Annotated in this window: 104 protein-coding genes, 1 tRNA gene, 1 pseudogene and 1 riboswitch (1 of these 107 only partly in view); of the genes and pseudogenes, 51 read left to right on the forward strand and 55 right to left on the reverse strand. The window is 71.8% G+C overall.

Translation table 11 applies throughout. The features are described from left to right. Nucleotides 1-34: 34 nt before the first annotated feature. From manA to NDW01_RS25495, 7 genes are all read right to left on the reverse strand, one after another. Nucleotides 35-1,147: a mannose-6-phosphate isomerase, class I gene (gene manA, locus NDW01_RS25465; protein WP_252824475.1), complete on the reverse strand. Its 1,113-nt coding sequence runs from the start codon at nt 1,145-1,147 to the stop codon at nt 35-37. A gap of 2 nt (nt 1,148-1,149) precedes the next feature. Then, a complete protein-coding gene (locus NDW01_RS25470; protein ID WP_252824478.1) occupies nt 1,150-2,121 on the reverse strand; it encodes an ROK family protein in 972 nt (323 codons plus the stop codon). Then, entirely contained in the window at nt 2,118-4,010 is a 1,893-nt protein-coding gene (locus tag NDW01_RS25475; protein ID WP_252824480.1) for a glycoside hydrolase 5 family protein, read from the reverse strand. Before NDW01_RS25475 ends, NDW01_RS25470 begins: the two co-directional genes overlap by 4 nt. Nucleotides 4,011-4,038: 28 nt before the next feature. Further along, entirely contained in the window at nt 4,039-4,881 is an 843-nt protein-coding gene (locus tag NDW01_RS25480) for a carbohydrate ABC transporter permease (RefSeq protein WP_252824491.1), read from the reverse strand. Then, nucleotides 4,874-5,842 (reverse strand): carbohydrate ABC transporter permease, encoded by a 969-nt coding sequence (locus NDW01_RS25485; RefSeq protein ID WP_252824494.1) that lies wholly within the window; start codon nt 5,840-5,842, stop codon nt 4,874-4,876. Before NDW01_RS25485 ends, NDW01_RS25480 begins: the two co-directional genes overlap by 8 nt. 3 nt (nt 5,843-5,845) lie before the next feature. Next, nucleotides 5,846-7,159 carry an ABC transporter substrate-binding protein gene (locus NDW01_RS25490; RefSeq protein ID WP_252824497.1) on the reverse strand — a complete coding sequence of 438 codons (1,314 nt, stop codon included), beginning with the start codon at nt 7,157-7,159 and terminating at the stop codon, nt 5,846-5,848. Nucleotides 7,160-7,300: 141 nt separating this feature from the next. After that, entirely contained in the window at nt 7,301-8,323 is a 1,023-nt protein-coding gene (locus NDW01_RS25495) for a LacI family DNA-binding transcriptional regulator (protein WP_252824499.1), read from the reverse strand. Between the two features lie 308 nt (nt 8,324-8,631). On the opposite strand from NDW01_RS25495, the gene NDW01_RS25500 reads away from it, so the two are divergent. From NDW01_RS25500 to NDW01_RS25510, 3 genes are all read left to right on the forward strand, one after another. Next, complete coding sequence (locus NDW01_RS25500; RefSeq protein WP_252824502.1) at nt 8,632-9,096, forward strand: RrF2 family transcriptional regulator; 465 nt, start codon at nt 8,632-8,634, stop codon at nt 9,094-9,096. A 44-nt stretch (nt 9,097-9,140) separates the two neighbouring features. Then, nucleotides 9,141-10,223, forward strand: coding sequence for a PP2C family protein-serine/threonine phosphatase (locus NDW01_RS25505; protein ID WP_252824504.1), 1,083 nt, complete (start codon nt 9,141-9,143; stop codon nt 10,221-10,223). A gap of 124 nt (nt 10,224-10,347) precedes the next feature. Beyond that, entirely contained in the window at nt 10,348-10,749 is a 402-nt protein-coding gene (locus NDW01_RS25510; protein WP_252824506.1) for an NUDIX hydrolase, read from the forward strand. A gap of 395 nt (nt 10,750-11,144) precedes the next feature. Here NDW01_RS25510 and NDW01_RS25515 read toward each other — a convergent pair whose 3' ends face one another. Both NDW01_RS25515 and NDW01_RS25520 read right to left on the reverse strand, forming a co-directional pair. Continuing rightward, nucleotides 11,145-12,383, reverse strand: coding sequence for a cytochrome P450 family protein (locus tag NDW01_RS25515; protein ID WP_252824508.1), 1,239 nt, complete (start codon nt 12,381-12,383; stop codon nt 11,145-11,147). 107 nt (nt 12,384-12,490) lie between these two features. Then, nucleotides 12,491-13,579 (reverse strand): EamA family transporter, encoded by a 1,089-nt coding sequence (locus NDW01_RS25520; RefSeq protein ID WP_252824511.1) that lies wholly within the window; start codon nt 13,577-13,579, stop codon nt 12,491-12,493. Between the two features lie 34 nt (nt 13,580-13,613). Between NDW01_RS25520 and NDW01_RS25525 the strand changes: the two genes are divergently transcribed. Next, nucleotides 13,614-14,120: an Lrp/AsnC family transcriptional regulator gene (locus tag NDW01_RS25525; protein ID WP_252824521.1), complete on the forward strand. Its 507-nt coding sequence runs from the start codon at nt 13,614-13,616 to the stop codon at nt 14,118-14,120. An 11-nt stretch (nt 14,121-14,131) separates the two neighbouring features. On the opposite strand, the gene NDW01_RS25530 is transcribed toward NDW01_RS25525, so the two are convergent. After that, nucleotides 14,132-15,100: an aldo/keto reductase gene (locus NDW01_RS25530; protein WP_252824523.1), complete on the reverse strand. Its 969-nt coding sequence runs from the start codon at nt 15,098-15,100 to the stop codon at nt 14,132-14,134. A gap of 308 nt (nt 15,101-15,408) precedes the next feature. After that, the gene (locus NDW01_RS25535) at nt 15,409-16,995 is read right to left on the reverse strand and encodes an MFS transporter (protein ID WP_406567760.1); all 1,587 of its coding nucleotides are present in this window, start codon (nt 16,993-16,995) and stop codon (nt 15,409-15,411) included. A gap of 131 nt (nt 16,996-17,126) precedes the next feature. On the opposite strand from NDW01_RS25535, the gene NDW01_RS25540 reads away from it, so the two are divergent. Continuing rightward, entirely contained in the window at nt 17,127-17,771 is a 645-nt protein-coding gene (locus NDW01_RS25540) for a TetR/AcrR family transcriptional regulator (RefSeq protein ID WP_252824527.1), read from the forward strand. A 291-nt stretch (nt 17,772-18,062) separates the two neighbouring features. Here NDW01_RS25540 and NDW01_RS25545 read toward each other — a convergent pair whose 3' ends face one another. Next, nucleotides 18,063-20,069: a HelD family protein gene (locus NDW01_RS25545; RefSeq protein WP_252824529.1), complete on the reverse strand. Its 2,007-nt coding sequence runs from the start codon at nt 20,067-20,069 to the stop codon at nt 18,063-18,065. 134 nt (nt 20,070-20,203) lie between these two features. Between NDW01_RS25545 and NDW01_RS25550 the strand changes: the two genes are divergently transcribed. Together NDW01_RS25550 and NDW01_RS25555 are read left to right on the forward strand one after the other, a co-directional pair. Then, entirely contained in the window at nt 20,204-21,163 is a 960-nt protein-coding gene (locus NDW01_RS25550) for a quinone oxidoreductase family protein (protein ID WP_252824532.1), read from the forward strand. Between the two features lie 189 nt (nt 21,164-21,352). Then, nucleotides 21,353-21,493, forward strand: coding sequence for a hypothetical protein (locus NDW01_RS25555; RefSeq protein ID WP_252824534.1), 141 nt, complete (start codon nt 21,353-21,355; stop codon nt 21,491-21,493). Between the two features lie 10 nt (nt 21,494-21,503). Here NDW01_RS25555 and NDW01_RS25560 read toward each other — a convergent pair whose 3' ends face one another. Beyond that, nucleotides 21,504-21,872: an ATP-binding protein gene (locus tag NDW01_RS25560; RefSeq protein WP_252824537.1), complete on the reverse strand. Its 369-nt coding sequence runs from the start codon at nt 21,870-21,872 to the stop codon at nt 21,504-21,506. Between the two features lie 235 nt (nt 21,873-22,107). Here NDW01_RS25560 and NDW01_RS25565 point away from each other — a divergent pair, with 235 nt between their 5' ends. After that, nucleotides 22,108-22,935, forward strand: coding sequence for a UTRA domain-containing protein (locus NDW01_RS25565; protein WP_252824539.1), 828 nt, complete (start codon nt 22,108-22,110; stop codon nt 22,933-22,935). A gap of 40 nt (nt 22,936-22,975) precedes the next feature. On the opposite strand, the gene NDW01_RS25570 is transcribed toward NDW01_RS25565, so the two are convergent. Continuing rightward, nucleotides 22,976-23,902 (reverse strand): alpha/beta hydrolase, encoded by a 927-nt coding sequence (locus NDW01_RS25570; protein ID WP_252824542.1) that lies wholly within the window; start codon nt 23,900-23,902, stop codon nt 22,976-22,978. 199 nt (nt 23,903-24,101) lie between these two features. Between NDW01_RS25570 and NDW01_RS25575 the strand changes: the two genes are divergently transcribed. Next, nucleotides 24,102-24,737, forward strand: coding sequence for a glycoside hydrolase family 16 protein (locus NDW01_RS25575; protein ID WP_252824544.1), 636 nt, complete (start codon nt 24,102-24,104; stop codon nt 24,735-24,737). On the opposite strand, the gene NDW01_RS25580 is transcribed toward NDW01_RS25575, so the two are convergent. Further along, nucleotides 24,688-25,455, reverse strand: coding sequence for a glycoside hydrolase family 25 protein (locus NDW01_RS25580; RefSeq protein WP_252824547.1), 768 nt, complete (start codon nt 25,453-25,455; stop codon nt 24,688-24,690). The two genes, NDW01_RS25575 and NDW01_RS25580, sit on opposite strands and share 50 nt — an antisense overlap. Before the next feature lie 5 nt (nt 25,456-25,460). Continuing rightward, nucleotides 25,461-25,811, reverse strand: coding sequence for a hypothetical protein (locus tag NDW01_RS25585; RefSeq protein WP_252824550.1), 351 nt, complete (start codon nt 25,809-25,811; stop codon nt 25,461-25,463). Between the two features lie 486 nt (nt 25,812-26,297). Here NDW01_RS25585 and NDW01_RS25590 point away from each other — a divergent pair, with 486 nt between their 5' ends. From NDW01_RS25590 to NDW01_RS25600, 3 genes are all read left to right on the forward strand, one after another. Beyond that, nucleotides 26,298-27,152: an endo alpha-1,4 polygalactosaminidase gene (locus NDW01_RS25590; RefSeq protein ID WP_252824552.1), complete on the forward strand. Its 855-nt coding sequence runs from the start codon at nt 26,298-26,300 to the stop codon at nt 27,150-27,152. A gap of 92 nt (nt 27,153-27,244) precedes the next feature. Beyond that, nucleotides 27,245-28,576, forward strand: a complete 1,332-nt coding sequence (gene melA, locus NDW01_RS25595; protein WP_252824555.1) for an alpha-glucosidase/alpha-galactosidase — start codon at nt 27,245-27,247, stop codon at nt 28,574-28,576. A 97-nt stretch (nt 28,577-28,673) separates the two neighbouring features. Further along, complete coding sequence (locus tag NDW01_RS25600) at nt 28,674-29,438, forward strand: DeoR/GlpR family DNA-binding transcription regulator (RefSeq protein ID WP_252785484.1); 765 nt, start codon at nt 28,674-28,676, stop codon at nt 29,436-29,438. A 54-nt stretch (nt 29,439-29,492) separates the two neighbouring features. On the opposite strand, the gene NDW01_RS25605 is transcribed toward NDW01_RS25600, so the two are convergent. From NDW01_RS25605 to NDW01_RS25620, 4 genes are read right to left on the reverse strand one after another with little or no spacing between them, the layout of a single operon-like run. Then, on the reverse strand, nt 29,493-30,374 hold the full coding sequence (locus NDW01_RS25605) for a carbohydrate ABC transporter permease (RefSeq protein WP_252824558.1): 882 nt from the start codon (nt 30,372-30,374) through the stop codon (nt 29,493-29,495). A gap of 1 nt (nt 30,375) precedes the next feature. Further along, a complete protein-coding gene (locus tag NDW01_RS25610; protein ID WP_252824560.1) occupies nt 30,376-31,326 on the reverse strand; it encodes a carbohydrate ABC transporter permease in 951 nt (316 codons plus the stop codon). Continuing rightward, a complete protein-coding gene (locus tag NDW01_RS25615; protein WP_252824562.1) occupies nt 31,326-32,630 on the reverse strand; it encodes an ABC transporter substrate-binding protein in 1,305 nt (434 codons plus the stop codon). Before NDW01_RS25615 ends, NDW01_RS25610 begins: the two co-directional genes overlap by 1 nt. Nucleotides 32,631-32,670: 40 nt before the next feature. Further along, on the reverse strand, nt 32,671-32,871 hold the full coding sequence (locus NDW01_RS25620; protein WP_252824565.1) for a hypothetical protein: 201 nt from the start codon (nt 32,869-32,871) through the stop codon (nt 32,671-32,673). 154 nt (nt 32,872-33,025) lie between these two features. Between NDW01_RS25620 and NDW01_RS25625 the strand changes: the two genes are divergently transcribed. Then, nucleotides 33,026-33,904: an NmrA family NAD(P)-binding protein gene (locus tag NDW01_RS25625; RefSeq protein WP_252824567.1), complete on the forward strand. Its 879-nt coding sequence runs from the start codon at nt 33,026-33,028 to the stop codon at nt 33,902-33,904. A 49-nt stretch (nt 33,905-33,953) separates the two neighbouring features. Here NDW01_RS25625 and cobN read toward each other — a convergent pair whose 3' ends face one another. Together cobN and NDW01_RS25635 are read right to left on the reverse strand one after the other, a co-directional pair. Then, nucleotides 33,954-37,640 carry a cobaltochelatase subunit CobN gene (gene cobN / locus NDW01_RS25630; protein ID WP_252824569.1) on the reverse strand — a complete coding sequence of 1,229 codons (3,687 nt, stop codon included), beginning with the start codon at nt 37,638-37,640 and terminating at the stop codon, nt 33,954-33,956. Between the two features lie 41 nt (nt 37,641-37,681). After that, nucleotides 37,682-37,847: riboswitch (cobalamin riboswitch) on the reverse strand. A 48-nt stretch (nt 37,848-37,895) separates the two neighbouring features. Then, complete coding sequence (locus NDW01_RS25635) at nt 37,896-39,122, reverse strand: MFS transporter (RefSeq protein ID WP_252824571.1); 1,227 nt, start codon at nt 39,120-39,122, stop codon at nt 37,896-37,898. Nucleotides 39,123-39,257: 135 nt separating this feature from the next. On the opposite strand from NDW01_RS25635, the gene NDW01_RS25640 reads away from it, so the two are divergent. Further along, nucleotides 39,258-39,716: a MarR family winged helix-turn-helix transcriptional regulator gene (locus NDW01_RS25640; RefSeq protein WP_252824573.1), complete on the forward strand. Its 459-nt coding sequence runs from the start codon at nt 39,258-39,260 to the stop codon at nt 39,714-39,716. Between the two features lie 32 nt (nt 39,717-39,748). Here NDW01_RS25640 and NDW01_RS25645 read toward each other — a convergent pair whose 3' ends face one another. Continuing rightward, nucleotides 39,749-40,609 (reverse strand): nucleotidyl transferase AbiEii/AbiGii toxin family protein, encoded by an 861-nt coding sequence (locus NDW01_RS25645; protein WP_252824575.1) that lies wholly within the window; start codon nt 40,607-40,609, stop codon nt 39,749-39,751. A 38-nt stretch (nt 40,610-40,647) separates the two neighbouring features. Then, on the reverse strand, nt 40,648-41,352 hold the full coding sequence (locus NDW01_RS25650; RefSeq protein ID WP_252824577.1) for a type IV toxin-antitoxin system AbiEi family antitoxin domain-containing protein: 705 nt from the start codon (nt 41,350-41,352) through the stop codon (nt 40,648-40,650). A gap of 79 nt (nt 41,353-41,431) precedes the next feature. Between NDW01_RS25650 and NDW01_RS43955 the strand changes: the two genes are divergently transcribed. Together NDW01_RS43955 and NDW01_RS25660 are read left to right on the forward strand one after the other, a co-directional pair. Next, complete coding sequence (locus NDW01_RS43955; RefSeq protein ID WP_252824579.1) at nt 41,432-42,280, forward strand: helix-turn-helix domain-containing protein; 849 nt, start codon at nt 41,432-41,434, stop codon at nt 42,278-42,280. A gap of 4 nt (nt 42,281-42,284) precedes the next feature. Next, nucleotides 42,285-42,677 carry a VOC family protein gene (locus NDW01_RS25660; RefSeq protein WP_252824581.1) on the forward strand — a complete coding sequence of 131 codons (393 nt, stop codon included), beginning with the start codon at nt 42,285-42,287 and terminating at the stop codon, nt 42,675-42,677. On the opposite strand, the gene NDW01_RS25665 is transcribed toward NDW01_RS25660, so the two are convergent. After that, a complete protein-coding gene (locus NDW01_RS25665) occupies nt 42,656-43,483 on the reverse strand; it encodes an AMP-binding protein (RefSeq protein ID WP_252824584.1) in 828 nt (275 codons plus the stop codon). The genes NDW01_RS25660 and NDW01_RS25665 overlap by 22 nt on opposite strands. Nucleotides 43,484-43,586: 103 nt before the next feature. On the opposite strand from NDW01_RS25665, the gene NDW01_RS25670 reads away from it, so the two are divergent. Then, complete coding sequence (locus tag NDW01_RS25670; protein WP_252824587.1) at nt 43,587-44,594, forward strand: Gfo/Idh/MocA family oxidoreductase; 1,008 nt, start codon at nt 43,587-43,589, stop codon at nt 44,592-44,594. On the opposite strand, the gene NDW01_RS25675 is transcribed toward NDW01_RS25670, so the two are convergent. The 6 genes from NDW01_RS25675 to NDW01_RS25695 form a co-directional block, all read right to left on the reverse strand. Beyond that, nucleotides 44,591-45,382 carry a class I SAM-dependent methyltransferase gene (locus NDW01_RS25675; protein WP_252824589.1) on the reverse strand — a complete coding sequence of 264 codons (792 nt, stop codon included), beginning with the start codon at nt 45,380-45,382 and terminating at the stop codon, nt 44,591-44,593. The two genes, NDW01_RS25670 and NDW01_RS25675, sit on opposite strands and share 4 nt — an antisense overlap. Nucleotides 45,383-45,422: 40 nt before the next feature. Beyond that, nucleotides 45,423-46,925, reverse strand: a complete 1,503-nt coding sequence (locus NDW01_RS25680; RefSeq protein WP_252825045.1) for a cobyric acid synthase — start codon at nt 46,923-46,925, stop codon at nt 45,423-45,425. Nucleotides 46,926-47,169: 244 nt separating this feature from the next. Beyond that, nucleotides 47,170-48,117, reverse strand: a complete 948-nt coding sequence (locus NDW01_RS25685; protein WP_308211777.1) for a cobalamin biosynthesis protein — start codon at nt 48,115-48,117, stop codon at nt 47,170-47,172. A gap of 43 nt (nt 48,118-48,160) precedes the next feature. Next, nucleotides 48,161-48,502 carry a DUF302 domain-containing protein gene (locus tag NDW01_RS25690; RefSeq protein WP_252825051.1) on the reverse strand — a complete coding sequence of 114 codons (342 nt, stop codon included), beginning with the start codon at nt 48,500-48,502 and terminating at the stop codon, nt 48,161-48,163. A 180-nt stretch (nt 48,503-48,682) separates the two neighbouring features. After that, nucleotides 48,683-48,784 carry a DUF397 domain-containing protein gene (locus NDW01_RS44440; protein ID WP_406567761.1) on the reverse strand — a complete coding sequence of 34 codons (102 nt, stop codon included), beginning with the start codon at nt 48,782-48,784 and terminating at the stop codon, nt 48,683-48,685. After that, on the reverse strand, nt 48,781-49,566 hold the full coding sequence (locus NDW01_RS25695; RefSeq protein ID WP_252824592.1) for a helix-turn-helix domain-containing protein: 786 nt from the start codon (nt 49,564-49,566) through the stop codon (nt 48,781-48,783). Before NDW01_RS25695 ends, NDW01_RS44440 begins: the two co-directional genes overlap by 4 nt. A 143-nt stretch (nt 49,567-49,709) precedes the next feature. On the opposite strand from NDW01_RS25695, the gene NDW01_RS25700 reads away from it, so the two are divergent. From NDW01_RS25700 to NDW01_RS25710, 3 genes are all read left to right on the forward strand, one after another. Next, on the forward strand, nt 49,710-50,114 hold the full coding sequence (locus NDW01_RS25700) for an ATP-binding protein (RefSeq protein ID WP_252824594.1): 405 nt from the start codon (nt 49,710-49,712) through the stop codon (nt 50,112-50,114). After that, nucleotides 50,111-50,335, forward strand: coding sequence for a hypothetical protein (locus NDW01_RS25705; RefSeq protein ID WP_252824596.1), 225 nt, complete (start codon nt 50,111-50,113; stop codon nt 50,333-50,335). Before NDW01_RS25700 ends, NDW01_RS25705 begins: the two co-directional genes overlap by 4 nt. An 82-nt stretch (nt 50,336-50,417) precedes the next feature. Then, on the forward strand, nt 50,418-51,287 hold the full coding sequence (locus tag NDW01_RS25710; protein WP_252824599.1) for an SMP-30/gluconolactonase/LRE family protein: 870 nt from the start codon (nt 50,418-50,420) through the stop codon (nt 51,285-51,287). A 224-nt stretch (nt 51,288-51,511) separates the two neighbouring features. On the opposite strand, the gene htpG is transcribed toward NDW01_RS25710, so the two are convergent. The 3 genes from htpG to NDW01_RS25725 all read right to left on the reverse strand — a co-directional run bounded on the left by htpG (nt 51,512) and on the right by NDW01_RS25725 (nt 56,256). Then, nucleotides 51,512-53,422 (reverse strand): molecular chaperone HtpG, encoded by a 1,911-nt coding sequence (gene htpG, locus NDW01_RS25715; protein WP_252824601.1) that lies wholly within the window; start codon nt 53,420-53,422, stop codon nt 51,512-51,514. Between the two features lie 191 nt (nt 53,423-53,613). Further along, complete coding sequence (locus NDW01_RS25720; RefSeq protein WP_252824603.1) at nt 53,614-54,789, reverse strand: Cmx/CmrA family chloramphenicol efflux MFS transporter; 1,176 nt, start codon at nt 54,787-54,789, stop codon at nt 53,614-53,616. Nucleotides 54,790-55,143: 354 nt separating this feature from the next. Then, entirely contained in the window at nt 55,144-56,256 is a 1,113-nt protein-coding gene (locus NDW01_RS25725) for a glycosyltransferase (RefSeq protein WP_252824605.1), read from the reverse strand. Nucleotides 56,257-56,458: 202 nt separating this feature from the next. Between NDW01_RS25725 and NDW01_RS25730 the strand changes: the two genes are divergently transcribed. Further along, nucleotides 56,459-56,596: a TetR family transcriptional regulator gene (locus NDW01_RS25730; RefSeq protein WP_252824607.1), complete on the forward strand. Its 138-nt coding sequence runs from the start codon at nt 56,459-56,461 to the stop codon at nt 56,594-56,596. A 59-nt stretch (nt 56,597-56,655) separates the two neighbouring features. Here NDW01_RS25730 and solA read toward each other — a convergent pair whose 3' ends face one another. Next, complete coding sequence (gene solA, locus NDW01_RS25735; protein ID WP_252824610.1) at nt 56,656-57,723, reverse strand: N-methyl-L-tryptophan oxidase; 1,068 nt, start codon at nt 57,721-57,723, stop codon at nt 56,656-56,658. 133 nt (nt 57,724-57,856) lie between these two features. On the opposite strand from solA, the gene NDW01_RS25740 reads away from it, so the two are divergent. Then, nucleotides 57,857-58,390 carry a hypothetical protein gene (locus NDW01_RS25740; protein ID WP_252824612.1) on the forward strand — a complete coding sequence of 178 codons (534 nt, stop codon included), beginning with the start codon at nt 57,857-57,859 and terminating at the stop codon, nt 58,388-58,390. A 56-nt stretch (nt 58,391-58,446) separates the two neighbouring features. Here NDW01_RS25740 and NDW01_RS25745 read toward each other — a convergent pair whose 3' ends face one another. From NDW01_RS25745 to NDW01_RS25755, 3 genes are read right to left on the reverse strand one after another with little or no spacing between them, the layout of a single operon-like run. After that, the gene (locus tag NDW01_RS25745) at nt 58,447-58,938 is read right to left on the reverse strand and encodes a GNAT family N-acetyltransferase (protein WP_252825053.1); all 492 of its coding nucleotides are present in this window, start codon (nt 58,936-58,938) and stop codon (nt 58,447-58,449) included. A 13-nt stretch (nt 58,939-58,951) separates the two neighbouring features. Beyond that, nucleotides 58,952-59,518 (reverse strand): GyrI-like domain-containing protein, encoded by a 567-nt coding sequence (locus NDW01_RS25750; RefSeq protein WP_252824614.1) that lies wholly within the window; start codon nt 59,516-59,518, stop codon nt 58,952-58,954. Then, nucleotides 59,515-60,306, reverse strand: coding sequence for a MerR family transcriptional regulator (locus NDW01_RS25755; RefSeq protein ID WP_252824615.1), 792 nt, complete (start codon nt 60,304-60,306; stop codon nt 59,515-59,517). Before NDW01_RS25755 ends, NDW01_RS25750 begins: the two co-directional genes overlap by 4 nt. A 60-nt stretch (nt 60,307-60,366) precedes the next feature. On the opposite strand from NDW01_RS25755, the gene macS reads away from it, so the two are divergent. Continuing rightward, nucleotides 60,367-61,485 (forward strand): MacS family sensor histidine kinase, encoded by a 1,119-nt coding sequence (gene macS / locus NDW01_RS25760; RefSeq protein ID WP_252824617.1) that lies wholly within the window; start codon nt 60,367-60,369, stop codon nt 61,483-61,485. A 115-nt stretch (nt 61,486-61,600) separates the two neighbouring features. Further along, nucleotides 61,601-62,290 carry a response regulator transcription factor gene (locus NDW01_RS25765; RefSeq protein WP_252824620.1) on the forward strand — a complete coding sequence of 230 codons (690 nt, stop codon included), beginning with the start codon at nt 61,601-61,603 and terminating at the stop codon, nt 62,288-62,290. A 34-nt stretch (nt 62,291-62,324) separates the two neighbouring features. Here the strand turns inward: NDW01_RS25765 and NDW01_RS25770 are convergent, their stop codons facing one another. After that, nucleotides 62,325-63,344: a LacI family DNA-binding transcriptional regulator gene (locus NDW01_RS25770; protein WP_252785513.1), complete on the reverse strand. Its 1,020-nt coding sequence runs from the start codon at nt 63,342-63,344 to the stop codon at nt 62,325-62,327. A gap of 189 nt (nt 63,345-63,533) precedes the next feature. On the opposite strand from NDW01_RS25770, the gene NDW01_RS25775 reads away from it, so the two are divergent. Next, the gene (locus tag NDW01_RS25775) at nt 63,534-65,279 is read left to right on the forward strand and encodes a carbohydrate-binding module family 20 domain-containing protein (protein WP_252824629.1); all 1,746 of its coding nucleotides are present in this window, start codon (nt 63,534-63,536) and stop codon (nt 65,277-65,279) included. Nucleotides 65,280-65,329: 50 nt separating this feature from the next. Here NDW01_RS25775 and NDW01_RS25780 read toward each other — a convergent pair whose 3' ends face one another. Next, nucleotides 65,330-65,758, reverse strand: coding sequence for a DUF6010 family protein (locus NDW01_RS25780; protein WP_252824631.1), 429 nt, complete (start codon nt 65,756-65,758; stop codon nt 65,330-65,332). A 270-nt stretch (nt 65,759-66,028) separates the two neighbouring features. Here NDW01_RS25780 and NDW01_RS25785 point away from each other — a divergent pair, with 270 nt between their 5' ends. From NDW01_RS25785 to NDW01_RS25825, 9 genes are all read left to right on the forward strand, one after another. Further along, a complete protein-coding gene (locus tag NDW01_RS25785; protein WP_252824633.1) occupies nt 66,029-67,000 on the forward strand; it encodes a LacI family DNA-binding transcriptional regulator in 972 nt (323 codons plus the stop codon). A 74-nt stretch (nt 67,001-67,074) separates the two neighbouring features. Continuing rightward, nucleotides 67,075-68,364, forward strand: a complete 1,290-nt coding sequence (locus NDW01_RS25790) for an extracellular solute-binding protein (RefSeq protein WP_252824635.1) — start codon at nt 67,075-67,077, stop codon at nt 68,362-68,364. Between the two features lie 64 nt (nt 68,365-68,428). Further along, a complete protein-coding gene (locus tag NDW01_RS25795) occupies nt 68,429-69,376 on the forward strand; it encodes a carbohydrate ABC transporter permease (RefSeq protein WP_252824637.1) in 948 nt (315 codons plus the stop codon). A 64-nt stretch (nt 69,377-69,440) separates the two neighbouring features. Next, on the forward strand, nt 69,441-70,304 hold the full coding sequence (locus NDW01_RS25800; protein ID WP_252824639.1) for a carbohydrate ABC transporter permease: 864 nt from the start codon (nt 69,441-69,443) through the stop codon (nt 70,302-70,304). A gap of 17 nt (nt 70,305-70,321) precedes the next feature. Continuing rightward, complete coding sequence (gene yicI / locus NDW01_RS25805) at nt 70,322-72,640, forward strand: alpha-xylosidase (RefSeq protein ID WP_252824642.1); 2,319 nt, start codon at nt 70,322-70,324, stop codon at nt 72,638-72,640. A gap of 65 nt (nt 72,641-72,705) precedes the next feature. Beyond that, nucleotides 72,706-74,076, forward strand: a complete 1,371-nt coding sequence (locus NDW01_RS25810) for a GH1 family beta-glucosidase (protein WP_252824644.1) — start codon at nt 72,706-72,708, stop codon at nt 74,074-74,076. A gap of 20 nt (nt 74,077-74,096) precedes the next feature. Then, nucleotides 74,097-77,051 (forward strand): glycoside hydrolase family 3 protein, encoded by a 2,955-nt coding sequence (locus NDW01_RS25815; protein WP_252825055.1) that lies wholly within the window; start codon nt 74,097-74,099, stop codon nt 77,049-77,051. Between the two features lie 220 nt (nt 77,052-77,271). Beyond that, nucleotides 77,272-80,160 carry a beta-galactosidase gene (locus NDW01_RS25820; protein ID WP_252824646.1) on the forward strand — a complete coding sequence of 963 codons (2,889 nt, stop codon included), beginning with the start codon at nt 77,272-77,274 and terminating at the stop codon, nt 80,158-80,160. A 60-nt stretch (nt 80,161-80,220) separates the two neighbouring features. Further along, the gene (locus NDW01_RS25825) at nt 80,221-81,735 is read left to right on the forward strand and encodes an alpha-L-fucosidase (RefSeq protein WP_252824648.1); all 1,515 of its coding nucleotides are present in this window, start codon (nt 80,221-80,223) and stop codon (nt 81,733-81,735) included. A gap of 144 nt (nt 81,736-81,879) precedes the next feature. Here NDW01_RS25825 and NDW01_RS43960 read toward each other — a convergent pair whose 3' ends face one another. Beyond that, nucleotides 81,880-82,653, reverse strand: a complete 774-nt coding sequence (locus NDW01_RS43960) for a dienelactone hydrolase family protein (protein ID WP_252824651.1) — start codon at nt 82,651-82,653, stop codon at nt 81,880-81,882. Between the two features lie 243 nt (nt 82,654-82,896). Then, on the reverse strand, nt 82,897-83,370 hold the full coding sequence (locus NDW01_RS25835) for a MarR family winged helix-turn-helix transcriptional regulator (RefSeq protein WP_252824653.1): 474 nt from the start codon (nt 83,368-83,370) through the stop codon (nt 82,897-82,899). Nucleotides 83,371-83,427: 57 nt separating this feature from the next. Here NDW01_RS25835 and NDW01_RS25840 point away from each other — a divergent pair, with 57 nt between their 5' ends. From NDW01_RS25840 to NDW01_RS25850, 3 genes are all read left to right on the forward strand, one after another. Continuing rightward, the gene (locus tag NDW01_RS25840; RefSeq protein ID WP_252824656.1) at nt 83,428-84,240 is read left to right on the forward strand and encodes an alpha/beta fold hydrolase; all 813 of its coding nucleotides are present in this window, start codon (nt 83,428-83,430) and stop codon (nt 84,238-84,240) included. 96 nt (nt 84,241-84,336) lie between these two features. Next, nucleotides 84,337-84,981: a hypothetical protein gene (locus NDW01_RS25845; protein WP_252824659.1), complete on the forward strand. Its 645-nt coding sequence runs from the start codon at nt 84,337-84,339 to the stop codon at nt 84,979-84,981. 2 nt (nt 84,982-84,983) lie between these two features. Next, a complete protein-coding gene (locus NDW01_RS25850; protein WP_252824660.1) occupies nt 84,984-85,574 on the forward strand; it encodes a TetR/AcrR family transcriptional regulator in 591 nt (196 codons plus the stop codon). A gap of 845 nt (nt 85,575-86,419) precedes the next feature. Here NDW01_RS25850 and NDW01_RS25855 read toward each other — a convergent pair. Then, complete coding sequence (locus NDW01_RS25855; RefSeq protein ID WP_252824662.1) at nt 86,420-87,880, reverse strand: benzaldehyde dehydrogenase; 1,461 nt, start codon at nt 87,878-87,880, stop codon at nt 86,420-86,422. A gap of 159 nt (nt 87,881-88,039) precedes the next feature. Here NDW01_RS25855 and NDW01_RS25860 point away from each other — a divergent pair, with 159 nt between their 5' ends. Continuing rightward, complete coding sequence (locus tag NDW01_RS25860) at nt 88,040-90,148, forward strand: ArnT family glycosyltransferase (RefSeq protein ID WP_252824664.1); 2,109 nt, start codon at nt 88,040-88,042, stop codon at nt 90,146-90,148. Nucleotides 90,149-90,225: 77 nt separating this feature from the next. Further along, nucleotides 90,226-90,390: a 50S ribosomal protein L33 gene (gene rpmG / locus NDW01_RS25865; protein ID WP_252785535.1), complete on the forward strand. Its 165-nt coding sequence runs from the start codon at nt 90,226-90,228 to the stop codon at nt 90,388-90,390. Nucleotides 90,391-90,465: 75 nt separating this feature from the next. Here rpmG and NDW01_RS25870 read toward each other — a convergent pair whose 3' ends face one another. Further along, complete coding sequence (locus NDW01_RS25870) at nt 90,466-93,375, reverse strand: glycoside hydrolase family 35 protein (RefSeq protein WP_252824673.1); 2,910 nt, start codon at nt 93,373-93,375, stop codon at nt 90,466-90,468. 198 nt (nt 93,376-93,573) lie between these two features. Between NDW01_RS25870 and NDW01_RS25875 the strand changes: the two genes are divergently transcribed. Together NDW01_RS25875 and NDW01_RS25880 are read left to right on the forward strand one after the other, a co-directional pair. After that, nucleotides 93,574-93,650: transfer RNA gene (locus NDW01_RS25875), tRNA-Arg, on the forward strand. A 290-nt stretch (nt 93,651-93,940) separates the two neighbouring features. Next, nucleotides 93,941-94,141, forward strand: a pseudogene (locus NDW01_RS25880) (helix-turn-helix domain-containing protein); the annotation flags it as partial. 444 nt (nt 94,142-94,585) lie between these two features. Here NDW01_RS25880 and NDW01_RS25885 read toward each other — a convergent pair. Further along, a complete protein-coding gene (locus NDW01_RS25885) occupies nt 94,586-95,098 on the reverse strand; it encodes a thioesterase family protein (RefSeq protein ID WP_252824675.1) in 513 nt (170 codons plus the stop codon). Between the two features lie 222 nt (nt 95,099-95,320). Here NDW01_RS25885 and NDW01_RS25890 point away from each other — a divergent pair, with 222 nt between their 5' ends. Continuing rightward, nucleotides 95,321-96,268: a phosphotransferase gene (locus NDW01_RS25890; protein ID WP_252824677.1), complete on the forward strand. Its 948-nt coding sequence runs from the start codon at nt 95,321-95,323 to the stop codon at nt 96,266-96,268. Between the two features lie 147 nt (nt 96,269-96,415). Here NDW01_RS25890 and NDW01_RS25895 read toward each other — a convergent pair whose 3' ends face one another. From NDW01_RS25895 to NDW01_RS25910, 4 genes are all read right to left on the reverse strand, one after another. Then, complete coding sequence (locus NDW01_RS25895) at nt 96,416-96,538, reverse strand: zinc-binding dehydrogenase (protein WP_252824679.1); 123 nt, start codon at nt 96,536-96,538, stop codon at nt 96,416-96,418. Then, entirely contained in the window at nt 96,535-97,173 is a 639-nt protein-coding gene (locus tag NDW01_RS25900) for an alcohol dehydrogenase catalytic domain-containing protein (protein WP_252824681.1), read from the reverse strand. The genes NDW01_RS25895 and NDW01_RS25900 overlap by 4 nt, the downstream gene beginning before the upstream one ends. 168 nt (nt 97,174-97,341) lie before the next feature. After that, the gene (locus NDW01_RS25905) at nt 97,342-98,454 is read right to left on the reverse strand and encodes an alpha/beta hydrolase (protein ID WP_252824685.1); all 1,113 of its coding nucleotides are present in this window, start codon (nt 98,452-98,454) and stop codon (nt 97,342-97,344) included. Further along, nucleotides 98,451-98,828, reverse strand: a complete 378-nt coding sequence (locus NDW01_RS25910) for a DUF6069 family protein (protein WP_252824687.1) — start codon at nt 98,826-98,828, stop codon at nt 98,451-98,453. Before NDW01_RS25910 ends, NDW01_RS25905 begins: the two co-directional genes overlap by 4 nt. Nucleotides 98,829-98,959: 131 nt before the next feature. Here NDW01_RS25910 and NDW01_RS43965 point away from each other — a divergent pair, with 131 nt between their 5' ends. Beyond that, on the forward strand, nt 98,960-100,090 hold the full coding sequence (locus NDW01_RS43965; protein ID WP_252824690.1) for a sensor histidine kinase: 1,131 nt from the start codon (nt 98,960-98,962) through the stop codon (nt 100,088-100,090). Beyond that, on the forward strand, nt 100,078-100,731 hold the full coding sequence (locus tag NDW01_RS25920) for a response regulator (protein ID WP_252824692.1): 654 nt from the start codon (nt 100,078-100,080) through the stop codon (nt 100,729-100,731). Before NDW01_RS43965 ends, NDW01_RS25920 begins: the two co-directional genes overlap by 13 nt. A gap of 80 nt (nt 100,732-100,811) precedes the next feature. Here the strand turns inward: NDW01_RS25920 and NDW01_RS25925 are convergent, their stop codons facing one another. Further along, a complete protein-coding gene (locus NDW01_RS25925; RefSeq protein ID WP_252824694.1) occupies nt 100,812-101,057 on the reverse strand; it encodes a hypothetical protein in 246 nt (81 codons plus the stop codon). 452 nt (nt 101,058-101,509) lie between these two features. Here NDW01_RS25925 and NDW01_RS25930 point away from each other — a divergent pair, with 452 nt between their 5' ends. Then, the gene (locus tag NDW01_RS25930; protein WP_252824697.1) at nt 101,510-103,168 is read left to right on the forward strand and encodes a catalase; all 1,659 of its coding nucleotides are present in this window, start codon (nt 101,510-101,512) and stop codon (nt 103,166-103,168) included. A 199-nt stretch (nt 103,169-103,367) separates the two neighbouring features. Here the strand turns inward: NDW01_RS25930 and NDW01_RS25935 are convergent, their stop codons facing one another. The 5 genes from NDW01_RS25935 to NDW01_RS25955 form a co-directional block, all read right to left on the reverse strand. Further along, the gene (locus tag NDW01_RS25935; protein WP_252824700.1) at nt 103,368-104,105 is read right to left on the reverse strand and encodes a hypothetical protein; all 738 of its coding nucleotides are present in this window, start codon (nt 104,103-104,105) and stop codon (nt 103,368-103,370) included. Between the two features lie 50 nt (nt 104,106-104,155). Beyond that, entirely contained in the window at nt 104,156-104,308 is a 153-nt protein-coding gene (locus NDW01_RS25940) for a hypothetical protein (RefSeq protein ID WP_252824702.1), read from the reverse strand. Between the two features lie 385 nt (nt 104,309-104,693). Continuing rightward, nucleotides 104,694-105,461, reverse strand: coding sequence for a bestrophin-like domain (locus tag NDW01_RS25945; protein ID WP_252824706.1), 768 nt, complete (start codon nt 105,459-105,461; stop codon nt 104,694-104,696). A 249-nt stretch (nt 105,462-105,710) separates the two neighbouring features. Then, nucleotides 105,711-106,823: a PucR family transcriptional regulator gene (locus NDW01_RS25950; RefSeq protein WP_252824708.1), complete on the reverse strand. Its 1,113-nt coding sequence runs from the start codon at nt 106,821-106,823 to the stop codon at nt 105,711-105,713. Between the two features lie 140 nt (nt 106,824-106,963). Continuing rightward, nucleotides 106,964-108,013, reverse strand: coding sequence for an acyl-CoA desaturase (locus tag NDW01_RS25955; RefSeq protein ID WP_406567762.1), 1,050 nt, complete (start codon nt 108,011-108,013; stop codon nt 106,964-106,966). Between the two features lie 450 nt (nt 108,014-108,463). Between NDW01_RS25955 and NDW01_RS25960 the strand changes: the two genes are divergently transcribed. From NDW01_RS25960 to NDW01_RS25985, 6 genes are all read left to right on the forward strand, one after another. Then, entirely contained in the window at nt 108,464-109,270 is an 807-nt protein-coding gene (locus NDW01_RS25960; protein ID WP_252824710.1) for an isocitrate lyase/PEP mutase family protein, read from the forward strand. Between the two features lie 340 nt (nt 109,271-109,610). Further along, entirely contained in the window at nt 109,611-110,477 is an 867-nt protein-coding gene (locus NDW01_RS25965; RefSeq protein WP_252824712.1) for an SIS domain-containing protein, read from the forward strand. Further along, on the forward strand, nt 110,474-111,355 hold the full coding sequence (locus NDW01_RS25970; RefSeq protein ID WP_252824714.1) for an ROK family protein: 882 nt from the start codon (nt 110,474-110,476) through the stop codon (nt 111,353-111,355). Before NDW01_RS25965 ends, NDW01_RS25970 begins: the two co-directional genes overlap by 4 nt. Further along, nucleotides 111,352-112,449 carry an N-acetylglucosamine-6-phosphate deacetylase gene (gene nagA, locus NDW01_RS25975; protein WP_252824716.1) on the forward strand — a complete coding sequence of 366 codons (1,098 nt, stop codon included), beginning with the start codon at nt 111,352-111,354 and terminating at the stop codon, nt 112,447-112,449. Before NDW01_RS25970 ends, nagA begins: the two co-directional genes overlap by 4 nt. Next, complete coding sequence (locus NDW01_RS25980) at nt 112,446-113,378, forward strand: 1-phosphofructokinase family hexose kinase (protein WP_252824720.1); 933 nt, start codon at nt 112,446-112,448, stop codon at nt 113,376-113,378. The genes nagA and NDW01_RS25980 overlap by 4 nt, the downstream gene beginning before the upstream one ends. Then, nucleotides 113,288-113,643, forward strand: partial view of a class II fructose-bisphosphate aldolase gene (locus NDW01_RS25985; protein ID WP_252824723.1) — the start only. Its footprint extends 472 nt past the window's final position; 356 of the gene's 828 nt are visible here — the first part of the coding sequence; the start codon lies at nt 113,288-113,290; its stop codon lies off the right edge, out of view. Before NDW01_RS25980 ends, NDW01_RS25985 begins: the two co-directional genes overlap by 91 nt.

Below are 113,643 nucleotides of genomic sequence, written 5' to 3' on the forward strand. Positions count from 1 at the left end.
CTGCCGCGCACTCCGGCCGATGGACCCCGTGTGGTCAGGTCTGCGGGAGGCTCGCGCGGAACACCGTGCCCGACCCGCTCACCTCGATGGGGCCGCCGCGGTGCTCGGCGAAGGCGGCCCGCCCCCGGGTCAGCTCCGCCGTCTCGCCGTCGCGGCGCAGCTCGACGCGGCCCTCGGTGCACAGGAGCAGCTGCGGGCCGCCCGCGGGCAGCACCGCGCCGTCGGCGGCGTCGACCCGGGACAGCCGGAACTCCGGCGCGGGCGTGAGGTAGACCTGCTCGCCGACCGTACGGACCGGGTCCAGGACGTCCGGCCGCCCCGGCTCGAACGAGGCGATCTTCAGGAGCTCCGGGACGTCGACGTGCTTGGGCGTCAGGCCGGCCCGCAGCACGTTGTCCGAGCCGGCCATGAGCTCCACGGCCGTCCCGGAGAGGTAGGCGTGCGGCACGCGCGGCGGGACGTACACCGCCTGGCCGGGCGCGAGACGGACCTCGTTGAGCAGCATCGCCAGGATGACGCCCATGTCGCCGGGGTAGCGCTCGGCGAGCGTGGCGTACGGCTCGCCGGCGACGGCGCCGGCCTCGGGGACGACCCGGTCCGGGTCCGGCCAGGTGAGCACCGTGCGTACGGCCGCGCGCACGTCGCCCGCCGCGAGCAGGTCGGCGACGGGACGCAGCGCCGGGACCTTGCCGAGCAGGCCGGCGCTCTCGCCGGGGTCGCGCAGCCCGCACAGCGCGTGCACGTCGGTCAGCGCGCACAGCAGCTCCGGCTTGGGCCAGTCGTCCTTGTAGTTGCGCGCCGGGTCGCCGGGCGGCGTCTGCTCGGCGGCGTATCCGCGCTCGGCCTGCTCCCGGTCCGGGTGGACCTGCAGGGACAGCGGGGCGTCGATCGCCAGGACCTTCAGCAGGAACGGGAGCCGGGGCCCGAAGCGGGCGAGCGCGGCCGGCCCGAGCGCGTCGTCCGGGTCGGCCGCGATGTACTCGTCCAGGGACGGACCGGCGGGCAGGCGCGACGGCGCGGCCGGGTGCGCGCCGATCCACAGCTCGGCCTGCGGCCGTTCGGTGGGCGACGGCCGGCCGAGGAGGTCGGCGAGGACGGTGTGCGACCCCCAGGCGTACTCCTGGACGGGGTTCTCCAGCAGGTACATCGTCAGACGAGCTCCGGGTCGTGGGCGAGGGCGGCGGCGCCGAGCAGTCCGGCCTCCGCGCCGAGTTCGGAGGGGACCACGGCGACGCGCCGGACGAAGGCGAGGCCGGCGTAGTCGCCCATCGCGCGGACGAGCGGGGGCTCCAGCACGTCCCAGGAACGGGACACGCCGCCGCCGATGACGACGCGGTCGAGGTCGCACAGCGCGGCGGCCGACGCGATCCCGGCGGCCAGGCCCCGGCAGGCGCGCTCGAACGCCGCGACCGCCACCGGGTGCCCCGTGCGGGCGTCCGCCGCGAGGGCGGCGCCGTCGGGGGCCGGATGCGTCCAGCCGTTGCCGAGGGCCCAGCGCACCATCGCGGGGCCGGAGGTCAGGGTCTCGACGCAGCCCCGCGATCCGCACGGGCACGGCTCGCCGTTCAGATCGACCACGGTGTGCCCGACGTGCCCGGCGTTACCGGTCGGACCGGCGTACACCCGCCCGTCGAGGATCAGTCCGCCGCCGACGCCGGTCGAGACGACCATCCCCAGCATGGCCCGGCTGCCGCGGCCCGCGCCGTGGCGGTACTCCGCGACCGCGCCGGCGACCGCGTCGTTCGCCAGCGTCACGGGCGGCCCGCCGAGCAGGGCGGCGAGCCGGTCGCGGACGGGGAACTCCCGCCAGGACCGGATGTTCACCGGGCTCACGGTGCCCGCGACGGCGTCCAGCGGCCCGGCACTGCCGATGCCCGCCGCCGTGACGGTCTCCTCGCCCAGGGCCTCGCCGACGACGGCGGCCAGGGCGGCCCAGACCGTCTCGGTGTCACCGCGCGGGGTCGGGCGCACGGCGTGCCCGCGCAACCGGCCGTCCGGCTCGACGAGCGCGGCGGCGAGCTTGGTCCCGCCGATGTCGACGGCGAGGACGGCGGATCCGGGCGGTCCGTCCGGGACCGCCCCTGTCGTGTCGGGGGCCGTCGCGGGGACGACGCCGGTCATGTTCGCAGCTCCAGCACGCGCACACCATACGGCCCGAGCGTGATCTCTTCATCTCCGGCACCGCCGTTGCCCGCGATGAGGGGGCGAACGGTGAGCTCGGCGTCCGCCTGGCCGACGAGCACGGCGAACCGCGTTCCGTCCGGCCGGACCAGGACGTCGGCCGACACGCGCGGGTCCTCGACCCGTACGGGCCGCCGCGCGCCGGCCAGGTCCGCCAGCGCGTCGTAGATCCGGTACGTCGGCTCGGGGTTCACCCGCGGGGTGACGGCGGCCATGTGCTCCAGCGGGTACGTGCACAGCACGATCCATCCGTCGCCGCACCGCCGGCGCAGCAGGGCGGGCCGGTCGTGGCCGTCCACCGCGACGACCTCCGCCGTCGTCGGCCGGACCGGCAGGTAGGCGCGGCTGTGCTCGGTGCCGCCGGCGCGGAACGCCAGGGTGGTGCCGCTCTTGAGCGGGGTCAGATCGGCGGTGAGGGTGAGCTCGACGACGTCGTCCTCGATCGGGTCGTTCAGCCCGTACGCCAGCCGGTGCTCGACGCCGAACATGGCGTTCATGTGGGAGTACCACGGGCCGCGCTGCCGGCCGTGCGGTCCGGCCGAGTACGAGACGTAGACGACCGCGCCGCCGCGCGCCAGCTCTTCGAGGCGGCGCCAGCCGGGCGCGGTGAGCTGCTTGGCCGACGGCACGAGGTAGAGGCGCGCGTCGCCGGCGATGCCGTCGTACTCCCGCGTCAGGCCGGGCGCCAGGTCGGCGGCGCGGGCGGCGATGTACGCCTGCCGGAGGGTGTCGAAGACGTACGTCCGGTCGCCGGGCTCGGTGAACGGGAAGGCGCCCTCCAGGACCTCCGGCACCACGATGGCGGTGTCGGTGTCCGCCCGCGCGCAGGACGCCAGGTCGAGCCGGGCGAGCGTGGCGGCGAAGTCCCGCATCTCCCGCAGGACCGGCTTCGGCGTGCCGTCGGCGGTGGTCAGGCCGAAGTGCAGCTCGAAGGGGTGGTGGCGGTACGGCGGCTGGTCGGGCAGGTCGAAGTCGGTGTTGTTCCACGCGATCCAGCCGGTCGCCCCGGCGAGGAGGCTGTTGTAGAGCACCTGCCGGTAGTAGTGCGCGGCGTTGTCGTCGGCGACGAAGTCGGAGGAGCAGCCGAACTCCTCCAGCACGACCGGCCGCCCGAACGCCCCCGCCAGCTCGCAGACGAACGCCACGCCGTAGTGCTGGCGGACCGGGTCGTCCTCCATCCGGTAGACGTGCGGGCCCACGAAGTCGGTGAGCTCGGCGAGCGCGCGGACGGAGAACCCGTTGTCGACGCCCGTGACCTCGACGCCCCACGCGCCGTCGCCGATGGAGACCGGCTCCCGCGCGCCGCCGGCGCGGACGGCCTGCACCATGAGCTGCGCCCAGCTCGTCACCCGCTCGGCCGGGGCGGCCCCGCCGTAGATGGGCATCTCATTGGTGATCAGCCAGCCGGCGATCGCGGGGTGGCCGGCGAACCACCGGGCCAGCTGCTCGGCGAACCACGCCTGCCGGGCCACCATCCACACGTCCGCGTACAGGTCCCGGCCCTGCCGCCAGGCCGGGTCCCAGTTCTCGCCGGACATGTGGCCGACGATGAAGGTCGGGATCGTGCGCATCCCGCGCTCGGCGTGCGCCTCCAGGAAGTCGGCGTACCGCTCCACGAGGGCCGCGTCGAGGCGGTCCGGCTCGGGCATGAAGTCGGGCCAGTAGAAGAACGACCGGGTGACGTTCAGGCCGTGGTCGGCCAGCACCCGCAGCTCGTCGCGGACGATCTCGGGGTCGTACGACCGCCACATGAGCGGCCCGCCGGTACGGGACCAGTAGTTCGCGCCGAGCCACGCCGGGCCGGGCAGCTTGCGGAAGTCGCGTCGCATCGAGGATGCCTCCAGCTCGAGTCGGCGGTCAGGACTTGACGGCGCCCGCGGTGAGCCCGTGGACGAGGAACCGCTGCAGGGCGAGGAACCCGACCACCACCGGCAGGCTGATGACCAGCGAGGCGGCCATCACCTGGTTCCAGTAGACGTTCGCCTGGGTGGCGTACCCGCGCAGGCCGACGGCGAGCGTCCGGGTGGAGTCGTCGGTCAGCACCGAGGCGAACAGCACCTCGCCCCAGGCCGTCATGAAGGCGTAGATCGCCACCGCGACCACGCCCGGCGCGGCCACCGGCAGGACCACCCGCAGGAGCGTCCGCAGCGGACCGGCGCCGTCGACGCGCGCCGCCTCGTCGAGCTCGCGCGGGATCGTGTCGAAGTACCCCGCGATGAGCCAGATGGAGAACGGCAGCGCGAACGTCAGGTACGTGATGGTCAGGCCGGTGCGGCTGCCGTACAGCCGGATCCCGGTGTACTTCTCGACGTTGACGAAGATCAGGAACAGCGGCAGCAGGAACAGGATGCCGGGGAACATCTGGGTCGACAGCACGGTGGTCAGGAAGGTGCCGCGCCCGGCGAAGCGGTACCGGCTGACGGCGTACCCGGCGAGGATCGCGATCGCCACCGAGCAGGCGGTCGCCGAGACCGAGACGACGAGGCTGTTCACGAAATAGCGGCCGAGCGGCACCGTGCGCCACATGTCGACGAACGGCCGGAACGTCACGTGCGTCGGCAGCCAGGTGAACCGGCCCTGCACGTCCTTCAGCGGCTTGATCGACGAGACCGCCATGACGTACAGCGGCAGCACGGTGAACAGCGCGAACAGGCCGAGGACGACCGGCCGCGCCCAGCGCAGCGTACGTGACTCACGCATGGCGGCTCCTCAGCCGTCCCACGCCGAGGTACCCCAGCGTGACCACCATCAGGAACACCAGGAGCAGGACGGACATCGCCGAGCCGAGCCCGAAGTTCCAGGTGATGAAGGACGCGTTGTAGATGTGGATCGAGATCATGTCGGCGGCCGCGGGCGGCTGGTCGAACAGGATGTACGCGACGTTGAAGTCGTTGAACGTCCACAGGAACAGCACGAGCAGCAGGACCCGGTTGACCGGCCGCAGCAGCGGCAGCGTCACCCGCCGGAAGACGCCGAACGAACCGGCGCCGTCGATGGCCGCCGCCTCGTACAGGTCGCCGGGGATGCCCTGCAGACCCGCCGTGACGGTGAGGAACGCGAACGGCCACATCCGCCAGACCGCGATGATCACCACGGCGGCGAAGCCGCGGTCGCCGAGCAGCCAGAACGGATGGCCGTGCGTCACCTTCAGCTCGTCCGACAGCAGGGCGTTCACCATGCCGGTGTCCCGCTGGAACATGAACCGCCAGGTGATGACGGCGGTGAACACCGGCAGCGCGTACGGGATGAGGAACAGCGTCCGCAGCGCCCCCCGGCCGGGGAAGGGCCGCTGCAGGAGCACCGCCGCGACCGTCCCGAACAGCCACGAGCAGCCGACGACCACCGCCGTGATCGCCAGCGTGACGAGGAAGGACTGCAGCAGGTCCTTGCCGACGGGGCCGCGGGCGTTCACCGCGATCCGGTAGTTGGACAGCCCTCCGTACGGCGCCTGCGTCCAGTTGCGGATGAAGAACTGGGTGAGGTGCAGCAGGCTCATCCACGCCCCGACCAGCATCGGGATGATGTGGATGGCCAGCTCGGCGACGAGCGCGGGCAGCAGCAGGACGTACGGCAGCGCCTTGACGCGGCGCCGGGGCCGGGGCGAGGGGCGCCCGGGAGTGCGGGCGGGCGCACTCCCGGGGGCCGTGACGGTTCGTGCCACCGGTCAGCCGCCCGCCTGCATCTTCTTGTTCGCGTCGGTGAGCTTGGCGCGGATCGTCGCCTCGTCGACGGGACGGCCCGCGGCGGCGTCGGCGAGCAGGCCCTTGACGGTGTTGCCGACGAGGGTCTCGAACTGGGCCTCCTGCGGGATCATCGGCAGGGTCTCGGCCTCGTCGGCCAGCACCGCGCGGAACGTGCGGGTCGCGGGCGTCTGGAACCTCGGGTCGTCGTACGCCTGCGGGACCACCGGCAGGCTCCCCCACGCCGCGTTGAGGATCTTCTGCTCCTCCGGGCTGGTCAGGAACTGGACGAACTTCAGCGCGCCGTCCTTGTTGCCGGAGTTCTTGAACACTCCGACGTTGATGCCCGCGACGTGGCTGGCGACCCGGCGCCCGCCCGGAGGGAGCGGATCGGGCAGCGGGATCGGCGTGACGCCGTAGTCGGAGTCCTTCATGCCGTTCTCGCGCAGCCCGGCGGTGGCGAAGCTCTGGATCATCATCATGGCGAACCGGCCGCGCGCGAAGTCCCCGAGGATCTGGTCGTTGTTGAGGTACTCCGCGTCGGCCGGGTCGACCACCTTGTCGGCGCCCAGCAGGTCGACGTACTGCCGCACGCCGGCCACCATCGCCGGCGAGTCGAAGCCGGGCTGCCCGCCCTGGAACAGCCGGGCGCCGTGCTGCGCGCCGAACATGAACGCGAAGTGCGCGGCCTCGGTGTAGCTCGCGCCCTCGATGCCGACGCCGTACCGCTTCTTCGCCGGGTCGGTGAGCTTCTTCGCGTCGGTGACGAGGTCCTCCCATGTCCGCGGCGGCTGCTTGAGTCCCGCGTCGGCGAAGAGCTTCTTGTTGTAGAACAGGCCGTACGCCAGGCCGTACAGCGGGACGAACCCGGGCGGTTTCCCGGCGGCCCCCGTCGACGTGAGCGTGGAGGGGATGAAGCGGTTCCGGCCGCCGACCTTGGCGATGGTCGCGTCGTCGAACGACTGGAACGCCCCGGTCGCCTGCAGCGAGGCGGACCAGGTGTTGCCGATGTTGAGGACGTCGGGGCCCTTGCCGCTGGACGTCGCGGCGAGGATGCGGTTGAGCAGGTCGGGCCAGCCGATCACCTCGAGCTTGACCTTGATCCCGGTCCGCTGCTCGAACTTCTTCAGCTCCGGGCCGAGCACCTGTTGGTCCTGCTGGATGGAGCGGCCCTGATTGCTGGCCCAGTAGGTCAGCGTCCTCGGGGACGACTTGTCACCGCCGCCGCCACCGCAGCCGGCGCCGGCCATGACCATGAGGGCGCCCGTGACGAGCGCCGTGATTCGGCGTGCCTTCACCTGTGAACTCCCATCGGCCGTCAGGAGAGGCATCCGGTCGAGCGCTGACCGGCCGGCGACCGGGTACGGCCCGGCCCCCGGCGTTTCTCCGGCGACTGTGGAAATCCGTCGTACCGATAGGAACACTGAACCGGTTTAGCGTCAACCGTCCCCGTCCGGAGCCGCTCCCGTGCTGCCCCGCGGGGTCAGGACCGGCGCCGCGTGGCAGCCGTCGTCGACCGGCCGCCCGGCGACCAGGTCGAGCAGGCGGCGCGCCACCTCCGCGCCGTAGCAGGAGATGTCGAGCCCGACGGCGGTCAGCGGCGGGTGGACCAGCCGGCAGAGCGCCGAGTCGTCCCAGGCGACGATGGACAGCCGGCCGGGCACCGGAACCCCCATCTCGGCGGCGACCGCCAGCCCGGCCAGGGCCATCACGTCGTTGTCGTAGACGATCGCGGTGGGCGGCGAGGGCGCGGCGAGCAGCCGGCGCGTGGCGCGCGCCCCCTCCTCCCCGGTGTAGTCCGTCGCCACCTCGGCCGTCGCCACCCCCAGCGCGCCGGCCGCGGCCTGGAACGCGGCGCCGCGCGCGACCGTGTGCCGCAGCTCCGGCGGCCCCGCGACCCGGGCGATCCGCCGGTGGCCGAGCGCCGCGAGGTACTCCAGCGTGGACCGTACGGCCGCGGTCTCGTCGTTCCAGACGCCGGGCAGCCCGCCGAGGCCCTCCGGGCCCCCGACCACGATCGCGGGCATTCCCAGCTCGGCCAGCAGCCCGGCCCGCTCGTCCTCCAGCCGCAGGTCGACGAGGAACACCCCGTCCACACGGCGCTCGGCCCACCACCGGCGGTAGGTGTCCATCTGCGCCCTACCGTCCTCGGCCATGTGCAGCAGGAGCGCGACGTCGCGCGCCGCCAGCTCGCTCTCGATGCCGGCGATGAGCTGCACGAAGAACGGCTCGATCCCCAGCGTCCGCGCCGGCCGGTCCACCACCAGGCCGAGCACTCCCGCCCGGCCACCGGACAGCGCGCGGGCGGCGCGGCTCGGCTGCCACCCCATCTCCCGCGCGATGCCGAGGATGCGGTCCCGCGTCGCCGCGGAGACGCCGGGCCGGTCGTTCAGGGCGAACGAGACGGTGCTCTTGGTGACCCCTGCCCGGCGCGCGATGTCGGCGATCGTCGGACGCTTCATCTCCACCTCTTGCAAAACCGGTTTTGCTGGTCACGATGAAGATAACCGAAAGGACATTGACAATGCTTTGACAGACGGTTTAACGTGCTGTCGCCGATGGCATCCGGTCGAGCGCAGACCGCCCCAGTCCTCGAGAGTCCCGTCCCGAACCGTGATCAACGCGGGCCACCGGTCGCCCTTGGGCCCGGTACCGACGATGTCCCGGACCACGGCCAGCCCCGCACCCCCATGATCGCGTTTTCGCAGGTCAAAGCACCCATCTCTCTGTCACGCCGGCAATCTGGAGGTGTAGCATCCAGGTTGTGCGGATGAGTGAAGGCGTCGAGTGGGCGCTCCACTGCTGCCTGACCCTGGGGTGGCTCGGAGGTGATCGACCGGTGTCGGCGGCGAAGCTGGCAGCGACCTTCGAGCTGCCGTCCGCCTACCTGAACAAACACCTGCAGGCACTGGTCCGCGCGGGGATCCTGGCCTCCAGCCCGGGCGCCCGCGGCGGGTTCCGGCTCGACCGGCCGGCCGAGAAGATCACTCTCCTCGATGTCGTCACGGCGATCGAAGGACGCGAAGGGGCGTTCCGGTGTACCGAGATCCGGCGGCGAGGAGCCGGAGCCGGCAGAGATCCGCAGGAGTTCGCGCGGCAGTGTGTGATCACAACCGGAATACGCAAGGCCGAGCTGGCATGGCGGCGTGAGCTGGCGTCGCAGACGCTCGCCGACATGATGGCCAGGGCCCCCGCCGCGGCCGTCGAGAGAACCCGGCAGTGGTACGCGGTGTGACCGGTGTCCCCGGCCGTCCCTCTTCAAGTGGAGCAGATGCATCCATGGCGAACCTCATCCCCGCACAGCCGGGCCGCCGGGACAGGTTGATCGTGGCATTCGCGGCCGCCTTCATCGTCACGCTCCTCGCCGTCGACCTGGCCACGTCGATCCGTATCCGGCTGAGCGACATCCTGTTCGTGGAGGCCATCGTCGCGGCCTGGTTCTCCGGGCCGCTGGCCGCCGGCGTCAACTGGTCCCTGGCCACGGCGGCCTGCACGGTGATCATGTTGGCGAAGGGCGTGCTGACCCACCTGACGGAGGTCACCGCACTCATCATGGTGGCCATATTCACCACGGCCATGTGCTACGTGCGCGACCGCCGTCTCCGGGAGCTGAACCAGGTCAAGACGGTCGCCGAGGTCGCGCAGCAGGCCGTGCTCCGCCCTCTTCCGCGGCAGGTGGGCCCGCTGCGGCTGTCCTCGCTGTATCTCGCCGCCGAAGACGAGGCGCAGATCGGCGGTGACCTGTACGCGGTCACGAGGGCTCACGGCAGGACGCGCCTCATCATCGGGGACGTCCGGGGCAAGGGACTGGCCGCCGTCGGCGACGCCGCGGCCCTCGTCGGCGCCTTCCGCGGGGCGGCCGCCCAGCGGGACGGCCTCTCCGAACTCGCGGACTTCCTGGAAGGCAGCGTTCGGTCACAGCAGGCCGACCCGGCGGATCCGAGGACCCTCGGGGAGACCTTCATCACCGCGACGCTCGTCGAGATCCCCGACGACGACGCCGTCGTTCGATTGGTCGACTTCGGGCACCCTCCGCCACTGCGCCTGCATGACGACACGGTCTCCGCGCTCGACGTCAGTGAGCCCGCGCCTCCGCTCGGCCTGGGCGAACTCGCGGATCCCGGTCATCGGGTCGAGACATTCGCCTTCGAAGCCGGCGACGTCCTCCTGCTCCACACCGACGGTGTCATCGAGGCCCGCGATTCCTCGGGGCGCTTCTTCCCCCTCCACGAACGGATCGTCGGCTGGACCGGGGATCGTCCCGCCGCGCTCATCGACCACCTCCACGCGGATCTCCTCGCCTACGTCGGCGGGCGCCTCACCGACGACGCGGCGATCCTCGCCATCGAACGCACCGGTTGACGAGCCACCGCGGACCGCGGTGACCGGGTGCGGCGCCCTCATCCCTCCTCGCTCCCCCATGACCGGACGGCCCGCCGGGCCGGCGGCCGCCCGCGCCGACGCCCGGCCATGGCACCCTGGGGGCATGCGTGTGCGGTGCGTCGGCGCGATCGTCCATGACGCCGAGGGACGTCTCCTGCTCATCCGCCGCGGGCATCCGCCCGACGAGGGCAGGTGGTCGATCCCGGGCGGCCGGGTCGAGGCGGGCGAGAGCGACGCCGACGCCATCATCCGCGAGGTCGCCGAGGAGACGGGGCTGCGCGTCGTCCCGGGACCGCTGGTCGGCTCCGTCGACCGCGCCGGCCCCGGCGGAGCCGTCTACGACATCCGCGACTACCGGGCCAGCGTCGACGGCGGCGTCCTGCGCGCCGGCGACGACGCGGGCGACGTCCGCTGGGTGAACGCCGGTGAACTGGCCGCCCTGCCGACCACCACCGGCCTGATCGAGGCTCTCACCTCCTGGGGCGTCCTTCCCACCACCGGATGACCCCGCCGAAGCTCCCGGCGTCCTGCGCCGGCCCGTCGCGGGAGAACGGCCGGGGCGTCGGCGGGGATTCCGGCGGATTCAGCGGGCCGGTGCGCTCGTTCTGCCGAGGCGCGGTCGTGCCCCATCATCCGCGACCGGAATCCGCTTCCTTGTTATGGGCCACCGAAAAGCTGCGGGAAAATGCCCGAAAATAGTGAGGGCCGTTGGGACGAACACCCATCCGGACCGGGACGAATTCCCAGGCGGACGCGGCCACGCGCCGGTGACGACGCCCCCGACGCCCGGCGGGCGCACGCCGAAGTGTGGGCCGCCCTGCCGACCACCCCCGGCCTGGTGGAGACCCTCACCTCCCGGGGCGTCCTCCCCCGCGGTTCACGAGCCTGATGACGGCCGGCTCAGGCCGGTGAGCGTTCCGGGCCCAGCACGACCGGGAGCGTGCGATGGCCGTTGGAGATGAACGACGGGAGGGTCTCCAACTCGCCCGGGTCGACCGCCAGGGCGAGGTCGGGGAAGCGGTCGAAGAGGGCCGGGATGGCGATCTCCGCCTCCATCCGGGCGAGCGGGGCACCGAGGCAGTAGTGCGCGCCGTGACCGAAGGACAGGTGCTCCTTGTCGGGGCGGGTGACGTCGAAGCGGTCCGGGTTCACAGGATGCGGGCCCGGGTCGCGGCCGGCGGCGGCGTACGCGGCGAGGATCGCGTCGCCGCGGGCGATCGTCACGTCACCGACCTGGATGTCCTCCACGGCGTAGCGCAGCGGCAGGTTCGCGACCGGCGCCTGCCAGCGCAACGTCTCCTCGATCACGTCCGCCCAGGCGACGTCTCCCTTACGGGCGAGTGCGAGCTGCTCGGGATGGGTGAGCAGTGCCGTGACCGCGTGGTCGAGGAGGTTGACGGTCGTCTCGTGGCCGGCGGAGATCATCAGGATGAGCGTGCCGACGAGCTCGTCCTCGGTCAGCCGCGACCCGTCCTCGTCCCGGGTGGTGATGAGGGCACTGGTGAGGTCGTCGCCGGGGGTCCGGCGCTTGTCGGCGACGAGCTCGGCGAGCAGGGCCCAGATCTCCTGGTGGGCGGCCTGGGCCTGCTCCGGCGTCGCGGACGTGGTGAAGATGACGTCGACGGCGCTCCGCACGCGCGCCCGCGGCCCGTCCGGGACGCCCATGAGCCGGCAGATGACCTCGATGGGCAGCGGATAGGCGAACCCCTCGCGCAGGTCGGCCCGGCCGCCGGGACGGGCGGCGAGCCGGTCGAGGATGTCCTCGGTGATCTCCTCGACGCGCGGCCTGAGGGCGGCGGTACGGCGCGGGGTGAACGCGTGGGAGATGATGCCGCGCAGCCTCCGGTGGTCGTCGCCGTAGGCGGTGAACATGTTCTCCACCGCGACCCAGATGTAGAGCGGCCAGTCGGGGGTGATCTCGCCGTTCCGCCACCGGGTCCAGTGACGGCGCGCGTCCTTGGAGACCCGCGGGTCGGCCAGCAGTCGCCTGAGGGTTTCATGGCCGGTCACCGCCCATGCCACCACCCCGCCGGGCAGCTCGACGGGTGTCACCGCGCCCCGCTGCCGCAGCCGCGCGGCCTCGGCGTGGATGTCGGTGCCGACGGCATCGAGGGCGTACGGGCACGAGCGGTCTTCCATCGCGTGGCTCCTGACGATGCGGCGGATCGGCGGCGGCCACGACTATAAGTCAAGAACACGGTAAATGCCCATGACGGGACCGCCCGCCGGGCCTGCGGGCCACCGGGTCAGCGGCGTTCGCGGTGCAGGGCGACGCCCGTGATGACCAGCGCGACGCCGGCGGCCTCGGCCGGGGACGGCACCTGGCCGAGCACCACCGCGCCGATGACCGTGGCCGCCGCCGGGAGCAGCGCGACCAGCAGGGCGTACGTGGCCCGCGCCATGCGGGCCATGGCGAGCTGGTCGCAGACGTACGGGATCACCGAGGAGGCGACCCCGACCCCGATCCCGGCGGCGAGCGCGACCGGGTCGGCCAGCGCCGGGACGGCCTGCCACGCGCCCAGCGGGAGGACACAGACGGCCGCGACGAGCATCGCCGCCGCCAGGCCGTCGATGCCGCTCGGGAAGCGCCGCGCGGCCCGATGCGCGATCACGATGTACCCCGCGAACAGCGCCGCGTTGGCGAACGCGAACACGAAGCCCAGCGGCCGTCCGGACAGCCGCACGTCGGTGAGGACGTACACGCCGCCGACGACGGCGACCAGAGCCGCCAGGTTCCGCGTGGTCCGCGTGCCGAGTGCGGCCAGCGCGATCACGGGCAGGAACTCGATCGCCGCGACGGTGCCCAGCGGCAGCCGCGCGATGGCCAGGTAGAAGCAGGCGTTCATCACCGCGAGCACGAGGCCCCACGCGAGGAGCAGCCGGCGCCCCGCTCCGCCCAGGACGCGCCACGGGCGTCGCCAGAGGGCGAACACGAGCGCGGCGCTCCAGATCCGCAGGCCCGCGACGCCGAGCGGGCCGACCCGCGCGAACAGCAGCACCGCGAACGACGGGCCGAGGTAGTGGAAGACGGCGCTGCCGATGAAATAGGCCCACGGCGGGACGGCGGCGCGGCGCCCACCGCCTGCCGAACCGGAGGACGAGGGCTGGTCACCCCGGCTGGGGCCGCGGGACGATGCACGCCCACCGCGTGCGGAGCCGGGGAGCTGGGCCGCGCCGCCGCGGTCAGAGCCGAGGGGCGGGGCCGTGTCGCCGTGAACGGCGCCCACGGGCGGGGCCGTGTCGCCACGCGCGGAGCCGGGGGGCGAGGCCGTGTCGCCGTGGACGGCGCCCGCGCGCGGGCCCGTGTCGCCGGGCGGGTCGGAGCCGATGGGCATGGTCGTATCGTCGGCCGGCTCGTACGCTGACGGTATGGCGAACCGGAGGCCCCGACCCGAGCGGGCCTATGAAGCCAAAGAGCTCGATCGGACCGACCTTCGAATCCTCGCCGAACTGCAGACCGACGGGCGCCTGAGCATCGCCGAGCTGGGCCGCAGGGTCAGTCTGTCGGCGCCCGCCGTGGCCGATCGGGTGCAGCGGCTGGAGACGACCGGCGTGATCACCGGCTACCGCGCCGAGGTCGATCCGCGTGCCCTCGGTTTCCCGGTCACGGTCATGGTACGGATCAACCCGGCCGTCCGGGAGCTGCCGCGGATCGCCAAGATCGCCGAGGAGATCCCGGAGATCGTCGAGTGCCACCGGATCACCGGCGACGACTGCTTCTACTTCACCGCGCACCTGCGCTCCGTCGAGCACCTGGAGCCCATCCTCGACCGGTTCGCCCCGTACGGGCGGACCACGACGTCTCTCGTCCACGCCGCCGTCGTCTCCCGGCGTCCGCTGCCCCTCGACCACGCCGCTCCACCCGGCGAGGGTTGACCGGGCGGCGGTCAGGAGTGGCCGATCACCCGGTGGGGCCGGTAGGGCGCCTCCAGACGCGCCTTCTCCTCCTCGCTCAGCGCCACGTCCACCGCCGCCACCGCGTCGTCGACGTGACCGGCCCTGGTCGCGCCGACGATCGGAGCGGTCACGCCGGGCCTGCGGAGCAGCCAGGCGAGCGCCACCGTCGCCGGGGGCAGGCCGCGCTCGTCCGCGACCTTCCGCACCGCGTCCACCACGTCGAAGTCGCTCTCCTCGTAGTGCGCCTCGGCGAGCGGGTCGTCCCCGGCGCGTACGGTCCGCCGGGCGCCGTCCCGGTCCCGGCCGCCGGCCAGCAGCCCGCGCGCGAGCGGGCTGTACGGCAGCACGCCCACGCCCTGATCGCGGCAGAGCGGGATCATCTCCCGCTCCTCCTCGCGGTAGACGAGGTTGTAGTGGTTCTGCATCGACACGAACCGGGTGGCCGCCACGTGCTGCGCCGTGGCGAACTGCCACGCGTACATGCTGGAGGCGCCGACGTACCGCGCCTTACCCGCGCGTACGACGTCGTGCAGCGCCGTCATCGTCTCCTCGATCGGCGTCGTGTCGTCCCAGCGGTGGACCTGGTAGAGGTCGACGTGGTCGGTGCCCAGCCGCGTCAGCGACGCGTCGATCGCGGCCATGATGTGGGCCCGCGACAGGCCGCCGTCGTTCGGTCCGGGCCCCATCGGGAAGTACACCTTGGTGGCGAGCACGTAGTCCGTACGGCGCGGGAAGAGCCGCGCGAGCAGCCGCCCCGTCACCACCTCGCTCGCGCCCTGGTCGTACATGTCCGCGGTGTCGAAGAACGTCACCCCGGCCTCGACCGCCCGCCGCACGATGGGCTCGGCGCCCTCCTCGTCCAGGTGCCACCGACGCCGCGTACGGTCCCCGAAGCTCATCATGCCGAGGCAGATCCGCGACACCTTCAACCCGGAGGAGCCCAACCGCACGTACTCCACAGCGCCACCTCGTATCCGGCCGGCCCGGCGCCGGCGACGAGAAGATCGTCCGGGGATCCCGGGCCTACCGGAATCCCGAAAGCAAGGACGACCGCGGCCGGCGCCTGCGATTCGACGGCGTGCCGCCGTGAACGGCTTCGCCGCCGCCGTCGCCGGGCGATGCCCGGCGCACCGGGTTCGAGACGGCGACGGCGGCGGCGAAGGCGTCGAGGGTCCGAAGAGCGCGTGTCGAGGCCCGTTGAAGACCCGAAGTCAGTCAGAGGTTGGGTCAGACCCCCGTCGGGAGGTGCTCACCTACATCATCTCTGTCAGATGTGGATCGCGGCGCCCTCGACCTGGCGGCCCGCCCGGACGAGGAGGCTCAACAGGGCGGCGATGAACGCCATCACCGCGCTGACGACGAAGGCCAGGTGCATGCCGTCGATGAACGACAGGTGGCTGGCCTTGACGATCATCTCGGCGATCTGCGGCTGCGTGTTCTTGGGGACCGGCGCGACGCCCTGGGAGATGGCGCCCTTCATCAGGTCGACCTGCGCCGGGGTCGGCGCCGGCAGGCCCGCGTCCTTCATGTGGCCGGGCAGGACCCCGGCCACCTTGGCGGTCAGGACGGCGCCGAGGACGGAGGTGCCGAGCGCGCCGCCGACCTGCATCGCCACCTGCTGCAGGCCGCCCGCGACGCCCGACAGGGCGACGGGGGCGTTGCCGACGATGATGTCGGTGGCCGCGACCATCACCGGGCTCAGGCCGATGCCGATGAGCGCGAACCAGGGCGCCATGCCCGAGAAGCTGGCGTCCACCCCGAGGCGCGACATGCCGAGGAACGCCACTCCGGCGAGGGCCATGCCGACGACCAGGGGGGCGCGCGGCCCGAGCTTGGAGATCACTCCACCGGCGACCGGGGAGGCCACCATCATGGCGAGCATCATGGGCAGGAGCCGTACGCCGGTGTCCACCGGCGACAATCCGTGCACGGACTGCAAATAAAAAGTGAGAAAGAACATCGCGCCGAACATCGCGAACGCCATGAGCATCATCAGCACGACGCCCACGGACAGCGACACCGAGCGGAACAGCGTGAGCGGGAGCAGCGGATCCCGCGACAGGTGCTCGCGCACGACGAACAGCACCAGCAGCACGATCGCGCCGCCGAAGAACGCCAGGGTCTTCACGTCGGCCCAGCCGTAGGCCGGGGCCTTGATGACGCCCCAGACCAGGGTGAACAGCATCCCGGACAGCAGGACGATGCCGATGAGGTCGAAGCCGCCGCCCTTGGCCTCGCCGCGGGCGTTGAGAAGGAACAGGCTGCCGACGATGAGCGTCACGATGCCGACCGGCACGTTGATGAAGAAGACCGACTCCCAGTTGACGTGCTGGACGAGCAGGCCGCCCACGATCGGGCCGGAGGCCGTGGAGGCCGCGATGCAGGCGCCCCACAGACCGATCGCCATGTTGAGGCGCTCGGCCGGGAACGCCGCGCGCAGCAGGCCGAGCGCCGTGGGCTGGAGCATCGCGCCGAACAGCCCCTGGATGACCCGCAGGGCGATCACCATGCCGATCGCCTTGGAGAAGCCGATCCCCGCCGAGGACAGCGCGAAGCCGGCGACGCCGATCAGGAACACCGGCTTGTGACCGAACCGGTCACCGAGCTTGCCGGCCGTGATCAGCGAGACGGCGAGGGCGAGGAGGTAGCCGTTGGTGACCCACTGCAGGTCGGCCAGTGACGCGCCGAGGTCCTTGGAGATCGCCGGGTTGGCGATCGCGACGACCGTGCCGTCGAGGGTCACCATGATGACGCCGAGCGCCACGGCGGCGAGCGTCAGCCACGGGTTCCCCATCCCGCGACGCTTGGGACCCGCTCCTGCGGGCAATCGTTCCTGGACGGCCGGTCGCGACATCTCACTCCCCCTAGTACATGTGTCCGATGGCACCACAAACTTATGGCAGCTACTGACAGATGACAAATCGCTTTAAGAGTCACCCACTGCCTTATGGCACACTCTGAACCAATGAGTGAGCTGGAGGTGACATGGTGGAGACTTCGGGTGTGGGCACCACCGGCTTGCGGGAGCGTAAGAAGCAGCGGACACGCTGGGCGTTGACCGATGCGGCGCTGGACCTGTTCCTCGCCAAGGGGTACGAGGCGACGACGATCGACGAGATCGTGGCGGCGGTCGATGTGTCGCAACGCACGTTCTTCAGGTACTTCGCCGGCAAGGAGGACGTGGTCCTGGCGATCATGAAGGAGTACGACCAGGTCTTCCTGGCGACCCTGGTCGACCGGCCCGGCGACGAGCCTCCGATCACGGCCCTCGCGGCCGCGATCCACCACGTCCTGGACTCCGTGCGGTCCGCCGACGAGGAGCACGCGGGCCGGTTCGCCAAGATCCGCGATGTGATCGAGCACAGTCCCGCGCTGGAGGTGGCGCAGCTGCGTTACTTCAGCGAGCTGGAGCACGAGCTGGCCACGATCCTCGCCCGGCGGATGAACGTCGACCTCGCGACCGACCTGCGCCCGACACTGATCGCCGCGACCTTCCTGACCGTGATGCGGATCGGGTTCGAGGGGTGCGCGCACGAGGGCCTCTTCCAGCCGGACGAGGTCGCCTCGCGCATCGAGGAGGTCTTCGCCGTCGCCGCCGAGACGCTCCCCGGCGCCTGGTCCGCCGCCTGACCGCCCTCTTCGAGCGGCGCGACGGCCCGGACAGGTCGCCGGCCGTCGCGACGACGGCCCAGGCCGGTCGGCGCAACGTCCCGGGCCGGTCGCCGATCGGCGCGACGGTTCGGAAAGCCGTGAGCCGGCCCGCCATGCCCGGAACCGCGCGACCCGCCCGGGCCGGTCGCCGGTCAGCGGCGGTTCGGACCGGTCCCGGGCCGGCCCGCCGTGCCCGGCACGGCGCGACCGGCACGGCGCGACCGGCACGGCGCGACCGGCACGGCGCGACCGGCACGGGCCGGTCGCCGGTCAGCGCAGCGGGTCGGGCAGGTCGCGGGCGTGCAGGACGGTCAGCCGGGAGACCGCGCGGGTGAGGACGACGTACAGCCGGCGCAGCCCGGGTGAGCGCTCGCCGTCCGGCTCGGCCTCGACGATCGCCGCCGGCTCGACGACGATGACCTGGTCGAACTCCAGGCCCTTGGCCTGCGTCGCCGGAGTGAGGACGAGCCGCGCCCCCGCCATGCCGTCCGCGAGCCGCACGTGCTCCAGCCCGCGTGCGGTCAGGTGCTCGCCCAGCCCCGCCACGGCGGCCTCGGCGGCGATCAGGCCGACCGACCCCTCGCCGGTGAGCGCCTCGCGGCAGGCGTCCTCCACCGCGGCGAACAGGTCGGCGACCGGGGTGACCCGCAGGGAGCCCGGCGCGGAGCGTACGGACGTCGGCGGCGTCAGCTCCGGGGCGATGTGCGGGAGCAGCCGGCTCGCGAAGTCGATGATCTGACGTGGCACGCGGTAGCCGCGGTCGAGCACGGTCAGGTCCGCGTCCGGCTTGCCGAGGTGCCGCAGGAGCGCCTGCCAGTCGCCGACCGCCCACGGCGTGGTCCCCTGGGCGATGTCCCCGAGCACGGTGACCGATCCGGTCTCGCAGCGCCGGCCGACCGCGCGGCACTGCATGGCCGACAGGTCCTGGGCCTCGTCGAGGACGACGTGACTTAGGCTCGAGGTCCGGCTGATCAGGTCGGCGGCCTCGTCGACGAGGACGGCGTCGGAGGGCGTCCAGCGGGCCGACTTCGGGCCTCTCGGCGGCCGGTCCCACAGCAGTGCCGCCTGCTCGGCCCGGTCGAGGAGGCCGTCGGCGGCCTGGGCGAGGAACTCCGCGTCGGACAGCAGGCGCATCACGACGCGCACCGGGTCCAGGGCCGGCCAGACGTGGTCGACGATCGCCTTGACCGGGCGGGTCCGGCGGACCGCCTCGTGGGTCCGGTCGTCGCACGCCTCCCCCGCCGTCTCCATCCGCAGCAGGACGGCGTGCGCGATCCGGTGCCCGAGGAGGTCGCGGCCGGCGCCGTACCGGACGCCGCGGTCGCGGAGGGCCTCGGCCAGCTCGGTGATCTCGTACGCCGGGATGCGCCAGCGGCGGGTGCCGCGCGGCACGACGAGCGCCTCGGACGGCTCCCGCAGGTGGCTCCAGACCGCGCGGCGCAGCACCTCCGCCATCCGGGCGTCGCCCTTGATCCGCCCGGCCGCGGGCTCGTCGCGGGCCGTCACCGGCACGGTGGCCACCACCTGGTCGAGGGTGCGCTGCTCGACGTTCACCTCGCCGAGGGCCGGCAGCACGCCGCGGATGTAGTCGAGGAAGGACGCGCTCGGGCCGATGACGAGGACGCCGCCCCGGCGCATCCGCTCGCGGTGGGCGTACAGCAGGTAGGCGACCCGGTGCAGGCCGACGGCGGTCTTTCCGGTGCCCGGCGCGCCCTGGACGCACAGCGTGTGGTCGGCGTCGGCGCGGACGATGTCGTCCTGTTCGGGCTGGATCGTGGCGACGATGTCGCGCATCGGGCCGACGCGGGGCCGCTCGATCTCCTCGATCAGCAGCCGCGACTCCACGGGCGCGGAGAAGTCCTCGTCCTCGAACGCGGTCAGCTCGCCGCCGGAGTACCCGAAGCGGCGGCGCAGGACGAGGCCCATCGGGTCGGCGGTGCTCGCCTTGTAGAAGGGCCGCGCCATCGGCGCCCGCCAGTCGATGACCAGGGCCCGGCCGCCGTCGTCGTGGACGTGGCGCCGGCCGACGTACAGCCGTTCGTCCGGATGGTCGAGGCGCCCGAAGAACAGGGCCGTCGTCGGGTCGTCCCGCAGGGCCTCGGCGCGCTTGGCGAGGTCGGCGCCGAGCACTTTGGCCGAGACCCAGTCGCCGGCGGCCGAGGCGTCCAGGGACAGGACGTTCTCCCGCATCCGGCGCAGGGCTTCGCGGGAGTGGGCGAGGTGCGCGCGTTCGGCGGATATCTCGGGTTCGGTGTCCTCCGCCTCTCGTGTGGGCATGACAAAGGCCTTTCGGTCGTCGGGAAGCGCGAAGTTCCGAACTTAGTACGTGAGCGCGCCTCCCTCAGCCTGTTTTTCCGTGTCCCGGCGGGCGCGCTAGTGTTCGACGGGAATCGAACCTTAGGGAGGTCACCATGCGCGCGATCCAGATGACCGAGCACGGCGGGCCGGACGTCCTGCGGCTCACCGACGCGGCGGACCCGCAGCCGGGCCCGGGCGAGGTCGTCGTCGAACTCGCCGCCGCCGGCGTCAACTTCCGCGACGTGTACGAGCGCGAGGGCGTCTATCCGAAGGAGCTCCCCGCCATTCCCGGCGCCGAGGGCGCGGGCCGCGTCATGGCGGTCGGCGACGGGGTGACCGACGTGCGGGTCGGCAACGTCGTGGCCAGTGCCGATTTCAGAGGGGCGTACGCCGAACGCGCCGTCGCGCCCGCCGACCGGGTCGTCCCGGTGCCCGACGGCGTGGCGCCCGACCTGGCCGCCGCGGTGCTGCTGCAGGGCCTGACCGCCCACTACCTGACGCACTCGACGCATGAGATCAAGCCCGGGGACACCGCGCTCGTGCACGCCGCCGCCGGCGGCATGGGGCTGCTGCTCACCCAGATGATCAAGCTGCGCGGCGGCCGGGTCATCGGCACCGTCTCCACCGACGAGAAGGAGAAGCTCGCCCGCGACGCCGGCGCCGACGAGGTACTCCGCTACGACGGCTTCGCCGACGAGGTCCGCCGGCGCACCGGCGGCGGCGTGCCGGTCGTGTACGACGGCGTCGGCAAGACCACCTTCGAGGGCAGCCTCGTCTCGCTGCGGCCGCGCGGCCTGCTCGCGCTGTACGGTGCCGCCAGCGGGCCGGTGCCGCCACTCGACCCGCAGCGGCTGAACGCGGGCGGTTCGCTCTTCCTGACGCGGCCGAAGCTGGGGGACTACGTCGCCACCCGCGAGGAGCTCCTGTGGCGGGCCGACGACCTGTTCGGCTGGATCGCCTCCGGGGAGCTGTCGGTCCACGTCGGCGGGCGGTACCCCCTCGCCGACGCCGGCCGGGCCCACGAGGACCTCGAGGCGCGCCGCACGACCGGCAAGCTGCTGCTCATCCCGTAGACCGACCGGCGAGCCGCCGCTCGTCCCGTAGACCCGGAACCGCACGGTCCGCCCGTTGGTCTTATCGCTCATCGAGCGACAGGAGGGCGGGCCGTCGCGACGGGAACGAGCGCGATCGACCGGCGGCGGCCCGAGGACCAGCCCCGGCTCGGCGACTACCGGATCATCGGCCGGATCGGCCGGGGCGGCATGGGCACCGCCGACGCCTCCGACCATGACGGCCCGCCGGCCAACGGCACGTCCGGCCTGGTCGCCGTGCAGGAGAACGGCGGAAGCGGCGGGGACGTCCAGGTGCTGTTCGACGACTTCGGCCTGGCGGCGATCCGCTGACGCGCGACGGTCAGAGCTCGAACCAGAAGGTCAGGCCGTCCTCGTGCCTGCGGAGGCCGCAGGCGGCCGAGAGCTCCTCGATGAGGAAGACGCCGCGCCTGCCCTCGCGCAGCTCGTAGCCGTCGTACATCGTCGGGAGGGTGTCACCGCCCTCGTCGGTGACCTCGATCCGCACGCCGGTGGACGTCTCGAACACGACCACGGTCACCATGGTGCTGTCGGTGTGGACCACCGAGTTGGTGACCGCCTCGCTGGTCAGGAGCACGGCGGTGTCCGCCTCCGGACGGCCGGACAGCGCTTTGGCGACGAAACGCCGCGCCGTCGCCACCTCCCCCGGACGGCCGGGAACGGTGATCGCCCCGAGCACCGACCGGCCCATCAGAATGTCACCGGAGCGTGACGGAATGTGGCGAACTTGCCGGTATCGCCACCATGGCGGGCCTCCCCTGTAGCAAGATGGGCAGGGTGATCGAGACGAACGCGCATGGATCGGAGCCCTCTCAGCGGCGGCCTTTAGGGGGCCTAAACGAGATAGAGTGTGAGCTTACGGCCACTTTGCGTAATCGCGCAATAGCGAGGTGGAAGCTCCTCGGGAAGAGCGGAGCCGCGACGCCGTGATCAGCAGCAGACTACGAGAGATCGCCGCGCTGGCCGATCCGATCCAGCGCGCCCGCGTCCTCGGCGCGGTCATGGCGGAGCAGCAGGCGCTGGTCGAGGAGGCGGCCCGGATGCGCCGTCAGGCGATCGCCGAGGCGCGGGAGAGCGGCCATCGCCTCGAGGAGATCGCCAGCACGCTCGGAGTCTCCCCCGGCCGGATCTCGCAGATGCGCAGGGGCACCACCGCGCCGGCGCCCGAGCCGCTCGCCGAGCGGATTCCCCCGCTCGGCGAGCGGATGCCTCCACTCGTGGTGCGGCGGGAGCTGCCCACGGAGCCGTCGCCGTACGGTGCCGGGTGGACGTTCGTCAGCACGGCCGAGCGGGAGGACGTCCGCTCCGAGCTGCGCCTCCTCGACGTCGGCCGGGAGCCCGCCCGCGAGCACATCGCGACCTGCCTGCGCGTACGGCCCGGCGAGGACGTCATCGCACGCCGGCGCCTGGTGCTCGCCGACGACGTCCCCGTCCGGGTCGCCGTCTCCTACCTCCGCGTCGACCTGTTCGCGGAGACCCCCGTCATGGAGCCCGAGCTGCTCGCGCCCACCCTCCACGAGGCGATCACCGCCCACGGTCACGCGTTCGGGCACGCGGAGGAGACGCTGATGGCACGACCGGCGACGGGGCCGGAGACCGACCTGCTCCGCCTCGATCCGGGCGACTGGGTCGTGCAGGTCCTCCGCGCCTCCTACTCCACCGAGGACACGCCGGTCCACGTGCTGGAGACCGTCTGCGCCGCCACGCGCCACGTGTTCTCCGTCAGCCAGGCGGGCGGGTGCGACCGGTTCTGAGGGCCCCGGCCCGTCCATGGGTCGCCCACCGGCGGGCCGTTCAGAGGTAGGCCGTCAGCCAGCGGTCGAGCTCCTCGAAGACCTTCGCCCGTACGGGCGCGGCGGACAGCACCAGGTCGTGCAGCCCGCTCTCGACGCGCACGCACGTGACGTGCCGCCCGAGGCGCGTCGACCAGCGGGCGATGTCGTCGGCGTTCAGCACGCCGTCGCCGGTGGAGAAGTCACCGTTCCTGCCGCGTACGGTCGTGGTGGATGCCATCACGAGGACCGGCACGTCGATGGCGAGCCCGGCCTTGACCTGTCGCTGCGCCTTGATGATCGCCGACAGCCACCCGGCCCGCACGCCGAAGCCCTCGGCGGGCTTCCAGGTCAGGTCGAAGTCCCACTCCCCGTCGTGGTCGCGGTGGATGCTGTGGACGTACGACCGGCTGACGCCCGCCGGGATGGCCATCTTCGGGCGGCCCTTCGCCAGGACGCGGACGACGGGCGTGAGCGTACGGCGGACCCCGGCGGGGACGTTCAGCTCCAGGAACGGGCTGTTGAGGAACAGGCCGTCGACCAGGCCACGGCCGCGGACGCGATCGGCCCACAGGGCGGAGACCAGCCCGCCCGTCGAGTGGCCGTTCACCAGCAACGTGTCGTGGTCCTCGCGGATGAGGCGGACCGCCTCGTCGATCTCCGGGAAGTAGTCGGACATGCTGTGGGCGAAGTTGGGCGTCTGGTGGTCCAGCAGCGAGCGGCCGTACTTGCGCAGGTCCAAGGCGTGAAAGGAGTATCCGCGCTCGACGTAGAAGTCGGCGAGGTGCGTCTGGAAGAAGTAGTCGGTGAAGCCGTGGATGTAGAGCACGGCCTTCCGGCTGCCGGGACAGGGCCGCCGGACGAGCGTGGCGACCACCTCGCCCTCCGCGTCATCGTCCAGCGTCAGCCGGATCGCCTCATAGTCCACTCCGAGCACATCCTGTCCCATGGCGGGACAGCGTAGGGCGCTTGCGAGCGGCGGTGCCATGGTTCGGCCGGCGCCATCACGCACCACACGTTGGACGGTCACCGTGAGTGGCCGCCTCGGGGAGGTGAGCCCAGGCCCCACCGGCCACGCCATGTGGTCATGTCCGCACGGAGAGTATGTTCACGCTTGATATGGGGGCTCCATGTGTTTTCGTGAATGTATGGCACTCGACGAGGGCGAGAACTGGGGCGAGCCGGTGTTGTCGGACGACTTCGGGGGCACCCGGCTCGACTCGCGCACGTGGCGGGTGGACGAGGCGCCTGACGGCGTCCACGTCTCGGGCGGGGTCCTCAACCTCGTGGGCGGACTCTACGGTGGCCGGGACCTGAACGCCGGGGTCATCTCCCGTCTCGCCCAGACCTACGGCCGCTGGGAGGCCCGCATCCGGGCCGACCGCGGCAACGGCTACTCCGCGACCGCGTTCCTGTGGCCGGTGCGCATGGGCGACCCGGAGTACGCCGAGATCGACTTCGCCGAGATACTGTCGGGTGACCGTAGGAGCGGCGGCCTGTTCATCCATCACGGACCCGACGACCGGCAGGTGCAGCGCACCACCCACGCTGATTTCACCCAGTGGCACACCGTGGGCGTCGACTGGCTGCCCGACCACGTGAGGTTCTGGATGGACGGCAAGGAGACCTGGACTTATTCCGGGTCGTTGGTCCCCCACCAGGCCAGGATGCAGCTCTACCTGCGCATCGAGATGCGGGAAGGGTTCCACCGCAAGCCGACGACGCCCCAGCGGATCACCATGCAGGTCGACTGGGTCCGGATCTACCGCGCTCCTCACGGCTGACCCCGTACCCTCCCCGGGTTCGATCACCGGGCTCCGGGTTCCGGAGCGTCGGAGTCCTGTTGCCGGGCCGTTCCCTGCCGCCCTGCGGCATCTCCTCCTGCGGGGGCGGGGCATGCCCGCCTCCGGCGAGCCGGTCGATGGTGAGCCTGGTGATGTCGGCGTCCAGGCCGTCGAAGTCGTCGGTGAACTGCCAGATGTCCGGCTCTTTCCAGCCGCACGTCAGCTTGTCGGGCAGCCACGGGGCGAACGTCCGTGGCCACGTCGAGGTGCGGGCGCTGCTGGGGTATTGGGGATACCACCACAGGTCGTAGTGCCGGGCGACGCCGCGGCCGGTGCCGTTGGAGGCGTACCCGGATCCCATGTAGATGCCGGAGGTGAGGCCGCGCGCGTGCCGGCGGATGTAGTCACCCCACGCCTTCGCCCAGGCGTTCGTCCCGGCCTGGCCCAGGTCGCTGGCTTCGAGGTCGAGCCACAAGGACTCGCCCGGCACGGGCTTCACGACGGACAGGAACCTGGCGGCCTGGGAGGCCGCCGAGGAGTCCTCCGGGCGCGCGAAGTGATACGCGCCGCGGTGCCTTGCCCTGCCCTTGGCCGATCTCCACTGCGCGGCGAATTTCGAGCTGGTGTAGCTCCTGCCCTCGGTGGCCTTGACGATGACGAAGTCAATGGCCGGCGCTGTGGCGGAGTCGTACGCGGAGATGTCGAATCCGTGCAGCACGGCGGTCACCCCGCCCGGCGGGAGTCGTCCGCCGGCGATGCGGTTCGGGCGATGAACTCCCACCATTCGCTGTCGCCCATGATCGGGGAGTCGCGGTGCGAGATCCGGTGGTGCGCCGTCATCCAGGCGAACCACACCGGGACCTCGGCGTCGTTCCTGTTCAGGCCACCCGCCGTGGCCGTCCGATCCGGGCCGTCCTGAGCGATCACCCATGACAGAAAGGCGCCGCACCAGTCCGCCTTCGCGCGAACGCTGGTCTTCGGTGGCTGTTCGTCCAGCCATTTTCCGTACTTGGTGGACCCATCGGCACGTTCGCCGGTGCCCTTCTGGGACGTGGCGACGTCCAGGACATCCATCGCGGCCCCCTCCTTCCACGGACGGCGGATCAAAAGACACGTCTATACGACTCGCCCCGACTACGGGCATTCGCCCATTTACTCAGCGTCGCAGAGCACGGCGCCTGCGGATCGAGCGCAGTCACTGTCGTGGCGGCCTGGATGTGGTCACCATCCGGGCAGGCCGTATCCCGGTTCGCCCTGCCTCGCCGCCCCCGGAACGTGATCGCGGGCTCCATCCCGCCGGTATCCCGCGCCTCCCCGGGTTGCCACTCGTCGGGTTAGATGCGCGTAGCTGTCCGGAAAGCTTGCAAAGCGCGCACGAATGAGCAATCCTCGGTCCTGGCCGACGGAAGGAGAGCTCTTTCGCGTGCTGGCGTCAGTCCTGCCGATCCCTATGGGCGACGCCACCCCGGCCGCCGCGGAGATTCCGGGGCCGGCGCGTACGGGGAGTGCGGAACAGCACGCATGCCGCCCCGTGTTTCTTCGAACTCACGAGGAGCGCCCATGCGCGAAAGAGCACGTCTCATCGTCGCCGCCCTGAGCGCGGCACTCGTCGCCTGCCTCGGCCTGGCCGTCCCGGCCGGCGCGGCGACTCTGCCCGACCCCGTCTCCTGCAGCGGCTGCTGGAAGCCCGCCCTGAACACCAGCTGGCAGTGGCAGCTGTCCTCCGTCCCGTCCGCGCCGTACCTGGACGTCGCCATGTACGACATCGACGGGTTCGACGCCACCGCCGCCGACGTGTCGAACCTCCACTCGACCAAGTCCGGCCGGAAGGTCGTCTGCTACATCAGCGCCGGCACGTACGAGAACTGGCGCAGCGACGCCGGCGACTTCCCGAGCAGCGTGCTCGGCAACAACGTCGACGGCTGGGCCGGTGAGCGCTGGCTGGACGTCCGGCAGTACACCGGGAAGCTCGGCACGATCCTGGGCAAGCGCATGGACATGTGCAGGGCGAAGGGCTTCGACGCGATCGAGTTCGACAACGTCGACGGGTACGACAACGACCCCGGCTTTCCGATGACCGCGAACGACCAGCTGAGCTTCAACACCTGGCTGGCGAACGAGGCGCACAAGCGCGGGCTGTCGGCCGGCCTGAAGAACGACATCCCCCAGCTCAAGACGCTCCAGCCGTACTTCGACTGGGCGCTGAACGAGGAGTGCTGGGCGAACAACGAGTGCACGACCGCGCAGACCGGCTACGGCTATGACAAGTACGTGGCCGCCGGCAAGGCCGTGTTCAACGTGGAGTACTCCCTGGCCACGTCGAAGTTCTGCGCCAAGGCCAACGCGCAGAACTTCAACTCACTGAAGAAGGACCTCGACCTCACCGCCTACCGCGTCCCCTGCCGGGGCGTCTGACCCACCCTGTTCATCCGGCTGTACCGGCCGGCGGCGGTCACGAGGTGCGGGGCCGCCGCCGGCCACCCCCGTAAGTGGAAGGTTCACCCTGTATGTCCCCGTCCATCCGTATCGCTTTCATCGGCGCCGGTTCCGTCGAGTTCACCCAGCAGCTCCTGCGCGACATCCTGTCCTTCCCCGAGCTCGCGGACGTACGGCTCGCGCTGCACGACATCGACCCCGAGCGGCTGTCGGTCGCCGAGGCGCTCGCCCGGCGCACCGCGGAGCGGTTCGGCGCCAAGCCGGAGATCGTCGCGGAGCTCGACCGCAGGGCGGCCCTGGACGGCAGCGACGTCGTGGTGAACATGGTCGCGGTCGGCGGTCACCGCGCCACGACGATCGACTTCGAGGTCCCGGAACGCTTCGGGCTCCGGCAGACGATCGGCGACACGCTGGGCATCGGCGGCATCTTCCGCGCCCTGCGGACGTTCCCGCTGCTGGAGGGCCTCGCCGCCGACATGGCCGCCGTGTGCCCCGACGCCTGGCTGCTGAACTACACCAACCCGATGGCCATGAACCTGCAGTACCTGGCCACGGTGGCGCCGCGGCTCAAGGCCGCCGGTCTCTGCCACTCCGTCTACTGGACCGTCCGCGGGCTGTCCGACATCGTCGGCGTGCCGCACGAGGAGGTCGACTTCCTCTCGGCCGGGGTCAACCACCAGGCGTGGATCCTGCGCTGGCGGCACCAGGGCCGCGACCTGTACCCGGCGCTGGACGCGGCGATCGAGCGCGACCCGGAGCTGCGCCGCCGGGTGCGCGTGGACATGTACCGGCGGCTCGGCTACTACCCGACCGAGACCAGCGAGCACTCCTCCGAGTACGTCCCCTTCTACCTGCGGCATCCCGCCGAGATCGAGCGGCTGCGCATCCCGGTCGGCGACTACCTCGGGATCAGCGCGGGCAACGTCGCCGAGTACGAGTCGATCCGGGAGAGCCTGGCGGCCGGGCTGGACCCGGAGCCCCGCGAGGAGGAGGACGCGACCGAGTACGCCCCGCAGGTGATCCACAGCCTCGTCACCGGCGCCCTGCGCTCGATCCAGGTCACCACCGCCAACACCGGCCTGATCACCAACCTGCCGGCGGGCGCGGGCGTGGAGGTCCCGGCGACCGTCGACCGGCTCGGCGTCCACCCGCACGCGGTGGGGGCGCTGCCGCCGCAGCTGGCCGCGCTGAACCGGAGCTTCCTCAACGTCGTCGAGCTGGTCGTCGCCGCCGCCGTCGAGGGCGACCCGCGGCACATCCGGCACGCCGCGATGTCCGACCCGGCCACCGCGGCCGCGCTGACCGTCGACCAGATCTGGGAGCTGTGCGACGCCATGGTGGCCGCGCACGGCGACGCCCTGCCCCCGGCCCTGCGAGGACGGCTCACCCCCGGCTCTCGGTGACGGCTGCACGGAGGCGGGGCCAAGCGAGCAACACTGTGAGCGATCACCCCCGGAATTAATCGTTCCCGCGCGGCCGTGATCGTTTTATAGTGATCGAATGCGTCAAGAGGAGCGTCTCGGTCTGATCCTCGACCGGCTGGCCCGCGACGGCTCCGTCTCCGTGGCCGACCTCACCGGGGAGCTGGGCGCCTCCCCCGCCTCCGTCCGCCGCGACCTGCGCGTTCTCGAAGAACAGCAACTGCTCAAGCGCACCCACGGCGGCGCGGTCTCGGCCGAGGTCCTGTACGAACTGCCGATCCGCTACCGCTCGGGCCGCCACCACGAGGAGAAGCTGCGCATCGCGCAGGCCGCGGCGCGGCTGGTGACCGACGCGGTGCACTCGGTCGGCCTGGGCGGCGGCACGACGACGACGGAGCTGGCGCGGATCCTCGGCGCGTCGGCCCGTCCGCTCAAGGTCATCACGAACGCGCTGAACATCGCCGGGGAGCTGTCCGTACGTCCCGCGGTCGACCTCGTGGTGACCGGCGGCAGCGTGCGCTCGGCGTCGTACGAGCTGGTCGGCCCGCTCGCCGAGCAGGCCCTGGCCGGGATCAACCTGGACATCGCCTTCATCGGCGTCGACGGTATCGAGGCGAGCCGGGGCATCAGCACCCACGACGACGTCGAGGCGCAGACCGACCGCAGCTTCCTGCGCACCGCGGATCAGGTCGTCGTGCTGACCGACGGCTCGAAGGTCGGCAAGCGCGCCTTCTCCCGCATCGCTGGCATCGACGAGATCACCATGCTGGTCACCGACTCGGGCGCCGACGCGGCCGAGCTGGACCGGCTCCGCGCGGCGGGCGTCGAGGTCACCATCGTCTAGTACCGAACGCCGTGGCCCCGGCCGGCGTTCCGGCCGGGGCCACGGCGCACCGGGTCACTTGAGCCCGGACGAGGCGATGGAGCGGACGAAGAAGCGCTGCGCGAGGACGAACAGGACGAGCACCGGGATCTGGCTGGTGACGGTGCCGGCCATCAGCACGGGCCAGTTCGTGAAATGCTGTCCCTGGAAGTTCTGCAGGCCGAGCTGGATCGTCATGTTCCCGGGGCTCTGCACGGCGATGAGCGGCCACAGGAAGTCGTTCCAGACGTTGAGGAACGTCAGCACCGAGAGGGTGGCGAGCGTCGGGCCCATGAGCGGGAGCAGGACGCTCGCGAGCGTCCGCAGCCGTCCGGCGCCGTCGATGCGGGCGGCCTCCTCCAGTTCCTTCGGCACGGTGGTGAAGAACTGCCGCATCAGGAAGACCCCGAAGGGCGTGGCGAGGTTCGGCGCGATCAGCGCCCCGAGCGTGTCGGTCAGGTGCAGGTGCTGCATCACGATGAGGGTGGGCAGCATGACGATCTGGAACGGCACCATCAGCGTGGCCAGGACCACGACGAACAGCACCCGGTTGCCGAGGAACGGGATCCGGGCGAAGGCGTAGCCGGCCAGCGAGCACAGCACCAGGTTGCCGACGACGCAGGCGACCGACACGATCGCGCTGTTCAGCAGCCAGTGCCCGAACGGCCCCTGGCTCCAGGCGTCGGTGTAGTTCTGCCAGTGGATCCCGTGCGGCAGCCCCGGCGGGAACCGCCGCGTCTCCGCCTCGGTGGAGATCGACAGCAGCACCATCCAGATGAGCGGGGCGAGCATCACCGCCGACAGCGGGATGAGGACCAGGTGCAGGGGGCTGGGCCGGCGGGACCGCCGGTGCGGCGGGCGCTCCCGCTCCGCCGTACGGGCGCGTCCCATCGATCGCGTGAGCGCCGTGTCGGCCATGTCAGTTCACCTCGTAGTGGGAGGCCCGGCGGCTCAGCCAGAGCTGGACCATGGTCACGGCCAGGATCACCACGAACAGCGCGCTGCCGATCGCGGCGGCGTAGCCGCCGTCGAAGTTCACGAACGCCTGCTGGTAGAGGTAGTAGACCAGGACCGTGCTGGCGTGCAGGGGACCGCCCTTCGTGGTCACGTAGACCTCGTCGAACAGCTGGAGCGCGTTGATCGTCAGCCAGACGAGGAGGAAGGACGAGGCCGGCGCGAGCAGCGGCAGCTCGACCTTCCAGAACGCCTTCACCCGGCCGCAGCCGTCCAGGGCCGCGGCCTCCATGAGCTCGCGCGGGACGTTCTGCAGGGCCGACAGGTAGATGATCACGGCGAAGCCGAGCCAGCCCCAGACGGTCATCATCACGACCGCGGGCAGCGCCTCGCCCGTGCTCTGGAAGAACCCCTGCTGCGGGAGGCCGACCTTGCCCAGCGCGGCGTTCACCAGGCCGAACTGCGGGTTGAGGAGCCAGCTGAAGATCACGCCGGTGGCGACCGTCGAGGTCACCAGCGGGACGTAGACCGCCATCCGGTAGAACAGCATGCCGCGCACCCTCTGGTTGAGCAGCACGGCGATCGGGATGGCCAGCAGCATCGTGATCGGCACGAACAGCACGCAGTAGACCAGGGTCTGCCGGGCCGCCTGCCAGAAGACCGGGTCGTGCACCATCTTCTGATAGTTGGAGGCGCCGGTCCACGTGCCCGGTGACGTGAGGTCGGTCTGCTGGAAGGACAGCAGCAGCGACCAGACGACCGGGACCAGGCCGAACAGTCCGATGAGGAGCACGGCCGGGGACACGAAGGCCCAGCCGGCGACGTGGTCGGCCCGGCGCATCCGGGGGCCGGGCCGGTGGGTCCGGTGGCCGCGCCGGCGTTCGGACGCGGCCCGGTCGGCCGCCACGACCGCCATTACGCGCCCGCCATGACGCTGTTGACCTCGTCACGCGCCTGGTCCAGGGCGGCCTGGGGCTGTGCCTTGCCGAGCAGCACCGCCTGCACCGCCAGGCCGAGGGCCTGGGAGATCTTGGAGTACTCCGGGATGTTCGGCCGCGACTTCGTGGCGTTCTTCGCCAGGTTGTCGACGAAGACCTTGTCGCCGGGGTACTTCTTCAGGAACTGCTGGTAGCCCGGGAGCTGGGTCTCCGACTGGCGCAGCGGCAGGTCGCCGGTGGCGGTGGCGAAGCGCAGGTGGACCTCCGGGGAGGTCAGCCACTGCAGGAAGGCCCAGGCGGTCGCGCGGTCGGACTTGTTGAACAGCATGTAGACGTCCGGGCCCGCGATCGTCGCGTGGGTGACCTTGCCGGGCAGGATCTGGACGCCGTACGGCACGTCCTTGGTGATGGAGGACAGGTCCCAGGGCCCCGTCCACATCATCCCGATCTTCCCTGAGTTGAAGAGGTTGAGGTACTGCTGGTCGCCGCCGTCGAGGTAGACCGAGTGGTCGGTCACGGACATGTCGTGCAGGAGCTGCATGGCGGCCAGGCCGGCCGGCGAGTCGAACGCGGCCTTCTTGCCGTCCGGGGTGAGCAGGTCGCCGCCCGCCTGCCACAGCAGCGCGAGGAACCGCCAGACGGTGTCCTCGGTGCCGTCGTTCACGTAGGCCCAGCCGTACCGCTTCTTACCGGCGTCGGTCAGCCGGCGCGCGGCGTTCTGGAAGTCGGTCCAGGTCCAGGACGGCGTCGGGTACGACAGCCCGGCCGCGTCGAACATCTTCTTGTTGTAGACCAGCGCCAGGTTGTCCACCAGCGCCGGAACGCCGTAGATCTTGCCGTCCGGCGTGGTGGCCGCCTGCCGGGCGGCCGGGAAGAAGTCGTCCCACTTGAACTCGGGCGCGCCCTTCACCAGCGACGTGAGGTCCTGGGTCTGGGGCCGCTTGGCCAGTGTCGTGATCGACGAGCCGAACTCGTAGGCCACGCCCGGCGTCTTGCCGGACACGAACGCGCCGAGCGTCTTCTTCAGTGCGTCGTCGTTGCTGCCGGCGAAGGTGACGTTCACCTTCTGGCCGGGGTGGGCCTGGTTCCACTCCTGGCCGAGCGCGGCGATCTCCTTCGCCTCCTGCCCCGTGTAGCCGTGCCAGAAGATCGTCGCGCCGTGTGAGGATCCGGATCCTCCTCCGGAGCAGGCCGCCACGGCCCCGAGAGCGAGCGTGGTGGCCATGGCCATGAGTCGCGTACCGGCCGTCCGGCCGAGCAGACGTGATCTTGCGCGCGTCATAGATAACTCCCTGGTTGGGCCGCCCGCGCGTGCGCTTCAGTCAGAATCGATGCTCGTTTGCGAGCAGTGCATGGGACTTTAGATCAGAATCAATCACGTCTTCAAGGCGTTCTGCGAATAACACGGTCACATTGCCGCAACCGAACAGCCGCCGATCATCGACGGTCACACCCGCCGGGATCGCCGCGGACGCGGCCCCTTCCAGTGCGGCGAGGGACGCGCGTCCGAGCGCCGGCAGCATGCAGGACGACCGGTTTCCACCGATAACGATCCCGTGTTAGCGTTGAGGAATCGCTGATATGGTTAAGGCGTTAGCACCGGAAACGGCGCATCCGGCGACCGGGGAGACCCGGTCGGCGCACTGCGCCGGATCGCCGTCGCTCCCGGAGGTTCCCGTGATCGTCATTACCGCTCCCACCGGCGAGATCTGCCGTCAGGTCCTCGACACGCTGCTCGACGGCGGCCGGCCCGTCCGGGTGATCGCCCGCGATCCCGGCCGGCTCGCCCCGCGCACCCGCGACCGCGCCGAGGTCGTCCAGGGCTCCCACAGCGACCCCGAGGTCCTCGCCGAAGCGTTCAAGGGCGCCGACAGCGTCCTGTGGCTCGTCCCCCCGAACTCGCGCGCCGAGGACATCCAGGAGCACTACCTCGGTTTCACCCGCCCGGCCTGTGACGCCATCACGGCTCAGGGCGTCGAGCGCGTCGTGGGAGTCACCAGCCTGGGCCGCGGCTACGGCGGGCACGCCGGGCTCCTGTCGCCCGCGTTCGCGATGGACGACATGATCGAGAGCACCGGGGTCGGCTACCGCGCCCTGGCCATGCCGTTCTTCATGGAGAACCTCCTCCACCAGGTCGAAGCGATCAGGACGCAGGGGATGTTCTCCATGCCGAACCGGGCGGACCGCCCGCTGGCGACCGTCGCCACCCGCGACATCGCCGCGACCGCCGCCCGCCTCCTGTCCGACGACTCCTGGTCCGGGCAGGAGACCGTCCCGGTGATCGGCCCCGATTCGCTGTCCCCCGACGCCATGGCCGAGGTCCTGACCGAGGTCCTGGAACGCCCGGTCCGCTTCCAGCAGGCCGACCCCGAGGCGTACAAGGCGATGATGACGCGGTACGGGATGAGCGACGCCTGGGCGCAGGGCCTGGTCGACATGGCCATCGCCCAGAGCGACGGCATCTACGACGCCGAACAGCGGGCCGTGACCTCACCCGCCCCGACCGGCTTCCATCAGTGGTGCGAGGAGGTGCTCAAGCCCGCCGTCCTGGCCTGACGGGCCGCCGGCCGCCCCGGCCGCCGGCCGCCCCGGCCGCCGGCCTCGCCTACTCGCCGCCCTCCAGGTCGCCCTCCAGGTCGAGGTACGTCCGGCGCAGCCGGTCCAGCGTCTGCGGGTCGGGTTCGGCCCACAGGCGGCGGTCGGCGGCCTCCAGGAGACGCTCGGTGATGCCGCGCAGCGCCCAGGGGTTGGACTGCTCCATGAACGCGCGGTTCTCCGCGTCGAAGACGTACTCCTGGGCCAGCTTCTCGTACATCCAGTCGTCCACGACCCCGGCCGTCGCGTCGTACCCGAACAGGTAGTCGACGGTGGCGGCGAGCTCGAACGCGCCCTTGTAGCCGTGCCGGCGCATCGCGGCGATCCAGCGCGGGTTCACGACGCGGGCGCGGAACACCCGGTGCGTCTCCTCCCCGAGCGTCCGCGTCCGCACCTGGTCCGGCAGCGCCGAGTCACCGACGTACGCGGCCGGGTTCCGCCCCGTCAGCGACCGGACCATGGCGACCATGCCGCCGTGGTACTGGAAGTAGTCGTCGGAGTCCATGATGTCGTGCTCGCGGGTGTCCTGGTTCTTGGCCGCGACCGAGATCCGGCGGAACGCCGCCTCCATGTCGGTCCGCGCCTCCCGCCCGTCCAGGCCCCGCCCGTACGCGTAGCCGCCCCACACGGCGTACACCTCGGCGAGGTCCCGGTCGTCCCGCCAGTTACGGGCGTCGATCAGCGGCAGCAGCCCCGCGCCGTACGCCCCCGGCTTCGACCCGAAGATGCGGCTGGTCGCGCGGCGCCAGTCGCCGTGCCCGGCCAGGTCCTCCAGCGCGTGCGCGCGGACGTGGTTGTCGGGCTCGTCGAGCTCGGCGACCGCGCCGATCGCGTCGTCCATCAGCGCGATGACGTGCGGGAACGCGTCACGGAAGAACCCGGAGATCCGCAGCGTGACGTCGACGCGGGGCCGGCCCAGCTCCTCGCGGGGGATGATCTCGAATCCCGTGACGCGGCGGGACGCCGCGTCCCAGGTCGGGCGGACGCCGATCAGCGCGAGCACCTCGGCGATGTCGTCGCCCTGCGTGCGCATCGCGGAGGTGCCCCACACCGTGAGGCCGACGCTGCGCGGGTACTCGCCGGTGTCGTCCAGGTGCCGTCGGATCAGCGACTCGGCGAGGGACACCCCGACGTCCCACGACGTACGCGACGGGATGGCCTTCGGGTCGACCGAGTAGAAGTTGCGGCCGGTCGGCAGCACGTTGACCAGCCCGCGGGTCGGCGACCCGGACGGCCCGGCGGGGACGTACCCGCCGTCGAGCGCGTGCAGGACCGCGTCGATCTCCCCGGACGTCGCGTCCAGCCGCGGCACGACCTCCCGCGCGCCGAACTCCAGCAGCGTCACCACCTCGGGCACCTCGCGGCCGAGCACCTCGGCGCAGACCGCCGCCGCGCGGGAGGCGTCCCAGCCGAGCGTCTCCATGCCGACGACGAGCCGGCGCGCGACCGCCTCCAGCAGGTCCACGACGTCCGACGCCGTACGGGCGGGGCCGTCCACGACCTCGGTCAGCGCCGTGGCCTCGACCCGCGCGCCGGGGACGGCGAGCAGCTCCCGCTCGTCCAGGCCGTACGCCGCCGCGATCGCGGCGCGCAGCCCGGGCAGCGCCCCGGCCCGCCCCGCCCACACCTGCGCGGCGCGCAGCACGGCGAGCACGAGGTTCACCCGCTGCCCGGCCTCCGGCGCCTGCCCGAGGATGTGCAGTCCGTCGCGGATCTGCACGTCCTTGACCTCGCAGAGGTACCCGTCGATGTGCAGGACGAAGTCGTCGAAGTCGGCCTCGCCCGGCTCGTCGGTGACGTGCAGGTCGTGGTGGAGCTGGGCGGCCTGCACGAGCGTCCAGATCTGGGCGCGCACGGTCGGCAGCTTCGCCGGGTCGAGCGCCTGCACGGTGGCGTACTCGTCGAGGAGCTGTTCGAGCTTGGCCAGGTCGCCGTACGTCTCCGCGCGCGCCATCGGCGGCACCAGGTGGTCCACGATGACGGCGTGGCCGCGCCGCTTGGCCTGCGTGCCCTCGCCCGGGTCGTTGACGATGAACGGGTAGACCAGCGGCAGGTCGCCGAGGACCGCGTCCGGGGCGCACTCGGCGGAGAGGCCGAGGCCCTTGCCGGGCAGCCACTCGAGCGTGCCGTGCTTGCCGAGGTGGACGACGGCGTCCGCGCCGAACACCTCGTCCAGCCAGCGGTACGCCGCCAGATAGTGGTGGGAGGGCGGCAGGTCGGGGTCGTGGTAGATCGCCACCGGGTTCTCCCCGAACCCGCGCGGCGGCTGGATCATCAGTACGACGTTCCCGAACCGCAGCGACGCCAGGACCACGTCGTCGCCGTCGGTGTACAGCTCGCCGGGCGGCTCGCCCCAGTGTTCCCGCATCCGCTCGCGCAGCGGCTCCGGCAGTGCGGTGAACCACCGCTCGTAGTCCTTCAGCGTCACCCGCGCGGGCGCGGCGCGGAGCTGATCCTCGGTCAGCCACTCGACGTCGTGCCCGCCCGCCGCGATCAGCGCGTGGATGAGCTCGTCGCCGTCCTCGGGGTACTCGCCGACGTCGTAGCCCGCCTCGCGCAGCGCCCCGAGCAGGCGGACCGCCGAGGCGGGCGTGTCCAGCCCGACGGCGTTGCCGACGCGGGAGTGCTTGGTCGGGTACGACGACAGCACGACCGCGAGCCTGCGCTCGGCGACCGGCGTGTGCCGGAGCCGGGCCTGGCGCACGGCGATCCCGGCGACCCGCGCGGCCCGCTCCGGGTCGGCGGCGTACACGGGGATGCCGTCCGGCCCGTCCTCCTTGAAGGAGAACGGCACCGAGATCAGCCGCCCGTCGAACTCGGGGATCGCGACCTGCATCGCGGCGTCCATCGGGGACAGCGCGGCGTCCGACGCCTCCCAGGTCGCGCGGGACGTCGTGAGGCACAGCCCCTGGACGACCGGCACGTCGAGCGCGGCGAGCGCCCCGGCGTCCCAGGCGTCCTCGTCACCCCCCGCCGAGGCGTCCGCCGCCACCGCGACGCGCTTCCGGGTCGGGCTTCCCTCCTCACTCGCTCCGCGGCTCGCCGCTCCCCCGGCCGCCAGCACCGTGACGACCAGCGAGTCGGCCCGGCCCAGCAGCTCCATCAGCCCTTCGTCGGCGGAGCGCAGCGAGCCGCAGAAGACGGGCAGCGCGTTCGCACCGAGCTCCTCTATCCGTTCGCACAGCGTGTCGACGAACGCGGTGTTGCCGGACAGCTCGTGCGCCCGGTAGAAGACGACGCCGACGGTCGGCCGGCCGTCCTTCGGCTCCCCGGGCCGGTGCACGCCGTACGCGGGCATCTCCCGCGGCGCCTCGAACCCCTCGCCGGTCAGCAGCAGGGTGTCGGACAGGAAGCGGGCCAGCTCCCGCAGGTTGTCCACGCCGCCCTCGCGGAGGTAGGCCAGCGCCTCGGCGGCGACGCCGGCGGGCACCGTCGACAGCGCCATCAGCTCCGCGTCCGGGGCGGCCTCCCCGCCGAGCGCGATGAGCGGCACGTCCCTGCCGCGCAGGTCCTCGATCCCCTCCCGCCAGGTCTTCAGGCCGCCGAGCAGCCGGACCACCACGGCGTCGACGCCCGCGCACAGCGCGTCCAGGTCGGCGACGTCGAGACGCGACGGGTTGCCCGTCACGTAACCGGCGTCCGCCGAGCGCGCGGACAGGAGTTCGGTGTCGGCGGTGGAGAGCAGCAGGACACGCACGTGTCGTTCCTTCCCTCGGGGGTCCTCGCCCCGGCTCGGGTGAAAGGTCGGCGACGGCGGGAAGTCTCCTGACTTCCAGGTCACCGCTCCCCCGCGGCCTTCCAGCTCATCGCCGTGGCCGTACGTGCGGGCTCGCTACCTGGTCACAGTTGCGGGACAGCCCCGGACTCGCACCGGGTTCCTTCCCTCGCCGTCGCGCGATCAGTCTACGATCGCGCCCCGGCGGGCGCACCGCCGTAAGCGGCGCGCAAGGCGTCAGCGCCGAGGATGTTCGAGCTCGGAGGGACGAAGACCCTCGGCGGTGATGCCGGCGTACGCGCCGGCGGGCCGCTCGGGTGCGCGCCGGTCGAGGGCGCCGGAGACCAGCGCGACCGCCAGGCCGGCCGCGCCGATGAGCGCGGCGATCCAGGTCGTCGAGGCGTAGCCCAGGCCGGCGTCGATGGCCAGCCCGCCGAGGAACGGCCCGACCGTGTTGCCGAGGTTGAACGCCGCGATGTTGGCGGCGGACGCCATCGTCGGCGCGCCCGCCGCCTTGTCCAGCACCCGGGTCTGCAGCGGCGCGATCGTTGCGCTGCCGACCACTCCGAGCAGCACCATCACGACGACCACCGCGACCTTGCCGTGCACGACGAAGAAGAGGAGAAGCGACACCGCGATGACGGCGGCGAGGATCCCGTACAGGCTGGGCATGAGCGCGCGGTCGGCGAGCCTGCCGCCCAGCGCGTTGCCGGCCACCATGCCGACGCCGAACAGCACCATCAGGATCGGCACCGCCCCGGAGGAGAACCCGGTGACGCGGGTGGCGAGCGGCGCGACGTAGGTGATGACGGTGAAGACCGGCGCCCAGCCGAGGGCGGTCATGGCGAGGGCGAGCCAGACCTGGCCGTGCCGGAAGACCGACAGCTCGCCGCGCAGGCCGGTGTCGGCGGACGGCCGCGGCTGCGCGGGAACGAGCGTGGCGATGCCCGCGAGGGCGACCAGGCCGATCGCGGCGACGACCCAGAACGTGGACCGCCAGCCGAGGGCCTGCCCGAGCGCGGTGCCGCCCGGAACGCCGAGCACGTTGGCCACGGTCAGGCCGGTGAACATCATCGCGATGGCCCCGGCACGCTTCTCGGGCCGTACGAGGTCGGCGGCGACGACGGAACCGATGCCGAAGTAGGCGCCGTGGGCGAACGCGGTCACCAGCCGGGCCACCATGAGCACGCCGTACGTGGGTGCGACCGCGCACAGGAGGTTGCCCACGGTGAACAGCACCATCAGGGACACCAGCATGGTCTTGCGGGAGATCCTGGACCCGAGCGCGGTCAGCAACGGCGCCCCGATGACGACGCCGAACGCGTACCCGGACACCAGGAGCCCGGCGGTGGGGATGGAGACGTGCAGGTCGGCGGACAGGTCGGGCAGCAGGCCGCTGATGACGAACTCGGTCGTTCCGATGCCGAAGCCGCCGATCGCCAGGGCGAGCAGCGCGATGGGCATGAGGTCTCCTCCGCGTAGACTGAGGGGCGTGAGCAATAACCAGCGCACGAATTAGTTGCACGCGCCTGTTACTTGCAGACGCCGACTATCTCACCACGCAACCAGTGAGATGCCAAACGCAAGGAGGGGTGACCCATGTCACTGCCCGATGACGCGGCCGAGGCCCGCGCCCAGGGCTGGCGTACCCTCGCCGCCCTGCACGCCCGGATCGAGGACAGGGTCGAGCGGGCCCTGCAGGCCGAGCACGACCTGAGCGTCAACGAGTACTGCGCCCTCCACCTGCTGTCCCGGCAGGAGGACTGGCACATGCGGATGCAGCAGCTCGCGAACGCCATGGTCCTGAGCCAGAGCGCCACGACCCGTCTCGTCACCCGCCTGGAGAAGCGCGGCCTGCTCCGCCGCTACCTGTGCGAGGACGACCGGCGCGGCATCTACACCGAGGTCACCGAGGAGGGCGGAGCGCTCCTCGCCAAGGCGACCCCGACCCACAACGCGGCCCTGGAGACGGCCCTCGCCGACGCCGCCGCCCTCCCCGAACTCGCCCCTCTGGTCCGCGCCCTGGAGACCCTGCCCAACCTCACCCCGACCACCTGACCGCCCCACCGCCGCCCATCGGAGGAGGGCCGTCACCGCCGCCAGGACCGGGCATCCGGATCCCACTCCGCACCCACGATCTCACCGACGAGCAGCGGATCGGCGAACGCGACGACCTCGGCCACCACTTGGGCGAAGTCCTCCGGGTAAGCGTCACGGTCCGGACCCTGTTTCCGCCGCCAGTCCCCGTAAGCCCGCGCCCTGGCCCGAGGCAGATCATCGATGTAGCCCGCGAGAGGGTGCCGAGACAACGCCCGATGACGGGCGGTACGTTCGACGGCCGTGATCAGGTCCGCGCCGGCGAACGCGTGGACACCGCTCAGGCGCCACAAGTCCGCGTAGTCCCGAACTCTCGAGTTGGCGTCTCCGCGCTGCATGGCCGTCACCGTCTTCTCGGCGACGACCGTCTCCACCGGATACACGAGCAGGGGGAACGCCTCGCCGACCTGCGCCGGATAGCTGATCCGCCGAGCCCCCGGCGTCACAGGGTCCCCGAAGCTCACGTCCAGTTGGAGCCGCAGTTGGGAATGGGCCACCGTGGCGGGGATGACGATACGCAGGCCGCCGTACTCATCATCGTCACGAATGACGGACGTCTTCCGACTCTCGCCGTCGAACTCGATGCCGTCGTCTACAGGAAGGCCCGTGATGTCCAGAACCGCCGAGACGATCGAGTCCTCGTCGCAGTCGATCCCCTGTCCCAGCAGATCGGCGTCGCGCGTAGGACGCCGGGCGTCCAGGACGCTCAGCAGCAAGCCGCCCTTGAGTACGAACCGATCCCGGTGATCCGACTCGCTGAGCCGCCTGAGGAATCCCTCCTGGACGTGTCGGGGCAGCAGTTCGTCCGTGAGCCGGCGCTCCCGCTTGGCCCTGTTACGCAGGTCATTGAACACACGACCCGCCGTCGTGTCGCGGGGCGGGTTCGGCGCCATCAGGCGGTCACCGCATCAAGGGCCGACCGGACGCGGCCCTCCGCACGGAGCAGTCGCGCGAGTCGCAGCAACTCGGCAGGCTGCGCGCCACGGCGCCGCACGTAGAGACGGAGCGCCCGAAGGCCCGTGACCTCGCCCACGAAGCGCCGGAGACGTATGGCGTCCACGACACTCCGCGCGGCGCTGTACACCCGAATCATCTCTCCGGGTGCGATTTCGAAGAGCTCAACGCCGACCTCGAACGTATGCGGGTCGAAGCGGGACACGCTCAATGGCGGGTAGTCGAATCGAGGGACGTGTCGATTACGGGGCACGGCGATCCTGATCTCTGACGGCACCTCGTCGGTGAGGTCGTGGAGCGCCAGTGCCGATTCGAGGCAGATGACCGCCTGGGGCACCCGTGCCGCGACCGCGAGCAGATCGACGTGCGCCGTCTCCGGAGCGCTCGCCTTGCGGTAGACCCCCCGCGCCAGCTCAGCGATCTCTTCCGAGTCACGAAGCGCGTACAAATCTCTCCAGCTGAGTCCTTCCTCTCTGGCCTGCCGACTGGTGAACGTCGGAGACAGCCGAGCCAGACGGTCGGTGGCTTCTTCCCGTACAAACCCCATGTATGAAAGTCTCCCCATCAAGGCCTTACATGGCGAGACTTTCATACAAGGATCGAGCGCAGCGGCGACCATCTCATCACCCCCCTTGACGAGCACATTGCCACTTTGGGTAGCCATGATGACACACTGAGCGATATTTCGCGGCGCAGCTGTCATGAGCCCGTGAGGGGCTACCGTGAGCCGTGTGGAGGGCGCCGGGCGGATCAGTCAGAGCGTTCGTTGGCGGCCGTCGGGGCGGCTCGCGTGGGCGGTGGCGCGCTGCGTCGGGTACCGGTACGAGGGCTTTCCCGCCGGCACGCATCTCGGGCTGCCGTCCCGGCATCTGACCGTGGTCCTCAGTCCGGGCGCCCCGACCCGCACGAGCGGCCCCTACGGATCGGCCGCTCTCACCGCGCTGGCCGGGGGCCTGCACACCCGGCCGGTGCGGATCTCCCATGACGGCGACCTCGCCGGCGTTCAGCTCGACCTCACGCCGGAGGGGGCCCGTTCCCTGTTCGGGCTGCCCGCCGCCGAGCTGGGCTCGGCCGTCCTGGCCCTCGACGACCTGATCGGCACGCGGGCCGGGGAGCTCGTCGAGCGCCTGGCCGAGGCATCGACCTGGCCGGCCCGCTTCGCCGTCGCCGAGGAGGTGCTGACGCGCGGCATGGACCGGCGGCCCGGTCCGCCGCCCGAGGTCGGGTACGCCTGGCGGCGTCTCGCCGACACGGACGGCGCCGTACGGATCGGCGACCTGGCGCGCGAGGTCGGCTGGAGCCGCCGGCACCTGAGCGAGCGGTTCGCGGCCGAGTACGGGCTGCGGCCGAAGGAGGCGGCCCGCGTCATGCGGTTCGAGCGGTCCAAGCGGCTACTCAAGGAGCCCGGACGGCCGCCGCTGGCGAGCGTGGCGGCGGTGTGCGGGTACTACGACCAGGCGCACCTGGCCCGCGAGTGGAACGACCTCGCCGGGTGTCCCCCGTCCGCGTGGCTGGCCGGCGAGGAGCTCCCTTTCGTCCAAGACGGCGAGGACGCCGCCGGCCGACGATGAGGCCATGAGCGAAACCAGAGTCTGGCCCGCACTCCGTTACAAGGACGCCCACGCCGCGATCCGGTTCCTCGCCGACGCCTTCGGGTTCGAGGAGGTCGCGGTGTACGAGGACGACGGCCGGGTGGCCCACGCCGAGCTGCGCGCGCCCGGAGGCGGCGGCGTCATGCTGGGCGACGCCGGCCGTGCCGACAGCGCGCTCGCCGGTCTGCCGCCGGGCGCCGGAGCGGTGTACGTCGTCACCGACGCGCCCGACGCGGTGTACGCGCGGGCCGTGGCGGCGGGCGCGACCGTCGTCCAGGGACTCACCGACGAGGACTACGGCTCACGGGGATTCACCGTACGGGACCCCGAGGGGGTGTTCTGGAGCTTCGGCACCTACGCCGGTGCCGGGTCCTGAACCGGGGCCAGGACCGGGCAGCCGAGCCGGTCCTCGGCGTGGACCGGCGGCGGGGCGCCCTGCGAGACCGCGATGCGCAGCGGCCAGAACGGCTCGCGGGGCGCCTCCGCCGCCAGCCTCGCCAGGAACGCGGACGTCGACAGCAGGACGCTCGCCCGGTGCCGGCGCACCCGCTCGGCGACCGCGGCGATCGACCGCCGGCCGGAGTCCAGCACCGCGCTGGCTCCCGAGTACAGCGGCAGGAAGACGGTGTTGCGCAGCCCCACGGGGTCGTGGGTCTTGGGAACGGAGAACAGCACGTCGTTCTCCCGCAGCCCGAACGGCTCCATCGCCAGGAAGGAGGCCTCCGGGTCGCCGTGCGCGTACAGCTCGCCGTACTGCGCGAACGCCGGTGTCCAGGAATGCACGGGGTGCGCCGGCGGCACGGTGGCCCGCGCCATGCCGGTGACGAGCTCGTCGGGGGTGATGACGTTCCGGTGCCGGCCGGGGGCGCAGACCGCGACGTCTCCCGGCGGGAGCATGGACGCCTCGGGGTCGGCGATCAGCGCGAGCGCCCCGATCCGCACGGTGCCGAGGAACGCCCAGACCAACTCCATCGCCCCCGGCAGCGCGATGACCACCCGGTCGCCCGGCCGTACGCCGTGCGCCCGCAGGAACCCCGCCGCGCGCCCGGCCCCCCGGTGGACCTCCCCGTGCGTGAAGACGTCGTCACCGCACAGGAACGCCGCCCGGTCACGCCAGCCGAACGCGAGCGTCCATCGGCTCAGCGACTCGGCCAGATTCGCCTCTGGCGACGGGTCGGGCATGCGTGCTCCTTCACCGATCGAAGACCCCCCTGGGAGACTAGGCCGATCCACCGTGCCGGGACAGACCCGCAGCGTGATCAAATGGCCTTGAAGGAGGCCATCTGTGGACAACCTGCGCGTCGCTCTGATCGGGTATGGAACCGGAGGTGCGGTCTTTCACGCACCGCTCATCTCGGCCGCCCCCGGCCTGGAACTGGCCGCCGTCGTGACCCGCGACCCGGCGCGGCGGGCGGCCGTCCGTGACCGGTACCCCGGCGCCGAACTGCTCGACGCGCCCGGCGACGTCCGGTCCGGCGGATACGACCTGGTCGTCGTGACCACGCCGAACCGTACGCACGCGCCCCTCGCCCGGGCGGCGCTGGACGCGGGACTCCCCGTCGTCGTCGACAAGCCCATCGCGGTGACCGCCGCCGAGGCCCGGTCGCTGGCCGGCGGCCCGCTCGTCGTGCCGTTCCACAACCGCCGTTGGGACGGGGACTTCCGGACGGCCGCCCGGCTCATCGGGGACGGAACTCTCGGGCGGGTGCTGCGGTTCGAGTCGCGGTTCACGCGCTGGCGCCCGCAGATCAAGCCGGGCTGGAAGGAGACGGCCGACCCGGACGCCGCGGGCGGCGTCCTGTACGACCTCGGCGCGCACCTGGTCGACCAGGCGATCACATTGTTCGGGCCGCCCGTCGCCGTCCACGCCGAACTGGACGTACGGCGGCCGGGCGCCGAGGCGGTCGACGACGCGTTCGTCGCCCTGACCCACGCGAACGGCGTCCGGTCCCACCTGTGGATGAGCGCGATCAGCGCGGACCTCGGACCGCGCTTCCGCGTGCTGGGCGACCGCGCCGCGTACGTCACGTACGGGCTGGACGGCCAGGAGGACCAGCTCCGCGCGGGCCGCACCCCGGAGGACGCGGAGTTCGGCGTGACCCCGCCCGAGGCGTACGGCGAGGTCGGCACGCCCGGCGACACCCGCGCGGAACCGACCGACCCGGGCCGCTACCGGGACTTCTACCCGGCCGTCGCGGCGGCGGTCCGCGGCGACGGCCCGCCGCCGGTCACGCTGGAGGACGCGATCGCCGGCCTGGAGGTCATCGAGACCGCGGCGCGGAGCTCTTCCTAACGGAGCTCCCGCTCGCCCGTCCGCCGGGCGATGACGTGGAGCAGCGCGGCCACACCGCGGTACGGGTCGGTGCGCCCGGCGCGCTCCTCGCAGGCCAGGAGCGCGTCGAGCCGCTCGGGCTCGGGCACGGGCGCGTCGTCGGCGGCGGTGTCGGTGAAGACGCGGACGCCGTACCAGGCGATCCGGCTCAGGCCGCGCTCGGCGAGCGACGCCGTCAGGTCGGCGAGCCGGTCGGCGCGGGCGTCGACGCCGATCCGGTTGCGGTAGGCGGTGCCGTCGAAGGCGCCGGCGGCGGCCGCCCAGTCGCCTTTCAGCCCCGGCCGCAGGGCGAGGGCGTCGCCGTTCCGTACGAGCAGGGACACGAGTCCGCCGGGCGCGGTGACCCCGGCGACGGCGTCGAGGACCGGGCCGGGATCGGCGAAGTACATGAGGACGCCGTGGCACAGCACGACACCGAACCGCGACGGTTCCAGGAGCCGTGCGGCCTCCTGCACGTCGCCTTCGACGAGGCGGACGCGCTCGCGTACCTCCGCCGGCTCGGTCTCGAGCGCGGCCCGCAGGTCGCCGAGCAGCGCGGGCGAGGCGTCCAGGCCCGTCACCCGGTGACCCCGGCGGGCGAGCGCCAGCACCTGGGTGCCCTGACCGCAGCCGAGGTCCAGGACGTCGCCCGGTTCGGCGTCCGGGACGTGGTGGGCGAGCTGCCGCGTCACGAGCTCCTGGCGGACGACCTGCCGCAGCGTTCCGAGCCGCGACCGCCAGCGGTCCTCGCCCGGCGTGAAACCGCTCATGCGGCCTCCTTCCCCGGAGGAACGGCCAGAGGCGCTGCGCTCATGCGACGGCCCCGCCCGGGGGAACCACGGGAAGGTCCGCCGGTGGGCCGGTCTCGATGAGGCGCCACAGGGCGCCGGTGTCGAGGTGCTGCTCGACCAGGTCGCCGAGGGCGTCGAGCTGGGCCTCCCGCAGCGCGGCGAAGTCGGTGTCCGGCGCGGGGGTGAAGTCGCGGTCCGCGACCCGGGCGACCTCGGCGAGGAAGGCGCGGCGGAAGCCGTCGTTCTCCAGCGCGCCGTGCCAGGTCGTCCCCCAGACCGCCCCGTCGCGGCACCCGTCGAGGAACGGCTCGCCGCCCTCCACCGCCGCCACGCCGTGGTGGATCTCGTACGCGCGCACCGGCTCGCCGTACGCCGTGCCGCTCGGCCGGCCGAGGATCTTGTCCGGCCCGAACTCCACCCGTGTGGGCAGCAGCCCGAGGCCCGGCACGGGCCCGGCCATCGACTCGATGTCGTCGTGAATCTCGCGGGCCAGCATCTGGTAGCCGCCGCAGATGCCGAGCACCGGCCGGCCCGCCCGCGCGCGCCGCACGACCTCGGCGGCCAGTCCGTGCTCGTGCAGCCAGGCCAGGTCGGCGACGGTGGCACGGGAGCCGGGCAGCACGACCAGGTCGGCGTCGGCCAGCTCGCCGGGCGTGGTCGCGAACCGCACGCTCACGCCGGGCTCGGCGGCCAGGGCGTCGAGGTCGGTGAAGTTGGAGATCCGGGGCAGCCGGGCGACCGCGACCCGCAGCGTCTCCCCCGCGACCGCCGGGCGCGTCGCTGGACGCGCGTCCAGGGCGAGGGAGTCCTCGACGTCCAGCCAGAGCCCGCCGAGCCAGGGCAGCACGCCGTACACCGGCCGGCCGGTCAGCGCGGTGATCTGCGCCAGCCCCGGGGCCAGCAGCTCGGGCGCACCCCGGAACTTGTTGATGACGAAGCCGGCGATGAGCCGCTGGTCCGCGGGCTCCAGCAGGCCCACCGTCCCGTACAGCGCGGCGAAGACCCCGCCCCGGTCGATGTCGCCGACGACGATCACCGGCATGCCGGGCCCGTCCGGGCCGCCGGCGGCGCGCGCCAGGCCCATGTTCGCCAGGTCGCCGGCCCGCAGGTTGATCTCGGCGGGGCTGCCCGCGCCCTCGCAGATGACGACGTCGTACTGGGCGCGCAGTTCGGCGAGGCTGCCGAGGACGACCTGGCGCAGGCGTTCCTTGTGCGCGGCGTATCCCATCGCGTCGACCTCGGCGACCGGGTGGCCGAGGACGACGACCTGGCTGCGCCGGTCACTGCCAGGCTTGAGGAGGACCGGGTTCATGTGCGCGGTCGGCTCGATCCGCGCGGCGGCGGCCTGCATGGCCTGCGCCCGCCCGATCTCCGCGCCGTCGGCGGTGACCATCGAGTTGAGCGACATGTTCTGCGCCTTGAACGGCGCGACCTTGACGCCCTGCCGGGCGAGCCACCGGCAGATCCCCGCCGTGAGCATGCTCTTGCCCGCATCCGAGGTCGTACCGGCGACCAGCAGCATCCCGCTCCGTGTGCTCACGGACGCCGAAGTTAGCAGCCGCGCCGCCCGCCGCGGTCGGCCAGGAGACGCAGAGGCCCCGGTGCGCCGTTCGAGGACGGCGGCGGGCCCGGCCGGCGGGCAGGTCCGCCGTCGCGTCCACGACCGCACCGGCCGTCCGGTCACCGACGGCCGGCTGCCGTGGAAGCGGGTCGTACGGATGTACCCGGAGGAACACCCTCCGGGGCACCCGCGCCGCTCGCCTCGTTCAGCGGCGCCGGCTCCGCCACCAGGACCTGACGGCGGCGCGGGCACCGATCACGACGGCGGCCGAGGTCACCGTGACCGTACGGGACAGGCGGACGGCCCGCCGGACGTCCTGCGGCTCGGCGGCGCGGCCGTCACCGAGCTCCGGCCGGTGCTCGACGCGGCTCCCGTACACGTTGACGCCGCCGAGCCGGACCCCGAGCGCCCCGGCGAACGCCGCCTCGCACCGCCCGGCGTTCGGGCTCGGGTGCGCCGCGCCGTCGCGGCGCAGGATCGCGTACGCGTCGCGCGGGGAGCCGCCGACGAGCGGCGCGCAGGCCACCGTGAGCAGCCCGGTCAGCCGGGCGGGCACCCAGTTCGCCGCGTCGTCCAGGCGCGCCGCGACCCGCCCGAACCTGAGGTACCGGGGGCTGCGGTGCCCGACCATCGCGTCCAGCGTGTTGACCGCCCGGTACGCGAGCAGCCCCGGCACGCCCAGGACGGCGCCCCAGAACAGGGGCGCCACGGCCGCGTCGGAGGTGTTCTCGGCGACCGACTCGACCGTCGCCCGCGCGAGCTCCTTGGCGTCGAGCGCGCTCGGGTCCCGCCCGCACAGGTGCGGCAGCCGCCGCCGCGCCGCCTCGACGTCCCCGGCCTCCAGCGCGGCCGCCATCGCGAGCCCCTCACGCCCGAGGGACGTCCCGCCGACCACCGCCCACGTGGCGGCGGCGGTGAGCGCCGTACCCCCCGCCGTACGACGGCCGACGGCGTCCACGACGAGACCGGCGCCGGCCGCCCCGGCCACGCACACGGCCGTGAACACCGCGCCCCGCCCCACCGAGTCCCGGTACAGGCGCCGCTCCAGCGCGCTCGCGGCCCGCCCGAACGCCGCCACCGGATGCCCTCGCCGCGGATCCCCGGCCAGCGCGTCCAGCAGCAGCCCGGCCCACAGCCCCATCTCCGTCGTCACGAACGAAGACGATAGGCCGCCCGGAACGGTCCAGGACGGGGGGCTATCCGATCGCCGCCCTGCCGGCCACCTGCTCGACGAGGTGCGCGAGGCCCGTATCGATGGCCTTGACCGCCGACTCGCTCTCGGCGCCGAGCCCGTGCCGGTCGGCGATCCACGAGGCTCGGTCGTAGGTCAGCCACACCTTGCCGTGCTCGTCCTGCCAGGCGAGGGCCTTGACGGGCAGGTCGATGCCGCTGGTCTGCCGGTCCTGCATCAGCGGGGTGCCGCCCCGGGGATTGCCGAAGATGAGCAGTTCGGTCGGACGGAGCTCCATCCCGGCCTGCACGGCGTTGCCGGCGTGGTCGATCCTGGCGAACACGAGCAGTCCCGCGCCGCTGATCACCTTCTGCAAGCGGTCGATCGTCTCGCTGACGGACCATTCACTGGCAACCGTCACCAAGCCCTGGTCGTCCACGCACTCACGCCTCTCACAGAGTCGAGTCCGGCGGCTACTTCCTGGCAGCACCTGCCACCGGCAGCGCGATCACGCAGGAACGGCACCGCCGAGGCGGAGACCCCTTCGTCAGTCCGTCCTCGTCTCGTCCCCACCGATGACACCCACCTCAACGCAGTCACTGCCCATGTCGGTTCCGCTGTAGCTGCTCTTCCGATACGTCTCAATCATCGATACAGCTCCATCTTCTTACGGATCAGTACCTTCGACTGCTCATCATTGAGCGCTTTCAGTCCTATCCGTTCATAACGGTCGAGATACGGTCGCGCCCCGAAGGAATAGACCAACCTTCCCTGTCCAGGAGATTCCAAATAGGCCACATCACCCGATGCGTTAGACAGTACCTTAAAGCTACCATCCAGCCCCTTGTACGCCCCTACCGCCCTTGGGACGACCCGTATTCCGATATTCGGCATGTCCGCGAACTCCAGCAGACGCTCCAACTGCTTCAGCATGACCTCTGCCCCACCGACGGGCCACTCCAGGACGGTCTCTGCGAGGATCACCCACAGCAGAGGAGGATCCTCTCTCGTCAGAATGGCCTGTCGACTCAACCGCTCCTCGATGGCCGCCCGCGCCACATCCTCCGCGACACCGCCCGCGACCGCGAGAGCGAGGGCATATTCCGGCGTCTGGAGCAAACCGGGGACAACGATCGCCTCGAACACACGGATGGTCGAGGCCGTCGCCTCGATGTCCCGATGCTCCTTGCGCCACTGACCGTCCGGCTCACGCAGGGCGTGAAACATCAGGGCAGCGAATAAACCGCCGGTTTTTAGTGCTTCGTCCGCAAGTGCGGCCTGCTTTGAATCAAGCTTGAGGGTGTTGGACTCGATCCGGGAAACAGTCGAACGGACGCATCCGATCCGGTCGCCGAGCTGGGTGCCGGTAAGGCCGGCCCGCTCCCGCTGAAAGCGCAACTGAAGAGCGATGACGTCCCACAGCGAGGACATCGGATCAAGCGGCGGTCGCGACGTCATCGGCCGGCCCTCTCGTTTCCGCGGGTTTCTGATGTTCCTTTGAAACAGCGCAATGGTAGCGCCACAGGTTCAGTCTGACCATACGGATTAGCGACGCGAGGCAGGGAGCCACCGCCATGGATCAGACGATCACCGAGATGGGCGACACCGCGAGGCTGAGAATCGAGGGCCGGCCGGAAATGGTGAGGCACGCACGCGCGTTCGCCCGCGCGAGCCTCCGGCGCTTGGGCTGCAGCCCGAACGCGGTCGACGACGGAGAACTGATCGTATCCGAGCTGGTCACGAACGCGATCAAGGCAGCACCCGACCGAGAGATCAGAATCTCGGTATTCCCGAAACGGGAATATGTCACGATTCAGGTGTACGACCCCGTAGACGACCTTCCCCGCCAGAGGCAGCCGGGGCTCCATGCCGAATCAGGGCGCGGAATTCCCATCGTCAGCCAGTGCGCCCATCGATACGGCGCATTCCGAGTGGCCGGTGGAAAGGTCGTCTGGGCGACGGTGGAGCGGCACTCGTGATCGAAGAGACTCTCACCATCGAACGCGTCAAGGCTCGCTTCCCAGAGTGGATCATCGCGTACGACCCATCGGCAGGTTCGTTCTGGCTGCTCCACTGGCGCTATCTGGAGCTCGGCTGGCGGCACGTCCGATCAATGCTCCATATAGAGGCGGAGATACGTGGCATTGAAGGCCGCTGTTCGGCATATATCCTCCCGTGGGAGAGGCCGACCCGACGGTGAGCCCGCGCCGCTGCGCGTGTCCGTCTGTGAGCGGGTAGTGGAAGGATGACGCTGATCATCGCGACACGGTTGGAGCCGAAGCATGGAACTCACCGCGGAACCCTGTTCGCCGGTCAAGGTCGAGCACGCCGAGGGGCCGTTCTGGTACGGAGACCGGCTCGGCTGGGTCGACATCATGGCCGGGCGGCTGTGGCTGGCCGGCTACGACGGCAAGACACTGACCGACCCGCGTTCGCTGCAGGTGGACCGGCCGATCGGCGCCGCCGTGCCCCGGGTCCTGGGCGGGTGGATCATCGCCGCCGGCACGTGCTTCATGGAGCTGGACGAGGACGGCAGGGCGACGGCGCTGACCGGCGACCTGGCCGACGCCTCCATCATCCGGATGAACGACGGCAAGTGCGACCCGGCGGGACGGTTCTGGGCCGGCACGATGGCGTTCGACGAGACGGAGGGGGCGGGCTCGCTGTTCGTCTTCGACGGCTCGATCCGCACCGTGCTGGACGACGTGACCATCTCCAACGGCCCGGCCTGGAGCCCCGACCACCGCACGATGTACTACGCCGACACGCCGACCCGGCGGATCGACGTCTTCGACTACGACCTGGACACCGGGGAGGTCGCGAACCGGCGGCCGTTCGTCACCGTCGAGGGTGGGCACCCCGACGGCATGACGGTCGACGACGAGGGCTTCCTGTGGCAGGCCGTGTGGGGCGGCGGCGTGGTGCACCGCTACGCCCCGTCCGGGGAACTGGTGGGGACGGTCCGCCTGCCGGTGACGAACGTCTCGAGCTGCTGCTTCGGCGGCACCGACCGTTCGACGCTGTTCATCACGACGTCGCAGCAGGGCCTGTCCCCGCAGCAGCGGGAGGCCGAGCCGGACGCCGGCCGGATCTTCCGCGTCGACCCGGGCGTCACCGGCCCCCTCGCGACGCCGTTCACCGGCGCCCGCTGAACTCTCGAAGCGCTCCCGCTGGTGTCCGCTGCCGTCAGAACGCAGCGGACACCAGCGATCAACCCGCCGGCGTCTCGCGTCCGCCGCAGTCGTCGCCGTGAGCGGCGCTGAGCGCCGAGGATCCTCGTCGCCGGGACGACGAGGAACCTCGGCGCAAGGCTGCGGACCGGGTGCCCACCGCACCGGCGTGGGCGCCCGCCGCCCACGCCGGTGCGGGGCCCGGGTCAGGAGTCGTCGCCGTCCGCGGTCTCCCGCTCCCCGGTCAGGGTGACGAGCAGGTCGTTGAGGCGGGCGGCGAATTCGGCCGGTTCGTCGACGCGGGCGCCGAGGGTGAGGACGGACTGGCCGTAGAGGACGTGCGCCCAGTCGGCGAGGCGCTCGTCGGGTTCGGCGTCGAGCCGACGGATGAGCGGGTGCTCGGGGTTGATCTCCAGGATGGGCTCGCTCGGCATTCCCGAGCCCTGCATCCGGCGGATGAGGTTCATCTCGAGGTCCGGCTCGCCCGCGACGATGCAGGCCGGCGACGTGGTGAGGCGGTTGGTGGTCCGGACGTCCCGTACGCGGTCGCCGAGGGCCTTCTTGAGGCGCTCCACCAGGGCGGCGAACTGCGTGCCGGCCTTCTCGTTCGCCTCCTTCTCGGCGGCGTCCTCCAGCGCGCCGAGGTCGGCCGCGCCCTGCGCGACGGACTGCAGGCGCCTGCCGTCGAAGTCGGGCAGGCTCGTCACCACCCAGTTGTCGACGGGGTCGCTCAGCAGCAGCACCTCGATGCCCTTCTCACGGAAGATCTCCAGGTGCGGGCTGGACTTGGCGGCGGCGAGCGTGGGGGCGACCAGGTAGTAGATCTTCTCCTGGCCCTCCTTCATGCGGGCCGCGTAGTCGGCGAGCGAGGTGTCCGGCGTGTCGGTGCTCGACGTGGTCGTGGTGAAGCGCAGCAGGCGGGCGATGTCGTCCCGGTTGGAGTAGTCCTCGGCGATCCCCTCCTTGAGGACGGCGCCGAACTCGCCCCAGAAGGTGGCGTACTTGTCCGGTTCCTTCTCGGCCAGGTCCTTCAGCAGCTTCAGCACCCGCTTGACCGCGCTGGACCGGATCGAGTCGACGACGCGGCTGCTCTGCAGGATCTCCCGCGAGACGTTCAGCGGCAGGTCGCTGGAGTCGATCACCCCGCGGACGAAGCGCAGGTAGTTCGGCATGAGCTGCCCGGTGTCGTCCATGATGAAGACCCGCTGGACGTGCAGCTTCACGCCGTGACGTGACTCGGGCATCCACAGGTCGAACGGCGCGTGGGCCGGAACGAACAGCAGCAGCGTGTACTCGTAGGTCCCCTCCATCTTGGCGTGCAGATGGGCGAGGGGGTCGGCGTAGTCGTGCGCGACGTGCTTGTAGAACTCGGTGTACTCCTGCTCGCTGATCTCGCTCTTCGGGCGCGCCCACAGCGCGGACGCCCGGTTGACGACCGTCTCGGCCGGAGCGTCGCTGGACCCGGCGTCCTCGTCCGGCATGAGGATCGGCAGGCTGATGTGGTCGGAGTACTTGCGGATGATCGTACGCAGCCGGTGGTCGCCCAGGAGCTCGTCCTCACCCTCGCGGAGGTGCAGCACGATCTCGGTGCCCCGTGCGGGGTGCTCGATCGTCTCCAGGGTGTACTCACCGCGACCGTCGGACTCCCAGCGGACGCCTTCCGCCGCGGGCAGGCCGGCCCGGCGCGTCGTCAGCGTCACCCGGTCGGCGACGATGAACGCCGAGTAGAAACCGACGCCGAACTGCCCGATGAGCGTCGCGTCCTTCCGCTGGTCGCCGGTGAGGGCCTGGAGGAATTCGCGGGTGCCGGACTTGGCGATGGTGCCGATGTTGTCCATCACCTCCTGCCGGCTCATTCCGATGCCGTTGTCGGAAATGGTGATCGTGCGGGCGTCCTTGTCGTAGGAGACCCGGATCTGCAGCGCCTCGTCGGACTCATCGAGCCCGGGGTCGGTGAGCCTCGCGAACCGCAGGCGGTCGATGGCGTCCGAGGCGTTGGAGATCAGCTCCCGCAGGAAGATCTCCTTGTTGCTGTAAAGCGAGTGAATCATCAGGTCGAGAAGCTGGACGACCTCGGCCTGGAAACCGAACCTCTCTTGTTGCGTCGATGTGCTCATCGGACGAACACTTCTCCTTGCGATCGTCGCTTTCCGGCATTCCTCCGTCGGCCGGTTCCGGCCCCGGATCGGCCAAAGCGTACCGAGAGTTCTCCTCTCGGGCGGCCCGTGACGGGCACGCGCCGTGCCGGCGCCACGCCGGGGGAACGCCCGGCGTGGCGCAGGTGACGTACGGGTCCGGGGCGGTCTTGTCACGCTTCGGGCGGCACGGGCCGTGCCGCCCGCAGGAGCGGCAGGGCGAGGATCAGCGCGATGGCGATCAGGAGGCCGCTGACCCAGACGGGACCGAGGTTCCCCCGGCCCGGGCCGAGGGTGGTCGCCGCGAGGACGGGGCCTCCCGCGGCGCCGATGTTGATGGCCGCCGTCGCGTACGAACCGCCCATGGTGGGGGCGCCGGCCGCCTCGTAGAGCACCCTGGTGATCAGGGTGCCGCCCAGCGCGAACGAGAGCGCGCCCTGTGCGAACACGAGGACGAGCAGCGCGGCCGGCCGGGCGGCCAGCGTCGCCAGCGCGATCCAGCCGAGCGACGACAGCGGGCCGCCGACGGCGATGACCAGGCCGGGACGCCGGTCCGACAGGCGCCCCGCGACGGTGACACCGAGGAAGGAGCCGAGGCCGAAGAGCCCCAGGACGGCCGGGACCCACGGCTCACCCAGCCCGGCGGTGCCGGTCACGACCGGGGCCAGGAAGGTGAAGGTGCCGAAGGTGGCGCCGTTGACCAGTGCTCCGAGCGCCATCACCAGGATGAGCCGGGGCTTGGCGAGCCGGCCGAACTCGGCCCGGAGTGCCGGGCCGGCCGGACCGTACGGCGCGGCCTTGACCGCACGCTCCGGGATGTCCTTGAGGACGCCGAAGGCCGCGGGAAGGCAGAGCAGGGCGATCGCCCAGAAGGTCGCCCGCCAGCCGAGCAGTGTGCCGAGCACCGCGCCGCCGGGAACTCCGACGATGGTGGCCACCGTCGTGCCCGCCAGCAGCACCGCCAGCGCGCGTCCCTTCTGGTCGGCCGCCACCAGCGCGGCCGCGGTCGTCAGAGCCACGGCCAGGAACCCCGCGTTCGCCAGGGCGGCGACCGCGCGGGCGACGAGCAGAACGGCGAAGCTCGTCGTGAGAGCGCTCACGGCGTGGGTCGCCGCGAACACCAGCACGAACGCGAGCAGGCTGCTCCGGGGCGGCCACCGGCGTGCGAGCGCGGCCATCAGCGGAGCGCCGACGACCATCCCGGCCGCGAAGGCCGACGTCAGCAGCCCGGCGGCGCCGACCGGTACGTCGAGGCTCGAGGCGATGTCCGGCAGCAGACCGGCGAGCATGAACTCCGAGGTTCCCATGGCGAAGACCGCCACGGCGAGCAGGTAGAGCGCGAGAGGCACCGAGGACTCCGGGGTGAGGGAGAACGAGAAGGAGACGTCTCGTCACCGCGGCCAGCACCCCGGAGTGCGCGCGCCGGCCCCGAGCAGCGAAGGCTGCCGGGGGCGGACCAAGGGTTCAGTGGTTCAGGGGGCTGACGGCGTGACCGAAAGCCCCCACCTTGGACGCCTCAGGGCTCGACATGACCCGCACAGTACACAACCGCTCCACTCGCCGTACGACGGGTCCGCCCGCGGCCTCGGCGCCGGCCCGTGTCCCCGGCCGGACGGAGGTTTCCGCTCGGACCCGTCCATGCGATGGACAAGAGCTGTCGAAAGACACTTTCGAAAGCGACGGAGCCGGCGAAGCTCTCGGAGTTACCCGACGCGCTTCAGCAGGAGCCCGAGCACGTCGTCGGGCGAATTCATCCCAGCGATCTCCTCGGCCACCGTCGCGGCGCCGTCGGCCACCGCCGGGTCGGCGAGTACCTGCGCGACCGCGTCACCGACCTGGTCCGCGGCATCAATGACCACGGCCGCGCGCGCCTCGGCGGCCCGCGCGGCGTTGAGGGGCTTGTCCAGGCCCATCGGGAACAGGACCATCGGCCGGGCAGCGCTCAGCGCGGACAGCACACTGCCCGCACCCGCGGAGGACACCACCACGTCGACTCCCTCCAGCAACTGCTTCATCGGGACGAAGCCGGCCAGGTGCACCCGCGTGGAGTCGACCTTCCGGTCCGCGAGGTCCGTCGCGGAGTGCGGGGCGACGATGACGTTGACGTCCAACGGGGCCAGCGAATCCAGGATCGCCCCTAGGGTGGAGGGATCATCGACGACCGTACCCAGGGTCACCAAGATCAATGGGCGGTCCTCCCGGCCGTCGAACCGCGGCCGGGACCACGTGCTGCTCTCGTCGGAGTGCGGCTCCGGCCGGATGGTCATCCGCTCGGCGGGCAGCGCGTAGCCGTCCCCGAGCAGGCTGTCGGGCCACGGGTCGACGTAGGCGACGGGCGCCGTCGGGGTCACCCCGTACTGAGCGAAGCGAGCGGCGGCGGCCTGGTCGAGCGCAGCGGCCAGCTGAGAGTCCAGCGGGAGGGCCGCCCCGTGTGCCGCCCAGGGAACGCCGAGCGCAGCGGCGGCGAGCGGGCCGAGGTAGTCGATCATGTCGGCGACGATGAGGTCGGGGGCGAAGTCGCCGGCGGCGGCGAGCGCGGCCTCCGCACCCAGGCTCACCCGGGACTCGACGAAGAATTCGACCGGCCCGGCCGCCATGTCCTGCATCGCATCGACCGCCGTACGGCGGGTGACGTCCTCGAAGGTCTCCGGGATGCTCGGGCCGGCGGGGAGCAAGGGCATTCCAGCGGCGAAAGAGGCCATGGACGGATGGCTGAGCAACGCGACCTCATGACCGGCACTGCGAGCCGCAGCAGCCAGCGGCAACATCGGCAGCAGGTGCCCAAGGGCAGGCGTGCTGGAGAAGAGAAGACGCATGGAACTCCTCAAAACTATGACGGCCGGACCGAGTCATCGGCCGCTCGTGACGGATGCAGAACGTCGGTGGGCGCGCGCCCCCTGCGGGGGCCGGCCCGCCGGGCCGAGGTGCTCGTCTCAGCCGTGTCGGCCCGCGACGTCGGTCTTCATCGTGAACGGCGATACGTTAACAAAAAGCGAACGGTGGTTCACTTTGCCGGAGATGACAGCGGCTTACCTCAACGCCCGGAGCCAGGAGATCCTCACGGCAGCCCTCGCGCTGTTCGCCGAGAAGGGATTCGAACACACCTCGATGGCGGACATCGCCGCCGCGGCAGGAACATCGATCGGGGCGGTGTAGCGCTACTTCGGGATGGGCTTCTTTCGATCTTCGTGCGGCGAAGGCGCCGGCGGCCGTGCTCAGCGCAGGGCGAACCGGTCGATCGGGGGGCGGCCGTCGACCAGGTCGGCGGCGAGTTCGCCGATCAGCGGGGTGAACTTCGCGCCGTGCCCGGAGCAGGCGGAGCAGACCACGAACGGCCCCCGGCGGTCCAGCACGAAGTCCTCGTCGGGTGTCGCGGTGTAGAGGCAGGTCACCTCCGAGCGCGGCTCCGGGTCCACGCCCGGCAGCCAGGTCCGGGCGTACTCGACGGCGCTCTCGCGGGCGGCCGGGTCGACGACGAAGTCCCGGTCGTCCGCGGTCGTCACCGTGCCGCCCACATGCGCGCCGAACTTCAGGGACGGGCCCTCCGGCAGCGCGTACACGTCGAGGGTCGTCTCGCCGTGCACGATGGTCGGCCACGGGCCGGGATCCCTCGTGTCGAAGAAGAAGACCTGCTGCTGGGTGACTGTCAGCGGCGGCAGGGGGACCAGGCCGTCGAGCAGCGGCGCGGTCCAGCCGCCCGCCGCGACGACGACCGTGCGGGCGTGCCAGGTCTCCTGGTCGGTGCGCAGGAGGACGCCGGTGGAGTCCGGCTCCAGGGCCCGGACGGGCGTGTCGTACGCGACGTGCGCGCCGGCCTCGGCGGCGAGCCGGACCAGGGCGGCCATCGACGCCTCCGGATCGAGGACGCCGCCCTCCGGGTCGAACACGACCGGGCCCGTGAAGCGGATGCCGGGCCAGCGGCGGGCCGCCTCGGCGGGGTCGAGCAGTTCGGCGGCGACGCCATGGTCGCGCAGGAGGGCGGCCATGCGCGCGGGCTCCCGGCCGGGCCCGTGGTCGACGCCGCCGGTACGGGTCAGCAGCGGCTCCCCCGCCGACTCGCTCAGCTCCTCCCAGAGCCGCCCGGCCCGGCCGGTCAGTTCGACGTACAGCGGGTCCAGGTAGGCGCGGCGGAAGATCCGGGCGTGGCCGTGCGAACTGCCGCGCCGGTGGCCCGGCCCGTACGCCTCGAAGGCGGCCACGCTCCGGCCCCGCCGGCTCAGCGCCCACGCGGTGGCCGATCCGGCCAGTCCGAGTCCCACGATCGCTACGTCGATGTCGTTCATGCCCTGAATAATGCCTGGTTAGAGAGGTACGTTAGGATAATTGCAGAATACAGATAAACCGTGGGAGGACTCCGGTGACCCAGCCCCGCCCCACCGCGACCCCTGTCGCGGGCACCGGCCGAACGGCGCGCCGATGAGCACACCGGCCTTCGCCGCGCACGGCTGTCCCCTCCTCGACGACGCGACCCTGGGCGCGCTCCTCGCCGGCGCGGCCGCCCGGCGCGCCGCGCCCGTACGGCTGGTCGGCCCGGGCCTGCACGACCTGGCCGCCCGGCTGATCGCCGACGGCGTGCCGGTCGAGGCGTCCGTGCCGCATCGGCGCGACGTTCGCGCACTGCGGCGTGCGGTACGGCGGGCGGGCGGGAACGTCCCGCCGGTCGACGTCGGCCAGGTCGACATCGACCTGCCCCTCCCCGCCGCGAGCGCGCCCGTGATGGTCTGCCGCCTCGACCCGAAGACCTTCGCGTTCCCCCGGCACACCGTCCGCGAACTGGGCCGGGCCTTGGCCCCCGGCGGCGTGGTCGTCGTCCTCCCCGGCGAACGGTCGTCCTGGCCGGCCGGCCTCGTCGACGCGTGGGCGGCGTCGGCCGGCCTCGCGCCGCCCGACCAGCGCGAGACGGGCGGCGCGCTGCCCTTCGCCGGCGCCGTCTACCAGGCACACGACTGACCGACGCGCATTCGACCGGCGTGCGGCCTCCGGCCTGGAGGCCGCACCCACCGTTCTCAGACGGGCGCGAACCCCATCGACTCGTACAGCCTGCGGGCGTGCGCGTTGTCCTCGGTCACCGCGAGGGAGAGCCGGTCGTACCCGAGCCCCGCCAGCGCCCCCATCGCCGCGCGGATGAGCCGGCGGGCCAGACCGCGGCCGGTGTGCGACGAGGCGGTGAACACGAACGCCAGCAGCGGCGTGCCCTGCCACACCGTCACCAGGGCGGCCGCGACGAGGCGGCCGTCCTCCTCGGCGACGAAGGACGCCTCCGGCACGAACGGGCCGTACTTCCCGTCGAATGTCAGCCGGACCTCCTCGGTGGCCGACGCGACGCCGTCGCCGGCGTCCCGCTCGTCGGGGGTACCGCGGTAGGCGTCCCACATGAGCGCGCCGAGGAGCGGCAGGTCCGCCCGGGCCGGCGTGCGGAAGGACGCGTCGACCGGCGCCGGCGGCCAGGACAGCATCGCGTCGAGCCGGTACCGCCGGGGCTCGGCCGGAGTCCGCATCACATCGGCGAGACTAGACCGCAGGGCGGACCGGCATCCGCAGGATCGTGCGCATCTTCTCCGGATCGGTCTCACGGACGTCGGACAGGTACACCTCGTGGTGCAGGCCGTTCGGCACCAGCTCCTTCTCCTTCAGGTAGGCGTCCATCAGCGCGAGCGTGCGCGGCTCGTCGGCGTACGCTCCCCGGTGCAGCACCTGGACGCAGCGTCCCTCGGTGTAGGTGACCAGTTGGACCCTCGGGGCGGCCGGGTGCGGCGCGGCCTGGCGCGCCTCGTCGTACCAGGCGTCCTCCACGGTGTCCGGCAGCCGGAGGAACAGGTGCCAGTGCCACTCCTCGCGCGGCACGTCGAACGGCGACCGTTCGTCCTCGACCCACCACCGGCCTTCGAGCGGCGGCAGGTCGAACGCCCGGCCGTTCCGGGCCGCCGCGCCGCACAGGCTCCCCGCGACCGCGTAGAGCGCTCCGGCGCACGTGTTGTACGCGGCGCCGCCCGGCTCCCCCTGTCCGGAGACGGACGGTCCGCGGGCGGGGCCGAACTCGACGAGCTCGGGCTCGTCGACGGCGACATAGGGGTTCATTCGGACTCCTCCAGTTCGACCATCAGGTGGGTGACGAGCCGCTCCGGCGGCGTGTTCGCCGGGTCGGAGACGTAGACCTCGCGCAGCGGGCCGGTGGGCGTGTGCCCCCGGTCGCCCGCCCAGGCCAGCAGCGCGTGTGCGGTGAGGCCGATCTGGTCGTACGGCCCGACGTGGGTCGCCGACGCGAACAGCCCGCCGCGCAGCACGTCCGGCGCGGTGCCCGGGACGGCCATGTCCGTCTCGGCCGCGACCGTGACCGGGACCTCTGCGGCCAGGTCCAGCGGGAACAGCCCGATCGGCGCCACGGTCGGCCCCGCCGCGGCCAGCGCGCCCATCAGGCGCGCGACGCACGCCGACGTGACCGCGCCGATCCCGTCCGGCGGCGCGACGTCGCGGACGGCGACGACGCGGCGGGCCGGTTCGCGGACCAGGCTCACCTCGGGGCTGGGCAGCCCGTCGGCGAGGATGCGCTCCAGCGCCGCGAGGTTGCGCCGGCGACGCGCGAGGTCGGCCTCCATCGCGTCCCGTACGCCGCCCAGCGCGCCGGTCCCGTCGGCCAGCACCCGGCCGATCGCCGGGAGCGGCACGTCGAGGGAGCGCAGCAGGCCGATGACAAGGGCGTCCCGGGACTGGTCCGGCCGGTAGTAGCGGTATCCGGTGTCCGGGTCGACGTGCGCCGGGACCAGGAGGCCCAGGTCGTCGTAGTTCCGAAGCTGCTTGACGCTCAGCCGGCAGAGCCGGGCGAACCGCCCGATCGGCAGGTATCCCTCGTTCACGGACTTCAGCATGGTGTCTCCCCTAGAAGGAGAGTCCAACGATTCGGGCCGTCAGCCCGTAATGTCGCAGTCGTGGTCGAGCAGATGTGGCGGGCGGTCGGGGTCTACCGGCTCATCGCCCTCGTGTACGCGGCGGTCGTCATCGTGCGCGACCACCACCGGTACGCGCATCCCGGCGGCGGCCTCGTGGCGCTCACCGTGATGGCGGCGTGGTCGGCGCCGGCCACGGCGGCGTACGCACGGGCGCCGGCGCGGCGGCCCTGGGTGGCCGGCGCGGACGTCGCGGTCGCGGCGGCCCTGATCCTCGCCACCCGGCTGGTCGACACGGCCGCCCGCATCGACCACGGCGCGGGGACGCTGCCCCTGTGCTGGGCGGCCGCGCCGGTGCTGGCCTGCGCCGTCGCCGGCGGCCCGTGGGCGGGGTTCGCGGGCGCGGCGGTCCTGTCGGCCGCCGACCTGCTGGAACGCCAGGCGCTGCCGCGCAACACGTTCAACGGCATCGTGCTGCTGCTGATCGCGGGCACGGTCGGCGGTCACGTCGTACGGCTCGTGCTGCGCGCGGAGGCCGCCCTCGACCGCGCGGCCCGGCGGGAGGCGGCGACGGCCGAGCGGCAGCGCATCGCGCGCGACATCCACGACTCGGTCCTGCAGGTCCTCGCGCTGGTCAGCGCGCGCGGCCGGGAGCTCGGCGGTGAGGCGGCCGAGCTGGGCCGGCTCGCCGGGGAGCAGGAGACGGCGCTGCGAACGCTGATCGCGCTCCCCCCGGCCCCGGCCCCGGACGGCCGGCTCGACCTACGGACACTGCTCGAACCCCTGGCCGGCGACCGGGTCACCGTCTCCTGCCCCGCCCAGGAGGTGCTCCTGCCCGAGGCGGCGGCCCGGGCCCTGGCCGCCGCGACCGGCGAGGCGCTCGACAACGTCCGCCGGCACGCGGGTCCGGACGCGCGCGCCTGGGTGCTGCTCGACGACGAGGGCGAGGCCGTCGCGGTCAGCGTCCGGGACGACGGAGTGGGGTTCGCCGCCGGCCGGCTGACCGAGGCGGCCGAGGCCGGCCGCCTCGGCGTCGCGCAGTCCATCGTCGGCCGGGTCGCCGAGCTCGGCGGGGAGGCCGCCGTCCTGTCGGCGCCCGGCAGGGGCACCGAGGTCGAACTACGGATCCCGAGGAACGAGGTCGGACACCATGGACGCTGACGCGCACTCCGAAAAGACGGGGCCCGGCACCGTGGACGGCGGCGCAGGCTCCGGAGGGACGAGGCCCGGCACCGTGGACGCCGGCGCAGGCTCCGGAGGGACGAGGCCCGCGACCATGGACGCCGGCACAGACTCCGCAGGAACGCGGCCCGAGACCGTGGACGCCGGCGGTCCGCCCCGCCTGCTGGTCGTGGACGACCACCCGATCTGGCGCGACGGCATCGCGGACCGGCTGGCGGCGGCCGGCCTCCCGGTCGTGGGCACGGCCGGCGACGGGGCCCAGGCACTGCGGGTGGCCCGGGCCACCCGGCCGCAGGTCGTCCTCCTCGACCTGCACCTGCCGGACCTCGGCGGCGCGGAGGTGACACGGCGGCTGCTGGCCGCGGATCCTTCCGTCCGCGTGCTGGTCCTGTCGGCCAGCGGGGAGCGCCAGGACGTCCTCGACGCCGTGACGGCGGGCGCCACCGGCTACCTGACGAAGTCGGCGTCCCTGGAGGACGTCGTCGCGGCGGTCCGCGCGGCGGCGGCCGGGGAGGCGGTGTTCACGCCCGGGCTGGCCGGACTGGTCCTCGGGGAGTACCGCCGGCTGGTCACGGCGCCGGAGAAGGAGACGCCCCGGCTGACGAACCGGGAGACCGAGGTGCTGCGGCTCGTCGCCAAGGGCCTGACCTACCGCGAGATCGCCGAACGCCTCGTCCTGTCGCACCGCACGGTCCAGAACCACGTGCAGAACACCCTGACCAAGCTGCAGCTGCACAACAAGGCGCAGCTCGTGCGCTACGCGCTGGAACAGGGCCTCGGCTGACCGCCCGGCACCGTCTTGCGGGAGGTCGTCGCACCTACTGGTCGGCGGAGCCGAGCGGGCCGGTGGAGCTGCGGACGACCAGCTCGGGCCGGAAGACCAGCTCGGTGTGCGGCGCGCCGACGCCCTGGATCTCGTCGAGGAGGCTGCGCACCGCGACGAGGGCCATCTCGCGTACGGGCTGGCGGACCGTGGTGAGCGGCGGATCGACGTAGGCCATCAGCGGCGAGTCGTCGAAGCCGATGACGGACACGTCCTCGGGCACCCGCAGGCCGCGCTGACGGGCGGCGCGGATCGCCCCGATCGCCATCATGTCGCTGCCGCAGCAGATCGCGGTGCAGCCCTGGTCGAGCAGCCGCTTCGCCGCGGCCTCGCCGCCCTCGACCGTGAAGATGGTGTTGACGACCTGGTCCCCGACCTCGGTGATCCCGAGGTGCTCGGCCATCCCCCGGCGGTATCCCTCGGTCTTCCGGATGACCGGCACGAACCGCTCCTGGCCGACGGCCAGCCCGATGCGGCGGTGCCCCAGGTGCGCCAGGTGGGCCACTGCCAGCTCCATCGCGCCGACCTCGTCGCTGGAGACGAAGGTGGCGTCGACCCCCTCGGCGTAGCCGTTGATCAGCACGATCGGCAGCCCGCGGTCCGTGAGCCGCTTGTAGCGGCCGTGGTCGGCCTGGGAGTCGGCGTGCAGGCCGGAGACGAAGACGATCCCGGAGACCCCGCGTTCGAGGAGGAGGTCGGTGTAGTCGTCCTCGTTGATGCCGCCGGGAGCGAGCGCGCCGAGCACCGCGGTGTAGCCGTGCACGGCCAGGGTGTTCTCGATGACCTGGGCGAACGCCGGGAAGATGGGGTTGTCCAGCTCGGCGACGATCAGGCCGATGAGCCCGCTGCGCGGCGGCCGGAGGCGGGTGGGCCGTTCGTACCCGAGGACGTCGAGCGCGTCGATGACCGCCTGCCGCGTCGCCGGCGCCACGCCCTGCCGGCCGTTGAGCACCCGGCTCACGGTGGCCTCGCTCACTCCGGCTTGGGCGGCGATGTCCGCCAGGCGCATGCTCACATGCACGAATGTACCGCCGGACGCGATGACCGGCGCTGACGTCACCGCTGCAATCTTTCGCAACCTTGCAGAAAAGTATTGATAACAACCTACGGGCGGGTTACCGTCACGGCGACACAGCGGAAACACACAGCGGTCGCGAGACCCTCGGGGGACCCCGCCCACTCTCCTCACCCCAGGAGGCCCCGCATGCTGAAACGCCTGCTGCCCGCGCTGGCCGTCGCGCTGGCGGCCACGATCACGCCGGTGGCCGGTGCCGGCCCCGCCACGGCGTCGCCCACCGGCGACCACGACGTCATCGCCAACCTCTTCGAGTGGAACTGGAACTCCGTCGCCTCCGAGTGCACGAACGTGCTCGGCCCCGACGGCTACGGCGCCGTCCAGGTCGCCCCGCCCGAGGACTCCCTCACCCGCAGCGGCCACCCGTGGTGGGAGGTCTACCAGCCCGCCGACTACGACGTGAACAGCCGCATGGGCACCCGGTCGCAGTTCGCCGCCATGGTGTCGGCCTGTCACGCCGCGGGCGTGAAGGTGTACGCCGACGCGGTCATCAACCACATGACCGGCCAGGGCAGCACGAGCTACGGCGGCAAGACCTTCTCCAAGTACGACTACCCCGGCATCTACTCCTCGGCCGACTTCCACAACTACCCGTCGGACTGCCCGGAGTCCGACGACCAGATCCACAACTGGAACGACTACACCGAGGTCACCAAGTGCGAGCTGAGCAGCCTGTCGGACCTGCGCACCGAGTCCGACTACGTGCGCGGGAAGATCGCCGGTTACCTCAACGACCTGCTCTCCCTCGGCGTTGACGGCTTCCGCGTCGACGCCGCGAAGCACATCGGCGCCACCGACCTGGCCGCCATCGAGGGCAAGCTCACCCGGTCGGCGTACATCTACCAGGAGGTCATGCCCGGCGGCAGCGGCAGCCTCGCGCCGAGCGCCTTCGAGGGCACCGGTGACCTGCTGGAGTTCGTGTACGGCCAGAAGCTCAAGGACCAGTTCAACGGCGGCATCGCCAACCTGCAGAGCTTCGGGCAGTCCTGGGGCATGGAGCCGAGCAACAAGTCCGTCGTCTTCGTCGCCAACCACGACACCGAGCGGAACGGCAGCACGCTGTCCTACAAGGACGGCGCGAAGTACCGGCTGGCCACGATCTTCTCGCTGGCCTGGAACTTCGGTACCCCGCAGGTCTACTCCGGCTTCGACTTCAGCGGCACAGACGACTCCCCGCCCGCGGACGGCAACGGATACGTGACCGCCACCACCTGCGCGAGCGGCTGGCAGGGCTGCCTCGACCGCGTGCTCGGCGGCATGGTCGGCTGGCACAACGCGGTGAAGGGCACGTCCGTCGCGAACTGGTGGTCCGACGGCTCGAACCAGATCGCCTTCGGCCGCGGCGCGAAGGGCTACGTCGCCATCAACAACTCCGGCAGCACGCTGAGCCGGACGTTCGCCACCGGCCTGCCCGCCGGGACGTACTGCGACGTCATCGGCGGCGGTGTCTCCTCCGGCAAGTGCACCGGCACGGCCGTCACGGTGGACGGCTCCGGCAACGCGACCTTCTCCGTCAGCCCGGGGAGCGCCGTGGCGATCGACGTCGCGGCCACCGGGACCGGCGGCGGGGGCGGCGGCACCGGCGTCGTGCAGGTGACGTTCAACGAGTACGCGACGACGTACTACGGGCAGAACGTCTTCGTGGTCGGCTCGATCCCGGCGCTGGGCACCTGGGCTCCGGGCAGCGCCGTCGCACTGTCGTCGGCGGGCTACCCGACCTGGTCCGCCACCGTGTCCCTGCCGGCGAACACCACGTTCCAGTACAAGTACGTCAAGAAGAACCCGGACGGCTCGGTCACCTGGGAGTCCGACCCGAACCGGTCGTACACCACCGGATCCGGCGGCACCGCCACCATCAACGACAGCTGGCGCTGACCCGCGCGTACCGGCGCCCGGGGCCCCTGGCGGTTCCGGGCGCCCGCGCGTCAGGCGGCCTGCTCCTGAACCGGCGCCCGGCGCCGCGTCCGGCGAAGCAGCTCCCGCGGCGTCCGGCCACCGGCGAAGCACCACAGGGCGATGACCGGATCGCAGATCGCGCAGCCCATGGACGAGCCGTGCTCGAACGGGACGATGGGGTGGCCCTTGAGGTGGTGGACGACGTCCCATGCGGTGTGCAGCAGCCAGCCGACGCCGATCCAGCCCCACGAGTTCAGGCCGCGGAAGGCGACGTAGACGAGCAGCGCGGTGAAGGCGAATTCGAAGCCGCCCATGCCGCCGCCGCTGAGGTAGGCGGCGCCGGCTCCGGCGATCATGAGTGCGTTGACGGTCCGCCGGTGCGGTTCCCGGATGACGGACATCAGCAGCGCGTAGACGATGCCGATGCCGATCGGCGCGATGTAGGGCAGAAACTCCATGCTCCATGGGTACGCGGGCGGCGGCGCGGCTCCCAGTGGCGTGAGTGACAGGTTCCAACGGGTTCTCGCCAACCACGCGGAGACGCCGTCGACCGCCGCCCTTCGCTGACCTGCCGCTTCGATTCGATCGACACCGAAACGACTATGGGAGCGCTCCCAACCCACGGTTGCGTTCTCGTAACGGCCCATTGCGCCACCGGAGTGACGGGCTTAACATTCCGGCAATCGAAGCGCTTCGACAGGAGCGGGACCTTGGTAAAGATCTCTGACGTGGCCCGCCACGCAGGCGTCTCCCCCAGCACGGTGTCGTACGTGCTGAGCGGGAAGCGGTCGATCTCCGACCAGACGCGCCGCCGGGTCATGGACAGTATCCGGGCCCTGGGCTACCGCCCGCACGCGGGCGCCCGCGCGCTGGCCAGCAACCGCTCCAACGTCATCGCGCTCGTCGTCCCCCTGCGCTCGGGCATCCACGTGCCCATCGTGATGCAGATGGTCATCGCGGCCGTCACCAGCGCCCGCACGTACGACCACGACGTCCTGCTGCTGACCCAGGACGAGGGCATCGGCGGCCTCGAGCGGGTCGCCGGCTCGTCCCTCGTCGACGCGATCATCGTGATGGACGTCGAGATGCACGACGTACGGCTGCCGGTGCTGCGCTCGCTGGACCGGCCGTCGGTGCTGATCGGTTTCCCCGCGGAGCCGAGCGGGCTGACCTGCATCGACTGGGACTTCGAGGCGGCCGGCGCGGCCTGCGCCGAATACCTGGCCGACCTCGGGCACCGCGAGATCGCGCTGATCGGCGCGCCGCCCGCGGTGTACGAACGCGGCACCGGCTTCGCCGAGCGCACGAAGGCCGGCTTCCAGCGGGCCGCCGCCGAACGCGGCGTGATCGCGGTCGTCCGGCCCTGCGACCCGGACCACGCGCGGGAGGCCGCCGACGACCTCCTGCGCGACCACCCCGGCCTGACCGGCATCGCGGTCCACAACGAGCCGGCGGTCGAACCGCTGCTCTCGGCGTTCCGCGCGACCGGGCGCCGTATCCCCGACGACCTGTCCTTCATCGCGATCGCTCCCGACGACCTCGCGGAGCGGCTCGACCTCACCTCGATCTCCATTCCCGCCGAGGAACTCGGCCGCCAGGCGGTCGCCCTGCTCATGGAGAAGCTGGACGGCCACCAGCCGCCCGGCGCCACCCTGCTCCCCTCCCGCCTCGTCGTCCGGTCCAGCACACCGGCGGCCTGACGAACCCACCGACTCTCCTTTTCGGCACTCGTCGAAGCGCTTCGACAGTTTTTCACCCCCTGGAGGAACCCCCGATGTTGAAGGCGACAAAGGCGCTCGCGGCCCTGGCCGCGGCGGCGCTGGCCCTTTCCGCGTGCGGCGGCGGAGGCGGCGGCTCTTCGTCCAAAGAGCTGAAGCTGTGGCACTACGAGACCCAGGACAGCGCCATGGGGGTGGCGTGGAACCAGGCGATCAAGGAGTTCGAGGCCGCGCACCCGGGCGTCAAGGTGAAGTTCGAAGAGAAGAGCTTCGAACAGATGCAGAAGACGGCGCCGATGATCCTGAACTCCAAGGACGCGCCGGACATCATGGAGTACAACAAGGGCAACGCGACCGCCGGCCTGCTGGCCAAACAGGGCCTGCTCACCGACATGACCGCCGAGGTCACCAAGCGCGGCTGGGACAAACTGCTCCCGCCGAGCGTCGCCGAGACGGCGAAGTACGACGCCAAGGGCGTCATGGGCGGCGACAAGTGGTACGGCGTCCCGAACTACGCCGAGTACCTGCAGGTTTATTACAACAAGTCGCTGTTCGACAAATACGGCATCAAGGTGCCGACGACCTTCGACGAGTTCACCAAGGCGATGGACACGTTCGTGCAGAAGGGCGTCACGCCGCTGTCCAACGCCGGCGCGGAGTACCCGGCACAGCAGTACCTCTACCAGCTCGCACTGAGCAAGGCGGACAAGCCCTGGGTCGACCGGTACGAGCGCTACACCGGCAAGGTCGACTTCCACGACCCGGCGTGGACCTACGCCGCGAACACCTTCAACGACTGGGTGAAGAAGGGCTACATCGCCAAGAACTCCTCGGGCCTCAAGGCCGAGGACGCCGGCACGGCCTTCATCGCCGGCAAGTTCCCGATGTTCTTCTCCGGCAGCTGGTGGTACGGCCGCTACGAGAAGGAGATCAAGAACTTCCAGTGGGACACCTTCCTCTGGCCGGACACCAAGCTCACGCTCGGGTCCAGCGGCAACCTCTGGGTCGTCCCGAAGGGGTCCAAGAACAAGGACCTCGCCTATGACTTCATCAACATCACGATGAAGAAGGAGATCCAGAACCTTCTCGCCGACAACGGCGGCGTGCCGGTCGCCGGTGACCCCGCCGGCGTGAAGGACCCGAAGAACAAGAAGCTCATCGAGAACTACCAGACCCTGGCCAACAACGACGCACTGGGCTTCTACCCGGACTGGCCGGCGCCGGCCTTCTACGACGTGCTCGTGGCCGGGACGCAGAAGCTGATCACCGGTTCGGCGCCCCCGAGCTCGGTCCTCGACGGCTTCGCCAAGGCGTACAACGAGAACCTCTCGAACATCGGCCACTGAGACACCGCCGACCGCGGGGAGCGGGGCGGCTCCGGCCGCCCGCTCCCCGTACCGGAGAGACACGATGACCCAAACCCTGAGCGCGCCGCCCGCGAAGGCCGTCTCCAAGCCCGCCGGCCGGCCACGTGACGGCCTGTCCTACTCCGTCTACCTGATCCCCAGCACGGTCCTGTTCATCGGGGTCATCCTGGTGCCGTTCGTCATGAACATCGGCTTCAGCCTGACCAAGTGGGACGGCATCGGCTCGCCGAAGTGGGTCGGGCTGGACAACTACACCAAGCTGCTGTCCGACGGGGCCTTCTGGTCCTCGTTCGCGCACAACGTCGCGCTCGTCATCGCGATGGCGATCGTCCCATTGCTGGTCGGGCTCGTCCTGGCGTCCGTGCTGTTCGACGTCATCGCCAAGCGGTTCGGCCCGCGCACGACCGCGATCCTGCGGGCCTGCATCTACCTGCCGCAGGTGCTGCCGTTCGCGGTGGCCGGCATCGTCTGGGCCTGGATCCTCGCCCCCGACAACGGCGCGCTCAACGCCGTCCTCAAGGCGATCGGCCTGAAGTCGCTCCAGGAGGACTGGCTGGGCGACCCGAAGCTCGCGCTCTACACCGTGATGGGCGTGCTGGTCTGGGTGCAGATCGGCTTCCCACTCGTCGTCTTCATGGCGGGCCTGCAGCGGGTCGACCCGTCCCTGTACGAGGCCGCCGACATCGACGGCGCGTCGTGGTGGCGGAAGTTCTGGTACATCACGATCCCGCAGATCCGCCCGGAGATCTACGTGGTGCTGCTGACCTGCACGGTCGCCGCCATCAAGAGCTTCGACAAGGTCTTCATCCTGACCCGTGGCGGCCCCGGCGGAGCGACCAACGTGCCCGCCTACTACTCGTACCAGAACTTCTTCGAGAAGACCCAGGTCGGCTACGGCGCCGCGATCGCGACCGTGCTGACGCTCATCATCGTCGTGGTCATGGCGGTGCTGATCAGCCGCCAGAACAAGGCCGAGGAGGCGGACTCATGACCGAGCGCAGCGAGGGCATCAAGAGGCACAGCAGCTTGCTCATGAGGCCGACGAAGGAGGCCTCATGAGCTCCATCAGCGTCAAACGCGGGACGTCCGCCGCGCACCGGCGCACTCCGGGCGCGTGGGCGGTGCTCCTGGCGCTCGCCGTGCTCGCGGTCGTGATGCTGCTGCCGTTCGTCATCATCACGTTCAACGCGTTCAAGACCCCGGCGGAGTACTCCAGCCACGGGCCGCTCAGCGTGCCGAAGGGCTTCTACCTCCAGGGCATCAAGGACTTCTGGAATCGCGTCGACTTCGGCGCCAAGCTCGTCAACAGCCTGATCATCAGCGGCTCGGTCGCCGTGCTCGCGGTGATCCTGTCGGTGCTGAACTCCTACGCCCTCGGCATCGGCCGGATCAAGGGCCGGGTGTGGATCCTCGTGCTGTTCCTGCTGGCCAACACGATGCCGCAGGAGGTGCTGGTCTACCCGCTGTACTTCCTGTCGAAGAAGGTCGACCTGTACGACACGCGGCTCAGCGTGATCATCATCTTCACCGCCATCCAGACGGCGTTCGGCACGTACCTGCTGTCGTCGGTGCTGTCGACGTTCCCCCGGGAGATCCTCGAGGCGGCGCGGATGGACGGCGCGGGACGGTTCCGCATCCTGTGGCGCGTCGTCGTCCCGATCAGCCGGCCGACCCTCGGCGTGCTGTTCGTCTTCTTCTTCATCTGGACGTGGAACGAGTTCTTCCTCCCGATGATCTTCCTGATCTCCAACGAGAACCAGACGGTGCCGGTCGCGCTCGGCGTCCTGCAGGGCCAGAAGATGATGGACGCGACCATGACCAGCGCCTCGGCCCTGCTCGGCATCATCCCGGCGGTCGTCTTCTTCCTGATCTTCCAGCGCACCCTCACCCGCGGCATCACCGTGGGTGCGGTCAAGTAGGACAAGGACTCACTTCTTTGCGATTCACCGACGGCTACTGGATGCTGCAGGACGGCGTGCGGGCCTCGTACCCCGTCGAGGTGCTCGACGTGCAGGCCGGCCCCGACTCGCTCAGCGTCTACGCGCCGACCCAGCACATCCGGCACCGGGGCGACCTGCTCAAGGGCCCGCAGCTCACCCTGACCTACACCTCCCCGATGCCGGACGTCATCGGCGTGACGGTCACCCACTTCGACGGTGAGGTCCCCCGCGACCCGCGGTTCCGCCTGACCGAGGAGCGCGGCGGCGTCGAGGTCACCGTGGACGACGAGGCCGCCGTCCTCACCTCGGGCGCGCTGTCCGTACGGGTCGCGCGCCAGGGCCCGTGGCGCGTCGACTTCTCCGCCGGCGGCCGGGTCATCACCGGCGGCGGCGCTAAGACCACCGCCATCATGGAGACCGGCGACGGGAAGCACTACATCCGCGAGCAGCTCGACCTCGGCGTCGGCCACCACGTGTACGGCCTCGGCGAGCGGTTCGGCCCGCTGGTCAAGAACGGCCAGACCGTCGACATCTGGAACGCCGACGGCGGCACCGCCAGCGAGCAGGCGTACAAGAACGTCCCGTTCTACCTGACCGACGCGGGCTACGGCGTGTTCGTCGACCATCCCGGGCACGTGTCGTACGAGGTGGCCTCCGAGGTCGTCACGCGCACGCAGTTCAGCGTCCAGGGCCAGTCGCTGCGCTACTTCGTCATCTACGGCCCGACGCCGAAGGACGTCCTGCGCAAGTACACCGCGCTGACCGGCCGCCCGGCCCGGGTGCCCGCCTGGTCGTACGGCCTGTGGCTGTCCACCTCGTTCACCACCTCCTACGACGAGGAGACGGTGTCGAGCTTCATCGACGGGATGGCCGAGCGGGACCTGCCGCTGTCGGTGTTCCACTTCGACTGCTTCTGGATGCGCGAGTTCCACTGGTGCGACTTCGAGTGGGATCCGCGCACGTTCCCCGACCCGGAGGGCATGCTGCGCCGCCTCAAGGCGCGCGGCCTGAAGATCTGCCTGTGGATCAACCCGTACATCGCGCAGCGGTCGAAGCTGTTCGAGGAGGGACGGGAGCGCGGCTTCCTGGTCAAGAAGCCGAACGGCGACGTCTGGCAGTGGGACAAGTGGCAGCCCGGCATGGGCCTGGTGGACTTCACCAACCCGGAGGCCCGCGAGTGGTACGCCGCGAAGCTGGACGCGCTGCTCGACATGGGCGTGGACTGCTTCAAGACCGACTTCGGCGAGCGCATCCCGACGGACGTCGTCTACTTCGACGGCTCCGACCCCGAGCGGATGCACAACTACTACACCTACCTGTACAACGAGACCGTCTTCGAGCTGCTGCGCAAGCGCCGGGGCGAGGGGGAGGCCGTGGTCTTCGCCCGGTCGGCCACGGCGGGGTCGCAGACGTTCCCGGTGCACTGGGGCGGCGACTGCGAGTCGACGTTCGAGGCGATGGCCGAGGACCTGCGCGGCGGGCTGTCGCTGAGCATGTCCGGGTTCGGCTACTGGAGCCATGACATCGGCGGCTTCGAGGGCACGCCGGACCCGGCGCTGTTCAAGCGGTGGATCGCGTTCGGCCTGCTGTCCTCGCACAGCCGGCTGCACGGCAGCCACTCCTACCGGGTGCCGTGGCTGTTCGACGAGGAGGCCGTCGACGTCCTGCGCCGGTTCACGAAGCTGAAGGCGCGGCTCATGCCGTACATCCTGGGCGCGGCGCGGGAGACGTACGGCGAGGGCATCCCGATGATGCGCTCGATGGTCGTGGAGTTCCCCGGCGACCCGGCCGTCAGCCACCTGGACCGGCAGTACATGCTCGGCGGGGACCTGCTGGTCGCGCCGGTCTTCTCGGCCGAGGGCGACACCGCGTACTACGTGCCCGAGGGCACCTGGACGCACGTGCTGACCGGCGAGCCGGTGGAGGGCGGGCGCTGGGTGCGGGAGCGGCACGGCTTCCTGAGCATCCCGCTGCTGGCCCGGCCCGGCTCGGTGATCCCGATGGGCGCGGTCGAGGACCGGCCCGACTACGACTACGCGGACGGCGTCACCCTGCACGCGTACGCACTGGCCGACGGCGCGCGGGTCACCACCGAGATCCCGGACACCTCGGGCGAGGTCGCGGCGACGTTCACGACGGCGCGCGACGGTGACGTGGTCACGGTGACCGCGGAGAACGCCGCGAACTGGCGGGTGCTGCTCGTCGGCGTGCGGTCCGGCGAGGCGGAGGGTGGCACGATCGTGCCGAACGATCACGGCCTCCTCGTCGAGGCCACCGGTCAGACCGTCACGATCCGAGGGGTTTCAGAGGCATGAGTGAGCGAAGCGAGCGAGTCAATGAGCACAGCACCTCTGGTCACTCCGCCGACGAAGGAGGCCGCATGAACGACTTCGTGTGGGGTGCCGCGACCGCCGCGTACCAGATCGAGGGTGCGGCCCGTGAGGACGGCCGGGTGCCGTCGATCTGGGACACCTACAGCCACACGCCCGGCCTGGTGCTGAACGGTGACACCGGCGACGTGGCCGCCGACCACTACCACCGGTGGCCGGAGGACATCGAGATCATGCGGGAGCTGGGCCTGGGGGCCTACCGCTTCTCGGTGTCCTGGCCGCGCGTGTACGACCAGCGCGGGATCGACTTCTACTCCCGGCTCGTCGACGCGCTGCTGGAGCACGACATCAAGCCGGTCGCGACGCTCTACCACTGGGACCTGCCGCAGGAACTGGAGGACGCGGGCGGGTGGACGGCCCGCGACACGGCCTACCGGTTCGCCGAGTACGCCGAGCGGATCGGCGCGGCGCTCGGCGACCGCGTCCACCTGTGGTCGACGCTGAACGAGCCGTGGTGCTCGGCGTTCCTCGGCTACGGCTCGGGCGTGCACGCGCCCGGCCGCACCGATCCGGTCGCCGCGCTGACCGCCGCGCACCATCTCAACCTCGCGCACGGCCTGGCCGCCCGCGCGCTGCCCGGCCCGGTCTCGGTCACGCTCAACCTGCACCACGTGCGCGGCGACGACGCCGACGCGGTGCGCCAGGTCGACGCGGTCGCCAACCGGATCTTCCTCGGGCCGATGCTGGAGGGCGCCTACCCCGCCGACCTGCTCGACGACACCCGGGGCATCACCGACTGGTCGTTCGTCCGGGACGGCGACGAGGCGACCTGCAAGGCGCCGCTGGAGATGCTCGGGGTGAACTACTACGCCCCGACGCTCGTCCGGCGCTGGGACGGCGTGTCGCCGCGCGCCACCGCGGACGGGCACGGGAACAGCACGGCGTCGCCGTGGGTGGGCTGCGACGACATCGAGTTCGTCAAGCAGCCGGGCCCGTACACCGCGATGGGGTGGCCGATCGACGCGACCGGCCTGACCGAGCTGCTGCTGCGCCTGCACGGGGAGTACCCGGGCGTCCCGCTCGTCATCACGGAGAACGGCGCGGCGTTCGACGACCGGATCGACCCGGACGGCCGGGTGCGCGACCAGAGCCGCATCGAGTACCTGCGCGACCACCTGTCGGCGGTCGAGCGGGCGCGCGAGGCGGGCGCGGACGTGCGCGGCTACTTCGTCTGGTCACTGCTGGACAACTTCGAGTGGGCGTACGGCTACTCGCGGCGGTTCGGCATCGTCCACGTGGATTACGCGACGCAGAAGCGCACCTGGAAGGACAGCGCGCACTGGTACCAGGACATCGTCGCGCGATTCCCGCAGGGACCCAAGTTCTCGGGGGCAACACGTCGAAGCGCTTCGACTGACTAAGGAGGTCGTAGCTAGTGAAGATGAGACCCCGGATCGCCGCGACGCTCGGCGTGGCCGTGATGGCCACGCTCGGGCTGAGCGGTCCGGCCCACGCCGAGACCACGTACCCCTTCCAGAACCCTCATCTGTCCCTCCAGACCCGCGTGAACGACCTGCTCGGCCGACTGACCGTCGACGAGAAGATCTCCCTCCTCCACCAGTACGAGCCGGCCATCCCGCGACTCGGGATCAAGCCCTTCAAGACCGGCACCGAGGCGCTGCACGGCATCGCCTGGTCCACCGACATCCACAACAGCGGCGCCGTCGTCACCGCGAACGGCACCGTGTTCCCGCAGGCGGTCGGTCTCGCCTCCACCTGGAACCCGGACCTGATCAAGAAGGTCGGCTCCGCCGTCGGCGACGAGGCACGCGGCTTCAACTCCGAGAACCCGGACGTGTGGGGCCTGCAGCTGTGGGCGCCCGTCGTCAACCTGCTGCGCGACCCGCGCTGGGGCCGCAACGAGGAGGGCTACTCCGAGGACCCGTACCTCACCGGCGCCATCTCCACGGCGTACGGCTCCGGCATCGAGGGACCCGACAAGGACCACCTCAAGGCCGCGCCCGTCCTCAAGCACTACCTGGCCAACAACAACGAGGTGAACCGCGACACCACCTCGTCGGACCTGCGGCCGCGCGTCAAGAAGGAGTACGACGAGAAGGCGTTCTCGCCGGCGATCTCCGCCGACGCGGCCACCGGCGTGATGGCGTCGTACAACCTGGTCAACGGGCGGCCGAACACCGTCAACCCGGACCTGAACGACGTCGTCCGCACATGGACCAGGCGTGACCTGGTCAACGTCACCGACGCCGGCGCGCCGAACAACCTGACCGGCAGCGAGCACTACTACGCCACCCAGCCGGAGGCCGACGCCGCCCTCATCAAGGCCGGCCTGGACAGCCTCACGGTCGACGACACCAACGGCGGGCCGACCACCGCCGCGGTCAAGTCGGCGCTGGACCAGGGCCTGCTGAAGCAGTCCGACCTCGACACCGCGGTCTCGCACATCCTGAGCCTGCGGGTCCGGCTCGGCGACTTCGACCCGGACGGCGGTCCGTACGCCAAGATCGACAAGTCGGTCATCAACAGCCCGGCCCACCAGGCCCTGGCCCGGCAGACCGCCGACCAGGCGGCCGTGCTGCTGAAGAACTCCGGGAACGCCCTCCCCCTGAACGCCGCGAAGACGAAGAAGCTCGCGGTCGTCGGCCCGCTGGAGAAGACCCTCTACACCGACTGGTACTCCGGCTCCCTGCCGTACAAGGTGACCCCGCTGGACGGCCTCAAGGAGAAGCTCGGCAGCGGCGGCACGGTGTCCGACAGCGAAGGCGCCGACCGGATCGCCCTCAAGGACGTCACGACCGGCAAGTACGTCACCGCCGGGACGGGGGCGTCCGGGGCGGCGCTGAAGGAGAGCGCCACCAGCGCCGACGCGACGACCCAGTTCGACGTGTTCGACTGGGGCCAGGGCAAACTGACCCTGCGCAGCGTCGCCAACGGCAAGTACGTCGGCCGGTACAACTGGGGCAGCACGGTCGTCAACGACCAGGACCAGCCGAACGGCTGGTTCGTGCAGCAGATGTTCTCGCTGGAGCAGCAGAGCGACGGCAGCTACCTGCTGCGTTACTCCGGCTACGAGACCGACGAGTCCTGGTACGGCGACGCCAAGTACCTCAAGGCCGGCTCCGACGGCACGCTGACGCTCACGACCAAGTCCGGGGCGTCCCACTTCAGCAAGGACGTCATCAGCAGCGGCGCGGACGAGGCGGTCAAGGCCGCCAAGGGCGCGGACGCGGCGGTCGTGGTCGTCGGCAGCATGCCGTTCATCAACGGCCGCGAGGCCCATGACCGTACGACGATGGCCCTCGCCGAGAGCCAGGAGAACCTGATCAAGGCGGTCCAGGCGGCCAACCCCCACACGATCGTGGTGGTGGAGAACAGCTATCCGACCACGCTCAACTGGGAGCAGCGAGAAGTCCCGGCGATCCTGTGGACGACGCACGCCGGTGCCGAGACCGGGCACGCCCTCGCCGACACGCTGTTCGGCGACAGCGACCCGGCCGGGCGGCTCACCCAGACCTGGTACCGCTCGGACGGCGACCTGCCCGACATCCTCGACTACGACATCATCAAGTCGAACCGCACGTATCTCTACTACCAGGGGCAGACGCTCTACCCGTTCGGCTACGGCCTGTCGTACACGAGCTTCCGCTACGACGGGCTGCACGTCGGCCAGTCGGGCCACAAGGTCACCGCGACCGTCCGCGTGACGAACACCGGCAGGCGCGCCGGTGACGAGGTCGTCCAGCTCTACACCCACCAGCGGACCTCGCGCGACAAGCAGCCGGTCAAGCAGCTGCGCGCGTTCCAGCGGGTGCGCCTGGCGGCCGGTCGGACCACGACGGTGCACCTGACGTTCAACGTGTCCGACCTGGCGCACTGGGACGTCACCCGCGACAAGAACGTCGTGGAGACCGGAACGTACGATGTGCAGGTGGGCGCGTCCTCGGCCGACATCCGGCAGCGCGCCGCCCTGCGGGTCCACGGCGAGACCATCCCGCCGCGGAACCTCACCGCCCCGACCCGCGCGGTCGACTTCGACGACTACCAGGGCGTACGCCTCGTCGACGAGACCAAGGTGCGCGGTGACGCGGTCGGCGCGACCGACGGGAACTGGATCGAGTTCGCCGACGCGTCGCTCGGCTCCGGCGCGGCGACCTTCACCGCCGCGGCCGCCAAGGCGAGCGCGGGCGACGGCTCGATCGAGGTCCGTCTCGACTCCCCGACCGGCCCGCTCGCGGGCACGGCGACGGTGCCGAGCACCGGCGACGTCTACAAGTACGCGACCACGACCGCCGCTCTGCAGGGCGCGAAGGGCCGCCACGACGTCTACCTGGTGTTCCGCGGGGACCTGCGGATCAGCACCTTCTCGCTCAAGTAGCGGGACCGGCCGCCGCCCCGACCGGGCGGCGGCCGCCCACGAGCAGGGGTGCCTCGTCCATGCCCCAGGACGCCACGGGCGGGGCGCCCCGATCGATCGGGGGATTTCACCGATCGGGGGATCGACCGTTCCGACTCCACGACCGCCATCGGAGGCCCGGCTCGTGAACGTCAGACCCGTCCGCCGCCTGAGACTCAGGCTTCTCGCCCTTCTCGCCGCCGTGACCGCATCGCTCGCGCTCGCGGTGTCCCCTCTGTCCCCGCCGACCACCGCCGTCGCCGCTCCCCGGCACCGGGTGACGTACGACCACTACTCCGTCTCGATCGACGGGCAGCGCGTGCTGCTGCGGTCCGCGGAGTTCCACTACTTCCGGCTGCCCAGCCCCGACCTGTGGCGCGACGTGCTGGAGAAGTACAAGGCCGCCGGGTTCAACGCCGTCTCGATGTACTTCGACTGGGCCTACCACTCGCCCAAGCCCGGGGTGTACGACTTCACCGGCGTCCGCGACGTGGACCGCCTGCTCACGATCGCCCAGCAGGCCGGTCTCTACGTCATCGCGCGGCCGGGCCCGTACATCAACGCCGAGACCACCGGCGGCGGCTTCCCCGCCTGGCTGAAGAACGTGCCCGGCCGGGCCCGCAGCAGCGCCCCCGGCTACACGGCCGCGTACCGCGACTGGCTCGGCCACATCGACCCGATCATCGCCCGGCACCAGATCACCCGCGGCGGCTCGGTCATCCTCTACAACGTCGAGAACGAGTACGCCGCCGCGACCGACGCGGCGTACATGGAGGACGTCCAGAAGAAGGCGCGGGCCGACGGCATCGACGTGCCGACGATGACCAACGACTGCTGCGACGCGGCGTCCTGGACCTCCACGTGGGCGTCCGGGCAGGGCGCGGTGCAGATCCCCGGCGTGGACGACTACCCGCAGAGCTTCGACTGCCCCAACGCCGACACGACGTGGGGGCCGTGGGGCGCCGGCCTGACCGAACGGCTGCGCGAGGACTCCCCGGTGTTCGCGGCGGAGTACCAGGGCGGGTCGATCGACTCCTACAACGGCGGGTACGACAAGTGCCGTGAGCTCACCGGCCCGGCGTTCATGAAGTTCTTCTACAAGTCCAACCTCATCGAGGCCGGGGCGACGGCGTTCAACTACTACATGGGCTTCGGCGGCACGAACTGGGGCTGGCTGGCCCAGCCGAACGACGTCTACACCTCCTACGACTACGGCTCGGCCATCACCGAGAACCGCACGCTGACCGCCAAGTACGACGAGTTCAAACGGCAGAACGGCCTCCTCGCCACGACCGCGCCCGTCCTCGCCGAGACCGACCCGGTGACCGCGCCCGCGTCCTCGGACCAGGCGATCGAGACCGTGGCGCGCGCCAACCCGGACACGCACACGCAGTTCGTACTCGTCCGGCACAGCGACCACGCGGCCACCACGGACGACTCGGCCACGCTGGACTGGACGACCCCGGACGGCCGCTACCAGGTGCCCGTACGGGTCAAGGGCCGCGACGCCAAGGTCCTCATCGCCGGCTACGACCTGGGCGGCCAGCGGCTCGTCTGGTCGAACTCCGAGTTGATGACGCACGTGGAGGCGGGCGGCCGGGACGTCGCCGTGCTGTACGGGACCGACGGCACCCAGGGCTCCACGGTCCTGCGCTACTCCTCGCGGCCGACCGTGCAGGTCCTGTCCGGGTCGGTGAAGTCGTCGTATTCTCCCCGACCGACCGACCCCGGCCTACCTCCCGGCTCCTCCACCGGTGACCTGCGGCTCGACTACACCCACTCCGGCCTGGCCCGGGTGCTGATCAGCGGCGGCGGGCGGCGTCCGCTGCTGCTCCTGCTCGGCACCGACGCCGAGGCCGCGAGGTTCTGGCAGGCCGGCCCGGTGCTCGTACGCGGCACGTCGCTCGTCCGCTCCGCCACCGTGGCCGGGGGCACCGCGTACGTCCGCGCCGACACGGCCAAGGCCGAGGACGTCGAGGTGTTCGGCGACGCCCGTCGCCTGGTCGTGAACGGCTCGCCCGTACGGACGCGCCCGACCACGAGCGGATCGCTGCTCGGCACGCTGCCCGGCCCGAAGGCCGTCCACCTGCCGGCGCTCACCGGCTGGCGCTCGAAGGCCGAGTCCCCCGAGGCGCAGCCCGCCTTCGACGACTCGTCGTGGACGGCCGCGACGAAGACCACGACCGAGAGCCCGCTGAAGCCGAAGACGCCGACCGTGCTGTACGCCGACGACTACGGCTACCACTACGGCGACGTCTGGTACCGGGGGCGGTTCACCGCCACCGGCGCGGAGACCAGGGTGTCGCTCAACGCCTTCACCGGCAAGCGCGGCTCCTACCTGGTCTGGCTGAACGGCCGGTACCTCGGCTCGGCGGCGGGCGGCGTCGAGGCCGACGCCGACGCCCCGGTGAACCCCGACCCCGGCCGCGGTGACTTCACGATCCCGGCGGGCCTGGTCAAGGCCGGGCAGCAGGCCGTCCTGTCCGTCCTCGTGGAGAACCAGGGCCACAACGACGACTGGACCGCCGACGACAACCGGTTCAAGCAGCCGCGCGGCCTGTACGCGGTCTCCGTCACCGGGGCGGGCGACGCCCCGATCTCCTGGCGGATCCAAGGTGCCAGGGGCGGCGAGAACCTCACCGACCGGACGCGCGGCCCGCTGAACAACGGCGGCCTGTACGGCGAGCGGGCGGGCTGGCACCTGCCCGGGTACCCGGACGGCTCCTGGACGGCGGGCGCCGCGACGACGGTCACGCCCGGCGTGACGTGGCAGCGCACGTCGTTCCGGCTCGACCTGCCCCAGGGCCAGGACGTGCCGATCGCGCTCCGCTTCGGCGGGCCCGTCGGCCAGGGCTACCGCGTCCAGATCTTCCTCAACGGCTGGAACCTCGGCCAGTACGGCGGTGACATCGGCCCGCAGACCGACTTCACGCTGCCCGCCGGCCTGCTGCGCGGGCACGGCCGCAACACGCTCGCCCTCGCGATCGTCGCCCGCGCCGACGCGACGCCCGCGCCGGTGAGCCTGGTCGCGCTCGACGACGAGCGCGGCGGCGTGCCCGTGTCCGACGTCCCCTCCCCCTCCTTCCGCTGATCCGCACGGGGCCGTGGCCGGGTGTCCGCCCGGCCACGGCCCGCCGAAAGGGGCTTCCTCATGACCTCTTCGCCGAGCCGGCGGACCTTCCTCGCCACGACCGCCACCGCAGCCGGAGCCGCGGCCCTCCCGCTGACCGCCGGCCGAGCCGCCGCCGCGCCGCCGGCCCACCGCGGCAACCGGTACGCCCTGCAGCGCCGCTTCGTCGACTGGCGCTTCGGGATGTTCCTGCATTTCAACATGGGCACCTTCCACGACGCCGAGTGGGTGGACCCGGACCAGGACCCGCTCTCGTTCAACCCGGCGAAGCTGGACTGCGGCCAGTGGGCCGACGCCGCGAAGGCCGCCGGCATGCGGTTCGCCGTGCTCACCGCCAAGCACCACGACGGCTTCTGCCTCTGGCCGTCGAAGTACACGCGGTACTCGGTGGCGAGCAGCCCGGTCAAGCGGGACATCGTCCGCGAGTACGTGGACGCCTTCCGATCCCGCGGCGTCACGCCCTGCCTGTACTTCTCGATCTGGGACCGCACCAACGGCGTCGGCCCGAAGGGGTTCGACGATGACACGCCGATCACCCGGGCGACCATCGAGTACGTCAAGAACCAGCTCACCGAGCTGCTCACCCACTACGGCCGGGTCCCGTTGCTGATCTTCGACGGCTGGGCGTGGCACTGGGCGTTCGGCCAGCAGTCGCTGCCGTTCGCCGAGATCCGCGAGCACGTCGCCGCCCTGCAACCCGACTGCCTCGTCCTGGACCTCAACGGGCTCACCGTCCCCTGGCACTCCGAGCTGCTGTTCTTCGAAGAGCCGAAGGGCGGCGTCTTCTGCCCGCCCGGCAACACCTACGCCGCCTCCCAGGGCCAGACCATCTCCCCGTCCGGCTGGTTCTGGCACCCGTCCACACCGGCGAACCTGCTCACGCCCGGCCGGCTCGTGGACGGTCACCTGAAGCCGCTGGAATCCCGCTACGCGACCTTCATCCTCAACTGCCCGCCCAACACCGACGGCCTGCTCGACGACACCGTCGTCACGACGCTCCACGAGGTCGGGAGGCGCTGGCGGCCGGACGCGTCCCGCCCGCCGCTGCCCGCCCAGCCCGACGTCCTGCGCCACCCGGTCACGCCCGTCTCGGCCACCGCGACCAGCGGCGACGCCGCCAAGGCCATCGACGGGCACAGCGACTACGGCTGGAACGGCGAGGCCGACCAGACCCTGTGGACGTCCACGGGCCCACTCCCCCAGGCGGTGACGCTCGACCTCGGACGGCGCTACTCCGGCCTCGACACGTTCACCTACCTGCCACGGCAGGACACGGTGACGCCGTACTCGTTCGACGAGTTCGTCACCACCGGGAACATCACGGCGTACCGGATCTCGGTGAGCGTCGACGGAACGATCTTCAAGCAGGTCTCCGCCGGGACGTGGGCCGCCGACCACACCCTGAAGCGCGCCCGCTTCCGCCCCACGACCGCCCGGTACGTCCGGTTGGAGGCCCTGGCCGCCGTCGGCGGCGACACCGCCATCGCCGGCCAACTCGACTGCGGCGCCACCGACCGCAGACCCCGCCCCGCCTGAGCGGCGTTGAGCCGTCCCGCCCGCCGACGTCGGAGGCGGGGCGGCTCACGAGTGCAGATCTCTGGTCTTCGCAGCGTGTCAAGAACTTCGGCTTGTCGGCCCTCAAGTCAGCTGTCCCAGGGCGGGGATCGGGTTGCTCGGCCTTCAGCCGCGGGCGGTCAGGTGGTGCGAGATGAAGCGGCGCCAACTGGCGCTGGCCGTGGGCTTCGTCTCGCGGTGCGTACCGGCGTAGCCGACCAGTTGCTTGTCCCGTGATCCCAACAGGTCGAACAGGGCCAGTTGCCCGTCTCTGGGAAAGATCTCGTCGTCCCACTGGATGTGGAAGAGGGCGGGTGCGGTGACCCGCCGGGCATCCCTCGCGACACGCTCTGGTACGGCCAGGCCCTCGTACATGGCCGCCACCTGCCGAAGACCGAACTTCCCCAGGACCACACAACGAAGCTCATCACCCAGAGCGGCCGCGAGGGAAAGGCCGAACCGTGCCCCCATGGACATTCCCAGATAGCCGAGGCGGGAGGTGTCCACGACGCCCAGAGCACCAAGGGCGTCCACACTCGCCCGCCATTCGTCCGTCATCCGATCGAGGACGACCTCGAGCCCCTCTGCCGCGATCCGGCCCTGATACTCCACAGCGGGCATCGGGGCGGGAACTCGGTCTCCGTGATACGGCCCGTCGATCGCCAGCGCCGCAATGCCGACCTGGGATGCGAACCACCGGGCCCGATCGACGATCTGCTCGCTTCGCTTGTGCCCGCTGCCTCCGTGCCCCAGCAGCACCAGGGGAGGCGTGGAGACGGAAGAAGACGGCAGCCACAGGACGCCCGGAACCGCGCCTAACGCCCGGCCGAGCCGAAACGATCGCTCGACGACACCACCGTGAGCTACCGGGCCTTCGATCCACTCCAGCGTCGCGTACACCAACACATCGAAGCAGACGCGGCCGAGTCTGAGGAGCGTTCAGAGCCGTTCCGCCTCCGACATCAGCAGCGGAACGGCTCATACCTGCACAAGAGGTGCTGGTGCGGTGACCACGTACGCTCGTCTGGCCCGGCGGCCCCGGCCGAATCCTCCGGGCCTGCCTCAAGCGAATACGACCACCACCCCCGGCTGCGCTCGGGCGCGGATCTCGATCCGGCGGGCCGGAAAAGCCGTGACGGCCGTTCAGTCGACGTCGATGTCGTCGAGGAATTCGAGCATCCGCGTCAGTACCCGCAGGCAGGCGGTGATGTCGTCGTCGGTCAGGTCGCCGCCGACCTGGCTCAGCATCTCCCGCTCGCGGGCGACAAGTGCGGTGATGGCCGCGGCGCCCTCGCCGGTCAGCCGGATGAGGGAGGATCGCTTGTGCGCGGGGTTGGGGGCGCTCTCCACCAGACCGCGCGCGGCCGCCTCATTGACCATTCGCTGCACGAACTGCCTGCTCAGCGCCTGAGCGCGGCCCATCTGCGGGACGGTCATGGACCCGTGTTCCCGGAGGAGGGCCAGGACGGCGCGCACGCCGACGGACAGCCCTTGGAGCGGCGCGTACTGCTCCACCTTGCGCTGTGCCCGCCGGTACAGCGGCCCGACCAGGTCGAACACCTCGCCGAGCCGGGCGGAGAGCTCGTCGGGTCCGAGCGGCGAATCGGAGTCGGTCACCACCCGATTATGACACCTCGGTTGTCAAACGTCCGCGCACATGACACCTTGGTTGTCATGTCTGACGACCTCTCTTGGTTCGACACCGAAGACGGCCGGCTCGCGTACCGTGACCTCGGCACCGGACATCCGCTGGTCCTGCTGCACGGCGGCTTCCTGGACCACCACATGTGGGACGACCAGATTCCCGTGCTCGCCTCGCGGTACCGCGTCATCGCACCCGACGCCCGGGGACACGGCGCCTCCGCCAACGCGAGCCGCCCGTTCCGGCACACCGACGACCTCGCCGCACTGCTGCGCCGCCTCGGCGTCGGACCGGCGGTCCTCGCCGGCGTGTCGATGGGCGCGAGCATCGCCGCCGACACCGCCCTGGAGCATCCCGACCTGGTGCGCGCCCTGGTCGTCACCGGCGCCGGGACCAGCGAGCCCGAATTCACCGATCCGTGGACCGTCAAGGCGTTCGGGGCCGCGACCGCCGCGATGGCGGACGGCGACCTCGATCGCGCGATCGACGCGTTCGCGCTGTTCGCGGCGGGTCCGTACCGCACGCTCGACGACGTCGATCCCGAGGTCGTACGGCGGGTGCGGGAGATGGCGCGGCGGACGATGTCCAAGCACTCCGCCGGCGAGGGGAACCTGCTCATTCCGGTGCCCGACACCTGGACGCGCGCAGCGAAGATCACCGCACCTCTGCTGGCCGTCAACGGCGACCTCGACTCGCCGGACCACATCGGCATGGCCGAACGACTGGCCGGGCTCGTCACCCACGGCCACACGGCCACCGTCGAGGGGACCGCCCACTACCCCAACCTGGAACGACCGGACGCCTACCACCGGATTCTCCTCGACTTCCTGCGCCGGCAGGACTGACGCCTCAGCCCGAAAGGCCGAGACTCTTGCGGCGATAAGTTAATAGGACTAACTTGAAGTTAGTCCTATTAACTTACGCCGTCTCGAGGAGAAGCCATGAACATCTCGGCCGCCGCGCGCCCCCGTCCCCGCGCGCTCACCGTCCCCGCCGTCACCGGCGTGGCCTACGCGCTCTCCTGGGTCGCCGGGCTGTCCCTCGGAGCGCCCAGCCCGAAACTCACCGCCTCCGGAAGCGAGATCGTCGCGGCGTTCGCGGGTCACGAGAGCGTGGTGGCGGTCCAGTTCGCCCTTACCGAGGGCCTGCCGGCGGCCGGCCTCGCGATCGTCTCCGTTCTGCTGGCCCGGGCCGCACGCCGCGACGGATCGGGCGGCGCCGCCCGGACCGTCGGGATCGCCGGTGCGATCGCCGCGACCATCTCCCTGATCCAGTTCGTGCTCGGCGCGGCGCTGTCCCGGACGACCGCGCCCGGCACCGCGCACCTGCTGTTCCAGGCGGGCGACCGGCTGGATGGCGCGAAGATGCTCGCCCTGGCCGTCGTCGGCGCGGCGGCGGCCGTCTCCGGAGCACTCCCCCGCCGGCTGCGCTACACGGGAGCCGCGCTCGCCGTGTCCATCGCCGCCTCGGGCGTCGTCTACCTCTTCCTGCTGCAGAGCCTCGCCCTGCTGGCCGCACCCGCGCTGATCCTGCTGCTGGTCTTCGTCACCGGCACCGGCATCGCGCTCGGACGATACGGTCGGTGACCATGCCCCGCGTTGGACTGACCCCTGACCGCGTCGTCGCGGAAGCCGCGACCGTCGCCGACGAGGTGGGCCTGGACCGGCTCACCCTCGCGGCGGTCGCCCAGCGGTGCCGCGTCTCCCTCCCCGGCCTCTACAAGCACGTCGACGGGCTCGAAGCCGTCAAGCGCGACGTGGCGCTGCTGGGCATCCGCGAACTCACCGACAGCGTGACCAGGGCGGCCGTCGGGCTGACGGGCCGGGACAGCCTGCGGGCGGCGTCCCGCGCCTACCGCGCCTACGCCCTCGCCCATCCGGGCCGCTACGCCGCGAGCGTGCAGGCCCCGGCCCCTGGCGATGAGGAGTACACCATGGTGAGCGACCAGGCCGTCGCCGTCGCGGCCGCCGCCATCAGCGGCTACGGGCTCCAGGGCGCGGACCTGATCCACGCGATCCGCATGTGGCGCACCGTCTGCCACGGCCTCGTCTCCCTCGAAACCGCCGGCGGCTTCGGCCTCCCGGAGTCCCTGGACGTCACCTTCGACCACCTCATCGGCGCCCTCGACACCGCGTTCCGCGACCTGGCGTCCCAGTCCAGTCCGACCGCGTCCCGCTGAGCACGCGATTCAGCGGAAACGCCGGCCAAGGAGCCGCGCCGGATCGAATGCGACCGGGAACGGATCGGTCAGTTTCACGATCTGCCGGCATCGACGTGCGCGACGCTGACATAAGCGCCGTCACGCAGGCTCAGCACCTCGACGTACGGCGGGTTCGCGCCGACGAGTTCGACGCGAAGGAAGGCGGGGATCCCCGCAGCCGCGTAGATCCGGGGCTTGTCCTGGTAATCCCTGCGCCGGTTCCCTGACTGACGATCTCTGCCACCAGGTAGGTCTGCTCGGCGAGAAGCACCGCCGCCCCGGCACGGAGAGTCTCGGAGTCACCCACCACGACATCCGGAATCGGGACCTCGGTGGCCGTTCGGACGCCGACGGCCTCCACCGCTTCCATGTCGTCCGGGAGTGGCGGTTGAACAGCATCTGGTCGGCCAGGCACTCCTCGACGAGCCCGTACGCGACCCCGAGGATCAGCATCGTGGCCGGTCCGCGCCCGGCCCGCCGCGCCGTCTCGCGGATGAGCAGGGCGCCGCCGCCGTACAGCGGAGCGAGCACGGGCAGAAAGGCCGCCGTCTCCGCGACCCGCGGATTGCCCAGCAGCAGCTCGCCGATGGCCGGGGCGAGGAGGAAGAGGGCGACGGCCGGAGCGACCCGCCGCCGCAGCGGCGGCCCGCCGGACCCGATCGCGGCCTGTCGGCCGGCTTCGTCCTTCATGGTGCCGAGCCTGCCGACCGGCCGGGCGTCACGGATAGCGCCGATGGTCTCGTGGCCCGAGCCGCCGGTCGACGGCCGCCCGCCCGAGGTAGGTGGGTTCAGGTCTCCGTGGACCGACGGCGACGAGACCGCGGTCAGAAGGGGTAGCGGGCGATGTCGCCCTGCATGGTCACCCACTGGGTCTCGGTGAACGCCTCGATGTTCGCCGCGGCGCCGCCGAAACGGGAGCCGGTGCCCGACGCGCCGACGCCGCCGAACGGGGCGACGGCCTCATCGTCGACCGTCTGGTCGTTGATGTGCACGATCCCGCTCGGGATCCGGTCGGCCAGGTCGAGTGCCTTCATGACGTCCCGCGTGAGGATGCCGAGCGACAGGCCGTACTCGGTGCCGGCGGCCAGGGCGACCGCCTCGTCCGCAGAGCCGAACGCGCTGACCGGTGCGACCGGGCCGAAGACCTCGTTCGCGTACGCCGGGGTCTGCGGGGTGACGCCGGCGAGGACCGTCGGGCGGTAGAACAGCCCGTCGTACGTGCCACCGGCGGCCAGGCGTGCGCCCGCGTCGACGCTCGCGGTGACCAGGGCGTGGATGTGGTCGCGCTGCCTCTCGTCGATGATCGGGCCGAGGGCGACCTGTTCGGTGGCGGGGTTCCCGACGGGCAGGCCGTCGGCCTTGGCGGCGAGGCGTTCGACGAACTCGCCCGCGATCCGCTCGTGCACCAGGTGCCGCCCGGTCGTCATGCAGATCTGGCCCTGGTGCATGAACGAGCCGAACGCCGCCGCGGACACCGCCAGGTCGAGGTCGGCGTCGTCGAGGACGATGAGAGCGGAGTTGCCGCCGAGTTCCAGGTGGGCGCGCTTGAGGTGCCGTCCGGCGGCCTCGCCCACCGCGCGGCCGGCGGCGGTGGAGCCGGTGAAGGAGATGACGCGGACGTGCGGGTCGGCGACCAGCGCCTCTCCGGCGTCGGCGCCGCCGGGGAGCATGTGCAGGACCCCGGCGGGCAGCCCGGCCTCCTCGAACACGCGGGCCACGACGACGCCGCCGGCCACCGCCGTACGGGGGTCGGGCTTGAAGACGACGGCGTTCCCGAGGGCGAGGGCCGGCGCGACCGATCGGATGCCGAGGATGAGCGGGAAGTTGAACGGGGCGATGACCCCGACGACGCCGGCGGGCACGCGGCGGGCGAGGCTGAGCCGCTTCTTGGCGGTCGGCAGGATGTCGCCGAGGGGATGGGAGGCGAGCGCGGCCGCCTCGTAGCACTCCTGGGCTGCGATGTGGGTCTCCAGGGCCGCCTTGGGCGGGATTGCGCCGGTCTCGCGGACGATCCACTCCTCGATCTCGGCGGCGTGCTGCTCGAACAGCAGGCCGGCGCGGCGGAGCACCGCAGCGCGTTCCTCGAACGACGTGGCGGCCCACCCGCGCTGCGCCTTCGCCGCCTCGGCGGCGGCCCGGGAGACGTCCTCGCCGACGGCGATGCCGGTGCGGCCCAGTTCGGCGCCGGTGGCGGGCTCGACGACGGCGGCGTCTCCCCCGGACGGCTCGTACCAGCCGTCACCGAACACCGAGCCGGCCCAGGTCTTCTCATCCAGCAGCGCCATGGCACACCCTTCGTTTCGGGGGGTTGGCGAGCCTACGCCGGGGACGGCATCGGCGATCTCCCCGCCTTCCACTCAGTGGAAGGCAGGATTCTCACCGGGCTTTAATGGTCGGCTCAGGGACCGCTGACGTCGGGCGCCGACCGTGGTCCCATGACATCGATGACCTCCGGACCACCCCGGCAGGCCGAACCCGAGGGCGGCGTACGAGCCGCCCGCGGCGGTCGCCTGGCACGCCGGGTGCTGCGCGGATCCGCCGGCGACCCGGCGTGGGCGCGTCCCGCGCTGCTCGGCCTCCTCGCCGCCACCGCGGTGCTGTACGTGTGGGGGCTGGGCGCCTCCGGCTGGGCGAACGCCTTCTACTCGGCGGCGGTCCAGGCCGGAACGCGCAGTTGGGAGGCGTTCTTCTTCGGATCCTCGGACGCGTCGAACTTCATCACCGTCGACAAGACGCCGATGGCGCTGTGGCCGATGGAGCTGTCCGCCCGGATCTTCGGGGTGAACGCCTGGAGCATCCTGGTGCCGCAGGCCCTCATGGGGGTCGCGGCGGTCGGGGTGGTGTACGCGGCGGTCCGGCGTTCGCTCGGTGGGCGCGGTGACCGGACCGCGATCGCCGGGGCGCTGCTGGCGGGGGCCGTCCTGGCGACCACGCCGGTGGCCGCGCTGATGTTCCGGTTCAACAACCCGGACGCGCTGCTCGTCCTGCTGCTCGCGCTCGGCGCGTACGGGGTCGTGCGGGCGGTGGAGGGCGCGAGCACCCGGTGGCTGGTGTTCGCGGCGTCCTGCGTGGGGCTGGGGTTCCTGGCCAAGATGCTGCAGGCGTTCCTCGTCGTGCCGGCGTTCGCGCTGGTGTACCTGCTGGCGGCGCCCGCGCCCGTACGGCGGCGGATCGGGCAGCTGCTCCTCGCGGGGGTCGCGCTGGTCGTCGCGGCGGGATGGTGGGTCGCGATCGTCGCCCTGGTGCCGTCGGGCTCCCGCCCGTACATCGGCGGTTCCCAGCACGACAGCGTGCTGGAGCTCGCCCTGGGCTACAACGGCCTCGGCCGGCTGAGCGGGAACGAGACGGGCGGGCTCGGCAACCTCAACCAGGACGCCGGGCCGATGCGGATGTTCGACGGTGAGCTCGGCGGGCAGATCGCGTGGCTGCTGCCGGCGGCGCTGGTCCTGCTCGTCGCCGGGCTGTGGCTGACGCGCGGCCGGGAGCGCCGCCGCGAGTTCGCCGGGTTCGCGCTGTGGGGCGGCTGGCTGCTGGTGACCGGCCTGGTGTTCAGTCTCATGCAGGGGATCTTCCACGGGTACTACACGGTCGCGCTGGCCCCGGCGGTCGCGGCGCTCACCGGGATGGGCGCGGCGGTGCTGTGGCGGGAACGGCACCGGCCGGCCGCGTCCTTCACGCTCGCCGGGACGGTCGCGCTGACCGCCTGGTGGTCGTACGTCCTGCTCGGCCGCACGCCGGACTTCGTGCCGTGGCTGCGGCTGGTCGTGCTGGTCGGCGGCCTGCTCGCCGCCGCGCTGCTGGCCTCGGCCGGGCGCGCCCCGCGCCGGCTGCTCGGCACGGCGCTGGTCGTGGCCGCGCTCACGTCGGTCGCCGGGCCGGCCGCGTACGCGGTCGAGACGGCCGGTACTCCGCACACGGGGGCGATCCCGACGGCAGGGCCGTCGTCCGGGCGGGGCGGGATGCCGGGGTTCGGCGGGCGCGCCGGTGGCATGGGGCGCGGCTTCCGCGCGCAGGGCGGCGGCCGTGGCGGGTTCCCCGGAGGCGGCTTCGCCGGTGGCGGGTTCCCGGGCGGCGGGTTCCCCGGGGGGCCGCGCACCGGTAACGGGGGGATGCCGCAGTCGCCGGGCGGCGGCATGCGGGGGCCGGGTGGGGGCGGTGGCCCGGGCGGGCTGCTGAACGCCACCACCCCGAGCGCCGCACTGACCTCCGCGCTCGAGCGGAACGCCGGCTCCTACACCTGGGTCGCCGCGACGGTCGGGTCGAACAACGCCGCCGGATACCAGCTGGCGACCGGCGAGCCGGTGATGGCGGTCGGCGGGTTCAACGGCACCGACCCGGCGCCGAGCCTGCAGCGGTTCCAGGAGTACGTCCGCGCGAAGCGGATCCACTACTTCATCGGCGGGTCGACGATGGGGATGTCGCGGGGTACGGGCTCCGGCGGCAGCGACGTGGCCCAGCAGATCGCGTCCTGGGTGCAGGGGAACTTCACCGCCGAGACGGTCGGCGGCACGACGGTGTACGACCTGTCGTCGCAGGCGAAGGGGACGGCGTGACGGGGCGGAATATCTGGGAACGAAATTCGTTGTCGTGTTCGGTGCGGAGGGACCGCACGTCTCAGAGGGGAGACACCGTGGCGAGGAACCAGCTCCGGCCGGTCGTGAAGCTCCGGTCCACGGCGGGCACCGGCTACACCTACGTGACCCGCAAGAACCGCCGCAACGACCCCGACCGGCTCACACTCAGCAAGTACGACCCGATCGCCCGCCGCCACGTCGCGTTCCGCGAAGAGCGCTGAGCCCGGCGGACGGGAGCCGCGCGGGACGCCGGGCCCGGCGAGCGGGCCCGCGCGGTGACTTCCGGCGAACCGGGGTCAGCGTGGGGCGGTGACGTCCGAGACCCGCAGACTCGTGGCCAGGTCGGCGTACTGCCGCAGCCCGACCTGGCCGAGGCCGCCGGTCCTGCCGTCCTCGTTCCAGACCGCGATCGCGAGGGTGTTCCGGCCGTCGGTGCGGAGAATCCCCGGCGGGATCGGGAAGCTCCGCTGCGGGCCGACGTCGTTGACGTACCGGCCGAGCTGCCAGCCGTTCACGAACAGCAGCGCGCGGTAGTGCCGGGACTCGTCGTCGGTGAACGTCACGCCGAGCGGCACGTCCTGGCCCTTCGGCAGGCTCAGGTCGAACGTCGTCTCGTACCAGGAGATCCCGGGTCTCTTGTCGCGGTGCGGCAGGGTCGTGGCCGTCCAGCCGGCGCCCGTACCGCCGGGCAGGTACCAGCCGTTCCGCTCACCGAACAGGCCGCCGGTGTTGAACGGGCCGCGCGCGGGATCGGGGAGGGTCTCCCCGCCCGCGCTGCCCTGGATGCGCCAGGTGAGCGGCGCGGTCGATCCGCGGAGCTTCGCGCCGGTCAGGCCGCGGGGCTCCTTGTGGGTGTCGGTGGAGTCGAAGTCCTCGTTGTGCCCCATGTCCTCCACGAGCACCGACAGCACGTTGTCCCGGCCCTTCGCGACCGCACCGGCGGGGAAGGCGAACGTGTGCCGGCCGTCCCCGCTACTGCCGAGGAACCGGCCGTTCAGCCACGCCGAGTAGACGCCGGCCTTGCCGGTCCCGGCGGTCAGGGTGATCCCGGCCTCCCGGCCCTTCGCCGTGAAGTGCGCGCGGTACCAGACGTCGCCGTGATGGAAGCCGTAGTCGTCGGCGTACAGCACCGGCGACGTGGCGGGCGGCGTCGGGTTGTTCGTCGTCTTGTGGTCCGCGACCGTCCAGGCGCGGTCGTCGAAGCCCGGCCGTGCCTCGGGCGACTCCGCGCGCGTCTTCCAGCCGGTCAGTGCCGGAAGGGTGACGGGCCGGGGCCCGGCGAGCCGGCCGGTGAGGGTGTCGTTCCCGGCCGTCCGTACGGGCGCGCCGTTCCAGGTGACCGTCCGTACGGACGGCGCGGTGAAGACCTCCAGGTCGGTCGGCGCGGACGTGTCGCCGGTGAGGGCCAGCGCCGAGCCCTGGACCACCGACGACCGTACGAGCTCGGGCCCCCGGACGAGGACGGGCCCGGCGGCGGTGTCCTGGCGCCAGAAGCGCGCCGCCTCCTGGTCCGTCGCCAGGAGCAGCAGGACGGGCACGCCGCCGCGCGGCGTGACGAGGACGCGCGCCAGCCCCTGGTGCGTGTAGTTCAGGCGCAGGTCCCCGCGGCCGGCGTTCCAGACGTGGCGTACCTTCCCGGACATCACGGTGACCGAGGGTTCGGCGTCGTAGTGCAGCACGGTCTCGCCGTCCTCGCCCCGGCGCCCGTACAGCAGTGCGACGTCCCGATCGCCGATGCGGCCGTGCGTCATGATCTCCGAGGTGGAGTACCGCAGGTCCTGTGAGCCGAGCCGGTACCCGGCGACGAGCAGCTTGGAGTCCCGGCCCGCGAGCTTGATGCTCGTGCCCGGCTCCTGCGGGACGGAGGGGTAGGAGGGCTTGGCGCCGCCCTGCGTCCCGGCGTTCAGGTCGATCGGCACGTGCGTGGTCTCGGTCGTGGTGGACGTCGCGTCCCGGTGCCGCAGCACGTAGAAGTGCGTGCCGTCGTCCGGGTTCGCCCGCGCGGTGAGGTGCAGGTCGGTGTTGGTCGGCCCGTCCGCCGAGACCGACTTCGTCTTGGTCAGCGGCGCCACCGCCTGCGTGAGGTACCCGAGCCGCTTCGCCTCGTCGTACTTCGGCGTCAGCTCCCGGTCCTCCTTGATGGCCGACCCGTAGTCGTAGGACGTGTACACGTGGCTCGGATCGGCGAGCCAGCCCCACGAGGTCCCGCCGTACGTCATGTAGAAGTTCTGCATCGTGACGCCGGTCGCGATGTTGTTCTCGTAGAAGACCTTCTCGAAGTCCGGGCCGGTCAGCTTCCGGCACTTGTCGTATCCGGAACCGCCCCACGGGTCGTACGCTCCGCCCTGGAACTCCGGAGTGAAGATCGGCGCGTCGTCCCGGAAGCGCGGCAGGGTGCTCAGCCCGTTCCACCGGTCCGGGGTCGAGCAGTTGAACTTCTGCGGGTAGCTGTCCTGACCCGGCAGGTCGACCGACCCGCCGCCGGTCGCCCACTTCGAGGCGCCACAGCAGTGGTTGTGCGTGAACGGCACGTCGATCCCGTCGGCGCGGACCTGCTGCTTCAGGTCCTTCATGTACGCCTTGTCGGTGTGGGTGCCGTACTCGTTCTCGATCTGGTACAGGATCACCGGCCCCGTACCGTCGGTGAACTGGTGCCGGGCGATGATCGGATCGACGTGCCGCAGCCACTCCTGGTACGCGGCGGTGTAGTCGGGGGCGCTCGACCGCGCCCGGCCCTTCTGCGTCGTCAGCCAGCCAGGGAAGCCGCCGCTGTCGGTCTCGGCGTTGATGTACGGCCCCGGGCGCGCGATGACGTAGATGCCCACCTGCTGCGCGATGTCGAGGAGCCGGTCGATGTCGCGTACGCCGGTGAAGTCGTAGACGCCCTGCTTCGGGGAGTGGTAGGCCCAGTCGAAGTAGATGGACGTCGCGTTGTACCCCGCGGCCTTGAACTTCTGGAGCACGTCCAGCCACAGGTCGGGGCTCGGCAGCCGCCAGTAGTGGAACTCCGCCGACCACAGGTAGACCCGGTCGCCGTCGAGCTTCAGCGAGTAGTGGTCGTACGCCACCGTGTGCGCCTTGTGCGCCGGCTGCGGGGTGTCCGGCCCGTTCCGGGCCGCCAGCGTCACGGCGCCGCCGCCCACCACGGCCAGGACGACGGCGACGAAGAGGAGGAGCCGACGGCGGGCACGGGAGAGTGGGCGCACGACGGCACCTTTCGCTCAGGGCAGGCAGGGAGTTCCAAGACACGCGGAGTCAACAGCGGTGGAACGTCCGTGTCAATGACGGCCCGGTAGATGTCGGCCGCATCAGGCCACCCCGGAGACCAGGTGTTTGATCATACCTGTGCTCACCGGTGACGCACGAGCGCCGCGAAGTCCGTACACTCAGAGCCGATCGATTGAGCGCCCATAGCTCAGCTGGATAGAGCATCGGACTTCTAATCCGACGGTCGGGGGTTCGAATCCCTCTGGGCGCGCCACCCTCCGACCCGCCGAACGGGCCACTGACCTGCGGATACTCGGCTGCCACCCATGATCACACGTCCGGCTGTGTCCGGCTGGTGTCAGTTGATCACAGGCGGACGCGCCGAATCCGTGTCCGAAGTCCGGTCCGTCGCGCTTCCCGGCGACCGGCCGTGATCACGGGCTCCAGCGCGGGCCCACGATCCACTCCCCCGCCGCGGGTAAGCGTCTACGCTCGCTCAGCGAGGCAGGCCCAGACTCCTGGAGCCGGCCCGACGCTTGGACGCAGGGAAGAGGAAGGCGTGGGATGAGTTCAGGGGAGCGGCCTCTAAATGAGGTCAGGTTCCTGGCGGTCTCAGAGGTAGCCGCGGTCCTGCGTGTACCCAAAGCGACCGTCTACCGCATCATCAATGCCGGCGAGTTGCCGGCTGTCCGCGTTGGCGGGTCCTTCCGCGTGCCCGAGCAGGCGGTGCATGACTATCTACGGGCACTGATGGCCGCAGCGGCGCGGAGTTACGGCATCTCACGCCACGGCCCCCTCTATCCCGCGCCGGAGACGCCAGCGGATCAGCCGCCGGCAGCGCCCCCGATTCGCGACGAAGAACCGAGGCTGCGGCAGACGCACGACCGACCGCCGGCCTGGCGGGAGGTATCACTGGACAGCGCGCCAGAGTTGCCCGTGGTCGCGCGAGAAGTTGCCCGGAACGGTGAGATCGTCTACCTGACCGAACAGGGCCGAAGACTCGCCGCTGTCGTCCCCACCGAAATCATCGATCACTTGAACCGCCTTGACGACGAAGAACTCACGTCTCTCCTCGAAGAGGTACGCGATGCCGCAGCCGCGCGCCGAAGGTGGGGATCAATGACAAACGGCGAGCACGGAAAAGATCACTGAGAGCCTTCACAGGCCCGATCTGGATTGGCCGGGGGACACCAAGCCGGTCCACCGGACCTACTGCGGCAGACGGCGCCGGACTCGTGCGTGGAAGCGTTCGGCATCGATGATGGCGCGGCGGTGGATCCCCTGGCAGACGGTGGCGGCGTCGTCTTGTGCGTGAACGGAGAAAGTGAGCCGTCCGCCGTCGACGGCGGTGAGCTCGGCGTGGACGGTCAGCGTGCTGCCGGGGGGCGTGGGGGCTTGATGGCTGAGGTCGACGTGCACGCCCAGGGTCTGCTCACCGTCTTCCAGGTGCCCGTCCAGGGCGCGCATGCAGGTCCACTCCACAATGCCGATCAGGTACCCGGTGGCCAGAACCGGGGGCAGGGCGGCGAAGTGCTCGGATTCGGGCAGCAGGTGGGGAACGGTGCGTTCGGCCGGTACCAGGTAGTCCAGCCGTGCGGTCAGGCCCGGCTGAAGTGAAGCGTGCATGATGATCCTCCGTACGGACGGCGGGTCGGCGCTCCAGAGCGGCGACAGGTCAGGGAGCGTGGTGCTGGCGGTATAGGCGCCTCTCAGCAGGTGCATCCGAGGGACGAAGGCCCAGACGATCGTCCCAGCTGGTGCATCGACGCGTCTATGACCAGGGCCGCCGGCGTTTTCGTGGAGCCGGGTGCGTGAGACCGCTGTGTGCCTGCGGCCCAAAGCGTCGGATTCCGCTGGGTGTCGACCGCCGCACTGGTGGATCTGATCGCTTCTCCGCCGAGCGTTCAAGCCGCTCAGAGTGGTCGGCTGCGCGAGACTGGGCCGATGCGGCCTGAAGAGATTCACGGCATCGCTGCGGCGCTTGGCCGCGACGTGGTCGAGACATCAACGTTGGCGGGCGGGTTCTCTCACGAGACATACCTGGTCACCCTGACCGACGGCCAGGTTGTCGCACGGCTCGGCGGATCGAATCCTGCCGTCGAAGCCGCGGTCATGACGGCGGCCGGTCGATACGTTCCCGTCCCAGAGGTGCTGTCGGTCATACCGTCCGCAGCGGCAGGCGAGGGTACTCGGCCGGCCATGGTCCTGGAGTATGTGGCGGGGACGCCGCTCAGCCAGGTGCTTTCCGGCGATGGACTCAGCGGGACCTCCCTGGGGGACCTCGGCGCTGAGGTGGGGCGTGTCGTCGCGGGGATCGGCGCGGTGACGTTCGAGCGCCGGGGTTTCTTCACCGACGAGCATCTGTCCGTCCGCGCGGAACGCCCGTGGTCGCAGCAACTGGGCGAGGTCGCCGAGTCCTGCATGTCCGCGGCTCCGGCGGCCCGCTTGGATCAGGCCACGCGACGGGCATGGGTGGAGCTGTGCGCGACCCACGCACCGGCGCTGACCCGAATCGATGATCACAGTCGGCTGGTCCATGCCGACGTCAACCCCAAGAACATCCTGGTCACGCACGTGCGCAACAGTTGGCGCGTCGATGCCATCCTGGATTGGGAGTTCAGCTATTCCGGATGCCCCTATGGCGACGCGGCCAACATGGTCCGATTCGGCGTTGACTATCCCACCCGGTTCCTCGACGGCTTCTGCCGCGCTTTCGCCGAGTACCAGCCCGCTGACCTGGCGCTCGCCGAGAACTGGAGCTACTTGGGGCGCGTCTTGGACATGTTCGCGCTCAGCGACCTTGTCACCCGTCCCTCCGGGCATCCCATCGCGGAGCAGGCGGCGGAGCAGATCAGGCGCTGGGTAACGGAGGGCCTACCACGCTCCGGCTGACAGCCGCCTTCCTGATCGAGTTCGCCTATTACGCAGGGGCCCGAGGCGGGTGCTCGCGCCGAAGGCGGCCGGACCTGCAGCCGAGGGTGCGGTGCTCGCCGGGATCCCGGCGAGCACGGCAGGGCGCAGCCGCTCGGCGGAGAGGGGTCACAGCGTGATCACGACCTTGCCGTGGACGTGGCCTCCGGCTTGCAGCGCCACGGCATCGCGGATCCGCTCGATCGGGAAGGTCGCGGCGATCGGCACGGTGAGCTCGCCGGCGCGGATCACATCGGTGATCCGCTCAAGATCGGCCGGTCCGGCCGCACCGCCCCGTCGGCGAGCCTCGCGAGCTGCACGGCGAACACGCCCACCCCGCCCGCGGCACCGCCGACCAGGACGGTGTCACCGGACCTCAGGCCGATCGCCTCCAGCGCGGCGGCGGCGGTCAGGCCCGCCACCGGGAGTGTGCTCGCCACCTCGTCGACGATGCCGTCCGGCGTGGGGAACAGCATGTCGGGCGCCGCAGCCGGGACCTTCATCACCAGGAACTCCGCGACGGCCTTCGCCATCGCGCCTCCGTAGACGCGATCATCGACGGCGAACCCGTCGACGCCGGCTCCGACCTCGTCGACGACGCCGGCGAAGTCACACCCGAAGCCGGACGGCACGGTGGCGAACCCGTCGACGCCGGCTCCGACCTCGTCGACGACGCCGGCGAAGTCACACCCGAAGCCGGACGGCACGGTGACGCCGAATCTCGCCGCCGTCTCGGGGTTCGAGGAGATCTTCCAGTCCATCGGGTTCAGGCCTGCGGCCGTCACGCGGACGCGCACCTCACCCGGCCCGGCGTGCGATTCCGGAACGTCTCGTACCTCCAGCACCTCAGGACCTCCGAAGGTCTCATAGACGACGGCTCGGCTCATGGAGACCTCCAGCACGCAGAAGGGATCACTACCGTCGGAGCAGATCACGGCGTCTCACCCCCGTGGACGGCCCCCCGGGCGCGCGACCTCCGCCGCCGTCCAGGGCTCAGGCCGTGTCGGGCGCCGCCGGCGGCAGCGCGTAGGCCCAGGGTCGGGTCGGCCGGCGCCTCACGGGCGGAAGGCCGGGGACAGAACCCGCGCGGTGAAGGCCTCGATGGCGTTGATGACGGCGTGGAAGCGCAGGGAGTCGAACAGGTCGAAGCCGTGCTGTCCGCCGGGCAGCTCGGCGTAGACGACCGGCTGGTCCGACACTTCGCGCAGGCGTTCGGCGAACTCCCGGGCGTCCTCGGCCGGAACGAGGGTGTCGTGGTCCCCGTGGACCAGGAGGAACGGCGGCGCGTCCGGGCGTACGTGGGCGAGCGGCGAGGTCCGGGGGTCCGTGTCGTGGTAGCGGCCGTAGTAGCCGCCGAGGCCGATCACCGCCGTGACGGAGGTGTCGACGCTCTCGAAACCGGGCTGGAACGCCGGGTCGTCCGGGGTCAGCGCGGCCAGGGCCGACAGGTGGGCACCGGCCGAGCTGCCCGCCAGGATGATCCGGCCGGGATCGGCGCCGTACGCGGGGCCGTGCTCCCGTACCCAGGCGATCACCCTCTTGGCGTCCACCAGATGGTCGTGGAAGGTCGCGTCCGGGCGCAGGCGGTAGTTCGCGCTGACGCACACCCAGCCCTGGTCGGCCAGGCGGTACAGGAGAGGCAGGGACTGGCTGTTCTTCCGGCCTCCCTGGTACGCGCCGCCGTGGAAGTGGATCAGGACCGGGGCACCGGTGGGCCGGGAACGGTGGCGGTAGACGTCCAGGAGATTGCGCCGTCCGGCCGGGCCGTACGCCAGGCCGGGAATCCGCTCGACGGCGCGCCGCCGGCGGAGGAAGGGGCTGAGCAGGATGCGCGCGTACGGGAGGCGGCGGGAGACGGGCACCGTTCCCATCGCCTGTTGTACGGCGGGCAGCGCCCGGCGGCCCCGCCAGGCCACCAGGCACAGGCCCGCCGCGGGCACCGCCGCCGCTCCCGCGACGAAGGGCGAGGTGAGGTCGCCCTGGACGAGGGCCAGGACCGTGGCGGCCAGGAGCCAGGCGAGCCCCATGAAGGGCAGCTCGCCCAGGACCACGGTGAGGTAGAAGGCCAGCATGGCCGCCGGCCGGGGCCGGCGCGGTGCGACCAGCGAGACCAGGGTCCACACCGCGAGGACGCTCACGGTGGTCAGGTACCCGTACGGCGCGTTCACCGGCGCACCAGCCCGAGGACGAGCACGGCGCCGGTGACCAGGTGCAGCACGGTGAGGACCAGCGCCGCGGCGACCCCGGTGGCGCTGCCGAGCGGGCCGGTGAGGGACAGCGCGAGCACGGCCAGCGCGATGATCGTCCAGATGCGGCGGGGCCGGGCGGCCGAGCGCTCCAGGACGGCCAGGAGCGCCCAGGCCGCGAGCGCGGCCAGCAGGCTCGCCGCCACGACCGACGCCGGGCCGACCGTACGCGTGCCGCCGCCCGTCCGCACGGTCAGCGTCGCCCCGGCGAGGGGCACCGCCACGGCCCATACGGCCAGGGCGGCGGCGGGTGCGCCGGCCACGGTGAGGACGAGCCTTCTGAGGGAGGTGTTCACGCCGGTCAGCCTCGCCCGCCCGGCCGGTCCGCCGCATCGGGCGCGCGGTCGCGCCTCGTCCTGCCCCGGTGGGATCCGCCTCCGACTTTGGTAGGTGACGGCCCCGCCGCGCCGGAGGCTAGCGTGAGCCGGTGAGTCTTAGCCGATCTCCCCGTACGGTCGCCGTGTCGAGCGTGGTCCTCGTGGTGGGCGTGCTGACCGCCGTGTCGTTGTGGGGACGGACGGGCGGGTTCCCGCTGTGGCTGGACGTCGCGGCGGCGGTGGCGAGCCTGGCCGCCGCGGCCGCCCAGGTGTGGTGGCCGGTCTCCGGGGCGCTCGCCGCGACCCTCCTCGCCGTCGCCTGCCCGGTCGCCACGCCGGCGGCGACGATGGGGGCGCTGCAGGTCGCGCAGCGCAGGCGGTTCCCCGTCGCGGTGGCCGTGGCGGCGGCGGGCATCGCGGCCCACGTGCTCCGGGGGTTCTGGCGACCCGACTCCGGGATCTCCCTCGGCTGGTGGCTGCTGCTGGTCTGCGTCGCGTACGGCGCGCTGCTCGGCTGGGGCGCGCTGGCCCGCGCCCGCCGCGCGCTGCTCGTCTCGCTGCGCGAGCGCGCCGAGCGGGCCGAGGCCGAGCAGGGCAGGCTGGTCGCCGAGGCCCGCATGGCCGAACGGCGCACGCTCGCCCGGGAGATGCACGACGTGCTGGCCCACCGGCTCTCGCTGGTCGCCACCTACGCCGGGGCCCTGGAGTACCGCCCGGATTCCTCCCCCGAGCAGCTCGCCCGGGCCGCCGGGGTGGTGCGTACCGGGGTGCACCAGGCACTGGAGGAGCTACGCCAGGTGATCGGTCTCCTGCGCGAGGACGACGACGCGCACGACGACCTGGAGATCCAGCCCACGCTGGCCGACCTGCCCCGCCTGGTCGCCGAGGCCCGCGAGGCGGGGCAGCCGGTGCGGCTGCGCGAGGAGGTTCCCGACGTCGCCGCCCTCCCGGCGGCCGCCGCCCGCACCGCCTACCGCGTCGCGCAGGAGGGGCTGACGAACGCGCGCAAGCACGCGCCTGGCTTGCCGGTCGACGTGTCGTTCAGCGGTGGTCCCGGCACGCAACTGCTGATCGACATCCGCAACCCGCTGCCGGATCTCGACTCGGACCCGGTCGCGCCGGGCAGCGGTCTCGGCCTGGTCGGGCTGACCGAGCGGGTACGGCTGGCCGGCGGGCGGCTGGATCATCGGATCGTCGACCGGGAGTTCCGGCTCCACGCCTGGCTACCATGGCCCGCGTGATCCGCGTGCTGCTGGTCGACGATGACGCCATGGTCCGCGCGGGGCTCGCGATGATGCTGGACGGAGCCGCCGGGATCAAAGTGGTCGGCGAGGCCGCCGACGGCCAGCAGGCCGTCACCGCCACCGACGCCCACGCCCCCGACGTGGTCCTGATGGACCTGCGGATGCCGCGCGTGGACGGCATCGTCGCCACCCGGCGGCTGCGGGCCCGCGCCCGTCCCCCGGAGGTGATCGTGCTGACCACCTTCGACACCGACGAGAACATCCTGCACGCGCTGCGCGCGGGCGCCAGCGGATTCCTGCTCAAGGACACGTCGCCCTCGCAGATCGTGGAGGCGGTCACCCGGGTCGCGGCGGGAGAGCCGATCCTGTCCCCGCGCATCACCCGGCGGCTCATGGAGCGCACCATCGTGCAGGCCGGAGCGTACGAGCGGGCCCGCGCCGCGCTGGCCGCCCTCACCCCCCGCGAGCATGAGGTGGCCGTCGCGATCGGGCGCGGCCGGACGAACGCCGACATCGCCGCGGAGCTGGCCATGGGCGTCACGACGGTCAAGGCCCACGTCTCCAGCATCCTCACCAAGCTCGGCCTGGACAACCGCACCCAGATCGCGCTCCTCGCCCACGACGCCGGTCTCGCCTGACGCCTCCTCCCCGTCCCGGCGCACGGCCGCAGGCGGGCGCCGTCGCCGGGGCTTCGCGGCGGCGGCCGCGCCCGGTCGGATCAGCGGGTCCACTCGAGGGCGCGGCCCGGGTCGCGCAGCACTGCCGCAGCGGGCCGGCTCAGCGGGTCCACTCCGGGGGCGCGGCCCAGGTAGCGCAGCAGCGCGGCGGTGGCGTCGTCGGCCGGTCGCGGGTCGAGGGCGGGCGCGCAGGCGAAGCCGCGCAGCGGCTCCGCGATCGCCTCGGCCACCGGCAGCAGGCGCTCGGACAGGTCGGCGTTCAGCGGTGACGGACGGCCGGCGGCCATCGCGATGTCCCAGGCATGGACGGCCGCGTCGAGCGCGGCGGCGCCGACGGCGAGCGCCGATCTCGGCCGTCGCCGAGGAGGCGGGCGTGGGCGTCGGCGCCGATCGCACCGCCGCGCTGCGCCGCGCCGCCGTTACCTGACGCCGCTGCTGGACGCGCTGCGCGCCGACACGCCCACGAGGCCGCTGCCCGGGCCTCCCCCGAGCGACGAGGAGGTCGGAGCGCGATGGCGGCACACGGACTCCTCCTCTTCCCCTCGGAAGCGGCCTCACCGGTGACTCTCCGTCCACCAGCAGGGCGATCGACGAAGGTGGGCCGCTCAAGGGACATCCGGGACATCTTCGCTGATCAGAGTGGGTGAAATCGGCTAAAAACGGTGGTGTCGGGACGCTTGAACCGGTGACAGGGGGTAGGGGCGAGGGACGGAGACAATGAACCGAGGAGGCCGTCACGATGACGGACGTGTCCAGCGTGGGCCCCCAGCCGGGGGACGACCGCGAGGTGCTGACCAACCGGCAGGGCCACCCGGTCTACGACAACCAGAACCAGCGGACGATCGGCGCCCGCGGCCCGGCGACGTTGGAGAACTACCAGTTCCTGGAGAAGATCAGCCACTTCGACCGCGAGCGCATCCCCGAACGCGTCGTACACGCGCGTGGAACCACCGCGTTCGGCTACTTCGAGGCGTACGGCCGGTTCGGCGATGAGCCGATCAGCGCCTTCACCCGCGCCAAGCTCTTCCAGGAGGCCGGAAAGCGCACTCCGGTGGCGGTGCGGTTCTCGACCGTGATCGGCGGTCGGGACTCCTCCGAGTCCGCGCGCGACCCCCGCGGCTTCGCGGTGAAGTTCTACACCGAGGACGGCAACTGGGACCTGGTCGGCAACAACCTGGCGGTGTTCTTCATCCGGGACGCCATCAAGTTCCCCGACGTGATCCACTCGCTGAAGCCGGACCCGGTGACGTTCCGGCAGGAGCCCAACCGGATCTTCGACTTCATGTCGCAGACGCCGGAGAGCGTCCACATGCTGGTGAACCTGTTCAGCCCGCGCGGAATCCCCGCCGACTACCGGCATATGCAGGGGTTCGGCGTGAACACCTACAAGTGGGTCAACGAGCAGGGCGAGACCCGCCTGGTGAAGTACCACTGGATGCCCAAGCAGGGCGTGCGCAGCATGACCGCCGCCGATGCCGCCGTCGTGCAGGCGCAGGAACTCGGGCACGCGACCAAGGATCTGCGGGACGCGATCGAGCGCGGCGAGTACCCGGAGTGGGAGCTCCTCGTGCAGACGATGAGCGACGACGAGCATGCGGAACTGGACTTCGACCCGCTCGACGACACCAAGGTCTGGCCGGAGGAGCGGTTCCCCGCGCGTCCGGTCGGCCGCATGGTGCTCGACGAGTGCGTCGGCAACAATTTCGCCGAGAACGAGCAGATCGCCTTCGGCACCGGGGTCCTCGTCGACGGTCTGGACTTCAGCGACGACAAGATGCTGGTCGGGCGCACGTTCTCCTATAGCGACACGCAGCGCTACCGGGTGGGACCCAACTACCTGCAGCTTCCGGTCAACCAGCCGAAGCACGGCCGGGTCCGCACCAACCAGCGCGACGGCCTGATGACCTACTACGTCGACCAGGGCGGCGAGAACCCGCACGTCAACTACGAACCGTCGATCACGGGCGGGCTGCGCGAGGCGGGGTACCCGACCCAGGACGAGCAGGGACCGACGATCACCGGCCGGGTCACCCGCAGGCGCATCCCTCGGACCAACGACTACGCGCAGGCCGGCCAGCGCTACCTGCTCATGCACGACTGGGAGCGCGACGATCTCGTGCACAACCTGGTCACGATGCTGTCGCAGTGCGAGCGCCCCATCCAGGAGCGCATGGTCTGGCACTTCCTGCTCGCCGAGGACGACCTGGGCCTGCGGGTGGGCGAGGGCCTGGGCATCGGCCCGGACGACGTCGCCCACCTCGCGCCGCTGGCGAGCCAGGACCTCACCGAGGAGGACCGGGCCAGGCTCGAGAAGCTCGGCCACAACGGCCCGCGAGAGGTCAACGGCCTGAAGATGACGCACTGCGTCCCGGACGAACGCGCCGCCAAGGTGAGCTGACCGCGCCAGGGGGCCGACGCTTCTGCCGGTCCCTTCCCCCAGCGCGGGCTCGCCGCCCGCGCGGTCGTTTCCGCGGCCCGTCGACGACGGGAGCGGAGCCATCACACGGTTGCGAGCGACCTGCGCGGAGCCGTCACAGGGTTACGAACGACCTGCGCGGAGCCGTCACAGGGTTACGAACGACCTGCGCGCGGAGCCGTCACACGGTCGCGAACGCGAGGCCCGCGCCGACGGCGACCATGACCGCCAGGACGACGATGACCGTGAGGGTGGCCAGCGGCTTCTTCCGGTGTGGCAGGTGCACGGCCGTGGGCTTCTCGGGCTCCGGTGCCGGGGCGGACGACGGCACCGGCGGGCGGCTCGGAGTGGCTCGCGGTGGCGGGGCCACCGGACGCGGGGCGGCCGGCCGGGCGGCGACGGGTCGCACCGGAACGGCCGGTGCGACGGGCGCCGCGGGCGGAGCGGTGTGCGGCGGTGGCGTGGGTCGGGGCGCCGTGGACGGCGGAGGAGCGGTCGGCGGTGCCGGCGGTGCCGGGGGTGCCGGGGGTGCCGGGGGCGGAGGCGCCGGAGGCGCGGGGTGCTCGCAGGCTCCGATGGCGAGGCGGAGATCCAAGGCGTGCAGCAGATCGAGGTCGAGGCAGACCGAGAGGGTCACCGCGAGCAGCGGATGCGGTCCGCCCACCGCGAGGGAGACCGGCCGGGGAGTGCCCGCGGCCACGGAGATCGGCCGGAGGCCGCCCAGGGCCACGGAGAGGGGGCCGGGGTCGCGGACGGTCACGGGGAGCAGCCCGGATTCGCCCGTCGCGGGGAGCCGCCCGGAACCACCGGTCGCGAGAAGCGGCCGCGACGCCCCGGTCGCCGGAACCGCCCCTGATGCGCCGGTCACCAGTAGCCCGGAACCACCGGACAGCGGAATCCGTCCCGACGCACCGGTCACGGAGGGCAGACCGGAACCATCGATCTCGGGAAGCCGTCCCGAGCCGTTGGTCACGGGAAGCCGACCCGCGGGGTCGGTGCTTGTTGCGGTGAGCCGGTGATCCGCCGGTCGTCCAGGGTGGCCGGGTCGGCCGGGGTCGCGATCGGCGTCGTGAGCCTCTGCCGGATCGTGCCGGGAGTGCCGGTGGTGGTGGCGGGGTCCACTCTGGTCGGCCGGACCGTCACTGCCAGCCCGGACGACGGCTCGCGGCGACGAGCCCGCCGGGTGTGCGGAATCGGTGGCGGACGGGCCGCCGGAGGATGACCTCCGAGAAGCCGGGCCGCCGGAGGGCGGCCGCTGCGAGGCCGGGCCGTCGGGAGAAGAGCCCTGAGAGGCCGAACCCCCGGAGAGCAGACCTCCGAGCAGGCCCCCGGCGATCGGAGCGCCGGAGAGAGCGCCGTCCGAGGGCTCGGCCGGGGAGACCCGGCGCACCGGGCCGGTGGTGCGCGTCCTGGTGGGCCGGGCCCCGTCGTCGGCCAGGGCGGGTGTCGCCATGAGGCCGATGAGGGAGCCCGTGGCCAGGACACTGATGCCGCGTGCGCGCATGGGTCACCGGCTCTCGGGAATGCGGGGGAACTCCTGCTGCGCCGACGTGAAGGCGTCGGGCTTGACGCGGAGCGCGCCGTTGAAGACGTGCGAGATGTCGAACACGAGATAGATCCCGACGGCGAGCATCGCGGCCATCGCGGCCGCCGGGATGAGGGCCGTCCCTCGGGGCCGGGCCCCGGCGAGGAAGGGGAACGCGGCGGCGAGGACGCCCGTGATGACCGTGAGGGCCAGCAGGCCCGCCGGCGGGCTGGCCTTGGCGTCGACGGCGCGCTGGCCACGGGCGGCGGACATGTCCCGGATCCGGTCGAGGAGCGTGCTGCGGGCGGTCTCCGCGTTGTTGCCCGAGACCTGGAGGCCGGTGACCTGGGCGCGCAGCGTGTCGAGGCGCGCCCAGCCCTCCTGGCTGAGCCGTCCCTTCTGCATGACCTGCCACTCGTTGTCGACGACGAAGCGCACGTAGTCGCGCAGTGAGGCCTGGATCTGGGCGCCGGCCGGCGACGGCAGCGCCGCGGCGGCCCAGTAGGCGTCGACGATCGCCTGGCTCTCCGTCTGGGTGTTCTGCCGGGCGGAGTCGGCCGTGGTCCATGGGACGACGATCGCGATGGCGAAGACGAGCAGGAAGAGGGAGGACAGCATCGAGCCCGCGTGACCCGCGGTCGTGCTGCCCGGACCCCGGTCGTCGGCGCCGTGGCGCGCCTTCCGGAACAGGAAGGCGGCCGCGAACACGGCACCGACGGCCGCGGCTACAGCGAGGGTGAACACGAGCATGACCGTCTCCATGGCTTGCCGTTGACGAGACGTGCGTACGCCGGCCTGTAGCGCACCGTCACATGACTATCACACTACGTATCTCTTCAGTAGCCTTAACGCCTCCTGTCCGGAGGCGGCCAGAGACGGAGAGTGACTCGCACCGGATTGCGCGGATTCGCGAAGGTGCGCGGTCAGGCGCTCCCGTACGCGCCGGCGGCCTTCGTACGCGGCTCGCTTTTGTACGCGGTCAGGCGCTCTCGTACGAGGTCAGGCGCTCTCCTCGGCGCGGTTGAGCGCCAGCCAGGCGTGCAGCGCCATCTCCAGGGCGAGCTGCCGGTCGGTGTCGTACAGGCGCTCCCCGAACAGCTCCTCGAGCTGGCGGAGCCGGTACCGCACGGTCTGCGGATGGATGTGGAGGCGCTCGGCGGCCTCATTGGCGTTGAACCCGCGTTGCAGGCAGGCGAGGAGCGTCTCGGCCAGGCGTTCCCGCCGCCCGGGACGCAGGGACTCCAGGGGCGCGAGCCGACCGGCGGCGACGTTCCGGATGAACTCCTCGTCGCGGAAGATGACGAGCGTCGCCTCATGGTCGCCGCAGCGGATCAGGCCGTCCTGGGGGATGATGCCGCGGCGGGCGAGGGCGAGGGCCTCCCTGGCCCACCGGAGCGAGTTCGCGGCGGCTCGGAGCGGGACGGTCGGGCCCACGGCGGTGATCCAGTCGACGTCGATGGCGTCGAGGATCCGGGAGCGTCCCGGGCCGTCGGGATCGGGCAGCAGCAGGTACGGCTGCGGGCAGTCGGTGTCGACGAGGACGTCCGGCGGGAGCGTCAGCGGGGTGAACTGATCCTGTTTGCGCTCGTGGAGCGCGACGCCCGCGACCGTACGGGGCAGGGCCCAGCCGGCGATCCTGGCGAGCTCCGCGATCTCCTCCGGCGAGGCCGGCGGATCGGACAGGAGCAGGCCCAGCAGCCTGCGCCTGCGGCGTTCGACCTCGCCGGCGGCCCGGCCGATCGCCTTGAGGTACCCCTGGGAGGCGGCCGCGGCGATCTCGTCGAGGAAGACGAAGATGGCCTCGGCCAGCGGACCGAGCACGTCGGGAGAATCGCAGTGGTCGGCGATGCGGCGCCAGGCCAGCCGGGCACCCACTCTCAGGGATCGCTGCAGCCCGTCGAGACTCCGGCCCTGGCCGGCCTCCCAGGCCCCGATCGTCCGGTACACCGAGGCGATGCTCTCCCAGGGGGCGCGCGGGTTCTCCAGCAGGTCCACGAACTGGCGCAGCGCGCCCTCGACCGCCAGCCGTTGCTGCTGCTGGAAGACGGGGTCCTCCGGCCGGTCGAACTCGGGCACGCGGGTGCCGATCTCGGCGATGACCTCGTCCGCCACCGACCCGACGAGAGGGCGCAACCGGGCGGCCGTGCCACGGGGGACGGCCGGCCATGGCCGGATTTCGGCGTCCTGTCTCCTCACCACGGTCAACACACCCTTCACCGGCCGAGTCGTGCACGAACGGGGGTGGGCTCGGGTCAGCGGTCACCGCCGGTACGGCCGGTGGCGGCCCGGTCGCCGCTCGCCCGGTCATCACCCGCCTGGTCGCCGCTCGCCTGGTCACCGCTCGCCCGGTCACCGCTCGCCCGGTCGCCGCTCGTCCGGGCGGCGAGCCGGCGTTCGTCCGGCCAGCGGACGTCGCGGGCCCAGCCGAGGCGTTCGAACAGCCAGATCAGCCGGGCGCTGGAGTCGAGCTGGCCGCGCAGGACGCCGTGCCGCGCGCAGGTCGGGTCGGCGTGGTGCAGATTGTGCCAGGACTCGCCGCCCGACAGCGGAGCGAGCCACCAGACGTTGCCCGACCGGTCGCGGGACCGGAAGGGCCGCTCGCCGCCGACGTGGCAGATCGAGTTGATCGACCAGGTGACGTGGTGGAGCAGGCCGATGCGGACGAGCCCGGCCCAGAAGAAGGCGGACCAGGCGGCGCCGGCGTCCCACGTGCCGGAGCCCCACAGGCCGCCCGCGACGGCGGGACCGGCGAAGGAGAACAGCACGATCAGAGGCTGCCACCGCGCGATCCGGCACAGGTCGGCGTCGGCGAGCAGGTCGGGGACGTAGCGCCGCTGGTTGGTCTTCTCGTTGGCGAACGTCCATCCGACGTGCGCCCAGATCATGCCCTTGACGAGGGCCGGCACGGACTTCCCGAACCGCCAGGGCGAGTGCGGGTCCCCCGGCCGGTCCGAGAACTGGTGGTGACGGCGGTGGTCGGCGGCCCAGGTGATCACGTCGCCCTCGACCGCCATCGTGCCGGCGACGGCGAGCGCGATCTTCAGCGGCCGGGCGGGCTTGAACGCCTTGTGGGTGAACAGCCGGTGGTAGCCGATCGTGACACCGTGCCCCGCGATGACGTACATGACCGCGCCGATCACCAGGTCATGCCATGTCACGCCCCAGCCCCACAGGACGGCGACGGACAGGATCACGGCGACGAACGGGATCCCCACGAAGATCCCGACGATCACCCGGTCGCCGGTTCCCATCCGCTCCCCCCAGGGAGCGTTCGTGTCGACCACGACGGCCTGCTCCGTCATCTGACCCTCCTCCTGACAACGCGGGTCAGCGGAACGTTACTGGCCAGTATCTGTGTGATCTACGCAACAATCGCACACCTTGGCCGTCTTGTTCCTCACAGAAGTGACAAGGCGGGGGGTATACGCCACGGCACCGACCATTCCGCCATTCGCCGCGAAGTCCGGCCGACCAGGAGCCGATTTCCCGAGCTTTTCCCAGCCGCTTTCCAGACGATTCGCGATATCTCCGGCCGGAGGCAAGCGGCCCCTCACCGATCCGCCAGCGTCGCCGCCCTTACCGAGCCTTTACGGTGGACGGCGCGTGAGGGCACGAGAACGGACGGCGCAGGGGCTCTGAGCTCGGACGGACCTTCGGGGGGACCTATGGACGCGCACGAGAACCGGTTCGTACGATCGGCGCCGCGAAACGAGGCCGGGCAGCGTCTTCGCAGCGCCATCGGCGGCGATTCCGTGACCCCGCTCATCGGTGTCTTCGACATGTTCTCGGCGTCCGTGGCGGCCCGGCACTACGACGGGTTGTTCGTCTCCGGATTCGGGTTCGCCGCCTCGTACTATGGTCTTCCCGACATCGGCTTCATCGCCTGGCCGGACATGGTGGGCTTCGTCCAGCGGCTCCGGCTCGCCTTTCCCCGGCACCACCTGCTCGTCGACATCGACGACGGCTACGTCGACCCGGAGGTGGCCTGCCACGTCGTCGAGCATCTGGAGGCCATCGGCGCCTCAGGGGTGGTCATCGAGGACCAGGAGCGCCCGCGGCGCTGCGGCCACGTCGACGGCAAGCGGATCCTGCCGCTCGAGGAGTACCTGGAGAAGCTGCGGCTGGTCCTGCGAACCCGGCGGGACCTCGTCGTGGTCGCCCGGACCGACGCGACCGACGAACGCGAGATCGTGCGGCGCGCCGAGGCCCTGGCCGCCACGGACACCGACGTCATCCTCGTGGACGGCGTGCGCAGCGCCGAGTGGATCCGCAAGGTCCACGCCGTGACCGGCGGCAAGCCGCTGCTGTTCAACCAGATCGCCGGGGGCAGGTCACCGCGGTTCTCGCTGTCCGACCTGGCGGCCCTGGGCGTCGGCGTCGCCATCTACAGCACGCCGTGCCTGTTCGCCGCACAAGCGGCGATGGACCGGGCGCTGGCGCGCCTGAAGGAGGAGGACGGCCGGTTGCCGCAGGTCACGGACGGAACGGTCGGCGTCGCCGACTGCCTCTCCCTCCTGGAGCGCAACCTCAGCCGGCACCACTCCCGAGCCCACGGCTGACCCCTTCGACTCCCACCCGCAGCCCATGGCAGGCCCGTTCACTTCCCGCCCGCAGCCCACAGGGCAGGCCCGCTCAGCCCCCGCCCGCAGCCCACCGCAGGCCCGTTCACTCCCCACCCGCAGGTCCACGGCTCATCCGCTCGCCCAACCCCCAAGCCCACGGCCGGCCCCTTCGCTCCCCATCGCGAGCCCGCGGCTGGGCCGTTCGTGTTGCGGGTGCCGGGCTCGGCCCGGCCGGCTTCGGTGAACTCCATCTGCTCAGGACTGTTGGCGACTCCGTGTTCATTAGTGCATGATGCAAGCACGAAACGCTCAAGAACGAGCAAACGCGGAGGCGGGATTGGCGCAGCAACACGTACTGGCCGAGATCGAGAGTCAGCCTTCCTGCTGGCGGCGGGCGGCCGACCGGCTGGCCGACGTACGGGATGTCCTACCCCGTGACGGCGAGCGGGTCGCGGTGTTCGGTTGCGGCACGTCCCTGTACATGGCCAGGGCGTACGCGGGGCTGCGCGAGAGCCGGGGCCTGGGCGTCACGGACGCCTTCCCCGCCTCGGAGCTCCCCTTCGGCCGCGACTACGACCGGTATATCGCCATCAGCCGGTCCGGCACGACCACCGAGGTGCTGGAGGCGGTCGAGCGCCTGCCGAACGTCACGGCGATCACCGCGATCAACGACGCTCCGTTCGCCGCGGGCACCCGGCAGATCGTGCTCGACTTCGCCGACGAGAAGTCGGTGGTGCAGACGCGCTTCGCCACGACGGCGCTGGCGCTGCTGCGCGCCTCGATCGGCGACGCGGTGCCCGCGGACGACGCCGAGCGGGCGCTGGCCGAGCCGCTGGACCCCGCCTGGCCGGCCGCCGAGCAGATCACCTTCCTCGGCCGCGGCTGGACGAACGGCCTGGCGGACGAGGCGGCGCTGAAGGCCCGCGAGGCCGCGCAGCTGTGGACCGAGTCGTACCCGGCGATGGAGTACCGCCACGGCCCGATCAGCATCGCCCAGCCGGGCCGGCTGACCTGGATGTTCGGCACGGCTCCCGAGGGTCTCGCCGAAGACGTCGCCGCGACGGGCGCGACGTTCGTGACCAGCGACCTCGATCCGCTCGCGCACCTGATCGTGGCGCAGCGGGTGGCGGTCGCGCAGTCCGAGGCGAAGGGACTCGACGCCGACCGCCCGCGGTCGCTGACCCGTTCGGTCGTGCTGAAGTGATCGTCGCTCTCGACGTCGGCGGCACGTCGATGAAGGGAGCGGTCCTCTCCCCCGAGCTCGACCGGGTCGCCGCCGCCCGCCGGCCCACGCCGCAGGGCGAGGCCGCGGTGGACGCCGTGCTCGAGGCCGTCGCCGAGCTGGTCGAGCGGGCGGGCACCGCGGAGGCCGTCGGCCTCGCGGTGCCCGGCATCGTCGACGACGAACGCGGCGTCGCCGTCTGGTCGGAGAACATCGGCTGGAACGACGTCCCGTTCCGCGACCTGATCGCCGAGCGCACCGGCCTGCCGGTCGCGGTCGGCCACGACGTACGCGCCGGCGGCACCGCCGAGATACGGCTCGGCGCCGCTCAGGGCGCCCGCAACTCGCTGATCATCCCGATCGGCACCGGCATCGCGGCGGCGATGGTGATCGACGGGCACCTGTGCGTCGGCAACGGCTACGCCGGGGAGATCGGGCACATGTCCGTCGGCGTGGACGAGCCGTGCGTCTGCGGCGGGACCGGCTGCCTGGAGGCCGTCGCCTCCGCCGCGGGGGTCGCCCGCCGCTACGCCCGCCGTACGGGCCGGGAGGCGACCGCCGGCGAGGTCGCGGCGCTGGTGAGCGAGGGCGACGCCGACGCGGTGGCGATCTGGGACGAGACGATCGTGTTCCTCGGCACCGCCCTGGCCGCCGCGACCGCGCTGCTCGCGCCCGAGGTGATCGTCATCGGCGGGGGCCTGTCGCGGGCGGGCGACCTCCTGCTCGGCCCGCTCGCCGAGGACCTCGCCGGACGGCTCACCTTCCACCGGAAGCCGCGCCTGACGGTCGCGTCATTCGGTGACGAGGCCGGGTGTGTGGGCGCCGGACTCTGGGCACGCGACCTATTGGAGCGACGATGACGGTGCTGAGCGCGGACAAGGTCGTCACCCCCGGCGGGGTCCTCGAACCCGGATGGGTCGGCGTCGAGGGCGGCCGGATCACGCACGTCGAACAGGGTCTCCCGGAGCGCGCCGACCGGCACGCCCACGTGATCGTCCCCGGCTTCGTGGACATTCACTGCCACGGGGGCGGCGGGGCGTCGTTCGACTCGGCGGACCCGGAGGAGTGCGCACGGGCGGCGGCGTTCCACCGGGAGCACGGCACGACGACGCTGGTCGCGAGCCTCGTGACCGCGTCGCCCGCCGACCTGGAGCGCCGGGCGTCCGTGCTGGCGGAGCTCGCCGACGACGGCGTCGTGGGGGGGATCCACTACGAGGGGCCGTTCTTGTCCGCCGCCCGCAAGGGCGCGCACAATCCCACGCTGCTGCGCGACCCCGACCCCGCGACCGTGGAGCGGCTGCTCAAGGTCCCGAACGTCCGCATGATGACGCTCGCGCCCGAGCTCGACGGCGGCCTGGACGCGGTGCGCCGGGTCCGCGACGCGGGGGTCCTCCCCGCCGTGGGGCACACCGACGCGACGTACGAGATGGCGGTCGAGGCGACGCGGGCGGGCGCGCGGGTCGCCACCCACCTGTTCAACGGGATGCGCCCGCTGCACCACCGCGAGCCGGGGCCGATCCTCGCGCTGCTGGAGGCGCCGGAGGTCGTCGTCGAGGTCATCGGCGACGGCGTGCACCTGCACCCCGCGATCGTGGCGCACGTCGCGCGGGTCGCGGGCGGCGCGCGGACCGCGTTGGTCACCGACTCCCTCGCGGCGGCGGGCATGTCCGACGGGGAGTACACCCTCGGCGGGCTCGACGTCGAGGTGCGCGACGGCGTGGCCCGCCTGGCCGAGGGCGGTTCGATCGCCGGCAGCACGGCGACGACGGCGGCGGTCTTCCGTCATACGGTGCTGGCGTCCGGTGTCGCGCTGGAGGAGGCCGTACGCCTCTCCGCGACGACCCCGGCCGCGCTGCTCGGCCTCACCGACCGGGGTTCGGTCGCCCCCGGGCTCCGCGCCGACCTGGTGCTGCTGGACGAGGACCTGCGCGTGCAGGACGTGATGTCCGCGTGATCGTCACGGTCACGCCGAACCTCGCGCTCGACGTCACGTACGAGGTGCCGGAGCTGCGGCCGGGAGGCGCCCACCGGGTCCAGGCCGTGCACGCCCGGGCGGGCGGCAAGGGCGTGAACGTCGCCCGCGTGCTGCGGTCGCTCGGCCACGACGTCCTCGTCCTCGGCCTGGCCGGCGGGGCGACGGGCGACGCCGTCCGCGCCGACCTCGACGCCGCCGGGCTGGCGCACGACCTGGTCCCCATCGCCGGGGAGACCCGCCGTACGGTCACGGTGGTGGCCGGCGGTGACGCGACCCTCCTCAACGAGCCCGGCCCGGTGATCGCCCCGGAGGAGTGGGCGGCCCTGGAGGCGCGGATCCCCGACGCGGACGTCGTCGTCATCTCCGGCAGCCTGCCGCCGGGCGTGCCGGCGGACGCCGTCGCCCGGCTCGCCCGCCGCGACGTGCCCGTCATCGTCGACACGTCCGGGGAGGCGCTGCGGCACGCCGCGCCGTACGCCTGGGCCGTCAAGCCGAACGCCGCCGAGCTCGCCGAGCTCACCGGCACGGACGACCCGGTGGCCGGGGCCCGCGCGCTGGGGGCCCGCGCCGTCGTCGTCTCGCTCGGCGCCGAGGGTCTCATGGCCGTCACCGGCGACGAGGTCCACCACGTGCCCCCGCCGCGGGTGGTCAGCGGCAATCCGACCGGCGCGGGCGACTCGGTCGTCGCCGCGCTCGCCGCCGGCGTCGGAGCTCCGTGGCCCGACCTGCTCAAGGACGCCGCCGCCCTGTCGGCCGCGGCCGTGCTCTCCCCCGTCGCGGGGTCCTACGATCCCGCCGCCTACGAAGGATTCCGCAGATGCCTCTCGTCTCCGCAGGAGAGTTCGTCGTCGCCGGAGAGGGCGTCGGCGCGTTCAACGTCATCCAGCTCGAACACGCCGAGGCGCTGATCGCCGGGGCCGAGGCGGCGAACCGCCCGGTCATCCTGCAGATCAGCGAGAACGCCGTGCGCTACCACGCGGCGCTCGAGCCGATCGCGGTGGCCTGTCTCGCCGCCGCGCGCGCCGCCAAGGTCCCCGTCGCGGTGCACCTGGACCACGCGACCTCCCCCGAGCTCGTACGGGAGGCGGTCGGGCTGGGCCTGGGCTCGGTGATGTTCGACGCGTCCGCGCTCGACTACGACGCCAACGTCGCCGCGACCGCCGAGATGACCGC

The sequence above is a fragment of the Actinoallomurus soli genome, from assembly GCF_024055715.1.
Lineage (GTDB): Bacteria > Actinomycetota > Actinomycetes > Streptosporangiales > Streptosporangiaceae > Actinoallomurus > Actinoallomurus soli.

Bases quoted from the DNA above. Each gene is read 5' to 3' on its own strand.
- NDW01_RS25540 (WP_252824527.1), top strand. From the start codon at position 17,127: ATGGTGGAGACTTCGGGTGTGGGCACCACCGGCTTGCGGGAGCGTAAG.
- NDW01_RS25640 (WP_252824573.1), top strand. From the start codon at position 39,258: ATGTCACTGCCCGATGACGCGGCCGAGGCCCGCGCCCAGGGCTGGCGT.
- NDW01_RS25710 (WP_252824599.1), top strand. From the start codon at position 50,418: ATGGAACTCACCGCGGAACCCTGTTCGCCGGTCAAGGTCGAGCACGCC.
- NDW01_RS25745 (WP_252825053.1), bottom strand. From the start codon at position 58,938: ATGCGGACTCCGGCCGAGCCCCGGCGGTACCGGCTCGACGCGATGCTG.
- NDW01_RS25610 (WP_252824560.1), bottom strand. From the start codon at position 31,326: ATGGCGGTCGTGGCGGCCGACCGGGCCGCGTCCGAACGCCGGCGCGGC.
- NDW01_RS25590 (WP_252824552.1), top strand. From the start codon at position 26,298: ATGCGCGAAAGAGCACGTCTCATCGTCGCCGCCCTGAGCGCGGCACTC.
- NDW01_RS25840 (WP_252824656.1), top strand. From the start codon at position 83,428: ATGTCTGACGACCTCTCTTGGTTCGACACCGAAGACGGCCGGCTCGCG.
- NDW01_RS25930 (WP_252824697.1), top strand. From the start codon at position 101,510: ATGACGGACGTGTCCAGCGTGGGCCCCCAGCCGGGGGACGACCGCGAG.
- NDW01_RS25860 (WP_252824664.1), top strand. From the start codon at position 88,040: ATGACCTCCGGACCACCCCGGCAGGCCGAACCCGAGGGCGGCGTACGA.
- NDW01_RS25555 (WP_252824534.1), top strand. From the start codon at position 21,353: ATGGGCACCGCCGACGCCTCCGACCATGACGGCCCGCCGGCCAACGGC.
- NDW01_RS25700 (WP_252824594.1), top strand. From the start codon at position 49,710: ATGGATCAGACGATCACCGAGATGGGCGACACCGCGAGGCTGAGAATC.
- NDW01_RS25605 (WP_252824558.1), bottom strand. From the start codon at position 30,374: ATGGCCGACACGGCGCTCACGCGATCGATGGGACGCGCCCGTACGGCG.
- NDW01_RS25945 (WP_252824706.1), bottom strand. From the start codon at position 105,461: ATGCTCGTGTTCACCCTCGCTGTAGCCGCGGCCGTCGGTGCCGTGTTC.
- melA (WP_252824555.1), top strand. From the start codon at position 27,245: ATGTCCCCGTCCATCCGTATCGCTTTCATCGGCGCCGGTTCCGTCGAG.
- manA (WP_252824475.1), bottom strand. From the start codon at position 1,147: ATGTACCTGCTGGAGAACCCCGTCCAGGAGTACGCCTGGGGGTCGCAC.
- NDW01_RS25825 (WP_252824648.1), top strand. From the start codon at position 80,221: ATGACCTCTTCGCCGAGCCGGCGGACCTTCCTCGCCACGACCGCCACC.
- NDW01_RS25755 (WP_252824615.1), bottom strand. From the start codon at position 60,306: ATGCTGAAGTCCGTGAACGAGGGATACCTGCCGATCGGGCGGTTCGCC.
- NDW01_RS25890 (WP_252824677.1), top strand. From the start codon at position 95,321: ATGCGGCCTGAAGAGATTCACGGCATCGCTGCGGCGCTTGGCCGCGAC.
- NDW01_RS25660 (WP_252824581.1), top strand. From the start codon at position 42,285: ATGAGCGAAACCAGAGTCTGGCCCGCACTCCGTTACAAGGACGCCCAC.
- NDW01_RS25795 (WP_252824637.1), top strand. From the start codon at position 68,429: ATGACCCAAACCCTGAGCGCGCCGCCCGCGAAGGCCGTCTCCAAGCCC.
- NDW01_RS25665 (WP_252824584.1), bottom strand. From the start codon at position 43,483: ATGCCCGACCCGTCGCCAGAGGCGAATCTGGCCGAGTCGCTGAGCCGA.
- NDW01_RS25560 (WP_252824537.1), bottom strand. From the start codon at position 21,872: ATGGGCCGGTCGGTGCTCGGGGCGATCACCGTTCCCGGCCGTCCGGGG.
- NDW01_RS25570 (WP_252824542.1), bottom strand. From the start codon at position 23,902: ATGGGACAGGATGTGCTCGGAGTGGACTATGAGGCGATCCGGCTGACG.
- NDW01_RS25675 (WP_252824589.1), bottom strand. From the start codon at position 45,382: ATGAGCGGTTTCACGCCGGGCGAGGACCGCTGGCGGTCGCGGCTCGGA.
- NDW01_RS25900 (WP_252824681.1), bottom strand. From the start codon at position 97,173: ATGAGCCGAGCCGTCGTCTATGAGACCTTCGGAGGTCCTGAGGTGCTG.
- NDW01_RS25550 (WP_252824532.1), top strand. From the start codon at position 20,204: ATGCGCGCGATCCAGATGACCGAGCACGGCGGGCCGGACGTCCTGCGG.
- solA (WP_252824610.1), bottom strand. From the start codon at position 57,723: ATGAACGACATCGACGTAGCGATCGTGGGACTCGGACTGGCCGGATCG.
- NDW01_RS25525 (WP_252824521.1), top strand. From the start codon at position 13,614: ATGGCGAACCGGAGGCCCCGACCCGAGCGGGCCTATGAAGCCAAAGAG.
- NDW01_RS25845 (WP_252824659.1), top strand. From the start codon at position 84,337: ATGAACATCTCGGCCGCCGCGCGCCCCCGTCCCCGCGCGCTCACCGTC.
- NDW01_RS25635 (WP_252824571.1), bottom strand. From the start codon at position 39,122: ATGCCCATCGCGCTGCTCGCCCTGGCGATCGGCGGCTTCGGCATCGGA.
- NDW01_RS25535 (WP_406567760.1), bottom strand. From the start codon at position 16,995: ATGTCGCGACCGGCCGTCCAGGAACGATTGCCCGCAGGAGCGGGTCCC.
- NDW01_RS25765 (WP_252824620.1), top strand. From the start codon at position 61,601: ATGGACGCCGGCACAGACTCCGCAGGAACGCGGCCCGAGACCGTGGAC.
- NDW01_RS25920 (WP_252824692.1), top strand. From the start codon at position 100,078: ATGGCCCGCGTGATCCGCGTGCTGCTGGTCGACGATGACGCCATGGTC.
- NDW01_RS25730 (WP_252824607.1), top strand. From the start codon at position 56,459: ATGACAGCGGCTTACCTCAACGCCCGGAGCCAGGAGATCCTCACGGCA.
- NDW01_RS25855 (WP_252824662.1), bottom strand. From the start codon at position 87,880: ATGGCGCTGCTGGATGAGAAGACCTGGGCCGGCTCGGTGTTCGGTGAC.
- NDW01_RS25790 (WP_252824635.1), top strand. From the start codon at position 67,075: ATGTTGAAGGCGACAAAGGCGCTCGCGGCCCTGGCCGCGGCGGCGCTG.
- NDW01_RS25545 (WP_252824529.1), bottom strand. From the start codon at position 20,069: ATGCCCACACGAGAGGCGGAGGACACCGAACCCGAGATATCCGCCGAA.
- NDW01_RS25510 (WP_252824506.1), top strand. From the start codon at position 10,348: ATGCGTGTGCGGTGCGTCGGCGCGATCGTCCATGACGCCGAGGGACGT.
- NDW01_RS25955 (WP_406567762.1), bottom strand. From the start codon at position 108,013: ATGACGGAGCAGGCCGTCGTGGTCGACACGAACGCTCCCTGGGGGGAG.
- NDW01_RS25505 (WP_252824504.1), top strand. From the start codon at position 9,141: ATGGCGAACCTCATCCCCGCACAGCCGGGCCGCCGGGACAGGTTGATC.
- NDW01_RS44440 (WP_406567761.1), bottom strand. From the start codon at position 48,784: ATGATTGAGACGTATCGGAAGAGCAGCTACAGCGGAACCGACATGGGC.
- nagA (WP_252824716.1), top strand. From the start codon at position 111,352: ATGACGGTGCTGAGCGCGGACAAGGTCGTCACCCCCGGCGGGGTCCTC.
- NDW01_RS25800 (WP_252824639.1), top strand. From the start codon at position 69,441: ATGAGCTCCATCAGCGTCAAACGCGGGACGTCCGCCGCGCACCGGCGC.
- NDW01_RS25520 (WP_252824511.1), bottom strand. From the start codon at position 13,579: ATGCCCATCGGCTCCGACCCGCCCGGCGACACGGGCCCGCGCGCGGGC.
- NDW01_RS25615 (WP_252824562.1), bottom strand. From the start codon at position 32,630: ATGACGCGCGCAAGATCACGTCTGCTCGGCCGGACGGCCGGTACGCGA.
- NDW01_RS25810 (WP_252824644.1), top strand. From the start codon at position 72,706: ATGAACGACTTCGTGTGGGGTGCCGCGACCGCCGCGTACCAGATCGAG.
- NDW01_RS25815 (WP_252825055.1), top strand. From the start codon at position 74,097: ATGAGACCCCGGATCGCCGCGACGCTCGGCGTGGCCGTGATGGCCACG.
- NDW01_RS25740 (WP_252824612.1), top strand. From the start codon at position 57,857: ATGAGCACACCGGCCTTCGCCGCGCACGGCTGTCCCCTCCTCGACGAC.
- NDW01_RS25500 (WP_252824502.1), top strand. From the start codon at position 8,632: ATGAGTGAAGGCGTCGAGTGGGCGCTCCACTGCTGCCTGACCCTGGGG.
- NDW01_RS25600 (WP_252785484.1), top strand. From the start codon at position 28,674: ATGCGTCAAGAGGAGCGTCTCGGTCTGATCCTCGACCGGCTGGCCCGC.
- NDW01_RS25695 (WP_252824592.1), bottom strand. From the start codon at position 49,566: ATGTCCTCGCTGTGGGACGTCATCGCTCTTCAGTTGCGCTTTCAGCGG.
- NDW01_RS25725 (WP_252824605.1), bottom strand. From the start codon at position 56,256: ATGCGTCTTCTCTTCTCCAGCACGCCTGCCCTTGGGCACCTGCTGCCG.
- NDW01_RS25585 (WP_252824550.1), bottom strand. From the start codon at position 25,811: ATGGATGTCCTGGACGTCGCCACGTCCCAGAAGGGCACCGGCGAACGT.
- NDW01_RS25775 (WP_252824629.1), top strand. From the start codon at position 63,534: ATGCTGAAACGCCTGCTGCCCGCGCTGGCCGTCGCGCTGGCGGCCACG.
- NDW01_RS25620 (WP_252824565.1), bottom strand. From the start codon at position 32,871: ATGCTGCCGGCGCTCGGACGCGCGTCCCTCGCCGCACTGGAAGGGGCC.
- htpG (WP_252824601.1), bottom strand. From the start codon at position 53,422: ATGAGCACATCGACGCAACAAGAGAGGTTCGGTTTCCAGGCCGAGGTC.
- NDW01_RS25575 (WP_252824544.1), top strand. From the start codon at position 24,102: ATGGCACTCGACGAGGGCGAGAACTGGGGCGAGCCGGTGTTGTCGGAC.
- NDW01_RS25480 (WP_252824491.1), bottom strand. From the start codon at position 4,881: ATGCGTGAGTCACGTACGCTGCGCTGGGCGCGGCCGGTCGTCCTCGGC.
- NDW01_RS25780 (WP_252824631.1), bottom strand. From the start codon at position 65,758: ATGGAGTTTCTGCCCTACATCGCGCCGATCGGCATCGGCATCGTCTAC.
- NDW01_RS25750 (WP_252824614.1), bottom strand. From the start codon at position 59,518: ATGAACCCCTATGTCGCCGTCGACGAGCCCGAGCTCGTCGAGTTCGGC.
- NDW01_RS25925 (WP_252824694.1), bottom strand. From the start codon at position 101,057: ATGGCCGCCGGCCGTCCGTCACCGCTGAACGCCGACCTGTCCGAGCGC.
- NDW01_RS25495 (WP_252824499.1), bottom strand. From the start codon at position 8,323: ATGAAGCGTCCGACGATCGCCGACATCGCGCGCCGGGCAGGGGTCACC.
- NDW01_RS25680 (WP_252825045.1), bottom strand. From the start codon at position 46,925: ATGCTGCTGGTCGCCGGTACGACCTCGGATGCGGGCAAGAGCATGCTC.
- NDW01_RS25470 (WP_252824478.1), bottom strand. From the start codon at position 2,121: ATGACCGGCGTCGTCCCCGCGACGGCCCCCGACACGACAGGGGCGGTC.
- NDW01_RS25515 (WP_252824508.1), bottom strand. From the start codon at position 12,383: ATGGAAGACCGCTCGTGCCCGTACGCCCTCGATGCCGTCGGCACCGAC.
- NDW01_RS25885 (WP_252824675.1), bottom strand. From the start codon at position 95,098: ATGCACCTGCTGAGAGGCGCCTATACCGCCAGCACCACGCTCCCTGAC.
- NDW01_RS25850 (WP_252824660.1), top strand. From the start codon at position 84,984: ATGCCCCGCGTTGGACTGACCCCTGACCGCGTCGTCGCGGAAGCCGCG.
- NDW01_RS25475 (WP_252824480.1), bottom strand. From the start codon at position 4,010: ATGCGACGCGACTTCCGCAAGCTGCCCGGCCCGGCGTGGCTCGGCGCG.